Origin of the sequence: uncultured Comamonas sp., from assembly GCF_964277875.1 — a bacterium.
Classification (GTDB): Bacteria; Pseudomonadota; Gammaproteobacteria; order Burkholderiales; family Burkholderiaceae_C; genus Comamonas; species Comamonas sediminis.
In genome coordinates this window covers 1-109,991 of record NZ_CAXYJV010000049.1, presented here as the reverse complement: position 1 = coordinate 109,991, position 109,991 = coordinate 1, and the positions used below count along the sequence as shown (strand labels likewise).

Below are 109,991 nucleotides of genomic sequence, written 5' to 3'. Positions count from 1 at the left end.
TGGATGCGCAGTTGTTGTCCATCGTCGTCGATGTGCAACTGCGCATCGCCGGCATAGCGCAGTGCGTTTTCCACCAGATTCTGCAGGCCCCGGCGCAGGCTTTGGGCGTAGCCGGTGTAGGGTTGCAGCGCCTGCCCACTGACGGGGACCGGCAGGCCGCAGGACTCGTGCATGTCTTGTGCCACGCCATGCACCAGCGCGTTGATGTCCATGGTCTGGCGCGGGCCGCTGGCGTGGGCGCCGGTGAGCATGTCCAGGGTGGAGGCGGCCATGTGCTCCATCTCTTCCAGGTCCTTGCGGAACTTGGCGCGCAGCGCGTCGGGTTGGAGCATTTCAGCGCGCAGGCGCAGCCGGGTGATGGGCGAGCGCAGGTCATGCGATACGGCGGCCAGGAAGCGGGTGCGCTCGGCCAGGCCTTCGTTGATTTTTTGCTGCATGGCGTTGAAGGCCTGGGCTGCCTGCTGCACTTCGCGCGGGCCCCGCGCATCCATCGGCGGGCTTTGCAGGTTACGGCCCAGCGCCTCGGCGGCGGCGGCCAGGCGCTGCAGGGGGCGCATGGCCAGGCGCACTGCCACCAGGGCCACGGCCACAATCACCAGGCTGCGCAGCAGGTAGACGCGCAGCACATAGTCGGCCAGCGCCTGCAAGGGCTGCACCGGCTGGCCGATTTCCCCTTCCTGCGCATCGATCTGCAGCCAGGGGCCGTCCTGCAGTTGCAGCAGCAGGCGTACATGGGCTTCGGGTTTATCGGCCAGCAGTACGGGGCTGCGGTGGCCGTCGGTGCTGCGCTCGCCCAGCAGCGCCAACTGCTGCAATTGCAGCGGCACGGGCTGGCCCAGGCGCTCGCGCACCACCTGGGCCATCAAGGTCTGGGCTTCGGGGTAGGGGGATGTCTGCGTGCCATCGGGTGCATCGACCAGATGCAACTGGTAGCGGCTGCCTTGCCACTGCGCCAGCAGCGCGGCACGTTGCTCGGGCGGGCTGGCTTGCAGCAAGGCCAAGGTATCGGCGCTGCGTGCCGCCACCAGGCGCAAGGGCACATCCAGCAGCTGGCTGCGGCGCATTTCCCACCAGATGGTGCCGGTCATCGCCTGGGCGGCCAGCATGCCGATGACCAGGATGGCGGCAATGCGGCCAGACAATGTTTGTGGCCACAGCCGCGCCAACCACGACAACCAACTGGGAAGCCAGCGGCCGGTGCAATGCGTGGCGGGGGTGTCGGGGGCGGTGCTCACGCCAGCGTCTCGACCTCGCAGGCCAGCACATAGCCGGCATTGCGCACGGTGCGCAGCAGCTGGGCCTGGCGCGGCTGGGGCTCCAGGTGCTGGCGCAGGCGGCTGATGCAGACATCGACGGCGCGGTCCAGCGCCTGGCGCTCGCGGCCAAAGGTGTATTCGGCCAGGTAGTCGCGGCTCAGGGTGCGCTGCGGGTTTTGCGCCAGCGCGCAGAGCACGCGGTAGTCCGATTGGGCCAGGCTGATCAGCAGGCCCTTGGGGTCATGCAGGCTGCGGCTTTGCATGTTCAAGGTCCAGCCGGCAAAGCGCAGGGTGGCCAGGTGCTCGGGCTCGTGCATTGATGCCGGCACCTGGCGCGTGCGCCGCAGCACGCCGGTGATGCGGGCCAGCAGCTCGCGCGGGTCAAAGGGCTTGGGCAGGTAGTCGTCGGCCCCCATCTCCAGCCCCAGGATGCGGTCCATCAGCGCGCCGCGTGCCGTCAGCATCACCACGGCGATGGGGGTGCGCTCGCGCAGGCTGCGGCACAGCGCCAGGCCATCGACGCCGGGCAGCATCAGGTCCAGCACCACCAGGTCGGCGCTGTGGCGGGCCAGCCAGTCCCACATGCCCTGGCCATCGGGCACGGCAGCCGCCTGCATGCCCTGGGCACGCAGGTAGTCGCAGAGCAGCTCGCGGATCTCGGGGTCGTCATCGACCACCAGGATGCGGGCCTTGCCGGGCAGGCTGGCGGGGGGCGAGGTCACGGTTTTCTCCGGATAAGTAATGGATTGTGTTGGAGGGCGGGGCGAAAACATGGCATTGCAAATCAGGCGGGCGGTGGCGGCTGGGCCGCTGCGGCGCTGATTAGAGTGGCGGCTCACTGATCAATAAGAACGATTTTCATTCTAGTTTGTTGTGACCATGACCGCATCGAAGCTCTCCCCGGCACTGCAAGCTGCAGGCGCATCCCTGGTCCGCATGTCGGACCTTTTTCGTACTGCCGCACAAGCGGGCATGCGCTTGCGCGCTCTGGGTGTGGCGCTGGGGCTGGGCCTGGCCACGGGTCTGACCATGGCAGCTCCGGCGCAAGCTGCAGCGGATGCCACGGCCGCGCAGGGCAGCACGGTGGTGGATATCGTCGGCCGCACCGTGCAGATCCCCGCCAAGGTGGACCATATTCTGCTGGGCGAGGGCCGCTTTCTGTATGCACTGGCACTGATGGAGGGCGCTGAGCCCTTGAAGCGCATTGTGGGCTGGCAAGGCGAGCTGGCCTTTGCCGATCCCAATGGCTGGGCGGCCTACCAGCAGCGCTTTCCGCAGATCACCCAGATTCCGCTGATTGGCCGCAGCTCGGAAGACAGCGTCAGCTACGAAAAATCGGTGTCGACCCAGCCCGATATCGCCATCTTCGGCCTGGGTGGTCATGGCCCGGGCCGCCAAAGCAGCCTGGTGCAGGCACTGGAGAAGTCGGGCGTGCCCGTGGTTTTCATCGACTTTCGCGCCCAGCCGGTGCGCAACACCGCCAAGAGTATCCGCATCCTGGGCCAGGCGGTGCACCGCGAGGCGCAGGCCAATGCCTATGCCGATTTCTACGAGGCGCATCTGCTGCGGGTGCAGTCCCGGGTCAAGGACATCCCTGCGCAGCAGCGCCCGCTGGTGTTTGCCGAGCTGCTGGCCGGTGTCTGGGATGGCTGCTGCCACACGGCGGGCAAGGGCAACGTCGGGGAGTTCATTGACGCCGCTGGCGGCATCAACATCGCGGCAGGCAAGATCCCCGGCGCGATCGGCGACCTGAACCAGGAAGCACTGATCGCCCAGGACCCGGCCATCTACATCGCCACCGGCAGCCGGCCCCAAGGCAGCCGCCCCATGGTGCGGGCGGGCGAAGGGGTGAGCGCCGCGCAACTGGGCAGCAGCCTGCGCGAGCTGACCCAGCGCCCGGGTTTTGAGACGCTGAGCGCCGTGCGCTCGGGCCGCGCCCATGGCCTGTGGCACAACTTCTACGATGCGCCCACCAATATTTTGGCGATCGAGGCCATGGCCAAGTGGTTCTACCCCGAGCGCTTTGCCGATGTGGACCCGCAGGCGACGATGGCCGAGATCAACCGGCGCTTCTTGCAGGCGCTGCCGATGCAAGGCGCGTACTGGGGCGATATCGCCCCCTTGAAGGCCAAGCCATGAGCGTGTCCCTGCCGCCGCTGGCAGCCACTTCGGCTGCGCTGGGCGTAGATGCAGGGCATGCTGGCCAGCACGCCAAGGCCTACCGTCGTTTGACGGGCTGGCGCCTGCTGGTGCTGGCGCTGCTGGCTGGTGCCATTGTCGCGGCCCTGCTGTTTGACTTCACCACCGGCCCATCGGGCCTGGCGCTGCCGCAGCTGCTGCAGACCCTGTACACGCCCGATGCCGCGCCGCCGGCGCTGCGGGTGATTGTCTGGGATATCCGCCTGCCCTATGCCTTGATGGCGGTGGCCGTCGGCCTGGCGCTGGGCCTGGCGGGTGCCGAGATGCAGACCGTGCTGGCCAACCCGCTGGCCAGCCCTTTTACCTTGGGGCTGTCGTCGGCCGCCGCCTTTGGCGCAGCGCTGGCGATTGTGCTGGACTGGAGCCTGCCGGGCGTGCCTGCATCCTGGGCGGTGCCGGCCAATGCCTTTGTGTTTGCGATGGCCTCGGCCTTGCTGCTCGATCTGGTGGCCCGCTGGGGTGGCATGAGCGCCACCGGCGTGGTGCTGTTTGGCATTGCGCTGGTGTTCAGCTTCAATGCGCTGGTGTCCTTGCTGCAGTTTGTGGCCACGGCCGAGGCCTTGCAGGGTCTGGTGTTCTGGACCATGGGCAGCCTCTCGCGGGCGACCTGGCCCAAGCTGGGTGCGCTGGCATTGGCCTTGGCGGTGGTGCTGCCGCTGTCCATGCGCAATGCCTGGCGGCTGACGGCGCTGCGCCTGGGGGAGGACCGCGCGGCCAGCTTTGGTGTGGATGTGCGGCGTCTGCGCCTGGGTGCGCTGCTGCGCATCAGCGTGCTGGCGGCCCTGTCGGTGGCCTTTGTCGGCAGCATCGGCTTTATTGGCTTGGTGGCACCGCATATTGCGCGCCGGCTGGTGGGCGATGACCACCGCTTTTACCTGCCGGCCTCGGCCTTGACTGGCGCGCTGGTGCTGTCGCTGGCCTCGGTGGCATCCAAGGCGCTGGTGCCGGGCGTCATCGTGCCGGTGGGCATTGTCACCTCGCTGGTAGGCATTCCCTTCTTTCTGGCCATCGTGCTGCGCACCCGGGGGCGGGCATGAGCGGCGGCGGTTTGCAGATCAGCGGACTGCATGTGGCCTATGGCCGGCGCGTGGTCATTCCTTCGTTGTCGGTGGCCGATCTGCAGCCGGGCACGGTCACCGTGGTGCTGGGCCCCAATGGCAGTGGCAAATCGACTTTTTTGCGGGCGCTGGCGGGGCTGACCCGTGCCAGCGGCCAGGTGCGCTTGCAAGGGCAGCCGCTGGACCAGGCCAGCCTGGCCGAGCGCGCCCGGCGCGTGGTCTACCAGCCCCAGGCCTTGCCGGCGGCGGTGCATTTGCGCGTGATCGAATCGCTGATGGCGGCGCGCAAGGCCTCGCCCCACAGCCTGCATGCAGGTGCCGAGCCAGCCCAGGATGCGGTCGTGCAATGCGCTGCTGTGCTGCAGCAACTGGGCATTGACCACCTGGCGATGCGCCACCTCGATGAGCTATCGGGCGGCCAGGCGCAGTTGGCCGGCCTGGCACAGGCGCTGGTCCGCCAGCCCCAGGTGCTGATGCTCGATGAGCCGCTGTCGGCGCTGGACCTGAACCACCAGTTCCATGTGATGGCGCTGGTGGGCGAGCAGACCCGGCGCAGCGGCATGGTCACCCTGGTGGTGCTGCATGACCTGGGCCTGGCGCTGCGCCATGCCGACCGCGTGCTGGTGCTGCAGAACGGCGAGCTGCAGGCCGATGGCCTGCCCAGCGATGCGATCAACCCCGAGCTGCTGGCCCGTGTCTATGGCGTGCAGGCCCGTGTCGAGCCGTGCTCGCGCGGCATTCCGCAGGTGATGGTGGACGGCCTGCTGGCCTGAACGGCTAGGCATGCACCGCCTCAGCGCCGATTTCCTCTTTCTCAACGACCCAAGCGACCAACCATGAAGATCTCTCTGCACCACCTCGCCCTTTGCGCCGCCACCCTGGGCGCCAGCAGCGCCGCCTTAGCGCAGCCCGCTGCGCCCGCATCGGCGCCAGCCCCGGTCTGTGAAGCCCATGTACAAGGCCAGCCCGGCAAAAAGTTTGACCTGACCGAGCTGCGCGTGAGCAAGCGCTGCGCGCAGTTCACCGTGCACCTGCTGCACACCGGCAAAAAGCCTTGGCAGGAAGCGGGCCACAACTGGGTGCTGACGCGCAGCCAGGACACCGAGGCGGTGATCCGCGAGGGCCAGCGCTCCGGCCCCGAGCGCGCCTGGCTCAGCCGTGGCGATGCCCGCGTGCTGGCTGCCACCCAGATGCTGTCGGGTGGCGAGCATGCCTCGGTGAGTTTCCCGGTCGAGCGCCTGAGCCAGGGCGAGGACTACACCTATTTCTGCTCCTTCCCCACCCATGCGGAGCCTATGCGCGGCAAGCTGGTCGTTGTCGACTGAGAGCCGCTAACACAACCCTTGATACGTCGTTGCCTCGCCGGCCGCGCCCTGCCTTGTCGTACTACTGTACTGCCTGCGGCTTGGCGCCTAGTCGGGGGCGCCCAGCCTCAACCGCAAACCTTCGGTTTGCTGGGTCGTGTTACCGGCTCTGAACCGCTGAAACAGCGGCCCGGCCTCAGCTGGGCATGCGGTAGGCCAGCACCTTGAGCGCCCGGTCGGGCGAGACATCGGCAAAGATCGCAGGGTTGGCCACCTGCTCGATGAACTCCAGCGCCGGCGCCAGCTCGGCCATTTGGTCCTGCAAGAAGGCCAGCGGCAGCTCGGGGGCGTTCAGGCACAGCAGCGCAAAGCCGCCCGGTGCCAGCAGGTCGGGCAGGCGCTTGATCAGGCGCGCGTAGTCCTTGGTGGCGACAAAGCTGCCCTTTTGGTAGCTGGGCGGGTCCATGATCACCAGCTGGTAAGGCCCGGTGCGGGTGATCTTGCCCCAGCTGCTGAAAATGTCATGGCCCCAGAACTGGCCGCCGGCCAGCTGGTTGAGGCGGTGGTTCTGCTGGCCGCTGGCCAGCGCAGCCTTGCTCATGTCGATATTGACCACCTGGCCGGCGCCCGCCTGCAGTGCTGCGACCGAGAACGCGCAGGTATAGGCAAACAGGTTGAGCACCTTGCAGCGCTCGGGATCGGGCTGGCGCGCTATGAACTGGCGCACCCAGCGCCTACCCTCGGCCATGTCCAGAAACAGGCCGTGGTTCTGTCCGCGCAGCACATGCACCTGGTAGCGGGCATCGTCCTCCTGCACGGTATGGGGCTCGGGCAGGCTGCCCTGGACCAGGCGGGTCTCGGCCGCGCCCAGCGCCCGGCATTGGTAGACCCAGGTGAGCGGCTCACCTGGGTAGAGCTGCTGCCAGCGCTGCTGCAGCGCCTCGCCCACGCTGTGCAGCGCCTCGTCGGCCAGCGGCGCAAAGCTGGTCAGCACCACGGCCGGCGGGTACAGGTCCAGCGACAGGTGTTCGCAGCCCGGAAACAGGCCGCCTCGGCCATGGAACAGGCGTTGCGCCTGCTGGCTCGCGGGCATGGTGGCGATGGCCTCAAGTAATGCTTGCATGGATTCAAATGTCGGGAAGAGAAACGGGGGTGCAGTGCTGGACCAGAAATGTGGGCTGCGGGATACTTCTTACAAATATTCCCCGGCCCGCCCTCCAATTGTGCGGCTGCTCGGTTAGATTTCTTGGGTTATGAGTTTCGACAGATCACTGGTGGATCACCGCCAGGATTGAGGAGGAGGTTTTCATGTTCAGTAGCGCCAATGACATCAAGCCCCTGGTGACCGCCATCAACAACTGCCAGGACGAGGAAAGCATGATCAACCCGCTGACGGCAGCGCAGTGGGAGATCCTGGCCCCATATCTGACGCAGACCCAGCTGGCGGCATCCCAGGTGTTGTTCCAGCAAGGCACGCAGGAGCGCACCTTGTTCTTCGTCGAAAGCGGCAGCCTGAGCGTGCATTTCGAGGACGAAAAGCAGCGCATTCGCCTGGCCATCGTCGGCGCGGGCTCCATTGTCGGGGAAGGCGCGTTCTTCTCGCACCAGCCGCGCAATGCCACCGTGCAGGCGGTGGCCGGTTGCCGCCTCTGGGGGCTGTCCAGCATCCGCTTTACCGAGCTGTGCAACCGCCAGCCCACCGTGGCCGTCGCGCTGGCGATGGCCGCCGGATCGGTGCTGGCCAAGCGCCTGGGCAACCGCAAACGCCGCGTTGCCGCAACATAAAAGCTTGGCATGTGTCAAATGGCACGCGCTTTTCTGACAAGTGTATGCAATACTCCATCCCTACAATTACAAATGCCTGTTGCATGGTGAAACGGGTGACCGTTTTGCATTCTGATCAGGGTAGGGAGTGGCATGTCTATATTTGCCAAATGGTTCAGTCGACCAGAAAAAAAACCGGCCGTGGCTGCCTTTGGGCCGCAAACAATGTTCGCCGAGCCGTTGGGCCACAGCCAGCACGATATGCTGGCCGCCCAGAGCCCGTTGGTGGGCGCCAAGTCGATGGCTGCGGCGTCCCCGCACGACAGCGCCGCGCCGCGGCCCGGTGAGCGTTCGGCCCGGCGGGAAATGGTGTATTCGGCGGTGCGCGAGTCCATGGTGCGCTCGGGCATTCTGTCGGCAGCTTACAAATTCAAGGTGCTGGCGCTGGACAAGCGCGCGACGCAGTTCATTGTGATGGTGGACCTGGCGCAGCAGCACTGCGCCTCGCCGGACAAGCTCACCCAGATCGAAGCCTTGATCGCCTATTCGGCCAAGACCCGTTTCGAGATCGTCATCACCTCGGTGTACTGGCGCCTCAACGCCCAGCTCGGTGCCGTCAGCAGCAAGGCACCCCGTGTCGCCAGCGCTGGCGCCGCGCCGTCCCAGGCGCCGATGGCACCGGTGCCGCTGGGCATGGACCCGGTCGATGAGGCAGAGATTGCCGCCTTCAAGAAGGCCTTGCTCGACGCCGCGATGAACCCGGTGCCGGCGCTGGAGGGGGCACCGGCCAGCCAGCGCGCCGCGACCAGCACCGCGCCACGGCCGGCGCCGATTGTCCCGCCCGCACGCCGTGCCACTGACCCGACCCAGATCGCACGGGAGGCAGCACGCCGGGGCGGCGCGCCTGCGCCCACCGCCGACACCAGTTTTGGCGGCCTGAGCAATACCCAGTACGGCGATCTGCACTGAGCGTCCACGCCGCTGCAGCGCTGCAGCGGAGGCTCAGTGGCCCGCGAAATCCACCAAGGTGAACAGCGGCAGGCCTGCGTCGGTCAGCCGCTTGGAGCCGCCCAGCTCGGGCAGGTCGACAATGGCAGCGCCCTCCATCACCTGGGCGCCGAGTTTCTCCAGCAGGTTCTTGCCGGCCATCATCGTGCCGCCGGTGGCAATCAGGTCATCGACCAGCAGCACCTTGTCGCCGGGCTTGACTGCATCGGCATGCAGCTCCACCGTGGCGCTGCCGTACTCCAGCTCATAGGTCTCCTCCACCGTGGTGAAGGGCAGCTTGCCTTTTTTGCGGATCGGCACAAAGCCCACCTTGAGCTGGTAGGCAATGACGGCGCCGAGGATGAAGCCGCGCGCATCGAGCCCGGCCACCACATCGGGGCGCATGTCGCGCGACATGTAGCGGTGCACAAAGGCGTCGATCAGCACATGGAAGACCTGCGGGTTCTGCAGCAGCGGGGTGATGTCCCGGAACTGCACGCCCGGCGCTGGCCAATTGGGAACGGTGCGGATGTGGTGACGCAAAAAGGCGTTGACGTCGGGAGCGTGCATGGTGGGGCCGGAGAAGGGGGAGGACTCGCCATGGTAGTGCATGTGCGGTTGCTGCAGTCCAGCGGCGGTGCTTTGTTAAGCATGTTTGGCAATGACCTGCGTCCGCCGGGGCGCGGGCGCTCCGATAAAATCGGCCTCCATGAGCACCCTACAGCCCAAGCGCCCCCTCGAAGCGGCGCAGATTCTGCGCCTGGCGGCGTCCACCTTCGCGATCGAGGCCGAGGCCATTGCCGCGCTGACACAACGCCTGGACGGCAACTTTGTCCAGGTCGTGCAGCGCATGCTGGAGATTCCCGGGCGTGTGGTGGTCACCGGCATGGGCAAGAGCGGGCATGTCGGGCGCAAGATTGCCGCGACCTTGGCATCGACCGGTACGCCCGCATTCTTTGTGCACCCGGGCGAGGCCAGCCATGGCGACCTGGGCATGGTGACCGGCCAGGACCTGGTGCTGGCCATCTCCAACAGCGGTGAGAGTGGCGAGATTTCGGTGCTGCTGCCGGTGCTCAAGCGCCTGGGCGTGCCCATCGTGGCGATGACGGGCAATCTGCAGTCCTCGATGGCCCGCCACGCCGACTGGGTGCTCAACACCCAGGTGGACAAGGAAGCCTGCCCGCTGAACCTGGCCCCCACGGCCAGCACCACGGCGCAAATGGCGATGGGCGATGCGCTGGCCGTCGCGCTGCTGGATGCGCGCGGCTTCAAGGCCGAGGACTTTGCCCGCTCCCACCCCGGTGGCGCGCTGGGCCGCCGCCTGCTCACCCATGTGGCTGACGTGATGCGCAGCGGCGATGAACTGCCTACCGTATTGCCCAGCGCCAGTTTCAGCGATCTGATGCGCGAGATGAGCGCCAAGGGCATGGGCGCGGCTGCCATCGTCGATGCGAACGGGCTGCTGCAGGGCGTCTTCACCGATGGCGATCTGCGCCGCCGTATTGAGGCCGGTGCCGATTTGCGTGGCCTGACTGCGGCCGAGGTGATGCATGCGGCGCCGCGCCAGATATCGGCTGACGCGCTGGCGGCCGATGCCGCCGCGATGATGGAGGCCCACCGCATCACCAGCGTGCTGGTCACCGATGCGGCCCGGCGCCTGGTGGGCATCGTGCATGTGGGCGATCTGATGCGGGCCAAGGTGATCTGATGGCCAGCACCCTGACCTTGCCCCCCATCACCCCAGCCCAGCAGTGGCCCGCCGGGTTGCTGCTGCGTGCCCAGGGCATCAAGATCGTGTTTTTCGATGTGGATGGCGTGCTCACCGATGGCGGCCTGTACATCAGCGAGCAGGGTGAAACGCTCAAGCGCTTCCACACGCTCGACGGCCATGGCCTCAAGATGCTGCGCGAAGCCGGCATTGTGCCGGCGGTCATCACCGGGCGTGACTCGGCGCCGCTGCGCCACCGCCTGGCGGCATTGGGCATCGCGCATGTGCGCTATGGGACCGAGGACAAGCTGCCCGCTGCCCAGGCCATGCTGGAGGCGCTGGGCCTGGACTGGCACCAGGCCGCTGCCATTGGCGATGACTGGCCGGATCTGCCGGTATTGCGCCGCTGCCAGCTGGCCTGCGCCCCCGCCAATGCCCACCCCGAAGTGCTGGGCGTGGCACACTGGGTGACCACCCGCCACGGCGGCGCAGGCGCCGCGCGCGAGCTGTGCGATGCCGTGCTGGCCGCCAGCGGTGCCTATGTCAACCTGCTCGATCGGTACGGACAATGAAATCTCGTGTGCGACGCCTCATGGACCTGTCGTCCATCTACCTGCCGGTGATCCTGATGGGTCTGCTGGCGCTGGGCACCTGGTGGCTGGTGCGCAATGCCCCCAAGCCGCAGAGCGTGCGTGAGGCGGTGGTGCCCGGCCACGAGGTGGATTACTACATGAGCGATTTTTCGGTGCGCAACTTTGACGGCACCGGCGTGCTGACCAGCGAGATCCTGGGCAACAAGATGCGCCACTTCATCGACACCGACACGCTGGAGATCGATACGGCCACGATGCGCTCGTTGCGGCAGGATGGATCCACGACGGTGGCGACGGCCGACCGCGCGCTGTCCAATGCCGATGGCTCGGAAGTGCAGCTGTTCGGCAATGCCAAGGTGGTGCGCAGCAGCAACAAGCCGGGTGTGCCGCAGATGGAGTTCCGGGGCGAATTCCTGCACGCCTTTGTCAATGAAGAGCGTGTGAGCTCGAACAAGCCAGTCGAGATCATCCGGGGCAAGGACCGCTTCACGGCCGATTCCATGGTCTTCAACAACCTCACCCAGGTGGCCGAGCTCAAGGGCCGGGTCAAGGGTGTCCTGCAGCCCGCACGCTGAGCGCCCATGGCCACCCCCCTGAGCGACGCACCGCTGGTGCTGATCACCGGCGCCTCCAGCGGCATCGGCCAGGCGCTGGCCTGGCGCTACTACCAGGCCGGCTACCGGCTGGCGCTGGTGGCCCGCCGCAGCGCAGTGATGCAGGCATGGGCGCAGGCACAAGGCATGGACAGCAGCCGCTATGCCATCTATGGCGCCGACGTGGCCAGCCAGGACCAGATCATTGCCGCCTGCGCGCAATGCCTGCAGCAGCAGGGCCTGCCCGATGTGGTGGTGGCCAATGCCGGGGTGAGTTACGGCATCGACACGGCAGAGCGCGAGGACCTGGACGTCATGGCCCAGACCTATGCCACCAACGTGATCGGCATGGCCGCGACCTTCCACGCCTTTGTGCGGCCCATGCAGGCGCGCGGCAGTGGCAAATTGGTGGGTATTGCCAGTGTGGCCGGCATACGCGGCCTGCCCGGCCACGGCGCCTACTGCGCCAGCAAGGCGGCGGTCATCAGTTACTGCGAGAGCCTGCGGGTGGAGCTGCAGCGCAGCGGCGTGCAGGTGGTCACGATCAGCCCGGGCTTTGTGGCCACGCCGCTCACCAGCCATAACCGCTACGGCATGCCGTTCCTGATGCAACCCGAGGCCTTCGCCGACAAGGCCTTCGCGGTGATTGCCAAGGCGCGCAGCTATGCCGTCATCCCCTGGCAGATGGGCTGGGTGGCCAAGCTGTTGCGCTGCCTGCCCAATGCACTGTATGACCGCGCGCTGGCCAACCGCCCGCGCAAGCACCGCCACCGCGAACGGGTGCAAGAGCTGCCGCCAGGCCGGGACTGACGCAGGTCTGCGCCGGCCATGAAAAAAGCCCCTGTCGGGGCTTTGTCGTTGCTGGAGGCGCACCGCCAGGGTGTGCCTGCAGACATCAATAATCGTCGTTGTTGTCGTAGCCTTGGTTGCCGCCGCGGTTGCGCGAACCATTGCCGTAGGGGCTGCGGAAGCCGCCATCGCGGTCGCCGCCGCGATCACCGCCACCAAAGCCACGGTCATTGCCGCCACGGCCGCCATCGCGACCGCCACGGTCGCCATAACCACCGCCGCCGCCGCCGTAGCCGCCACGGTCACCGCCGCCGCCGTATCCACCGCCACCACCGCCGCCGTAGCCACCACCGCCGCCACCGAAGCCGCCGCGGTTACCGCCGCCACCGAAGCCACCACCGCGTGGGCCGCCAAAGCCACCACCGCCGCTGCGGGGAGGACGGGGCTCCATCGGACGCGCTTCGTTCACGACCAGATTGCGGCCGCCCAGAGGCTGACCGTTCAGACCGTTGACCGCTGCTTGGGCTTCGTCATCGCTGCCCATTTCTACAAAACCGAAACCCTTGGAGCGACCCGTGTCGCGTTCCATCATCACCTTGGCGCTGGTTACGCTGCCAAACTGACCAAAGGCCTGTTCCAGATCGTTGTCGCGAACCTGGTATGGCAAATTACCGACGTAAAGCTTGTTGCCCATTTGAGGGACTCCTGATAACTCTTAAATAATGCGATAGCGCCCTGTAGAACACCGGTCATTCATCGCAGTAGCCCGATGGAGGAATACTCCATCCTTTATTTTCTGGCATAAAAACCGACAATGGCATAGTTCCGCCCCTCAGTTGTGGCGCGGAAGCTGCAACCAGATGCAAAAAAGGCCTCAAAGAGGCCTTTTTTTCGGGAAAACCCGTCATCTAACCGTCAAAACCCGTAAGAGGTTTTGGAGGTGAGGTGTTTAGTAGCTGCCGCCACCGTAGCCACCACGGCCACCGCCGCCGAAGCCACCGCGATCGCCGCCGCCGAAGCCGCCACGGTCACCGCCGCCGAAGCCACCGCGGTCACCGCCGCCGAAGCCGCCACGGTTGCCACCACCGAAACCACCGCTGCGTGGAGGACGGGCTTCCATGGGACGGGCTTCGTTCACAACCAGGTTACGGCCGCCGTAGCCTTGGCCGTTCACGCCTTCGATAGCAGCTTGTGCTTCAGCGTCCGAACCCATTTCCACAAAGCCGAAGCCCTTGGAGCGGCCGGTGTCACGTTCCATCATGACCTTGGCGCTGGAGACGGTACCGAACTGGCTGAAAGTGCTTTCCAGATCGCTGTCACGGAAAGAGTAGGGCAGGTTGCCCACGTAAAGTTTGTTGCCCATTTGAGGACTCCGAAAAAAGTAAAAAAAGCGATGGAGCCTGATGCAATCAACAAACCTGTGACAACTTCCAAGACGGATCACCGCGCGCTGTAGTGTACCCGGGGGCACATTGAGCTTCACCATTATGGGTGAATCGCCTTACGCTGTGTTGACAGTTCCCGCAAGCGGGGCTTGGTATTTTCCCTGGCGGCAGTGGGTGTTGCGGCGCAGCATCGCTTTTGGGCGTATGATGCGCCGGTCTTTGGGGAGTAGCCTGCCGGGCGTGCAATGCGCCGCGGAGTGTGCGTCAACAAACTTGGGCCTTCGCGGCCTATGGCGTACACGGCACCTTGTGATGAGGATGCTGGGCGAGACCATTGACCACGTTGCGATCCAATGCCGGAGTCGCGATGCGGTCAATGCTGTCTTGCGATATCCGGCTGCAATAACGATCCCCACACCATGGAAGCCTTTCTCCTCTCGACCGCTGTCGTCGCCCTTGCCGAAATGGGCGACAAGACACAGCTGCTATCGCTCGTCCTCGCTGCCAAATACCGCAAACCCTGGCCCATTGTGCTGGGCATCTTTGTCTCGACCCTGGTCAACCATGCACTGGCCGGTGCCGTCGGTGCCTGGATCACCACGATGCTCGGCCCCGATGTGCTGCGCTGGATTCTGGGCGTGTCCTTCATCCTGATGGCCGGCTGGATGCTGATTCCCGACAAGATCCACGAGGACGAAGCCGGCAAGAGCAGCGGCCGCTGGGGCGTGTTCGGCACCACGGTGCTGCTGTTCTTCCTGGCCGAGATGGGCGACAAGACCCAGTTGGCCACCGTAGGGCTGGCCGCCAAGTACCCGGCTTCCTATTACTGGGTGGTCGCCGGCACCACGATCGGCATGATGCTGGCCAATGCGCCGGTGGTCTGGTTTGGCGACAAGATCACCAAGAAGCTGCCGATCCGCTGGATCCACCGTGTCTGTGCGGTGATCTTCCTGGTGCTGGGCGTGGCTGCGCTGTTCACGACGATGGACTGACAGCGCTGGCGGCGCCAGCAACACCGGCAACGCACAAACGCAAAGGGCTGGGGATCCTGCGATCTCCAGCCCTTTTTGGATGGGGCAGCGCCCCAAGCCTCAGCCTCAGTCCAAGGTCATCAGGCTCGCATTGCCGCCCGCTGCTGCGGTGTTGATGCTGATCGCATGCTCGGCCAGCAGGCGGAACAGCGGCACGCTGCCATCGGCGGCCTGGGCGGTGATCGGCACAATGGCGCCGGGGCGGCCCGCCAGGCTGCTGCCGCTGGGCAGCCAGCCGCTGGCGGCATCGGCGATCAGCGCATCGAAGGCTTCGGACTGCAGGAAGGCCTGCGCGCTGTGCGCAGACAGTTGCACCGAGGCACGCACCGATGCGGGCAGCTGTGCCAGCAGGTTGGCGTACTGGCTGTTGGCGGGCCACACGGCGGTGGAGCCAGCCGCTAGCACGGCGGCGAGCTGGGCCAGCAGCAGGCTTGTGGTGCTGGCCACGCAGCCCACGCGCTCGCGGCCGCTCAGCACATACAGGTTGCGCTCACCGGTCGGGCCGGGCAGCTCGGCCGCAAAGCCGTTGCCGGTATGGGCGGCATAGCGCTGGCACAGCGCTGCCAGCTCGCCCTGGCCTTGCTGGCTGGCCCAGCTTTGCAGCGCCTCCAGCGCAGCGGCCGGGGCGGCATCGGCCTGCTCCAGGCCATGGGCATGGCCGCGCTGGCCCGTCGCGGGCGCGGGCGCCTCATTGCCCGCCATGCGGGGCAGGTGGGCCAGCGCATCGACCGTGGCCGTGGCCGGCATGCGGCTGAGCAGGCGCAGCATGTACAGCGGGCCGCCGGCCTTGGGTCCCGTGCCTGACAGGCCTTCGCCGCCAAAGGGCTGCACACCGACGACGGCGCCGACGATGTTGCGGTTCACATAGATATTGCCGGCATGCGCAGCAGTGACCACCTGGCTGATGGTCTCGTCAATGCGGGTGTGCAGGCCCAGGGTGAGGGCGTAGCCGGTGGCATTGATGTCGGCCAGCAGCTGGGGCAGGTGCTCGCGGCGGTAGCGCAGCACATGCAGCACCGGGCCGAAGACTTCGCGCTTGAGCTCGGACAGCTGGCGGATGGCGATCACCGTCGGCGGCACAAAGGTGCCCTGCGCGCTGGCGCCGCCGTTTTGCCAGACCTGGTGGCCGGCGGCCTGCATGCGGGCAATGTGCTGGTCGATGACGCCCTTGGCTTCGGCGTCGATGACGGGGCCGACATCGGTCTTGAGCTGGCAGGGGTTGCCGACCTGGAGCTCCTGCATCGCGCCGCGCAGCATGTGCAGCAGGCGGTCGGCGGCCTCTTCCTGCACGCAAAGCACGCGCAGCGCCGAGCAGCGCTGGCCGGCCGAGTCAAAGGCCGAGGACAGCACATCGACCACCACCTGCTCGGCCAGCGCGGAGGAGTCCACGATCATCGCGTTCTGGCCGCCGGTCTCGGCCACCAGGGTCACGGGCTGGCCTTGGGCATCAAGGCGCTGGGCCAGGGTCTTTTGCAGAATGCGGGCCACTTCGGTCGAGCCGGTGAACATCACGGCCTGCACGCGGCTGTCGCCCACCAGGCGGGCACCCACCGTCTCGCCGGTGCCCGGCAGCAGCTGCAGCACATCGCGCGGCACGCCCGCCTGCCACAGCGCCTGCACGGCAGCGGCGGCGATCAGCGGGGTCTGCTCGGCCGGTTTGGCCAGCACGGTGTTGCCTGCGGCCAGCGCAGCAGCAATCTGGCCGCTGAAGATGGCCAGCGGGAAGTTCCAGGGGCTGATGCAGACCACCGGGCCCAGGGCCTGGTAATCCGCCTGGCCCCAGCTGCGCACCTGGGCGGCGTAGAAGCGCAGAAAGTCCACCGCCTCGCGCACTTCGGCAATCGCGTTGGAGCAGGTCTTGCCCGCCTCGCGCACCAGCACGCCCATCAAGGTGGGCATATGGGCTTCGAGCAGGTCACCGGCCTTGGCCAGGCAGTCGGCGCGCTGGGCAGCCGGGGTGGCCTGCCAGCGGGCGGCGGCGGCCTGGGCGGCGGCCAGCGCAAACTCCACCTGCTCGGCCGATGCCTGCGTGACCGTGCCGACCTGGTCGCTGTGGTCGGCCGGGTTCAGCACGGGCTCGCTCGGCAGGGTGGATGCGGGGGCGCCATCGGCCAGCAGGGGCTGGGCATGCCAGGCCATCTGTGCGCTGGCCTGCAGGTCGTGCTGCAGCGCGCGCAGGCGGTTGTCGTTGGACAGGTCCAGCCCGGCCGAATTGCTGCGGCTTGCGCCATACAGCGCGCGTGGCTGGGCAATGTGCGGGTTGGGCAGGCCCAACTGGCCTTCGCTCTGCGCCCATTGCTGGGCGGTGGTCACGGGGTTTTCCACCAGCTTGGCCAGGGGGATGTCCTGGTCGGCGATGCGGTTCACAAAGCTGGTGTTGGCGCCGTTCTCCAGCAGGCGGCGCACCAGGTAGGCCAGCAGGGTTTCATGCGTGCCCACGGGGGCATAGATGCGGCAGGGGCGGCCCAGGTTCTCGCTGGCCGTGCGGCCCACCACCTGTTCGTACAGCGGCTCGCCCATGCCGTGCAGGCACTGGAACTCGTACTGGCCGGGCTGGTAGCGGGCCGGGTCGGCCAGGTGGTAGATGGTGGCCAGCGTGTGGGCATTGTGCGTGGCGAACTGGGGGTAGACCGCATCGGGCGCGGCCAGCAGCTGGCGCGCGCAGGCCAGGTAGGACACATCGGTATAGGCCTTGCGGGTGTAGACCGGGTAGCCTTCGAGACCGTCGATCTGGGCGCGCTTGATCTCGCTGTCCCAGTAGGCGCCCTTGACCAGGCGCACCATCAGGCGGTGCTGGCTGCGGCGGGCCAGGTCGATGATGAAGTCCAGCACATAGGGGCAGCGCTTTTGGTAGGCCTGCACGACAAAGCCGATGCCGGCAAAACCGGCCAACTCGGGCGCAAAGCAGAGTTTTTCCAGCAGGTCCAGCGACAGCTCCAGGCGGTCGGCCTCTTCGGCGTCGATATTGAGGCCGATGTTGTAGCTTTTGGCCAGCACGGCCAGCTGCAGCACCACCGGGTAGAGCTCGGCCATCACGCGGTCATACTGGGCGCGGCTGTAGCGCGGGTGCAGGGCCGACAGCTTGATCGAGATGCCCGGGCCTTCGTAGACGCCCCGGCCATTGCTGGCCTTGCCGATCGCATGGATCGCGTTTTCGTAGTCGCGCAGGTAGCGCTTGGCGTCATCGCTGGTCATCGCCGCTTCGCCCAGCATGTCGTAGGAGTAGCGGAAGCCCTTGGCCTCCAGGCGCTCGGCATTCTTCAGCGCTTCGCCAATCGTCTCGCCGGTGACGAACTGCTCGCCCATCATGCGCATGGCCATGTCCACGCCCTTGCGGATCAGCGGCTCGCCGCCCCGGCCGATCAGGCGGGTGAGCGACTGGCCCAGCGAGCCTTCGCTGTGCGTGGCCACCAGCTTGCCGGTCAGCACCAGGCCCCAGGCGGCGGCATTGACGAACATCGACGGGCTCTTGCCCACGTGGGCCTTCCACTGGCCGTGGGCGATCTTGTCGCGGATCAGCACATCGCGCGTGGCCGTATCGGGGATACGCAGCAGCGCCTCGGCCAGGCACATCAGCGCAATGCCTTCTTGCGACGACAGTGCAAACTCCTGCAGCAGGCCTTGCACCAGGCCGGAGCGGCCGCTGTCGGCCTTGCGCTCGCGCAGCGTGCGGGCCAGCTGCAGCGCCAGCGCATCGCCGGCCTGGGCGATGGCGGCGGGTGGCGTGGCCTGGGGCAGCAGTGCTTGCAGCGCTTCGGTCTCGGGCTTGCGGTAGGCGGCGGTGATGGCCGCGCGCAGTGCCGAGGCGGGCTGCAAGGCCGACACCAGCTCATTAAAAACAGGAGCACTGGCGCCAGATGGGCTGCTGCCCGTGGCCGAAAATGGCGAGTTGGTGGAGGGCTGGTTGTCAACAACGGCGTTGGCAGTCATGGCGGGCTCGTGTTCAGAGTAGATAGTGAATGCCGCCAGTGTGATCGTTTGTGGTTTGAATTTCTCTCCATAATGTGGCCCATTCTTAGTGAAAAATTCTGCCCATGACCGCCATCATCGACCCGCCGGACGACCTCGATCGCATCGATCTGCGCATTCTGGCCGTGCTGCAGCGGGACGGCCGCATCTCCAACCTGAAGCTGGCCGAGGCGGTGTCGCTGTCGGCCACGGCTGTGCTGGCCCGGGTGCAGCGCCTGACCAAGGAAGGCTACATCACCGGCTACGAGGCGCGGCTGAACCCGCAAAAGCTGGGCGCGGCGATGCTGGTCTTCATCGAGGTGCTGCTGGACCGCACCACCCCGAATGTGTTTGACGAGTTCAAGGCGGCGGTGCAGGTGCGGCCCGAGATCATGGAATGCCACATGGTGGCCGGCGGCTTTGACTACCTGGTCAAGATCCGTGTGGCCGACATGAACCACTACCGCCACTTTGCCGGTGAGGTCTTGTGGCAGTTGCCCGGCGTGCGCGAGACCCGTACCTACGCGGTGATGGAGGAAGTCAAGAGCTCCAACCGGCTCTACCTGGGCGGCAGTTGACGCAGCCCATGCGCGGCCGATTTGCAGTACACTCAGATTTCACGGCGCCGATTTGCTTCAGCTTGCGGGCGCTTTATAAATCCAGCTAAAGACTCGGTAGGCGACTGCATTCCATCGACCCGGCCTCGTTTTTAGCGTTGCCGGGTTTTTTATGTCATTCGTTGCGACACCCCAATCAATGCATTTCCCGGAGGCGCTCCCTCTTCAAAGTGGCGCCTCCATCCGCGACTACCATCTGGCCTACGAGACCTACGGCCAGCTCAATGCCGACCGCTCCAACGCCATCCTGGTCTGCCATGCACTCAATGCCTCGCACCATGTGGCCGGCCACTATGAGGGCCAGGCCAAGAGCGAGGGCTGGTGGGACAACATGATCGGCCCGGGCAAGCCGGTCGATACCAACCATTTCTTTGTCATCGGCGTCAACAACCTGGGCTCCTGCTTTGGCTCGACCGGGCCCATGCACCTGAATCCGGACACCGGCGCGGTCTACGGCGCCGATTTCCCGGTCGTGACGGTGGAGGACTGGGTCAACGCCCAGGCGCTGCTGCTGGACCGGCTGGGCATCCGCCAGCTGGCCGCCGTGCTGGGTGGCAGCCTGGGCGGCATGCAGGCGCTGTCCTGGACCTTGCAGTACCCCGACCGCATGCGCCATGCGGTGGTGGTGGCCAGCGCCCCCTGTCTGTCGGCCGAGAACATTGCGTTCAACGAGGTGGCGCGCCGCGCCATCGTGACCGACCCGGACTTCCATGGCGGCCACTTCTACAGAGAAGGCGTGGTTCCCAAGCGCGGCCTGCGCATTGCGCGCATGATCGGCCACATCACCTACCTGAGCGACGATGTGATGAACCAGAAGTTCGGCCGCCAGCTGCGCGAAGGCCTGGACTTGAAATACAGCACCCAGGATGTGGAGTTCCAGATCGAGAGCTATCTGCGCTACCAGGGCGACAAGTTCAGCGACTACTTCGATGCCAATACCTATTTGCTGATCACCCGCGCGCTCGACTACTTCGACCCGGCCAAGCCGTTTGGCGGCGACCTGACCCAGGCGCTGGCCGGCGCCAAGGCGCGATTCATGCTGGTGAGCTTCAGCACCGATTGGCGCTTCTCGCCAGCGCGCAGCCGCGAGATCGTCAAGGCCTTGCTCGACAACCGCCGCACCGTCAGCTACGCCGAGATCGACGCGCCCCATGGCCACGATGCCTTCTTGCTCGACGATGCCCGCTACATGGGCGTGATGCGCTCCTATTTTGAAAACATGGCCCGCGAACTGAGCGCCGGCCTGCCCAGCAGCCAGGAGGCCGCATGACCGAGTCTTCTTCCACCTTCCAGGCGATCGCCAACCTGGTACCCAAGGGCGCCCGCGTGCTGGACCTGGGCTGCGGCGATGGCAGCCTGCTGGCCTACCTGCAGCGCGAGCGCGAATGCAGCGGCTATGGCATCGAGTTTGACGACGCCAATGTGCTGGCCTGCGTGCGCCGGGGCGTGAACGTGCTGCAGCTGAACCTGGAAGACGGCCTGGCCATCTTCGAGGACAACAGCTTTGATGTGGTGCTGCAGATCGACACCTTGCAGCATCTGCGCAATGCCGAGGTGATGCTGCGCGAGACTGCGCGCATCGGCAAGCAAGGCGTGGTCGCCTTCCCCAACTTTGCGCACTGGCCCAACCGCCTGTCGATCCTGCAAGGCCGCATGCCGGTGACCAAGCGCCTGCCCTACCAGTGGTACGACACGCCCAACATCCGCGTCGGCACCTTCAAGGATTTCGAGGTGCTGGCGCTCAAGAACAAGCTGCACATTCTGGACAGCTTTGGCCTGCAGAACGGCGAGGTGCGGCGCTGGCTGCCCAATGCCCGTGCCGGCACGGCGGTGTTCCACTTCGAGCACGCCTGAGCCCACGGCGCGCCACGCGGCGGGCTCTGCGCTGTACAACGGCAGCAGGGCTTTGCCGCAGGCGATAGCCGGGTGGCGCCTGCGCTGGTACGCTTATGCCTGCGGCTGCCCTTTTCGTGGCAGCACCTCCAGGAGATTCGCCCATGAACGCCCGCCTCGACGCCGCCCAGCTGCAAGCCGATGCTGCCCTCAGCCATATCAGCCAGCAGTGGGACCGCGACATTCTTCGCCAGCTGACCGACTACATCGCCATCCCCGCCAAGTCGCCGGGCTTCGATGGCAACTGGGAGCAGCATGGTTTCATCGACACTGTGGTGCGCAATGCCGCCAGCTGGATCGAGGCGCAGAAGGTCGAAGGGCTGAAACTGGAAGTGGTGCGCGTGCCGGGCCGCACGCCGGTGCTGTTCTTCGAGGTGCCTGCGACCCAGGCCCAGAGCGAGCAGACCGTGCTGATGTACGGACACCTGGACAAGCAGCCCGAGTTCTCCGGCTGGCGCAATGACCTGGGCCCCTGGACCCCCAAATACGAAGACGGCAAGCTCTATGGCCGGGGCGGCGCCGACGACGGCTATGCCACCTACGCCAGCGTGGCCGCCATCCAGGAACTCAAGCGCCAGAATGTGCCGCATCCGCGCATCGTCGGCCTGATCGAGACCTGCGAGGAAAGCGGCTCGGGCGATCTGCCGGTCTACATCGACATGCTCAAGCCCCGCCTGGGCGATGTGGGCCTGGTGATCTGTCTGGACAGCGGCGCCGGCAACTACGACCAGCTGTGGCTGACCACCAGCCTGCGCGGCATGGTCGCGGGTACCCTGAAGGTCGAGATCCTCACCGAAGGCGTGCACTCGGGCGATGCCTCGGGCGTCGTGCCATCGTCCTTCCGCATCATGCGCCAGGTGCTCGACCGCCTGGAAGACAGCAAGACCGGCCGCCTGCTGCCCGAGAGCTTTCACTGCGCGGTGCCGGCAGAGCGCCTGGCCCAGGCGCAGGCCACGGCCGGCATTCTGGGCGACGAGCTGTACAAGCGCTTCCCCTGGGCGCATTTCGACTGCAATGGCTCCAGCCTGTTTGCGCTGCCCACCACCACCGACCCCACGCAGGCGCTGCTCAAGCGCACCTGGGAGCCGACCCTGTCCGTCACCGGTGCCGAGGGCCTGCCCGCGCTGCAGGATGCCGGCAATGTGCTGCGCCCCTACACCGCCTTCAAGCTGAGCCTGCGCCTGCCCCCGCTGGTCGATGCCACGCAGTGCATGCAGGAGCTCAAGACCCTGCTCGAAGACAACGCGCCCTACCAGGCCAAGGTCACCTGGGAAGGCGCCAGCGGCGCCAACGGCTGGAATGCCCCCAACACCAGCGACTGGTTCCTGAACGCGCTCAACCAATCGAGCCGCGCGCACTTTGGCGCGGACTGCGGCTTTATCGGCCAGGGCGGCTCGATCCCGCTGATGGGCATGCTCAGTGCCGGCTTCCCCAAGGCGCAGATGATGGTCTGCGGCGTGCTGGGCCCCAAGAGCAATGCGCACGGACCCAATGAGTTCCTGCATGTGCCGTATGCCAAGAAGCTCACCGCCGCCGTGGCCCAGGTGATTGCCAGCATGCCCACCACGGCAGCCACCGTATAACGGCCACCAGCCCGCCGGGCAGCTGCTGCGTGCACCCGGGCACGCAGCGGCTGCCTTTTCTTTTTGACGACCACAACCACGACAGCGCGCCCGCCATGACCGAGCCCACCGCCCCCACCATCTTGTTTGACGGCACTGAACCGCTGGGTGCCAGCGCCGACCTGCAGGACAATGGCAAGCCCTTTTTCTTCCAGCTGCCCAATGGCCAGAAGGCCTTTGTGATCCGCTGGCAGGGCCAGCTGCACGGCTGGATCAACGAGTGCCAGCACGCCAGCGTGCCCATGGACTTTGATGGCGACATTCTGGAGAGTGGCCGCCAGTTCATTCTGTGCCCCTACCATGGGGCCATCTACCAGCCCGATACCGGCAAATGCGTCGGCGGCCCCTGCCGGGGTGCCAGCCTCGATGCGGTGGCGGTGGAAGAGCGCGATGGCGCGGTGTGGCTGAAGCAGGGCTGAGCGCCTGCCAGGTCACCATGCCCCAGCGCGCGCCCCAGACATCGCTTTGGCGCGATACTGGCGGCCTTCAAAAATGAGCGGCCGCGCCTGCCGGACCGCTCGCGCAGCGCCCCCGCCATGAAATCCCCGATCCGAATCGTTGATGTTGACCGCCTGGAGACCTGGACCAAGTACAAGGCCGGCCTCTGCGACAGCTGCGCAGCCAACTGCTGCACGATGCCGCTGGAGGTGCAGCTGCCCGACCTGGTGCGCCTGGGGCTGGTCGATGCCTTCGAGGTCGACAACATCGCGCACAAGCTGATCGCCAAGCGCCTGCTCAAGGCCCGGCTGATCGACCATTACAACCCCAAGCACAATATCTTCACGATGGCGCGCCGCGCCAGTGGCGATTGCCAGTTTCTCGATCCGGTGGCGCGGCGCTGCACCGTTTATGAAAAGCGGCCAGAGACCTGCCGCCTGCATCCGAAAAAAGGGCCCAAACCGGGTTTTTGTGCATATGGGCACAAAGATTTGCAATAAATGCCGCGCCCCTGATGATCCAGCGCTGTGCGGAGCGGACTGTTGGCTCAGTGCCCGGCCTGGCTTATACAGAGGCTTAATACTCCTCTAGAATGGCTCGCGCACCTGCCGCAGGTGCTGCCCGGTCCCTGCAAACGCAAGGCTGGGGCACTACTGAGCCAACTAGCCGATGCAAAAATCAAAAATTTTCTGGTCTTTGGGCGTGCTGGCGCTCCTGGCCGCCGTCTTCACGATTTATGGCCTGGGCCTGCACAACAGCCTGGTATTTGACGACGGCCGGCTGTCGGACGGCACCATTTTTGGCCGTTATGGCAGCCTGATCGAGCCCAAGGTGCGGATGCTGTCCTATGGCAGCTTTGTCTGGATACAGTCGCTGTTCGGCGAGAGTATGGCCGTGCAGCGTGCCTTCAATATCGTGCTGCACCTGGCCACCTGCTATGCCATTTGGCTGCTGGTGACCGAACTGTTCAGGCACACCGCGTTTTCCGATGAAGCGCGGGCCGAGCCGGGTTTTGACACCCATATCCGCATCGCTATTTTTGCCGCCGTCGCGCTGTTTGCGGTGCATCCCGTGGGCGTCTATGCAGTAGGTTATCTGGTCCAGCGCAGCATGGTGATGATGACCTTGTTTTCCGCACTGGCCTGCTGGGCCTATATCCGCGCCTTGGCCGGTGCAGGCCTGCAATGGGCAGCGCTGGCGGTGGTCTTCCTGCTCTGCGCATTGGTCAGCAAGGAGCATGCGGTGGTACTGCCAGCCCTCGCTTTGCCGCTCTATGTGTTTGTCAAACGGCCGTCCTGGAAAAAACTGCTGGCGATTGGCGCGGCGATCGTGGTGCTCATCGGCGTGCTGACCGCGCTGCTGTGGACGCAGCTGGGCGCCTTTGTCGGCGCTGTGGCCACCGATGACACCTCCTGGGCCTATGTGCGCCAGCTCGAGCAGCTCTACCCGGGGATCACCGCGTCGATCTACCCGCTGAGCCTGCTCAACCAGGGCAAGCTGTTCTTCGAATACGGCCTGCTGTGGTTCCTGCCCAATGTGCAATGGATGGCGTTGGATCTGCGTCCGGTCTTCCCGCTGGGCTTTGGCAGCCTGCCCCATCTGCTGGGTGGCTTGGGCTACGTGGCACTGGTGATTGGCAGCGCGGTGCTGCTGCTGCGCAAGCGCGATGCCTGGGGCCTGGTGGGCCTGGTGCTGCTGTGCACGGCGCTGCTGTTCAGCACCGAGTTTGTTACCAGCTGGCTGCAAGACCCCTTTGTGCTCTACCGCAGCTACATCTGGGCGATGCTGCTGCCGGCCCTGCTGGCACTGGTGCTGCTGCTCTTTCCGCGCAAGCTGATGGTGGCGCTGGCCTGCGCGGCCGGTCTGGTGCTGACGGCGCTGGCCGCAGAGCGCAGCCTGAGCCTCAAGACCGAATACAGCGCCTGGAGCGATGCGGCCCAGAAGGTGGACCTGCAGGCGCCATTCAATGCCTTTGGCCGCTGGCGCCCGTTCATCAACCGGGGCGCCTACCTGCTGGAGAACCTGAACTACGAGCAAGCGCTGCAGGATTTCGAGAAGGCCGTTGCGCTGCAGGAGCCACTGGGCTCTGCGCAGTTCAACCGGGGCATGGCGCTGGAGCTGCTCAAGCGCTACCCAGAGGCCATCACCGCATTCGACAGCGCCCAGAAGCAGGGCTTTGACAATGCAGCGCTGGCCTACCACCTAGCGACCGCCTACAAGATGACGCAGCAAATGGAGCCCGCGTTCCAGGCTTATGCCAAGGCGCTGAACATGCAGCCCGAAGCGGTGCTGTTGCCCAAGATTCTGCTCGAGCAGGCCGAGGTGGCCATCCCCTCGGGCCACTACGATGTGGCCATTGCCAATTACCAGCGCCTGCTGCAGATGTCGCCGGGCAACACCCGCCTGGAAGTGGGCCTGGGCATCGCATTCATTGGCAAGCGCGATTTTGCGCAGGCCCTGCAGATCTTTGATGCATCGCTGGCACGCCAGCCCAACCCGCCGGCCTACTACGGCAAGGCCCTGGCCTACCGCGAGCAGGGCGACCGGGCCCAGGCCATTGCCAACCTGCAACGCGCCAGCGCCATGGACCCGGCCAATCCGGTCTACCAGCGGCTGCTGCAGCAACTGCAAGGCGGCCAATAACATGGAGCGCAATTGGTGGCGCCGGCCTGGCGCCGAGCCCTTGCATGCACTGCCCGAGCAGACGCCGCAGCGGGTGCTGCATGTGGGCAAGTTCTACCCGCCTTACCGGGGCGGCATGGAATCGTTTCTGGCCGATCTGATCGAGCAGCAGCGTGCCAACGGCATCGATGCCCGCGCGGTGGTGCATGGCGACCCCTTGCCCGATGACCCGCCCTGGCTCATCCGCGTGCCGGTGCAGATCACCCTGGTGTTCGCGCCGATTGCGTTGGGCTTTCCGCTGGCGTTGCACAGGGCGATACGCGCCTTCAAGCCCGATGTACTGCATCTGCACATGCCCAATAACGCGGCATTCTGGGCCCTCATCATGCCGGCCGCGCGCCGCGTTGCCTGGGTGACGCACTGGCACTCGGATGTGCTGATCTCCCAATGGGACCGCGTGCTGCAGCTGTGCTACCAGATCTACCGGCCGTTCGAGACCAAGCTGTTGCGGCAAAGCGCGGCCATCCTGGCCACGTCGCCACCGTATATGGCCGCCAGCGTTCCACTGCAGCGCTGGTTGTTCAAAACACTGGCCATTCCGCTGGGCTTGAAGCCTTTGGACCAGGAGGTGCTGGAGCAGGCCCAGGCCGAGGCGCCGCAACTGCAGCTCTGGGGCGATGCGCGGCTGCGCGTGCTGTCGGTGGGCCGGCTGACTTACTACAAGGGCTTTGACACCCTGATCTCGGCGGTGGCCGGCTTTGCCGATGTGCAGCTGATCATTGCCGGTGAAGGCGAGCAGCGCAAGGAGCTCGAAGCGCTGATTGCGCGCGAGCGTGCACAGCAAGGCTGCGCCCATGTCGAGCTGCTCGGCCAGGTCAGCGAAGCGCAAAAGCATGCGCTGTTCAACAGCTGCGACATCTTTGCACTGGCTTCGCGCGAGCGCACCGAGGCCTTTGGCCTGGTGCTGATCGAAGCCATGCAGCATGGCAAGCCCTGCATTGCCTCCGACCTCGATGGCTCGGGCATGTCCTGGGTCGTGGGGCAGTCGGGCAGCGGCCAGTGCTATGCGCCCGACCAGGTCCAGGCCTGGAAAGAAGCCATCCGCCAGGCGCTGGCCGCCAAGGCGCAGCTGGCCGAGCGGGGCCTGGCGGCGCAGCAGGCGGCGGACGCCTATTTCACGATCGGCCAGTGCGAGCGCCGCATTGCCGAGGTCTACGCCAGCATCCGGCCTGCCACGGAGGGGCTGCCCCTTCTGCGCCCGCCAGCGGCGGCAGCCCGGCCCCTGCAGGTGGCCGTGGTGCAGCAGGCCGCGCAATGGCCGTTGCTGCAGCGGTGGCAGGCTGCCCATCCCGGGAGCCTGCTGCTCTGCGTCGATGCCAGCGGCCAGCGCAGCCCGGATCCGCAAGCGCTGGGCGGCCTGGCGTATGTGTCACTGGCCGAGCTGGGTTGGTCCGATGTGGTGGCACTGATCCAGCGGCTGGCCGGCGAGCAGGTGCTCAGTGCGCTGTCCATCCGGGCGGCTTCCGATCTGCTGGGCGAGACGGGCAGTGAGCTGCCCCAGGCAGCACCAGCGGGCATCTGGCAGCGCTGGCTGGCGCGGCGCGGTATCCGCCACCTGCAGTTGGGGCGCACCGCCTTGCTGCTGCGCGGTGAGGAAGTGGCCGCCTGGGCCCGCGCACGCCATGCGCTGGTCGGCCGGCATTTGTTTGTGCGTTAGGGCCGCCTGCTGTTGGCTCAGCAGCCCAGCAGCATCGGCGGGCGCACGACGGCCAGCACACTGGCGGCCATGCCCGCGCCCAGCAGCAAGCCCCGGCGCCAGCGCGGCCAAAGGCGGGTGACATGCTCCATGCCCAGCGCAGCGGGCGCCGCGGCAAAGAAGATGCCGTAGTTCAGCACGCGCAGCATCCAGTTGGTGTCCAGCAGCCACCACGAGGCGGCAACGGCCAGCAGGCCCAGCAGCGCAATGCCCGCCAGCACACAGACCAGGAAACGCGCCATGCCGGGATCGATGCGGTGGTGGTGAAAGCCACCCAGCCAGCGCCCGGCGCCCACCAGCAAAAACCCGGCAAACAGCAGATTGCCGGATTGGAACAGCACAAACCGCAGCCAGGAGCCGCCATAGGGCGCCCAGGCCGCAGGCGGCAGCAGATAGGCCTGCATCGTCAGCATCAGCAGCGCAGCGATGCACAGCGACCATCCGGCAGCGCGCTGGTGGCGCAGCAGGCCTGCCACTGCGGCCGTGGGCCAATGGATGTCGCCGTGCCACCAGCGGCGGCTGGCCCAGGCCGCTGCCGCCACGGCCACCAGCATGGCCAGGGAGGCCGGCAGGCTCAGCGGCCAGTGCTGGAAATGGGCCTGGCGCAGGTCGCGCAGCATATCGGTATAAGGCCCGCCGGGCCAGGCATAGACGGCAAAGCTGGCGATGCACAGCACGGCAGCGGCCAGGTGGCGCAGGCTCCAGCGGCGCTGCGCCATGCCATGGGCTGCCACCAGCACCAGGCAGAGAAACACCAGCACCGCATGGCTCAGGATATGGGTGAAGGCCACCCCCGGCAGCGCCAGGAAAAAGGCCAGGCCGCCCCGGTGCTGCAGCCAGCGCCAGGCCGAGACGGTGCCCAGAAACACCGCCAGCTGCCCCCATTGCTGCGGGCGTGCCTCCATCAGCGGTGCCCAGAAGTAGCTTGACAGCGCCAACGTGGCAAACACCGGCACCAGGCTTTTGAGTCCCAGGCGGTAGTAGCCCCAGCTCAGGCCGCCGACGACGATAAACACGCCGCAGACCCCCATCCAGGGCATCACTTGCGCATGGCTGGAATTGGTCACCCATGCCGCCTGGCGCAGCGTGTTCACAAACGCAGGCCCGGAGACCGGCCAGGCAACGCCCTGGTCGAGCTGCTGGGCGATGCCGATCCAGTTGCGCTCGTCGTTGACGCACAGCGGGTAGTTCAGCAGCATGCGCATGGAGCAGGCCAGCAGCGCAAACAGCGCCGACCAGGCCAGCAGCGACCAGACCCGGGTGCGCAGCGCCAGATAGGGCAGAGGAGGGGCGCCGACGGGCGTTGTCAGGGGCGGGCTGGTCAAAGGCATCAGCGCTGCAGTGTAGAGCGCATCAGCCAATATGGGAGAAATCTGGGCGTTTTTGTTGCATTAATTGGTACAGCGCCTGCGCCACCAGCGACAGGCTGGGCTCGCGCCTGCGCACCATGTAGATCTGGCGGTCCCTGCCGGGCAGATCCAGGGGCCGGGTGACCAGGCCAGGCTGCACAAAGTGAAACAAGGTCAGGGCTGGCACCACGCTGATCCCCAGGCCGGCCTTGACCAGGCCCATCACGGTGGCCAGCTGCTCCACCTCCACCAGGGTCTGCATGGTCTGGGGGAAGAAGGCGGCATCCAGGTACTGGCGCACGCTGCTGTGCCGGGCCAGGTGCACAAAGGGCCAGGCGGCCAGGTCGGACAGCTGGACCTCGTCCCGCGCAGCCAACGGGTGGTCCACCGGGCAGACCAGGTGGAAGCGGTCGCTGCAAAAGGGCTCGGCGCGCAGATCGGGCGTGTCCGCACGGATGGCGGCCAGTGCAAAGTCTGCATCGCCATTGGCCACGGCGGCAATGCAGGGCTCGGACAGCACATCAAGCACCTGCAGTTGCACGCCTGGGTGCTGGCCCGCAAAGCTGCGCAGCACCGGGGGCAGCCAGCCCGCCGCCAGCGACGGCAGCAGCGCCACACTCACCCGGCCCTGGGCGAGCTGGGCCGTATCGCGCATGGCTTGTTCGCAGGCAGCGAATTCGGCGGCCAGCCGCTGGGCCGACAGCAGGAACTGCTCGCCCTCGGGCGTCAGCAGCACATGCCGGGTGCTGCGCTCGAACAGGCGCAGGCCCACCGTGGTTTCCAGCGCGCGGATCAGCGCGCTGAACGCCGGTTGGGACAGGTGGCACAGGCTGGCTGCGCGGGTGAAGTTTTTCTGGCTGGCGAGCGCCAGAAAGGCCTGGATATCGCGGTGGGATAGATTCATTTGCGTTGCAGATTAATCAATCTCAATTATCGATTTCACAACATAGAGCCTATTTTCTATAGTGGCCTGCAGGAGATGCTATGCAGACAGACAAGACAGCGCCCGCCCCCATGCTGATAGGCTGCGCGGCTGGTTTTTCAGGCGATAGGGTGGACGCGGCAGCGCCGGTGGTGCAGGCGCTGATCGCGTTGCAGCAGCCCGCGTTTCTGATTTTTGAAACCCTGGCCGAGCGCACCCTGGCGCTGGCCCAGCTCGCCCGGCGCGACGACCCCGATGCCGGCTACGAGCCGCTGCTATTGGAGCTGCTGCGCCCGGTGCTGGCCGACTGCCTGGCCCACCGCATCCGCATCGTCAGCAATTTTGGCGCTGCCAACCCCCAAGGCGCTGCCCGCGCCATTGCCGCGCTGGCCCGCAGCCTGGGCCTGCGCGCCCCCCGTATTGCCGTGGTGCAGGGCGATGACCTGAGCGGCCCGGCCCACCGGCCCATGCTGGCCCAGGCCCTGGGTGCGCAGATGCCCGAGCAGCCGCTGGTCAGCGCCAATGCCTATATTGGCGCGCGGCCAATTGCCGAGGCCTTGCAGGCGGGCGCCGATATTGTGGTCTGTGGCCGCGTGGCCGATCCTTCACTGGTGCTGGGCCCGGCAATGGCGCATTTTGGCTGGGCCTGGGACGACTGGGACCGCCTGGCCCGCGCGACGATGGCTGGGCACCTGCTGGAATGCGGCACCCAGGTCAGCGGCGGCTATTTTGCCGACCCCGGCTACAAGGACGTGCCCGGCATGGACCAGCTGGGCTACCCGATCGCCGAGATCGACGACAGCGGCCACTGCAGCATCTTCAAGCCCGAGGGCACCGGCGGCTGCATCACCACCGCCACCGTCAAGGAGCAGCTGCTCTATGAGATCCACGACCCTCGCAGTTACCTGACCCCCGATGTGGTGGCCGACATCAGCCAGGCCCGGGTGTGGGCCGAGGGCGAGAACCGCGTGCGGCTGGAGGGCGTCGTCGGCCATCCGCGCCCGGAGGCGCTCAAGGTCAACGCCTGCTATGCCTCGGGCTGGTTTGCCGAGGCCGAGATTTCCTACGCCGGCCCGCGTGCGGCCGAGCGTGCGCGGCTGGCCGCGCAGACCGTCGCCCAGCGCCTGCGGGGCATTGCGCCGCTGCGCAGCGACCTGATCGGTGTCACCAGCGTCTGGGGCAACGATGCCAGCGACTGGCTGGCGGGCGCCGACCTGTCGGCCGCATCGCCCGATGTGCGCCTGCGCATGGCCTGGCAGCATGCCGACAAGGCCACTGCTGCCCGCCTGCCGCGCGAGATCAATGCGCTGTACTGCTGCGGGCCCGCCGGCGGCGGCGGCGTGCGCAGCCATATGCGCCAGCGCCTGGGCATGGTCTCCTGCCTGGTGCCCCAGGCACGGATTGCCACGGGCTTTGTCTGGGCCGCACAAGAGGAGGCCGCCGCATGAACGACCACATCACCGTCCCGCTGTACCGCCTGGCCCATGGGCGCACCGGCGACAAGGGCAACCGCTCCAACATCAGCGTGATCGCCTGGCACCCCGCGCTGTGGGATGTCCTCTGCGCGCAGGTCACCGAGGCCGCCGTTGCCGCGCTGTTTGCCGACCGGCACCCCCGCCAGGTGCAGCGCTACCTGCTGCCGCAGCTGCAGGCGATGAACCTGGTGCTCGACGAGGTGCTGGACGGCGGCGTCAACGACGCGCTGAACCTCGACAGCCATGGCAAGACCCTGTGCTTTCGCGTGCTGCAAATGCCGATCGTGCTGCCGCTGCATTTGCAGACCCATCTGGTGGGGCCGGCCGATGCGGCCCTCCCAGCCCCCACGGAATAAGAAACCAACCGGAGACAAAAAGATGAAATTTTCCACCCGCCGCCACCTGCTGGCCTGTGGCACGGCCCTGGCCATCAGCCCGCTGGCCTTCGCGCAAGCGAGCTTCCCGTCCAAGCCCATCACCTTTGTCGTGCCCTTTGCGGCCGGCAGCGCCACCGACCAGCTGGCCCGTGCGCTGGGCCAGGCGGTGACCGAGCAGACGCACCAACCGGTGATTGTCGAGAACAAGGCCGGCGCCAGCGGCATGATTGCGGCGCAGGCGGTGGCCAAGGCCCCGGCCGATGGCTACACGGTGCTGATCACCACCAACACCACGCATGCGGCCAATATCCACCTCTACCGCAAGCTGTCCTATGACCCGGTCAAGGACTTCACGCCGATCACCGGCCTGGGCAAGGGCGGCCAGGTGCTGGTGGTGCCGGCCAATGCGCCTTACCAATCGGTGGGCGAGCTGCTGGCCTATGCCAAGGCCAACCCGGGCAAGCTCAGCTTTGGCAGCGGCAGCTCGTCCAGCCGGGTGGCTGGCGAGATGCTCAAGCAGCTGGCCGATGTGGACATCCTGCATGTGCCCTACAAGAGCAATCCGCTGGCCATCACCGACCTGCTGGGCGGCCAGATCAACCTGATGATCACCGACGTCTCCACCGGCGTGCCGCAGATCAAGGCCGGCAAGCTGCGTGCGCTGGGCTACTCGACGCAAAAGCGCAGCGCCCAGCTGCCCGATGTGCCGACGATTGCCGAGGCCGGTGTGAAGGGCTATGACATGGGCTACTGGTTTGCCGCCTATGCGCCAGCCAACGTGCCCGCTGCCGTCAGCGCCAGGCTCAACCAGCTGCTGGGCCAGGCGGTGGGCAGCGCCGCTGCCAAGTCCTTCTTCGAGATGTCGGGCTCGGACCCCTGGACCACCAGCCAGACCGAGCTGGCGCAATTCCAGGCGACCGAGACCACCAAATGGGGGCAGGTGATCAAGGCGGCAGGTATTACGCCGGAGTAACCCGCGCTTCTCAAAGAATCCAGCGTTTGGGCAGCATACGCTTGATCTCTGCCTTGGCCAGGTCGATGAAGGGCTTGAGCACCAGGGTAGAGGCATGGCGGTTGGAGACCACCATCGAGTACTCGCAGGGGACGGCGGGATCGAACAGCACAAACTTCACATCGGGCCCGTGGTAGCTGCAGGCGGTCAGCGGGTCGATGATCGCCAGCCCGGCGCCAGCCTCGACCAGCTTGATGGCGGCGTACGAGATCTGGGTCTCGATGTTCACGCGGCGCTGCACGCGGTTGACGAGGAACAGGCTGTCGAGCTTGGTGCGCGTCTCCATCATCGTCGGCAGCGACACCAGGGGTTCATCGACAAAGTCGACCGGTGACAGGCTGCTTCTGCGGGCCAGCTTGTGGCCGGCGGGCACGGCGACCACCAGCTTGCCGATCACCAGGGTCTCCAGCCCCTTGAAGCGGGTGTGGTCGGGTGAGAGCATCACAAAGCCGATGTCGCAGCGCTCGGCCTGCACCATGTCCAGTGCGGCCGGCGAGGCCTGCATGTGCAAGGTGACCAGGGTCTCGGGGAACTGGGCGCTGAACTTGGCAATGGCGCTGGGCAGGAACGAGGTCGCCATGGCGGGGGCGGCCGTCACCTCCAGCCGCTGCAGACGCCGAAAACGCACGTTCTCGGAGATGTTGCGGATGCGCTCGATGCCCATCAAGGCCTGGTGCACGTCTTCCAGTAGCAAGGTCGCAGCCGACGTCGGCTGCAGCCGGCTCTTGACCCGCTCGAACAGCGGCATGCCGATGCGCGCCTCGAATTCGGCGATCAGCCGTGTCACCACGGGCTGGGTCACTTCCAGCGACTGGGCCGCTGCGGTGACCGAGCGGCGTAGCATCAGCGCGCGAAACGCCTCCAGATGGCGAAGTGTGATCTTCTTATCCATGTTGTAAAGACATGAGTTAATGGCCTAATGCAATCGAATAGTCTACAAAAATACTAATTTTGTCGTTATTTCAATGACTTATCGATTGAGAAATTTCCATCCCATTAAGGCATTGAAGCAGGAATCCACCGATTCAATTTTGCCTGCAGATGCCTATCATTGGCTACCAGACAGATTGAATTCCACTTGGTTCCCATCTACTTTCTGGAGGTAATTTCGATGACTGCATCCCGTCTGGCTCTCTCCCTGGCCGCAGCCTTTGCTGCCACCGCTGGCATCGCCCATGCTGAAGACATTTATGTCGGTGGTTATGGCGGCTCTACCGAGACCGCTTTCAAGCAAAAGATCATTCCGGCCTATGAGAAGCTGACCGGCAACAAGGTCATCTATGTGCCCGGCAACTCCACCGACACCCTCGCCAAACTGCAGGCCGAAAAGAACAACCCGCAATACGATGTGGCGCTGATGGACGACGGCCCGATGGAGCAGGCGGTGCAGTTCGGTTTCTGCGGCGACATCGAGGCCGCACCGGTCTACAACGACCTCTACCCGATGGCCAAGACGGCGGGCAACAAGTCGCTGAACCTGGGCGTCATCGCCACCGGCCTGTTCTACAACGAAGAGGCCTTCAAGAAGGCCGGCTGGGCCGCTCCCAGCTCGTGGAACGACCTCAAGGACAAGAAGTTCAAGAGCAAGACCGTGATCCCGCCGATCAACAACGGCTACGGTCTGCAGACCCTGCTGATGTTTGCCGAAATGAACGGTGGCGGCGCCAACAACATCGACCCCGGCTTCCAGGCGCTGATCAAGGAGGTGGGCCCGAATGTGCTGGCCTGGGAACCATCGCCGGGCAAGATGACCGAGTTGTTCCAGAACGGCGATGCCGTCATCGGCGTCTGGGGCAGCGGCCGTGTCAAGGCGCTGGCCGATACCGGCTTCCCGGTGAAGTTCGTCTACCCCAAGGAAGGCGCGTTTGCGTTGTTCACCTCCGTCTGCCCTGTCGCCAAGAAGCAGCCCAAGGCGGGCGCGCAGAAGTTCGTGCAGTTCCTCTACACCCCGGAGGCACAAACCGCGCTGGCCGAGACCCAGGCCTGGGGCCCCATGAACAGCAAGGTCAAGCTCGACGAGAAGGTCGCCAAGCAAGTGCCTTATGGCCCGGAACAGATCGCCCAGTTGAAGACGGTGGACTACAAGATCGTCAACGTCAAGCGCTCGGAGTGGACTAACCGCTGGAACCGTACGGTAGAGCGTTAAACCTTCATCCCTGGCCCCACTCAGGACGCCAGGGATAGGCGTTCACCCGCCAGTCATACACAGGCCTGCCGCGCCGCCCCACGCGGGCCGCAGGCCCCGGAGTTTCACATGAGTTTTCTACGTATCGAGGGCCTCGCCAAGAGGTTCGGGGATTTTGTTGCCGTCAAGGACTTCAACCTGGAAGTCCATCGCGGTGAGTTCGTATCGCTGCTCGGCCCTTCGGGCTGCGGCAAGACCACCACGTTGCAGATGATTGCCGGCTTTCTGGACCCCAGCCAGGGCCGCATCGTGCTCGACGGCAAGGACATCACCCAACTGCGCCCCGAGCAGCGCGGCATGGGCGTGGTGTTCCAGAGCTATGCGCTCTTCCCCCACATGACGGTGGAGCAGAACATCTCCTTCGGGCTGGAGATGCGCAAGCTCAGCCGCGACGTGATGCAAAAGCGCATCCAGGACGCGCTGGCGCTGGTGCGCCTGCATGGCCTCGGTGCCCGTTACCCGCGTGAACTCTCCGGCGGCCAGCGCCAGCGCGTGGCCATTGCCCGCGCCCTGGCGATCCAGCCCGAGGTGCTGCTGCTGGACGAACCCATGTCCAACCTGGACGCCAAGCTGCGCCAGGAAATGCATGTCGAGATGCGCGCCATCCAGCGCCAGCTGGGCATCACTACCATCCTGGTGACGCACGACCAGGTCGAAGCGATGACGATGAGCGACCGCATTGCGGTGATGCACAACGGCCAGATCGCCCAGGTCGATTCGCCCCAGCAGATCTACGACAAACCGAGCTGCGACTTTGCCTCGGTGTTCCTGGGCAAGACCAACCGCTTCGAAGGCCAGGCCCAAAGCCGCGAGACCGTGAAGATTGCCGACATGGTGCTGGGCGCGCCCAGCCCGGTGGACAGCGGCCCGGTCGTGGTCTACCTGCGGCCCGAGCGCATCGCGGTGGCCCCGGCTGGCGAAGGCGGCCTGCCCGGCACGATCAAGACCTTGCTGTTCCTGGGCAGCCAGTGGGTGGTCAATGTCAGCACCGCGCTGGGCGACATCCACATCAGCCTGCCCAATGCACGCCGCGCTGCGCTGCATGAGGGCGATGAGGTGGGCCTGAACTGGTCGCCCGACGATGTGCGCGTGCTGACCCAGCAGGAGGCCAGCCGTGGATAGCAAGAACCGCTGGAAACCCTGGGCCATGTCCGGGCCCGGCCTGCTGGTCTTTGTGACCATGCTGCTGGCGCCGCTGGCATTGACGGCCATTCTGTCGCTGAATGTCTTCAATGGCATGGAAGGCATCCAGAAGGTCTATTCGCTGAAGAACTACCTGGAGATCTTCAGCGACAGCTACTACCTGGAGATCTTTGGCCGCACGGCGCTGATGTCGGCCATTGTCACCGTGCTCTGCGTGGTGCTGGGGGTGCCCGAGACCCTCATCATCTCCCGCATGCGGGGCCGCTGGCGCGGGGTGTTTCTGCTGATCATCCTGGCGCCGCTGCTGATCTCGGTGGTGGTGCGTACCCTGGGCTGGTCCATCCTGATGGGCAACAACGGCCTGATCAACAAGGGGCTGATGCTGTTCCACATCATCGATGAGCCGCTGCGCCTGGCCTTCACGATGACCGGCGTGACCATTGCGATGGTGCATGTGATGGTGCCCTTCATGGTGATCTCCGTCTGGGCCTCGCTGCAAAAGCTCGATCCCCAGGTCGAGAACGCCGGCCTCTCGCTGGGTGCCAGCCCGCGCACCGTGTTCCGCCGTGTGGTGCTGCCCCAGCTGCTGCCGGGCATCCTCTCGGGCAGCATCATCGTGTTTGCGCTGTCGGCATCGGCCTTTGCCACGCCGGCACTGCTGGGCGGGCGCCGCCTCAAGGTGGTGGCCACGGCCGCCTACGACGAGTTCCTCAACACCTTGAACTGGCCGCTGGGCGCTGCCATTGCCGTGGTGCTGCTGGTTGCCAATATCGTCATCATCGTGGGCTGCAATCGCTGGATCGAGCGCCGCTTCAAAGCTGTTTTCGAGGGTTGAGCCATGCAAAAAAACAGTCCTCTGGCGCTGGTCTTCCACGCGCTGTTCATCACCTTCATTCTGGCGCCGCTGGTCGTCGTGGTGGCGGTGGCCTTTACCGACAAGGGCTTCATCTCCTTCCCCACCGATGGCCTGTCCTTGCGCTGGTTCCGCGCCATCCTCGACGCGACCGAGATCAAGTCGGCCTTCTGGTTCTCGGCCAAGCTGGGCCTGGCGTCGGCCTCGATTGCCATCGCGCTGGCGGTGCCGGCCGCGCTGGCCATCACCCGCTACCGCTTTGCCGGCCGCGAGGTGCTGATGGCCTTCTTCATGTCGCCGCTGATGATTCCGCACGTGGTGCTGGGCGCAGCCTTTCTGCGCTTTTTCAACATCGCCGGGCTGTCGGGTTCGTTCTTCTGGCTCATGTTCACCCATGTGATCTGCATCATGCCCTATGCGTTGCGCATGGTGCTGGCTGCGGCCACCGGCATGAACCGCGAGATCGAGCATGCCGGCCTGTCGCTGGGCGCATCGCGCAGCACCGTCTTCATGCGCATCACCGTGCCGATGCTGATGGCCGGTATCGCCGGCGGCTGGATGCTGTCCTTCATCCAGAGCTTTGACGAGCTGACGATGACGGTGTTCGTGGCCACCCCCGGCACGATGACCTTGCCGGTGGCCATGTACAACCACATCGCGCAGACCATCGACCCGCTGGTGACCTCGGTCTCCACCGTGCTGATTGTTGGCACGCTGGTACTGATGGTCATCCTGGACAAGCTGGTCGGCCTGGAGAAGGTCCTGATTGGCAAAGGTTGAGAGACAACAATGAACAACAACACACATAGCAGCGATGTCATTGTGATCGGCGGTGGCCTGGTGGGCAGTTCCGTGGCTTACGGGCTGCTGCGCCAGGGTCTGTCGGTCACGGTCCTCGATGGTGCGGACGATACGATTCGCCCTTCGCGCGGCAATTTCGGCCTGGTCTGGGTGCAGGGCAAAGGCCACGGCATGGCGGACTACGCCCGCTGGAGCTTTGGCTCGGCCCGCCAGTGGCCTGCGCTGCGCGATGAACTGCAGGCGCAGACCGGCATCGACGTCGAGCTGATGCAGCCCGGCGGCCTGCACATCTGCCTGAGCGAGGAAGAGATGGCCCAGCGCGTGGCCAAGCTCCAGTGGCTGGAGTCCGAGGTGGGCGACCCCGGCTACCGCACGACGGTGCTGAGCCGCGACGAGGCCGCGCAGCACCTGCCGGGCCTGGGCCCGGAGGTCGCGGGCGCCACCTACTCGGCGATGGACGGCCACTGCAACCCCTTGAAGCTGCTGCGCGCGCTCTACAGCGCCAACATCGCCAACGGCGCACGCATCCACAACCGCATGCAGGTCAGTGCGATCCGGCAGGAAGGGGGCATCTTCCATGTCAGCGCGGGCGCGCAAGTGTGGCAGGCGCCGCGCATCGTGATTGCCGCCGGCCATGCCACGCAACAGCTGTCGGCCATGGTGGGCATGTTCGTGCCGGTGCGGCCCAACAAGGGCCAGGTCTTCATCACCGAGCGGGTGCAGCCCTTTTTGCCGCACCCCACCAACTATGTGCGCCAGACCGATGAGGGTACGGTGCAGATCGGTGACTCGATGGAGGAGCTGGGCTTTGACGACATGGTGCGCGTGCCGGTGAACGCCAGGATTGCGGCGCGCGCGGTCAAGTGCTTCCCGGCGCTGGCCAACGCCCGCGTGGTGCGTACCTGGGCCGCGCTGCGGGTGATGTCGCCCGATGGCTTCCCGATGTACCAGGAGTCCGAGAGCCACCCGGGCGCGTTTGCCGTGACCTGCCACAGCGGCGTCACCCTGGCGGCCCAACACGTCTTTTGCATCGCCCCCTGGGTGGCCACGGGCCTGCGGCCGGCCGCCATCGAGGCATTCCCGGCAACCCGATTTACGCCGGAAACGGAAGTGAAACCCTATGGCATCTAAAGCCCTTTTCAAATACCTCCCTGGCCACCAGGCCGGGGCCGCTGGCACGGTGTCGGTGCTGGTCAACGGCACCGTGGTGCGCATGTCGCCGGCCGCCAGCCTGGCCGCTGGCCTGTTGGCGGCCGGCATCACCGCGGTGCGCGTCTCGCCGGTGGGCCAGGGCGCCCGCGCGCCGTACTGCATGATGGGCGTGTGCTTTGAATGCATGGTCGACGTCAATGGCCGGCCCAACCAGCAGGCCTGCCTGATCACCCCCGAAGACGGCATGGAAGTGACCACCATGCAAGCGGCGCCCAGCCTGCTGGACGCGCAGGAGGCCAAGCATGTCTAACCCCGCTATCCCTTTGAACGACGCGCCCGGCCAGATGCGCGACTTGGTCGTGATCGGCGCCGGCCCTGCCGGCATGGCCGCCGCGCTGGCGGCCCAGCGGCGCGGCCTGGATGTGCTGCTGCTCGACGAGCAACCCCAGGTGGGCGGCCAGATCTACCGCAGCATCACCGAGACCGATGGCCAGCGCGAGCGCATCCTGGGTGCGGACTATGTCTACGGCAAATCGCTGGCCGGGCAGATCCGCGCCAGTGGCCTGGCGCACTGGGCCGGTGCCTCGGTCTGGCAGATCGACCCTGACAAGACCGTGCATGTGCTGCGCCATGACCGCACCACCCGCATCGAGACCCGGTCGCTGGTGATCGCCACCGGCGCGATGGAGCGGCCCTTCCCGGTGCCGGGCTGGACCCTGCCCGGCGTGATGACCGCCGGTGCCGGCCAGATCCTGCTGAAGAACGCCGCCGTCGTGCCCCAGGTGCCGGTGGTGCTGGCGGGCTGCGGCCCCTTGCTCTACCTGCTGGCGGCGCAGTACCTGCGCGCCGGTGTCGAAATCCGCGCGGTGCTCGACACCTCGGCGGGCACCGACTGGCGTTTGGCGATCAGCCATGCCTCGTCGCTGCTGGCCGGCTGGGGCTATGTGCGCAAGGGCCTGGGCCTGCTGCGCGAGATCAAGTCGGCCGGCATTCCCTTCTTCAAGGATGTGGGCGGCCTGCGCATCGAGGGGGATGACGCGGTGCGGCAGGTGAGCTTTATCAGCGCGGGCCGCGCCCAGCAGATCGATTGCGAGCTGGTGCTGCTGCACCAGGGCGTGGTGCCCAACACCCAGGTGTCCTGGTCCTTGCGCGCCGAGCACCATTGGGACGATGAACAGCTGTGCTGGGTGCCCGTGCTCGATGGCTGGGGCCAGACCAGCCTGCCCGGCATCTATATCGCCGGTGACGGCGCCGGCATTGGCGGCGCGCTGGTGGCCGAGATGCAGGGTGCGTTGGCCGGCATCGCCGTGGCCAACAGCCTGGGCTTTGGCACCAGCGAAGACGGTGCCCAGCAGCGCGCCCAGATTGCGCAGCACCTGCGCATCCGCCCCTTCCTGAACCAGCAGTACCGCCCCAAGGACGAGTTCCGCATCCCGGCCGACGAGGTCGTGGTCTGCCGCTGCGAAGAGGTGACCGCCGGCTCGATCCGCGAGCAGGTGCAGCTGGGCTGCGTGGGCCCGAACCAGACCAAGTCCTTCAGCCGCTGCGGCATGGGCCCCTGCCAGGGCCGCCAATGCGGTTTGACGGTGACCGAAATCATCGCCAGGGAAGCGAAGCTCTCGCCGCAGGACGTGGGCTACTACCGCATCCGCCCGCCGCTCAAGTCGCTGTCGCTGGCCCAGCTGGCCGCAGGCGTGTGACATGGCCGGCATAGCCAGCCCGGCATCGGGCAGCAGCGATGTGCTGGTGATCGGGGGCGGCCTGCAAGGCCTCTCCAGCGCCTTCCAGCTGGCCAAGGCAGGTTTGCGCGTGCGCCTGCTGGAGGCCGAGTACTGCGGCCGCCATGCCTCCGGCGTCAATGCCGGAGGCGTGCGCACCCTGGGCCGCCATGTGGCCGAGATTCCGCTGGCCTTGGCCGCGCGTGAGCAGCTCTGGCATGGCCTGGCCGACATCATCGGCAGCGATGGCGGCTTTGTGCCCTCGGGCCAACTGCAGGTGGCCGAGAACGAGGCCGATGCCATCAAGGCCAAGGCGCGTGTGGCCATGCTCAACGGCCTGGGCTTCTTCCATGAGCAATGGGTGGACCAGCAGCAGGTGCGCGAGCTGGTGCCCAGCATCTCGCCCCATGTGGTGGGCGGCATCTGGGCCGACCGCGATGGCTATGCGCTGCCTTACAAGGTGGCCACGGCCTACCGCCTGGCGGCAGAAAAACGGGGCGTGCAGATCGCCGAGCAGGCGCCTGTGCTGCGGGTGGACCACCAAAGCGGCATGTGGCAGGCCAGCACCGCGCAGGGCGCGTTCCATGCGCCCTGGCTGGTCAACACGGCGGGCGCCTGGGCGGCCGATTTTGCCGCGCAGGTGGGCGACCCGGTACCGATGGTGGCGGGCGGCCTGATGCTGATGGTGACCCAGCGTGTGGCCCCTTTCGTCAAGCCGGTGCTGGGCGCGATGGGCCGGCCGCTGTCGTTCAAGCAGTTCGACAATGGCACGGTGGTGATTGGTGGCGGCCTGCGCTGCGAGGCCGATGCCAGCCAGCGCCATGCGATGGTCGACCTCAACCGCATGCCCAAGAGTGCGCAGACGGTGATCGACCTGTTCCCGCATCTGCGCGATGTGGGCATTGCACGGGCCTGGACCGGTATCGAGGGCTTCATGCCCGACGAGATTCCGGTCATCAGCCCGAGTGCCGGGGCTGATAACCTCGTGCACGCCTTTGGCTTCTCTGCCCATGGCTTTGAGCTCAGTCCGATTACCGGCTGCATTGTGGCCGAGCTGGTGACCCAGGGCACCAGCACCTTGCCGATTTCGGCGTTTCGTGTGGACCGCTTTACCGCAGCCTAGCGGCGCGGCGGTCGTATTTTTATCTCAGGGAGTAAATGATGAGCAACGACATCCAACGTATCGACAGCAATGAACGCCTCAGCCGCATCGTTGTGCACGGCGGCGTGGTCTATGTGGCGGGCGTGACCGCTGGCGATATCTCGGGCGACATTGGCGCCCAGACCCGCGACGTGCTGGCCAAGATCGACGGCTACCTGCAGCAAGCCGGCACCAGCAAGTCGCGCCTGCTGACCGTGCAGATCTGGCTCAAGGACATCGACAAGGACTTCGCCGGCATGAACCAGGTCTGGGGCGAATGGGCCGACAAGGCCAACATGCCCACCCGCGCGACCTGCGAAGCCAAGCTGGCCCGCCCAGAGTTGCTGGTCGAGATCATCGTGAGCGCAGCCGTCTAAGCAACTGCCTGCAAAGCAAAATGCCAGCCCTCGGGTTGGCATTTTTTTGCTAAGAACAAAGCAGATCAGGGGATCAGCAAACCGCGCTGCACGGCTGGCCGCTGCAGCCAGTGGCTGAGCACGCGGCTGACTTCGGGGTACTGGCCCCAGCCGATCAGGGCCTCGGCGTTGTAGCGCACGATCATGTTGCGGATCCAGGGGAAGATGGCCATATCGGCAATCGTGTAGGTATCGCCGGCCACCCATTCCTTGCCCGCCAGGTGCTTGTTCAGCACGGTCAGCAGGCGCTTGGATTCGTCCACATAGCGGGTCAGCGGGCGCTTGTCCTCAAAATCCTTGCCGGCAAAGATGTTGAAGAACCCGACCTGGCCAAACATCGGGCCGATGCCGCCCATCTGGAACATCAGCCACTGCAGCGTCTCGTAGCGCAGCACCGGGTCCTGCGGCAGGAACATGCCGGTCTTCTCGGCCAGGTAAATCATGATGGCGCCGGACTCGAACAGTGCAATCGCCTGGCCGCCCGGGCCGTTGGGGTCGATGATGGCCGGAATCTTGTTGTTCGGGAAGGTGCCGACAAACTCGGGCGAGGTCTGGTCACTGCTCTCGAAGCTGATCTTGTGCACTTCATAGGGCATGCCCAGCTCTTCGAGCAAGATGGAGACTTTGACGCCATTGGGCGTGGGCAGCGAATACAGCTGCAGCAGGTCGGGCCGGGTGGCCGGCCATTTGCGGGTGATACTGAAATCGGCAAGGGTGCTCATGGGGGAATCTCCAGACGATAGGCAGGCGGTTGGCAGGTGTGCGCCCTGCCAGCAGCATAAAGCAGATTGTGCGCGGACCTGTCGGCCTACTTCGCGTCCTGGGACTTCACAAATTCGATGCGCAGGCCTTCGGCGGTGACCTGGAAGGTGGCAGGCAGATCGGCCGCCTTGTCCAGCCGGTCGAGGTCTTCCTGGCGCAAGGTGTGCACGACCACATCCTCCATCGCATGCTCGGCTGCGCGGGGCGCATAGGCATGCAGCATCGCTTCCATGGCCTCGGGCAGGCCGTTCATCTGCAGCGACTGGACCTGCACCTGGGTGGCGCGCAGGCTGTGGTCGGCGGGCGAGTAGCGCAGTGCAAAGTCCAGCACCATCGTGCCATCGAGCCGGTGGGGCAGCACCTTGCCCGACATCTCGGCGCGCATCGTCGCCTGGATGCGGTTGGTCTCGGGCAGCAGCTGCAGGCTGGGTGCCTGCACATCGAGCTGCAACAGGCCGAGCAACGGATAGGAGCGGGGGAAGGACTTGGCCACAATGGTCTGCAGCTCGGCGGCAGACAGGGTGTAGCTCGGAGGGGCAAGCAAGGAACAGGCGGCCAGCAGGCTGGCGGCGAGCAGGCTGGAGGCCAGAAAAAGGCGGCGGCGCATAGGGAGTGGAAAGCGTATTGGCAGAGGTCGGGTGGAGCGCATCGTACCTATCGGAGGCCGGGCGCTGTGCTGGATTTTCCCACCCACGGGGATCGCATTGTTGCGCAGCTTGCATAACATTGTGTGTTGCACGAACAATAAGCTTTGATTAATTCCCATCTCCTTGTTTTATTGGGGTAAATGCCCACTTTTCGCAGTCTGCGTGCGCGTGAGTCGATGTAATTTTCGTGTGAGAATTCGCAGGCTTTCCGGCTGCGGACGATGGCGCACGCGGGTGCGCCATCGTCCTGCCTTCCGGCTCGAAAGCGCTGCCTGCGGGCAGTGCTAGCCAAGATCCCAAGGACAGACATGAATTTCGCATTGAACAAGCGCGCCCTGGCGCTGGTGGGTGCCTCGCTCATTGGCGCAGCCCACGCCCAACACCTGACCATCGCCCTGGCCTCCGAGCCGACAGCGGCCGATCCCCACTACCACAAGATGACGACGAACGACTCGTTCTCGGCGCATGTCTATGACTCGCTGGTGGGCCGTACCGCCAACATGGAACTGGTGCCTTCGCTGGCCACCTCGTGGAAGAACCTGGACGACCTGACCTGGGAGTTCAAGCTGCGCAAGGATGTGAAGTTCTCCAACGGCGCGCCCTTCACCTCACAGGACGTGCTGTTCACCATCTGCCGCACGTTGAACAACGAGACCAATGTCTCGCAGTCGTATATGGATACGACCAAGCTGATCACCGATGTGCAGACCCCCGATGACCTGACGGTGATCGTCAAGACCGCCGAGCCGGTGCCGCTGATCCCGGCCGAGTTTGCACGCAACCTGCCCATCATCTCCAGCAGCATCGTCAAGCACGACAAGCTCAAGTTCGCGCCCAAGGAAGGCTGCGGCTACAAGGGCCCCTGGCCCACGGTGGCCGACTTCAACAGCGGCAAGATGGCCATCGGCACCGGCCCGTTCAAGCTCAAGTCCTATGTGAAGGGCAATGCCATCACCCTGGAGCGCAATGACGGCTACTGGGGCGCCAAGCCTGCCTGGCAGACCGTCAAGATGGTGGCCGTGCCCAATGCCGGCCCGCGCCTGACGGGTCTGATGTCCGGTGACTACGACCTGATCGAGAACCCGGCCGCCCGCGACCTGGCCCGCATCAAGGAAGACAAGAAGCTGGCCTTTGTTGCCACGCCATCCACCCGCCTGGTGTTCTTCCAGCCCGACATCGGCCGCGACAAGTCGCCCTTTGTGACCGCCCCCGATGGCAAGAACCCGCTGCAGGACCTGCGCGTGCGCAAGGCCATCAACATGGCGATCGACCGCAAGGCCATCGTGCAGCGCCTGATGGACGGCATGGCCACCCCCGCCTACCAGTACATGCCCGATGGCATGTTTGGCAGCGTGAAGGCCCCCGAGATCAAGTTCGACCCCGAAGGCGCCAAGAAGCTGCTGGCCGAAGCCGGCTATCCCAATGGCTTCGAGATGACCCTGTCGTCGACGAACGACCGCTACATGAACGATGCGCAGATCTCGCAAGCCGTCGCGCAGTACCTGACCCGCATCGGCATCAAGACCAAGGTCGATGCGATGACCGCCTCGATCTACTTCCCCAAGCGCGCCAAGCGTGAGTTCAGCTTCCCGATGGGTGGCTGGCCTTCGGAGAACGGCGAAGCCTCGGGCCTGTTCCAGCTGTGGGTGGCCAGCACCGATTCGCCCAAGGGCCTGGGCACCAGCAACTACGGCGCGTTCAGCAATGCCGAGTTCGACAAGGTCTACATTCCGGCTGCCAAGACGGTGGACCCGGTCAAGCGCAAGGCCATGCTGGAGCAGGCCACGCAGATCGCACTGGACAACGTGCCGCTGATCCCGCTGCACTTTGAAAGCAGCATCTGGGCCTTCAAGAAAGAGCTGAGCTACGAAGGCCGCCGCGACCAGTACACGCTGGCAACGTCGGTCAAGCCGGCGAAGTAAGAGGGCGCTGAAGCAGCCGGGGGCGCAGTCCCCGGCCTGTGGAGCGGATGGGTTGCTGTGGCATGGCATTTGCATGGCCTGACCGCAGAGGCTTTTCACCAAGGAGGAACGACCTGTGTCTATCAAGAAGATCTCGCGCCGCACACCCTTGTCGCTGGCCAGCCTGGCTGCGTTGGCCCTGCCTGCGGGCATGGCTGCCGCCCAGTCGCTGACCATCGGCCTCGCCTCCGAGCCCACCGCCGCCGACCCGCATTACCACAAGGTCACCACCAACGACGCGTTCTCGGCCCATGTCTTCGAGTCGCTGATCAACCGCAATGCGCAGATGGAGCTGGTCCCGGGCCTGGCACAGTCCTGGCGCGCCATCGATGACAACACCTGGGAGCTGAAACTGCGCCAGGGTGTGAAGTTCTCCAATGGCGAGCCCTTCACCTCCAAGGATGTGCTGTTCACCCTGTGCCGCGTGCTGAACAATGAGACCAATGTTTCGCGCTCCTACATGGAGCCGGCCCAGAGCTTCAGCGATGTGCAGACGCCCGATGACTACACCGTCATCATCAAGAGCGAGCGGCCCATCCCGACGATGCCCAATGAGCTGGCGCGTTCGCTGCCCATCATCTGGAGCGGCATCGCCAAGTTCGACAAGCTGCGCTTTGCGCCCAAGGAGGGCTGCGGCGTCACCTCGCCCTGGCCCACGGTGGCTGATTTCAACACCGGCAAGCTGTCCATCGGCACGGGTCCGTACAAGCTCAAGTCCTATGTCAAGGGCACTGGCATCGAGTTGGAGCGCAATGAAGGCTACTGGGGCAGCAAGCCGCACTGGAAGACGGTGAAGATGGTGCCCGTGCCCAATGCCGGCCCGCGCCTGACAGGCCTGATGTCCGGCGACTACGACATCATCGAAAGCCCCGCTGCGCGCGACCTGCCGCGCATCAAGGACAACAGCAAGCTCGACTTTGTCGCCACGCCATCGACCCGGCTGGTCTTCTTCCAGCCGGACGCCGGCCGCGCGCAAAGCCCGTTTGCCAAGGCTGCCGATGGCAAGAACCCGTTGCAGGACCTGCGTGTGCGCCAGGCCATCAACATGGCCATTGACCGCAAGGCGATCGTGCAGCGGCTGATGGATGGCATGGCCACCGTCGCCAACCAGTACATGCCCACCGGCATGTTCGGCAGCCTCGACCAGCCGACCGAGATCAAGTTCGATCCCGAAGCCGCCAAGAAGCTGCTGGCCGAGGCCGGCTACCCGCAAGGCTTCGAGCTGACCCTGACCACCACCAATGACCGCTACATCAACGACGGCCAGATCGCGCAGGCGGTGGCCCAGTACCTGACGCGGATCGGCATCAAGACCACGGTGGATGCGCAGGCGGCAGCCATCTATTTCCCCAAGCGCGCCAAGCGTGAGTTCAGTTTCGCGATCGGCGGCTGGCCCTCGGAGAACGGTGAGGCCTCGGGCCTGTTCCAGTACTGGGTGGCCACCACCGACAAGGACAAGGGCCTGGGCACCAGCAACTACGGCGGCTTTAGCCTGCCCGCGTTTGACCAGGTGTTTGTACCGGCGATGTCGCAGATGGACGCGAACGCACGCAAGGCCGCCTACCAGCAGGCCACGCAGATTGCGCTGGCCAACGTACCGCTGATTCCGCTGCACTTCGAGAGCAGCATCTGGGCATTCAAGAAAGGGTTGAGCTACGAAGGCCGACGCGACCAGTACACGCTGGCCATGTCGGTCAAACCGAAATAGCAAGTTGATGCCACACCGGGCGCAACGCAAGGCCCGGTCCCTGGCATGGCCCGCATCCAGCTCCAGTGGTGGGGCCATGCGGGCTTTGTGATTTTGTACGCCCCCCGATGAAAAGACTCCACAGAGGGCGACAACCATGCAGGTGACAGCGCATGGCATTCTAATTTTGAGGACGTAATGTGATCGTCTATATCCTGCGCCGCATGGTGCAAAGTTTTCTGGTGCTGCTGGCGGTCTCGCTGGTGGTGTTCATGGCGGTCTACGCGGTGGGCGACCCCATCGAGCTGCTGGTGAGCGCCGAGGCCAGCGATGCAGACCGCCAGGCGATGATCCAGCGCCTGGGGCTGGACCTGCCGGTCTGGCTGCAGTACTGGAGTTTTCTGACGCGCGCCTTCCAGGGTGACCTGGGCACCTCGTTTGTGCATGGCATTCCTGCGATCGAGCTGATCGTGCAGCGCTTTCCGGCCACTTTCGAGCTGGTCGTGGTGGCCATTGGCCTGACCTGCCTGATCGGCATTCCGCTGGGCCTGGTGGCCGGCCTCTTCAACGACAAGCCTCTGGGCCGCAGCCTGATGGGCGGCTCGGTGCTGGGCTTTTCGCTGCCCAACTTCTGGCAGGGCATGATGCTGATATTGATGTTCGCCGTCTGGCTGCAATGGCTGCCGTCGTCGGGCCGGGGTGACACGGTGAATGTGATGGGCGTGCCGCTGTCGCTGTTCACCGCCGATGGCTGGAGCCATGTGATGCTGCCGGCCATCAACCTGGCGCTGGGCAATATCGCGCTGGTGCTGCGGCTTACGGCCACCGGCGTGATGGAAGCCAAGACCCAGGAGTATGTGAAGTTCGCGCGCGCCAAGGGCATCAGCGAGCGCCGCATCCTGACCCGCCACATCCTGCGCAACATCCTGATCCCCGTGGTCACCGTGATCGGCATGGAGTTCGGCACCCTGATCGCCTACTCGACCATCACCGAGACCGTCTTCGCCTGGCCCGGCATGGGCAAGCTTTTGATTGACAGCATCTACAAGCTCGACCGCCCGGTGGTGGTGGCCTATGTGATGCTGGTCACCTTCATCTTCGTGATGATCAACCTCCTGGTGGACCTGGCCTATGCCGTGCTGGATCCGCGCGTACAGCTGCAGGAGGCCCCATGATGCAGCCCGACAAACCCCTGATGACCATCGATCCCAGCAAGCGGGCCCAGCCCCTGCAAGACACGCCCCAGCGGCGTGCCATCCTGAAGAAACTGCGCAGCAAGCCCTCCGTCAAGGGTGCGGTGATTGCCCTCGTGCTGCTGCTGGCCGTGGTGCTGCTGGCGCCTTTTCTGTCGCCGCAAAACCCCTATGACCTGGGCGCGCTCGACCTGATGGACGGCCGCCTCAAGCCGATGTCCGAAGCCGCTTCGGGCATGACCTACTGGCTGGGCACCGACGACCAGGGCCGCGACATGCTCTCGGCCATTCTGCATGGCCTGCGCATCAGCCTGTTGGTGGGCCTGAGCGCCGTGGTGCTCGCCACCATCATCGGCAGCCTGGTGGGCCTGGTCGCCGCCTATTTTGGCGGCTGGGTCGATACGGTGCTGATGCGCATCGTCGACTTCATCCTCGGCTTTCCCACCATCCTGGTGGCGCTGGTGCTGCTGGCCATTCTGGGCCGGGGCGTGGACAAGGTGGTGATCGCCATCGTGATGGTGCAGTGGGCGCATTACGCGCGCATCATGCGCGGCCGTGCCTTGCAGGAGCGCAAGAAGGAATACATCGAGGCGGCCAAGAACCTGGGCTTCCCCGGCTGGCGCATCATGACGCGCCACCTGCTGCCCAACTGCATGGGCCCGGTGATGGTGTTTGCCACCATCCAGATTGCCAATGCCATCGTGCTCGAAGCCACCCTGTCCTTCCTGGGCGTGGGGGTGCCGATCACCGAGCCCTCGCTGGGTCTGCTGATTGCCAACGGCTTTCAGTACCTGATGTCGGGTGACTACTGGATCAGCATGTTCCCCGGCCTGGCGCTGCTGGCCCTGATCCTGTCGATCAACCTGATCGGCGACCGCCTGCGTGAAGCTCTGGACCCGAGGAAGTAATGACTATCCCTTTGCTTGAAGTACAAGATCTGCAGACGGTGTTCCACACCGAAGAGGGCGCATGGCCCGCCGTCAGCGACATCGATATCCGCCTGGAGGCGGGTGAAATCCTGGGCCTGGTCGGTGAATCCGGCTCGGGCAAGTCGGTCACCGGCTTCTCCATCTTCGGCATGATCGATGCCCCCGGCGAAGTCACCCAGGGCAAGGTGCTGTTCAAGGGCCAGGACCTGCGCGCGCTGTCGGCCGAGTCCATGCGCAAGCTGCGCGGCGACCGCATCGCGATGATCTTCCAGGATCCGCTGATGACGCTCAACCCGGTGCTGCGCATCGAAGAGCAGATGCTCGAGGCCATCGACGCGCACCAGAAGCTGCCCAAGGCGCAGGCGCTGCAGCGCTGCGTGGAGGCGCTGGCGATGGTCGGCATCCCCGCGCCGGAGAAGCGCCTGCGCAGCTACCCGCATGAGTTCTCGGGCGGCATGCGCCAGCGCGTGGCGATTGCGATTGCGATGCTCAACCGCCCCGACCTGATCATCTGCGACGAGCCCACGACGGCGCTGGATGTCACCATCCAGGGCCAGATCCTCTACCGCATGCAGCAGATCTGCCAGGCCCAGGGCACGGCGCTGATCTGGATCACCCACGACCTGGGCGTGATCGCCGAGCTGGCCGACCGGGTGGCCGTGATGTATGGCGGCCGCATTGTCGAGACCGGCACCGTTGCCGAGGTGCTGGATGCCCCGCGCCATCCCTATACCCAGGGCCTGCTCAATTCGCTGCCCGCCCAGGCCACGCCAGGCGAGCGGCTTACGCAGATCAACGGCATGGCGCCCAGCCTGTCGGGCCGCGTGCCCGGCTGCGCCTTTGCGCCGCGCTGCAGCCGTGCCATCCCGCGCTGCGTCGATGAGCAGCCCCCCGTCACTACCATTCCCGGCCGCGCATTCCGCTGCTTTGTACCGCTGGAGGCACCTGCCGCATGACCGCGATGACCCCCCCTGTGATTGAACTGCGCGATGTGCACAAGCGCTTTGTCAGCGCGCCCGATCTGCTGCAGAAAATCGTCGGCGCCGTCGCCCGGCAGCCCGCGCAGACGCGCACCGTGCATGCCGTCAACGGCGTCAACCTGCAGATCGCCAAGGGCGAGGTGCTGGGCCTGGTGGGCGAATCCGGTTGCGGCAAGTCCACCCTGGGCCGCGTTGTGGCCGGCCTGCACCCTCCGACCGAAGGCCAGCTGCTTTACCAGGGCCAGGATGTGAGCCAGCTGGGCGGCCAGGACAAGCTGGCCTTCACCCTGGGCGTGCAAATGGTGTTCCAGGACCCGCAGGCTTCGCTCAACCCGCGCCAGAAGCTGCACCAGATCCTGGGCGAGGCACTGCATGTGCACAAGCTGGCCCCTGCGGCCGAGGTGCCTGGCAAGGTCGATGCGGCGCTGGCCGAAGTGGGCCTGGCCAGCGAGTACCGCGCCCGCCTGCCGCACCAGATATCGGGCGGCCAGCGCCAGCGCATCGGCATTGCCCGCGCGCTGATGGTGACGCCGGAGTTCCTCGTTTGTGACGAGCCGGTGGCCGCACTCGATGTGTCCATCCAGGCGCAGGTGATCAACCTGTTCATGGACCTGCGCGCCCAGCGCGGCCTGACCTACCTGTTCATCAGCCATGACCTGGGCGTGGTGCGCCACATCTCCGACAAGGTGGCCATCATGTACCTGGGCAAGATCGTCGAGATGGCGCCCACCGCTGAGATCTTTGGCCAGGCCCAGCATCCCTACACCCAGGCGCTGCTGGCCGAGGTGCCCGATGTGGGCCGGCGCAAGCGCGTGTTCACCCCTATCAAGGGCGAGATCCCCTCGCCGCTGAACCCGCCCTCGGGCTGCACCTTCCACCCGCGCTGCCCGCATGCGATGGAGCGCTGCAAGCAGGAGGTGCCACGCCTGCGCGAGACGGCAGCCGGCCATGTGACCGCCTGCCATTTGTTGGACTGACCGCCTGGACGGCTACAAGGAACACCACCGCATGGACTGGCAACGTTTTACCCGGCAGCACGGCCGTTTTGCCATCGACTGGCAAGCCGGCGACGGCGCGCTCTACCTGCCGATCACCCTGAACTGCTACCGCCCCGAAGGCGTGGCCGCCGATGCGCCGGTGGTGCTGGTGCAGCACGGCGTGCTGCGCAATGGCGATGACTACCGCGACTTCTGGATGCCCGCTGCGGACCGCTATGGTCTGCAGATCATCGCGCCGACCTTTGGCAACGCGCACTGGCCGGGCGTGGAGAGCTACAACAACGGCAGCGTCTGGAGCGAAGAGGGCGACCTGCAGCCGCGTGACTACTGGGCCTACCAGGCGGTAGTGAACCTGGCCCGGCAGCTGCGCGATGCCGGGGTGGTGCAGCAGCAGCCGCTCTACCTGTTTGGCCATTCGGCCGGCGGCCAGTTTGTGCATCGCCTGGTCAGCACCCTGGGCGCCGACGGTTTTGCCGGCGTGGCGGCGGGCAACCCGGGCTGGTACACCTTGCCCGATGCCCAGCAGGACTTTCCGCAAGGCCTGGCCGGCATTGGCCTGGCCGACGGGGCGCTGGCCCGGCTGCTGCGCACCCCGCTGGTCATTTTGGCGGGCGACCGCGACACCGACACCCAGGACCCCAACCTGCCGGCCGAGCCCGCCGCGCTGCGCCAGGGCCCGCACCGCTTTGCCCGTGCCCGCCACTACTACGCAGCCGGCCTGCAGGCCGCAGCCCGGCTGGGCATGCCGCTGGCCTGGCAGCTGCATGAGGTCGCAGGCATCGGCCACGATGGCGAGGCCATGAGCCATGTCTGCGCCCATCTCTGGTTTGAAGGGCGCATGCCCGATGCGGACTGGCTGGCCCCCTGGGCCGGCCGCGTCACCGCCTGACTCCCACCGATCACTTTTCGACAAGACCCAAGGAACAAGGATGCAAGCAACAACGCAACAACTGGTGGACGGTATCTCGGAATGGATGCGCTGCGAATCGCCATCGAACAACCCCGCATCGATCGCCCGCATGGTCGAGATGATGCGCGCCCAGGCCGCAGCGGCGGGCCTGCGTGCCACGGTGATCGAGACCCAGGCCGAGGGCAAGCATGCGCCCGGCCCGGTGCTGCCCGTGCTGCACATCACCAACCGCGCCGAGGGCGATACCCGTGAAGGCCTGCTGATCCTGGGCCACGCGGACACCGTGCACCCCATCGGCATGCTGGCCGACAACCCGATCCGCATCGAAGGTGACCGCCTCTACGGCCCCGGCGGCTACGACATGAAGGCGGGCATCTACCTGGCGCTGACCGCACTGAGCGCGGTGGCCACGCCGGGCAGCACCCCGCTGCCGGTGGACCTGCTGATCGTGCCCGACGAGGAAACCGGCAGCCACGCATCACGCAAGCACATCGAGGCCTTTGCCCGCCATGCCCGCTACTGCCTGGTGGCCGAGCCTGCCCGTGCCAATGGCGGCCGCTGCGTGACCGCGCGCAAGGGCACCGGCATGCTGCGCCTGGGCGTCAAGGGTCTGGCATCGCATGCCGGCGTCGCCCATGACAAGGGCCGCAGCGCGATCCGCGAAATGGCGCACCAGATCCTGGCGCTGGAAGCGATGACCGACTACCAGCGTGGCGTGACCGTGAGCGTGGGCACCATCGAAGGCGGCACCACCACCAACACCGTGCCCGCCTTCTGCAAGTGCGTGGTCGATTTCCGCCTGCCCGATCTGCAGGCTGCCGATGAGCTGGTGGGCAAGATGCGCGCACTGCGCCCTGTCGGCGAAGGCCTGGCGCTGGATATCGATGTGGAGGTGAACCGCCCGCCAATGGTCAAGGACGCGCGCGCCGAAGCGCTGCTGGCCAAGGCCCAGCAATCGGCCCGCGAGGCCGGCTTTGCGCTGGAAGAAGCGCCCCCCACCGGCGGCGGCAGCGATGCCAACTTCACCTCGGCCATGGGCGTGCCATCGCTGGACGGCCTGGGAGCCGATGGCGACGGCGCCCATACGGTGTACGAGCACATCCTGGTATCCACCCTGGAGATGCGGGCGCGCTTCTGGCTGCACCTGCTGACCCACTTGGACTGAGAGGCCCAGGCTGGCCCCAGATGCGGGCCGGCTTAACCCAGCCGCTGGTCTTTGAAAGTAACCGGCTGGGTGCGCCCACCCTTGCGGCGCACCACCACGGTCCCCGCGATCTTGTCGTGCCAGCCCTGCTTGCGCGGGTCAAAGGCCACCCAGATGAGGCCCAGGCAGAGCGGGATGATGGACACAAAATAGCCGAGGTAGCGGACCACTGATTGGCCCAGGCTCATCGCCTCGCCGGTCCCGGCATCCACAATCTCGGCCCCAATCAGCATCTTGCCTGGTGTGGCCCGCAGCTTGTGCCACAGCCAGATGCAGGCGACAGCGGGCAGCACCCAGCTGATTAGCACATCGGCCGGGCCCTGCACCAGGCCTTCCGCCATGAAGTACTCCCAGCCGTAGATGGCCACCAAGGCCGGGGTGATGATGACGAGCAACACCACGGTGTCGATCAAGGCCGCACCGACGCGCGCCCAAAAGCCTACATATTCCAGATCGCTGTTGTCCATTTTTTGCTCCCACGGGATGGCGCCATCTTAGGCCGTGCAGGTAAAGCGTGCGTAAGCCGGACCTCGCGTTGCCATGGCAAGATGCGGCTTTCTCCACTGCCCGAGAGCGCACCATGGCACCCCCCAATCCCGAGCTCCGCATGGCCCCCGATATGTGGGCCTTTGAAGCGCTGTACGCCCAGCCCGCAATGCTGGATGGCGAAACCCTGCGCGCCGCGCTGGCAGAGCGCCTGGGCGCGGTAGATCTGGTCGCAGACGGCGACACCATCTTGCTGGCGTTGCGCGATTACTGCGTGGACTACAGCGACAAAAAAGGGGTGCCCAGCGAGATCGCGATCATCCGCGCAGGCGAGCCGATGGACCCCACAGACTACGCCAGCGCGCTGGAGCAGACCTGGGACTGGCCCGAGAAAGAAAGCGCATTGGCCCAGTGCCAGCACTGCGTGCTGGTGAGCGAGTTCATGGGTAGAGGTCTTTCAGCGCCCGAGCGGCTGGAGATTCTGCAAGCGGTCATGCATGTGCTGATCGAGAACGGGGGCGTCACGGCGATCAGCCAGACCAATGCCGGCTGCCTGCTGAACCCGCAGCGCTACCTGCAGGCCCATGCCGAGGGCTTTGTCTACTACGGCGTCGTCAACGTGCGTTTTTTCAACATCAGCAACCGCCCCGGCGAGATGCTGATGGACAGCCTGGGCGGCGCCACCTTTGGCGTGCCTGATGTGCAGCTGCTGTTCTCCGAGCTGGACCCTGCTGAAGTCTCGCGCTTTGTGTTCAATACCAGCGTCTACTTGGTCGAGCACGGCGATGTGATCGCCGACGGCCACACGGTGGCCGGCATCGATGGCCACAGCAAATGGGCCTGCAAGCACCTCGATGCGCTGGTCGAGCCGGAACGGCTGGTGGTCGATATCGATCCACGGCCTGCTGACGGGGCCGACCAAGCGGACTGAGGTTTAAACCGGTGCGTAGCTGCCGGTGCCGTTCGGCCAGGTCGTCAGCACCTCATGGCCATCGGGCGTCACCGCCACCATGTGCTCCCACTGTGCCGACAGCGAATGGTCCTGGGTCACGACGGTCCAGCCATCGGCGAGGGTCTTGACCTGGCGCTTGCCGGCATTGAGCATGGGCTCGATCGTGAACAGCATGCCGGCCTCCAGCACCAGGCCCTCGCCCGGGTTGCCGTAGTGCAGCACATTCGGGGCATCGTGGTAGGTCTGGCCAATGCCATGGCCGCAGAACTCGCGCACCACGCCAAAGCCCGCGCGCTTGGCCACCGTCTCGATCGCATGGCCGATATCGCCCAGGGTGGCGCCCGGCCGCACCTGGGCAATGCCGGCACGCAGCGCCTCGTAGGTGGTCTCGACCAGGCGCTTGGCCAGAATGCTGGGCGTGCCGACAAAGTACATGCGGCTGGTGTCGCCAAACCAGCCATCCTTGATGACGGCGACATCGATGTTGACGATGTCGCCCTTTTTCAGCACCCGGTCCTCGGACGGAATGCCGTGGCAGACGACATGGTTCACCGAGGTGAGGATGGTCTTGGGGTAGCCCTGGTAGCCCAGATTGGCCGGCACCGCCTTTTGCACGTTCACGATGTAGTCGTGGCAGATGGCATCGAGCGCCGCGGTGCTGACCCCCGGCACCACATGGGGTGCAATCATCTCCAGCACCTCGGCCGCCAGCTGCGCCGCCTGGCGCGCACTGGCCAGCTCGCTGGCGGTATGCACAGGCGTGATGCGCTGCGTCATGCCGCCATCCTTGCCTTGGCCACCAGCGAATGGATATCCAGGCCGCCGTCCAGCTCCGCCTGCACCAGCACCTGGCAGATTGCCCGGTGGTCCATATCGGGGTACATCTCGGCGAGCATGCCCACCCGCATCCAGTGCTCGGCCTGCGCATTGATCGAACGGCTCAGCGCCGCGCCCGCGACCCGCAGGTTCTCATGCATCGGGTCGGAAATTTTGACGATGCCCATGGCTATCCTCTATAAAACATATGCGGATTGTATATGTTTTATATATTCTTCGTCTGTGCGCGGTCTGTGTGGCGGTGTCGGTAACGGCAGTAAAGATATATCTTTACAAAAAACCGGCTTGAATTCTTCGATTGAAAGATATATCTTAGATGCATCTTGGTAAAGGAACACAGATGCCACATCCCCATCACCACTTTCATCACCACCATCACCTGCACAGCCCCCGTGGACGCCATATGGGCGAAGAGGGCGGCCCTGGCCGGGGCCCACGCCACCATGGCGATGGCCCGGGCCACGGCCCGCACGGCCATGGCCACGGGCCGGACGCTGCGCGCCACCTGGCGCACAAGCGCGAGCGCATGTTCGAGGCTGGCGGCCTCAAGCTGCTGGCGCTGCATTTGATTGGCCAGCAACCCAGCCATGGCTACGACGTGATCCGCGCCGTGGGCGAGCTGGTCGGCGGCGACTACCAGCCCAGCCCCGGCACGATCTACCCCACCTTGAGCTACCTGGTGGACATGGGCCATGCAACGGCCAGCGAATCCGAAGGCGGCCGCAAGCGCTACACCATCACTGCCGAAGGCGAGCAGGCCCTGGCCGAGCAAGCCGATGCGCTGCAGCTGCTGCTGACGCGCCTGGCGCGCGGCAAGGACCGCGATGCCCGCCAGCGCCCGCCGCAGCTGGTACGCGCGATCGAGAACTTCAAGATGGCCCTGCGCCTGAAGATGGCGGGCGACGGCGAGACGGCACTGTCGGCCGAGCAGATCGACAAGATTGCCGCGCTGCTCGACGAGGTCGCTCTGAAGATCGAAAAGGCCTAGGCTGTTGCGCTGCCGCAGCAAAGCTTGCGCCATCGCCTGGCGCAGGCTTGGGGCCAAGGTATGCTTGGTGGATCGCCACAGCCGTGGCCCCCTTCAGCGAGCAAAACCATGCAACGACGCCACTTTGTAGCCGCCACCCTGGTCATGGGTAGCGGCTCCGTTTTTAGCCTGGCCGGATGCGCCTCCCGCCAGTCTGCCCATCCCCGTGCCGACCGTGCGCTGCACAAGGCGCTGACCCTGATCGAAGCCCAGAGCGGTGGCCGCCTGGGCGTTTATGCGTTCGATGCCGAGACCGGTGGCGAGGCCGGCTACCGCAGCGATGAACGCTTTCCGATGTGCAGCACCTTCAAGACCTTGCTGGCCGCCCATGTGCTGTACCTGGGGCAGACCGGTGCGCTCGACCTGGGCCAGCAGGTGCTGGTGACCTCGGCCGACATGGTGCCCTATGCGCCGGTGACGGAAAAGTACAAGGACCAGCCCGGTGGCATCAGCCTGCTGGAGCTGAGCGAGGCGATTGTGGTGCTGAGCGACAACGTGGCCGCCAACCTGCTGCTGCGCGCCAGCGGCGGGCCCGAAGCCTTGACGGCCTGGCTGCGCACCTTGGGCGACAAGGCGACACGCCTGGACCGCATCGAGCCGCTGCTCAACACGGCAGAGCCCGGCGACCCGCGCGACACCACCACGCCGCGTGCGATGCAGGCGACCCTGCAGGCACTGCTGCTGGGCGATGTGCTCAAGGGCTATGGCCGCGCGATGCTGCAGCAGTGGCTGAGCGACAGCCGCACCGGTGACAAGCGCGTGCGTGCGGGCCTGCCGCCGGAGTGGCGCGTGGGCGGCAAGACCGGTGCCGGTGCCCACAGCACCGCCAACGACTGCCTGATCGCCTGGCCCCATGCGGCCTCGGAAGGCCTGATCATCACCGCCTACCTGACCGGTGGCGAGCGCACGACCGCGCAAAGCGACGAGGTGATGGCCAAGGTGGGCGCAGCGATTGCGCAATGGCACGCTGCGCTGTAAACAACGCGGCTATTTGGCAGCTGGCTGGCGTGGCCCGGCCAGCAAGCCCTTGCACAGCTGCAGCAGCGCCCAGACCAGCACCAGCGGTATCACCAGGGTCTGCAGCGCAAACACCACCATCAAGGTCACCAAGCGCTCCACCTGCTGGTCAAGCTGCTGCTGCAGCTCGCCGAGCTTGTCGCGCAGCCCATCGCCCGGGTTGCGCACGAGATCCTGCACCCCCGATGCCGCCTGGCTGGCCGATTGCTGGGCCTGCTGGCCCCATAGTTTGAAGCGCTCCCAGAGGCTGGATGACGGCGCCACGGCGGGGCTGGCCGGCGGGGTGGGCGTGGCTGCGTCCGCAGCTGGCGCCTTGGCCGGGGCGCGCACATCAAACTGCTGCAACTGGCCCACCGCACCTTCGGTGGCGATCTGGTTTTCCTGGTAGGTCTGCGCGATGAAGTGCTGGAACAGCGCCTCGCTGCCGATGATGGTGACGGGCATCACCAGCCGGGTGAACAGCAGCACCACCAGCAAGCGGCTGAGCCAGGTCGGCACCGCCTGCTGGCGCCAGCGCAGCAGCAGCCAGGCCAGTGCGATGAGGCTGAGTACCCCTGTCACGCCATAGCTGCCCCCCATCGACAGCAGCAGCTTTTGCAGTCCAAACGCAATGCTGGCCCAGAGCATCCAGTCGGCAAACTGCGCCACCAGATCGCTGATGGGGGCCAGCACCTGGCCCAGGGTCAAGGTCAGGCCCACGCCCATCGGCTGCACGGCCAGCTCGGTGCCCTGCAGCACCGAGACGACGCTGTGCAGCGCACGGGCAGTCGCAAAACTGAGCAGGGAGCGTTGCAGGCCGTCGTCCACATAGCGGTCGGCCATGGTCTGAAAAGCCGGCAGCCAGCACAGCAGCACGGCCAGCACCAGCAGGGTGGCCAGTGTGATCTGGCGGGGTGTCCAACGGAAGGCGCCCGGCGGGCGCGGAGCGGAGGGAAGATTGTTCATCGGCTGGCGGCCAGCACTGTGGCCGTGGGTCGAAGGAACAACCGATTATTCCAGATACATCTGCGCGAGCTTTTGCTGTGCCTTTGCATCCACGCCCAGCACCTTTTCCACATAGTTGGGGATGCTGCCGTAGTCCTGCAGCACGGGCTGGATCGCGGCAGTCAGGAAGGGCTCCTGCACGCGCCACAGCACCTGCAGCACGTCCTCGGGGATGTGGGCGGCAGCGGCCACGGCTTCGGCCGGGCGGTGGTAGTAGTCGTTGGTCAGCAGGTAGTCCTGCAGCACGACATCCTGGGGCACGCCCAGGGTGGTCAACAGCAAGGTGGCGGCCCAGCCGGTGCGGTCCTTGCCGGCGGTGCAGTGGAAGACGATGGGCGCATCGCTGTCGAGCAGCATCTCGAAGAACTGCGCAAACGGGGCGGCATGGTCGTGGATGAAGCTGCGGTAGGTGTCCTGCATCAGCTCCACCGTGTGGGCGGGGGTCAGACGCTGGCCTTGCTGCATCAGGCTAAAGGCGCGCTGCACCAGGGTCGGCTCGATGGCCAGCGAGTGGTGCTGGAGGCCGTCAATCGCATAGTGGTCCACCGTCTGCTCGCGCTGGCCACGAAAATCGGCCGAGCGGGCCACGCCCAGCTCGCGCAGCAGCTGCAGTTGGGATGCGGGGCTGAGCAAGGCCAGGTGATCGGAGCGGAACAGCTTGCGCCAGCGCACGGTGCGGCCGTCCAGACCCTGGTAGCCGCCCAGGTCGCGGAAATTGGTGGTGCCCGCCAGCGGCAGGTGGCGGGTATAGGCCTCAGCGGTGGCCACGGGGGTAAGCGCTGCAGATTCGGCTTGGATGGGCATCCTTTGTTTATAGCCCATCTCCAAGTCCGGGGTGCGACGCCAGGGTGTCATCGGCAGGCCCGGCGCTACGGCAGCGGGCCGCTCTGTCTCAACTGTGACGGCCTGGCACGCGGCGCATGGCACCATTTGCAGGCCCCCTTACCCGAAGACCGCACCATGGATTTTTCCCTGTCCCCCGAACTGCTGGCGCTGCGCGACAAGACCCGCGCCTTTATCGCCGAGCAGGTGATACCGCTGGAGAACGATGCCCGGCAAAGCCGCCATGGCCCCGATGAGGCGCTGCGCCGCGAGCTGGTGGAGCGCGCCCGCGCGGCCGGTCTGCTCACGCCCCATGCGTCGCGCGAGCTGGGCGGGCTGGGGCTGACGCACGTCGAGAAGGCGGTGGTGTTTGAAGAGGCCGGCTACTCCTGGCTGGGCCCGACGGCGCTGAACATCCATGCGCCCGATGAAGGCAATATCCACCTGATGGAGGCGGTCGCCACCCCGGCCCAGCAGGCGCGCTGGCTGCGCCCGCAGGTCGCGGGCCAGCTGCGTTCCTGCTTTGCGATGACCGAGCCCGCACCGGGTGCCGGCTCCGACCCGGCGGCGCTGGCCACGGTGGCGGTGCGCGATGGCGATGACTACCTGATCAGCGGGCAGAAATGGTTCATCACCGGTGCCGAAGGGGCGGACTACGCCATCATCATGGCCCGCACCGAAGACGGTGGCGCCACGATGTTTCTGAGCGATATGGACCAGCCCGGCATCACGCTGGAGCGCTCGATGGATGCGATGGATGCCTGCTTTACCGGCGGCCACGGCGTGCTGCGCTTTGACCAGCTGCGCGTGCCGGCCAGCGCCATTCTGGGCGAGGTCGGCAAGGGCTTTCGCTATGCCCAGGTGCGCCTGGCGCCCGCGCGGCTGACGCACTGCATGCGCTGGCTGGGCCAGGCCCGGCGCGCGCAGGATGTGGCGCTGGCCTATGCCCGCCGCCGCACGGCCTTTGGCAGGCCGCTGTCCTCGCACGAGGGCGTGGGCTTCATGCTGGCCGACAACGACATGGACCTGCACACCGCGCGCCTGCACATCTGGCACACCGCCTGGCTGCTGGACCAGGGCGAGCAGGGCAGCTATGAATCGAGCCGCGCCAAGGTGGTCTGCTCCGAGGCCGAATGGCGCGTGGTGGACCGCTGCGTGCAGATCCTGGGCGGCCAGGGCGTGACCATGGAGACCCCGGTGATGCGCATCTTCATGGACATGCGCGCCTTCCGCATCTACGACGGCCCCAGCGAGGTGCACCGCTTCAGCATGGCGCGCAAGCTGGTGCAGGCGGCCGAGAAGGATGCGCAGGCCGAGCGCGGCGTGCCCGCGATTATCCAGGCGGTGCCCGCAGCACCGCGCCCGCTGTGAACGCCGCCAGCCACAGCCCGCAGGCGCTGGCGCAGCGGCTGCAGCCTTATCTGCACGGCCTGGGCCTGTCGAGTGGTGAGCCGGTTGCCGTCAGCGTGCTGGCGGGCGGCCAGTCCAACCCCACCTACAAGCTGCAGCTGGGCGGGCGGCAGATGGTGCTGCGCAAGCAGCCCGCGGGCAGCCTGGTGGCCGGTGCCCACGCGATCGACCGCGAGCACCAGGTGATGCAGGCCTTGGCCGGCACAGCCGTGCCGGTGCCCCGCATGCTGGCCTATTGCGACGATGCCGAACTGCTGGGCACGCCGTTCTACCTGATGGATTTTCTGGACGGCCGGGTGCTGGTGGACCCGGCCTTGCCCGGCATGCAGGCGGCCGAGCGCGGCGCGCTGTACCGCGAGATGAACCGTGTCATTGCCGCGCTGCACCAGCTGGCCCCGGCCGCGCTGGGCCTAGGCAGCTATGGCCGCCCGGGCGGCTATGTGGCGCGCCAGACCAGGCGCTGGAGCCAGCAGACCCAGCAGTTGCGGGTGCCGGTAGACGCTGCGATGCAGCAGCTGATGGACTGGCTGCCCCGGCATCTGCCGCAGGCCGAGGAGACCACGCTGGTGCATGGTGACTACCGGCTGGACAACCTCGTCTGGCACCGCAGCGAGCCGCAGATCATCGGCGTGCTGGACTGGGAGCTGTCCACTCTGGGCGATCCGCTGGCCGACCTGGCCTACCACGGCATGGCCTGGCGCGTGCCGCCCGCGCTGTGGCGCGGCATGGGTGGTTGTGATCTGGCGGCGCTGGGCATCCCCGACGAGCGCCAGTACCTGGCGCTGTATGCCGAGCGCACGGGCCGCGACCCAGGGCCTCTGTGGGAGTACTACCTGGCCTTCAACCTGTTCCGCATGGCCGCCATCCTCTACGGCATTGCGCAGCGCGCCGCCGATGGCACGGCCGCTGCTGCCGATGCAGTGGCAACGGGCGCCAAGGCCGGCCCGCTGGCAGCGCTGGGCTGGCAATGTGCGCAGGCTTTTGAGCGCGGCTGATCGGCTTTGAGGCGGCTGCACGCCCGGCGACGGCGGCGGGCGTGCAGGCCCCTTTCAAACGCAGCACCCAGGCGGCCGGTGGGCCGCCTGGGTGGGTGGTTTCAACGATCAGGCATGGCCTTGGGCGGGGTGGTTCACCGACAGGAAATGCTGGACCACTGGGGGTTCGCTGCCTTGGTGGTACTGCGCCACTTCGCTTTGCACATCGGCATCGCTATGGGTCACCCGCTTGTGCTGGCGCAGGTGCTCGGCCCAGGATTCCACCTGGAACCACTCCATGAAGTGGTCCTCGGAAGCGGTGTCCTGCACGATGCCCCAGGCATAGGCGCCATCGCGGCGGCGGGCGGCTGACAGGCGGGCGAGAGCCTTGAGGAAGGGGGCATAGTTGTCCTTGGCCACGTGGTAGCGGATCTGGATCATCACCGGGCCCCGGTCCTTGTCGACCGGGTGGGCGGTCAGCGGCTCGGGCCAGTGGTTGGATGGGACCAGGTCGGCCTCGCCTTCGGGCAGCTTGATGCGGTGGGCGATCAGGCCCATCACCACCAGGCCGGCAGCACCCACCAGCAAGGTGCTGGGCACACCCAGTGCCTTGGCGGTAAAGCCCCAGCTCAGACTGCCGAAAGTCATCGCGCCGTTGAACACGGTCAGGTAGACGGCCAGCGCACGGCCCCGCACCCAGTTGGGCAGGATGGCCTGGGCGGCACCGTTGAGCGTGGTGAGCGCGGTGATCCAGGACTGGCCCAGCAGCAGCAGCGCCAGCACGGCAGCCCATTGGGGCGGCGACACCGCCAGGAAGGCCATCACGGCAGCCGAGACCAGGGCCGACATCAGCAACAGGCCATCGGACGACAGGCGGGCGCGCAGCTTGGGCAGCAGGAAGGCACCGCCAATGGCACCGACACCAACGGCGCCCAGCAGCACACCGTAGAAGCCGGCACCGCCGCCCAGCAGCTGGCGGGCCACCAGGGGCAGCAGTGCCCAGACCGAGCTGGCCAGTGCGAAGAACAGGAAGGCACGCAGCAGCACCACATGCAGCTCGCGGCTGGAGCGGGCATAGCGCAGGCCGGCACGGAAGGCGCCTGCAAAGCGCTCGCTCAGGTCGTCTTGCTCGGCCTTGGGGCGCGGCCACCACAGCAGCGCCGCAATCACAAAGGCGTAGCTGATCACATCCACCCCGTAGGTGACCGAGGCACCCAGGCCGGCCAGCACCACACCACCCAAAGCCGGGCCGATGGCGCGGGCAATGTTGATGCCCAGCGAGTTGAGCGCTACCGCTGACTTGAGGTCACGCTTGGCGACCAGCTCGGGCACGATGGCCTGCCAGGTCGGGCCCATCAGCGCGGCGCCAATGCCACCCAGAAAGGTCAGTGCCACCAGCGAGCCCACGGTCTGCAAGCCCATCGCCGACAGGGTCATCAAGGTGACGCTGACGCAGGCCAGCAGCACCTGGATGGCGATCAGAAACTTGCGGCGGTCCAGGATATCGGACAGCACGCCTGCCGGGATGGCCAGCAAAAAGGCCGGGGCCGAGGCTGCCGCCTGCACCAGCGCGACGGCCGTTGGCGATGGCGACAGGTCGGTCATCAGCCAGGCGCTGGCCACATCGCGCACAAAGCTGCCGGTGTTGCCGACGACGGTGGCGATCCACAGCACGGCAAACAGCTTTTGCTGCAAGGGGGCAAAGCTGCCGCCGGAAGGCGGGGCCGGGGCAGCGGGCTGCGCCGGGGGATGGTCGGAGTGGTTGTGGTTCATGGAGGTGCTCGGATCGGGGGCTGAGCCGGAGGGGTACCGGGTCAGCGGAAATGGGCGGGGGTGGGTGGTGTGGCGGGGATCAGGACATCCAGCAGGAGCAGCCCAGTGCGCCAAAGAAGCCTTGCATGTCGGAGGCTGGCACCTTGGAGGCCCAGGCATCGGCATGCTGGTGGCCGTGCATGCCGCAGTGGCTGCCGCAGCCGCAGCCAGCAGCCAGGCTGCGGTAGCGGGCGGGGTTCAGCGAGTGTTTGCCGGCACCTTCGGGCTCGCCCCAGGCGCCATAGCCACCAAAGCGGCGCACGGGCGACCAGTCGGGCATCGCAGGGGGCAGCGGGTTGTCGTCATGGCGGGCAAAGCTGCCTGCGCCGTACACCACCCGGCCACCGACCACGGTCAGGTCCGAGGTGAGGAAGGAGATTTCATCCTCGGGCACCTGGAAATAGTCCTTGCTCGGCACGATCAGGTCGGCAAACTGGCCCACCTGGATGCGGCCACGCGCACCTTCCTCGTTGGAGAACCAGGCCACGTTCTCGGTCCACATGCGCAGCGCGGTTTCGCGGTCGAGCAGGTTGCGCTCGGGGTACATCTGCATGCCGCCGACGGTCTTGCCGGTCACCATCCAGGACAGCGACACCCAGGGGTTGTACGAGGCCACGCGGGTGGCATCGGTACCGGCGGAGACCTTGACGCCTTTTTCCAGCATCTTCTTCACGGGCGGTGTGGCTTCCATCGCCTGGTGGCCATAGCGCTCGGCAAAGTACTCGCCCTGGTAAGCCATGCGGTGCTGCACGGCAATGCCGCCACCCAGCGCGGCGATGCGGTCGATCGAGCGGTCGGAGATGGTTTCGGCATGGTCAAAGAACCAGTTCAGGCCGTCGATGGGGGTTTCCTGGTGCACCTTTTCGAAGACATCGAGCGCGCGGCTGATGGTCTCGTCATAGGTGGCATGCAGGCGCCAGGGCCATTGGTTCTGCACCAGCACGCGCACGACGTCTTCGAGCTCGGTCTCCATCTGCGGGGGCATGTCGGGGCGGGGCTGGCGAAAGTCTTCAAAGTCGGCCGCCGAGTACACCAGCATCTCGCCGGCGCCGTTGTGGCGGAAGTAGTCGTTGCCCTGCTTGTACTTGACCGACTGGGTCCACTGCAGAAAGTCGTCCTTTTCTTCCTTGGGCTTTTGCGTGAACAGGTTGTAGGCCAGGCGCACGGTGATCTGGCCTTGCTTGTTGAGTTCTTCGATGACCTGGTAGTCATCGGGGTAGTTCTGCGAGCCGCCACCGGCGTCGATGACACCGGTTACGCCCAGGCGGTTGAGCTCGCGCATGAAGTGGCGCGTGGAGTTGACCTGGTAATCGAAGGGCAGCTTGGGGCCCTTGGCCAAGGTGGAATAGAGGATGGTGGCATTGGGCTTGGCCAGCAGCAGGCCCTGCGGGTTGCCCTGGCTGTCGCGCACGATTTCGCCACCTGGTGGCTGGGGCGTGTCGCGGTGGTAGCCCACGGCACGCAGCGCCGCGGCGTTGAGCAGGGCGCGGTCATACAGGTGCAGCAGGAACACGGGGGTGTCCGGCGCAATCGCATTGATCTCGGCCAGGGTCGGCAGGCGCTTTTCGACAAACTGGTGCTCGGTAAAACCGCCCACCACGCGCACCCACTGCGGTGCGGGTGTGATCGCCACCTGCTGGCGCAGCATCTCCAGCGCATCGGCGAGCGAGCGCACGCCGTCCCAGCGCAGCTCCATGTTGAAGTTCAGACCGCCGCGAATCACATGGGTGTGGTTGTCAAACAGGCCGGGCAGCGCACTGCGGCCTTGCAGGTCGACCTTGCGGGTGCCGCTGCTGGCCAGCGCCAGCACCTCGGCATCACTGCCCACCGCGACAAACTTGCCATCGCGGATGGCCACGGCGCTGGCCGTGGGCTGGGCCTTGTTCAACGTAGTGAAGCGGCCGTTGTGAAAAATGGTGTCGGGGCTGGAGGTGGTCATGGCAGTGGCGTGCTGGGTGGGTGGTGAGGGGTGGCGGCGGTGGGAGTCTGGGCCTGCGTGCGAAGACGCCAGCCCCCACCTGGAAGCAATTAAACAGCAGGCTTGGGGCCGATGGTGTTGCCGTGCTGTGCACGCTCGGGCGCCTTGTGCACCATCGTGTAGGCATAGTCCACGCCCATGCCGTAGGCACCGGAGTGTTCGCGCACGATGTCCATCACCGCGTCATAGGTCTCGCGCTTGGCCCAGTCGCGCTGCCATTCCAGCAGCACCTGCTGCCAGGTGACGGGCACCACACCGGCCTGCACCATGCGCTGCATGGCCTGGTTGTGCGCTTCGAGCGAGGTGCCGCCCGAGGCGTCGGCCACCATGTAGATCTCGTAGCCGGCGTCGTGCATGGCGCTCAGTGCAAAGGTGGTGTTGCAGACCTCGGTCCACAGGCCGGAGACGATGATCTTCTTGTGGCCCTTGGCGACGTTGGCGGCCAGCGCATCACGCACATTCTGGTCGTCCCAGGAGTTCATCGAGGTGCGCTCCAGGATGGGGTTGCCGGGGAACACATTCAGCAGCTCGGGGTAGGTGTGGCCGGAGAAGCTGTGGGTCTCGACCGTGGTGATGGTGGTCGGCACGCCGAACACCTTGGCCGCCTTGGCCAGGCCCACCACATTGTTCTTCAGAGTCTGGCGGTCGATGGACTGCACACCGAAGGCCATCTGGGGCTGCTGGTCGATGAAGATCATCTGGCTGTTGGCGGGGGTCAGGACTTCGAGGAATCGTTTGTTGGTCATGGTGCGTGCTCCTGGAAAAGTGAAAACGGGAAAGGCGTGTGTTTAAAAAAGGAATCTGGGCTGACTTAGTTCAGAGCCGGTGCATCCACCAGCACGATTTCGGTGTCTTCGGTGGCAGTGATGCGGATCGTGGTTTCGCCATGGATCGCGGCACCATCGCGGCTGGACAGCGCCACACCATTGACCGAGGCACTGCCCTTGGCAAGGACCAGGTAGCCATAGCGGTCGGCATGCGCAAAACCGTAGTCCAGGCTTTCGCCGGCCTTGATCGTGGCACCCAGCACCCGGGCATTGGCACGGATGGGCAGCGCATCGCCATCACCGTCCATGCCGCTGGCCAGGGTCACAAACTTGCCGCTGCGGTCGCCCTTGGGGAAGGGCTTGGCGCCCCAGCTGGGCTTGTCGCCCTGGCGGTCGGGCAGGATCCAGATCTGGAAGATGCGGGTCGTCGTGGACTCCAGGTTGTATTCCGAGTGGCGCACGCCGCTGCCGGCGCTCATCACCTGCACATCACCGGCTTCGGTGCGGCCCCGGTTGCCCAGGCTGTCTTCGTGGGTGATGGCACCTTCACGGACATAGGTGATGATTTCCATGTCGGCATGGCCGTGCGGTGGGAAGCCGGTTTGAGGCGCGATGGTGTCATCGTTCCAGACCCGCAGAGCGCCCCAGTTCACGCGCTGGGCGTCACGGTAGTCGGCAAAAGAGAAGTGGTGCTTGGCATCGAGCCAACCGTGGTTGGCACCGCCCAGGCTGTCAAAGCTGCGTCGTTCAATCATGTCTTTCTCCAGGTGTTTGTCGTCGATGAAGAAAGTGTAGGCCGCGTTGAATATGATTAAAATAGAAAATATAGAAAAGCATTCATTCCATATTTGATGTGATCGAGAAAGCGATGAAGCAATGAGCAAGCTGCCTGACCTGGAGGCCTGGGCCATTTTTGCGAAGGTGGCCGAGACCGGATCGTTCGCGCGCACCGCTGCCGAGCTGGCGCTGTCGCAGGCAACGGTGTCCAAGGCCATCACGCGGCTGGAGGGCCGCATGAAGACCAGCCTGTTCCACCGCACCTCGCGCCGCATGGCACTGACGGACGCCGGCAGTAGCGCGCTGGAGCGGGCCACGCGCATCCTGCAGGAAGGCGAGGCGGTGGAGGCCGATATCACCGACCGATCCACCAGCCTGCGCGGCCAGATCCGCATTGCCGCGCCGATGTCGTTCGGCATTGCGCGGCTGTCGCCGATCCTGCCCCGGTTCATGGCGATGCACCCGGATGTGGAGCTGAACCTGCACTTTGCCGACGAGCAGGTGGACCTGATCCGCGACCGTTTCGACCTGGCGCTGCGCATTGCCAACCTGAGCGATTCGAGCCTGATTGCGCGCACCTTGTGCAAGGTGCGCATCTTGCTGGTGGGGTCGCCGGCCTACTTCGAGCGCTATGGTCGCCCGGTGCACCCGCGTGATCTGGCCAAGCACAAGGGCCTGCAGTACAGCCTGGCGCGCTATGGCACCAGCTGGCGCTTTCGCCATGCAAGGCATGGCGAGTACACGCAGGTGATGCCGATACAGATGCAGGTGAACAATGCCGAGGCGCTGCAACCGGCGCTGCTGGCCGGCATGGGCCTGGCCTTGCAGCCCTCGTTTCTGGTGTGGCAGGAGCTGCGCGATGGCAGCCTGCAGACCGCCATGCCGGGCTGGGAGGCGGATGTGCTGTCGCTCAACATCGTCACCCCGCCGGGCCGCAGCCGGCCCGCGCGCGTGCAGGCCTTCATGGACTATGCGGCCCAGCAGTTCATCAACGAGCCCTGGGCGGAGCTGCCGCCGCAGCTCAACGAGGACCCGCTGGCCGTGTGACGCCGGCTTGGACCTTTAGCGCGCTGCCGCTGCAGCCGCCACCGCACGCGGTGTGCGCCGGCCCCAGTTCATCACCACGGTCCCGGCGATCGCCATCGCGCCACCCAGCAGCATCGAGGCATCGATCTGCTCACCCAGCCACAGGGCCGAGCAGGCCACGCCAATCACCGGCACCAGGGTGATGTAGCCGGATGCGGCACCGGCGCCCAGCGCCTTGACACCATCAAAGTACCAGGCGTAAGCCAGCGCCGTGGACCCCCAGGCCAGGAACAGCAGTGCGCCCCAGGCGGGCAGGCCGGCATTGAAGGCCTGGGCCATGCCCTGCGTCCCTTCCACCACCAGGCTTGCGGCCAGCAGCATGACCGCGCCGATGGTGGCGGTGACCGCAGTGGTGGACAGCGCATCAACCCCGGCCAGTATCGCCCGGCCCAGCAGGGTGTAGCTGACCCAGCAGGCCACGCAGCCCAGGATCAGCAGCTCGCCCTGGCCCAGGCCGCCGGCCAGCAGCTGGGCCGGATCGCCGTGCGAGATGACCAGCACGGCCCCCAGCGCTGCCAGCGCCATGCCCAGCGCGATGGTGCGGTTGATGCGTTCACGAAAGATCCAGGCGGCCAGCAGCAAGGTGAGCACCGGGTTGAGCGTGATGACGAGCGCCGCCTTGCTGGCGGGCAGGTACTGCAGGCCGCTCAAAAAGCAGGCGGCGTAGCCAAACACGCCGGTGGCTGCAGCGGCCACCATGCCGAGCCAGCGCTTGGGCGACCATTGCCTGAGCCCGCGCATGCCGCCTGCGGCATAGAGCCAGACCAGCAGCACCACGGCGGCCAGCACAAAACGCAGGCCTGACGCCGCCAGCGGCGGCATGTGCTGGGCGACGATGCGGCCGCTGGGCCAGGAGGCGCCCCAGAGCAAGGCCATGCCGATCAAACGCAGGTGCGAGGCGGCCTGCGGGCCGAAGGTATTTTGTAAATTCATGTGTGGATTGCCCGGCCGAACCCGGCACGCACAACGCACCCCAGCAGGCCCGGGGGCGACTATAGCGACTGTGCGGGCTGGGTGGTTGGCAGGCCGGCGACAGGTGACCAGAGCGAGGGGCTAAGCAGTGGCGCTGGCACAGCCCGGCACTGTTGTGTGTTGGCTGCAAACCGGCAGCGATGATGGTGGATACTGCGCGACAAGCGTGCGTTTTCAGCCGCCTGGCAGCGCCGCTATAGTGGCGGCTGCCCGACCGACCCCCTTCTTTTCCCACCCCTGCAAGGAGACTTTCATGTTCAGCCACATCATGCTCGGCACCAGCGATCTGGAGAAATCACGCCAGTTCTACGATGCCTTCCTCGCCGAGCTGGGCGTGCCCCCGGGTGCCGCCAACAAGAACCGCTATTTCTGGCGCGGCAATGGCGGCACCTTCAGCGTCAGCACCCCCATCAATGGCGAGGCAGCCAGCATCGGCAATGGCAGCACCACCGGCTTTGCCGCCAGCAGCACCGAGCAGGTCGACAAGGCCCATGCGGTGGGCGTGGCCCATGGCGGCGTGGCCTGTGAAGACCCACCGGGCTGGCGCGGCGAAGGCCCTGCAGCCCTGTACCTGGCCTACCTGCGCGATCCCGATGGCAACAAGCTCTGCCTGGCCTACCGCAAGCCCAAGGTTTAATCCGCCCCCGTAAAAACGCCCCGCAGCTGCGGGGCGTTTTTCGTTGGGGGGTGTCAGACCTTTGCGCCGCGCCGCCCGCCCAAGGTGATCCAGGTCAGCAGCACGCCACACAGCGCGCCGGTGGCCATGCCCACCACCATCGGCAGCGGTTTGCCGCTGGAGAACACGCCCACAATCTGCATGGCCACCGCACCGGTCAGCATCTGCAGGGTGCCCAGCAAGGCCGACGCTGTGCCGGCGATCTGGCCATGCGCCTCCAGCGCCAGCACCGAGGTCGTCGGGATCACCAGGCCCATCAAGCCGCTGGCAACAAAGTACAGGCCAATCAACACGGCGAGCTGGTCGCCGCCCATCAGGTAATAGGCCAGCAGGCAGCACATCACCACGCCGCTGGCGGTGGCGGCCAGTTTGACAACGGGCACCAGCCCAAAGCGTTTGCCCAGCATGCCGGTGAACTGCGCAGCGCCGATAAAGGCAATCGCATTGAACGCAAAGGCCATGCTGTACTGCGTGGTGCTGAGGCCATAGTGGTTGATCAGCACAAAGGGCGAACCCGCCAGGTAGACGAAGAAGCCGGCCATCGCGCAGGCGCCGATGAACACCAGCCCCAGGTAGTGCCAGTCACGCAGCAGCAGGCCATAGGCTTTGAGCACGCCGCCCAGGCTGCTGTCCACCCCATGGCTGGCCGCGCGGGTCTCGGGCAGGCCACGCGCCATTGCGGCCATGCCGATGAGGGCGGCAGCGGCCACCACCCAGAACACCATGCGCCAGCCGCCGACCGCAATCACCCCGCTGCCGGCCAGCGGCGCGAGGATTGGCGAGACGCTGAACACCAGCATCAGCAGCGACATCATGCGGGCGGCCTCATGGCCGGTGTGCAGGTCACGCACCACTGCACGCGGAATGGCCATGCCCGCTGCCGCGCCCAGGCCCTGGACAAAGCGCAGCACCACCAGGGTGTGAATATCCTGCGCCAGCGCGCAGCCGACACTGGCCAGCACGAAAATGGCCAGGCCCAGGTAGAGCGGCTTCTTGCGGCCCCACATGTCGGCCAGGGTGCCAAACAGCGGCTGGCCCACGCCCAGCGCCAGGAAGAAGGCCGTCAGGCTGGCTTGCACGGCCCCGACGGGCGCTTGCAGGCTGGCGCCAATCTGCGGCAGCGCCGGCAGGTACATGTCGATGGCAAAAGGGCCAATGGCCGATAGCAGGCCCAGGATGAAAACCAGGCGCAGGGAGATGGCTGAAGACATACGCGTTACAGACACGCAGGCCGTGGGCCTGCGGTCGTTCATAGGGTTCGGTGTCGGAAAAGGCCTGTGGGTGCGGAACGCGAGGGTTCAGGCACCCAGGCCGGATGCAGCGTGTGCATCGAGAGGGATCTGCATTATTGCACCAGGCCGCCGCCATCGTCCGTTGCAAGGCTGCTTGGCAGCACCTGCCTCTGCCCCCGTGCCGGCTAGGGGGTGGCGGTCTGCGCGCTGTGCTGGGCCAGATGCCGGGCGGCATAGGCCTCGTACCAGGGCAGGCAGCCGGGGTTGGCCATGGTCTGGGGGTTCAGCACCTTGCCCGCAGGCTGGCCCAGGAGCAACTTCTTGATCGGCAGCTCCAGCTTTTTGCCGGTCAGGGTGCGCGGCACTTCGGCCACCTGCACGATGGTGTCGGGGACAAAGCGGGGTGACAGCGCGGTGCGTATCGCCTGCGCGATGCGGTCCTGGAGGGCGGCATCGAGCACCAGGCCCTCGCGCAGCACGACAAACAGCGGCATATAGCTGTCGCGGCCCAGGTACTCCAGGTCGATGACCATCGAATCCTGCACCTCGGGCAGCGCCTCGATCGCGTTGTAGATTTCGCTGGTGCCCATGCGCAGGCCCTGGCGGTTGATGGTGGCATCGCTGCGGCCATAGATCACGCAGCTGCCGTCGCTGTTGATCTGAATCCAGTCGCCGTGGCGCCAGATGCCGGGCCAGTGGTCGAAATAGCTGTCCAGGTAGCGCTGCTTGCCCGGGTCGTTCCAGAAGTACAGCGGCATCGACGGAATGGGCCGGGTGCAGACCAGCTCGCCCACCTCGTCGCGCACGGGCTGGCCCTGCTCGTTCCAGGCCTCCACCGCATGGCCCAGCCAGCGGCACTGCATGCGCCCGGGTGCCTGGGGCAGGCTGCGGTTGCCGCCGATGAAGGCGCCGCAGAAATCGGTGCCGCCCGAGATATTGCACCAGAACACCTCGGCAGCCCCCGCAGCCGCCAGCTGGGCGCTGCCCCAGCGCTGCACTTCGGGGGCGAGCGGCGAGCCGGTGCTGCCCAACGTGCGCACCTGTTGCAGGCCGGCGATGGCGCCCACGTCCAGACCGGCTTTCATGCAGTTGCTGTAATAGGCGGCCCCTGCGCCAAAGATGGTGGTGCGGTGCCGGGCCGCAAAACGCCACAGCACCCCCCAGTCGGGCTGGCTGCTGCTGCCTGCCGGATGCCCGTCGAAGATGGTGATCGTGGTACCAAACAGCAGGCCGCTGACCTGGATGTTCCACATCACCCAGCCGGTGGAGCTGTACCAGAGAAAGCGCTCGCCGGCATGGCTGTCGCTGTAGCTGGCGCCCAGGTCGTTGTGCAGGCCCGCCACATGCAAGGCCAGCAGGATGCCGCCAGTGCCGTGCACGATGGGTTTGGGCAGGCCGGTGGTGCCGCTGGAGTAGACGATCCAGATCGGGTGGTCAAAGGGCAGCCATTCGGGCTCAAAGCCGGCCACAGCCTGCGCATCCTGGCCGGTTGTGGCCCAGTCCCAGCGGTGGCTGCCCACCGGGGCGGCGGCATAAGGGGTCTGCACGGTCAGGCAGTGCTGCACCGTGGGCAGCTCGGCCAGCAAGGACTGCAGCACGGCACTGCGGTCCAGCGGCTTGCCGCCGTAGTACACACCGTCGACGGCGATCAAGGCCTTGGGCTCAATCTGCTTGAAGCGGTCCACCACCGCAGCCACGCCCATGTCGGGGGCGCAGACGCTCCAGACCGCGCCGAGGCTGACGCAGGCCAGCATCGCGACCACTGTCTCGGGGATATTGGGCATGTAGGCGGCCACCCGGTCGCCCCGGCCAATGCCCAGGCTGCGCAGCGCCACTGCCACCGAGGCCACCTGGCGCTGCAGCTCGGGCCAGGCCATCTCGCGCACCTGGCCCAGCTCGTTGTCGCTGACGATCGCCGGCACCCCGGCTTGATGGGCAGCTGCCGCATGGCGCAGCAGCTGGCGCGGCAGGCTGACCTGGGCACCGCTGAACCAGCGCGCATCGGGCATGGGATCGGCGCTCAGCACCTCGGTGATCAGCGTCGGGGATTCGAGCTGGTAGTAGTCCCAGATGCTGCGCCAGAAATCGGCCAGATGCGCCACGGACCAGGCGTGCAGGGCCTCGTAGTCCTCAAACTGCAGGCCATGCTGCTGGCTGAGCCATTGTTCATAGTGCTGGATCTGGGGCAGGGGGGAGGAAGCAGAGGTGGTCATGGCAGATGAGAAAGCTTTTGCCGAGCGTACGCAAAGCGGGGCCCGCTTGCACGAGGGGAAGCACGCAAGCTGTCACCCTGGCAGCAGGGACTGTTTTTCACAGGGATGGACCCGCCGCTTCTGCTTTGCAATGTTATTTTTTGTCAGCCTGCTCAAGCCCTTTGCCGGCGCAGCGATTGGCTTGCTGGCACAATTCGCGCCCGGGTGCTGACGGGCGCCTTTCGTTTTTTCCTACACAGTGCTGACCTGCCTGCAAGCGATCATCACCACGCAGGCGCTGCATGTCGTGCAGCGCAGGCAGAGGCCCCGGGCGCAGACCCCGGGAGCCAGGCAAGGCAGAGGGGATGGAAGGCGAGGAGCCCGCGTGCTGCGTCCGAGGACATAAGCGCTGCACGGTGACTGCAAGATGCATGCAATTGCACTGCATTGGTCACAAAATAAAGCATCCACGCTGGAACTTACTCGATAGGCTCGGGTTCTCAATCGTCGCGCTCTGGCGCATGGTTGGTCTTCCCTGCACGCCCTGGAAACCAGCGGCAACGCGGGAACCGCAAAGCCCGATGGGTCAGCTTTCGTGCCGCTTGGCGCGTTAAGCACAGATGTTTAATTCCCAGCAAGCACTGCTGGGGGCGGCCTTCGGGCCTGGCCCCGGCAGCGCAAAGAAACGACACCCAGTCTGGGAGCGCAGCAACGGCCATGGGGCCTGCTGCGGTTAGATGGAGATCATTGGTTTTGTCTGGATTCCGTATGAAATACAACCCTGCGCTGGACGGTATGCGCGCAGTGGCAATCGTCCTGGTGTTTCTGTCGCACGCCCATGCGCCGATGTTTGATGGCGCTTTCTTTGGCGTGGATCTGTTCTTTGTGCTCAGCGGTTTCCTGATCACCTCGCTGCTGCTCAAGGAGCACCAGCAATCGGGCCGCCTCGACTTCTGGCGCTTTTACAAGCGCCGCTTCCTGCGCCTGGGCCCGGCGCTGCTGCTGTTCCTGGCTGCCTACTGGCTGTTTGCGCCGCTGATCTGGCCGGGCCTCGATGATGTGAACCAGGATGTGGTGGTCTCGGCGCTGTACCTGGCCGACTACGGCATCGCCTTCTTTGACAGCCCGGACACCCTGCTGCACATGTGGTCGCTGTCGGTGGAAGAGCACTTCTACCTGATCTGGCCACCGCTCCTGGTGCTGCTGCTGGCGCATACGGCGCGCAAGCAGCTGTGGCGCCCGGTGCTGCTGCTGGTGGTGCTGATGTTTGTCTGGCGCGCCTACTGGGTGGCCCAGGGCCAGCACTTCTATGAAATCTTCTTCCGCTTCGACACCCGCGCCACCGGGATGCTGCTGGGCAGTGCACTGGCCGCTGTCGCCGTGCACCGCCCTGAGTGGATGGACGCGCTGCACGCCCGCCAGAAATACCTGCTGTGGCTGCTGCCGGTGCTGCCCTTTGCAGTGATTGGCTACGAATGGGACGACGCCGGTGCGCTGCTCTGGGGTTTTGCGCTGGTCGAACTGGTCGCCGCCGCCATCATCGTTGCGGTGAGCAAGCAAAAGGGGGTGTTGTTCGACATGCTGAGCCTGCCGGCGCTGGTCTGGGTCGGCAAGATGTCCTACGGTATCTACCTGTGGCACTACCCCGTGGTGCGCCTGCTGCGCGCCCACACCGACTGGCAGTGGGTGGTGATTTTGGGCCTGCCGATCTCGGCTGCCTTTGCTGCGCTGTCCTTCTACACGATCGAGCGCTGGGCACTGGGCCTGCGTGACCGCTCCGGCAGCAGCAAGCCGGTGGCGCAGCCAGCGGGATCGCGCACCGCATAAGCGGCCGCCTCTCCCCACAAAGCCGGGCCTTGCCCGGCTTTGTGTTTCTTGCAAGGCACTTCTGCATGGTAAAAAAGCGGGGTTTGATTTACACAGGCCTTGCCATGACCTCAGCGTTCCCCTCCGCGCCCATCGCCTCATCCGACGAGGTACTGCAATTCTGGTTGGGCAGCACCCGCCCCAGCAACGGCGAGGCCTTGCAGCACAAGCAGCAGTGGTTCAGCAAGTCCGATGCATTCGATGCGCGCATTCGCGAACGCTTTGGCACGACCGTGCAGGCGGCGTTGAGCGGCGATCTGCCTGGCTGGACCGATGGCGTCTGGGACACGCTGGCCCGCATCCTCTTGCTCGACCAGTTCACGCGCAATATCTACCGGGGCACGCCGCAATCCTTTGCCGGGGATCCGCAAGCGCTGCAGCTGGCCCTGGGCTTGTGCGACAGCGGCCTGGACCAGCAACTGCCGGCAGTGGTGCGGGTATTTGTTTATCTGCCACTCGAGCATGCCGAGGATGCGGTATTGCAGCAGCGCAGCGTGGATCTGTTCACCCGATTGCGGGACAGCCACCCCGAACCTGCCGAGCTGCAGACCTACCTGCAGGGCACCTGGGACTATGCGCTGCGCCACCAGGACGTCATCGCCCGGTTTGGGCGTTTTCCACACCGCAATGCGATCCTGGGCCGCAGCAGCACCGCCCAGGAGCAGGCCTATCTGGCCCAGCCCGGCGCCGGCTTCTGAACTTTTTGCGCAAGCACTGTAGACCTTGTCTCACAGACGCGGACGGTGTGGGCGCGTACCTTGTCAGGGTAGTGTTCAATAACAGCCACCCCCAAAAGGAAGCCGCGATGCTAGACAAAACCCGCACCCCGCTGGCGCTTGATACCAAGCGTCTCGACGCCGCCAAGAACAGCCTGGAAGAAGGCGCCGTGCTGCCGGATGACACGCCTTTCCGCGAGGACATCATTCGCCTGCTCAACGATTCGCTCGCCACCGAGCTGGTCTGCGTGCTGCGCTACAAGCGCCACCACTTCACCGCCACCGGTCTGGAATCGCCTGCGATTGCAGAGGAGTTTCTGGTGCATGCGCAAGAAGAGCAGGCCCATGCCGACCGCATTGCCACGCGTATCGTGCAACTGGGCGGCGAGCCGGACTTCAATCCTGACAGCCTGAGCGGCCGCAGCCATGCCGACTACAACGACGACATGGACCTGCATTCGATGATCCGCTCCAACCTGGTGGCCGAGCGCGTCGCCATCGAGGCCTACACCCAGATGGTCGATCTGATCGGCGACAAGGACCACACCACGCGCCGCCTGATCGAGCAGATCCTGGAGCAGGAACAGGAACATGCCGATGAGCTGTCCGACTGGATGAAAAAGGCCCAATAAGGACCACCACCCGAGCCGCAACCGAGTTGCGGTTTTTTTATGCCGATGGAGAACGACAGGGATGACCGATACCGAAGCAACACGCAAGAATGCCAAGCACCTGCTCTACCTGATGGTCAATGAGGAACTGCTGCGCGCAGGCGATGGTCTGGACGCGGAGTCATTGGGCAACGTGCTGGAACGCCATGGCGTCGGCGCCGCCGAGCAGCAACCTGCACTGGACTATGCCTGTGAGCAAGGCTGGTTGCAGAAAGGCGAGAACGGCCAGCTGCAGATCACCGAAACCGGTTTTGCATTGGATTGAAAGCCGTGAGCGCAGCCCAGCAAACCGCAGGTTCGCGGTTGCAGCTGGGCGTCCCCAATGAGGCGCCCCTACTAGGCGTCCCCTACTAGGCGTCCCCGACCAGGCACCGAGCCGCAGACCGTACGGGCGTACGACAAGGTGAGGTGCGGCCGGCCAGGCAACCACGTGTCGAGGCTGGTGGTCGCGGCGCGAGACGTAAAAAGACCACTGCCGGCGAACCGGCAGTGGCTACCAAGAGCACGGCCCAGACACAATGGGACAAGGTCTGGCCGGGCTACGCACTAAATGCGTTTCTGTTGTGTGGCGGGTGATGCCCGCTGTCATGCTTCTCCAGGCCTCAGCTTCTACAGAGAGCCTGGAATCTGACCGCTCTGCAAGCGTCTGCGTTGCAGAGCGATTTTTCACTTATTCGCCGAAGGACTCGCCTTCAGGCAAGGTGCCAGCAACCAGGGCGTCATGGGCTTGCTGTTGCACCTGGGCGCGGCTCAGGGTGGAGGGGGCGCTTTCCGCACGGAAGGTGTTCATGCGGTCACCGATCACGGCCATCGAGCCATTGCGCTGGGCTTCGGTTACCTTGGCCTGCACTTCGGCGCGGGTCAAGGTGCTTTGGGCGGCAGGGTAGGCGGGGTAGTCCGAGCCATTGCCCACAGGGGCCGTCGTTGCGGCGCTGGCAGCACCGGCAAACACCAGGCCAGCGGCCATCATCAAAGCGGACATATTGCGTGCAAACATGGTTTCTCTCCACGGACCCGCGCTGCTGGCAAATCGCTGATTTGCGCTGTGGCAGCGGCGGCGCCCAAAAAATAGGTTGTTGATTCGGAATTCGGGGGGATGCGAGAGCGGCCTGCGGCCCACTCTCAGCGCGGTTGCCTGGGCTTATTCGCCGAAGCTTTCGCCTTCAGGCAGGGTGCCGGCAACGCGGGCGTCGTGGGCGGCTTTCACCACTTCGGCGCGGGACAGGTTGCTGCTGCCCTTTTCAAAGGCATTGGCCTGCAGCTGGTCACCCTTGAACAGCAAGGTGCCGTTCTTTTGGGCTTCGACGAACTGGGCTTGCACATCGGCGCGGCTCACGGCGCTGGTGGCAGCCACGGGGGGCGCAATCGAGCGGTCGCCTTCAAAGGGGTTGGCCTGGGCAACACCGGCACCCAACATCAGAGCAGCTACACCGGCGATCGAGAAAATACGTGCGTTCATTTTTAACTCCTGGAGAACTCCAGCGACTCACCATGAGGGGCTGGTTCGCTCAACGGGTGGTGCGGTGCACCTTGTGTGGTTCTCGTTGATCGATGTACTCAGTGTATGCAGTGCGCCGCCGCCGATAAATAGCCTAAATCGGAATAGATTGTTCTGAAATACGATCTAATTTTTTTGGCACTGTGTAATCGCCCCTAGCGGCTGGAGTGTGCCGTCTCCATGCCGGAGAGGCGCTCACGTAGGAGGATTCCGGCACATATGGGATTTGGCGGGGCGGGAGAACCCAACGGCAAACCCTGTCAGGGTTGACCCGAGATGCTGGCTGCCATAGCAACCAGATTAGCTTGTTTTATACGACAGTGACAGCGCTGTCACAGCCCGTTTTGCAGGCGCTGGAGCTGCTGGTGGGCCGCGCTGTGCCAGTCGGGCGGCAGCTGGTGCTTGGCCTGCAGGTAGTGGTGGGTGTAGATGTCCAGGTAGGTTTCCAGGGTCTGCGCTGCCCGCTGGTCGCCGGCGAGATCCAGGCACAGAGCAGCGACCTCGGCGGTACAGAAATGGTCGTCGCGGCGCGAGCGCCGCAGCTGGTAGCGCGAGATCTGCTCGGGGTGCAGGCTGAGCACCGGAAGGCGGTCCAGGTAGGGGCTCTTGCGGAACATCTTGCGCGCCTCGGGCCAGGTGGCGTCCAGCAGGATGAACAGCGGCCTGCGAGCCGTGCCCTGCTGCGCGGAGGGTGCCAGTTGCTGCACGGCGCGGCCGGGCTCATGCACAAACTCCTGCGGAAAGACGACATAGGGCTGCCATTGCGGATCGGCCAGCACGGCCTCCAGCCCGGCATCCATCTCCGTGCGCGACCAGCCAAAGGCCCAGGTCTGCGCCACCACGTCGGCGATCAGCCAGCCGGTGTTGCTGGGCTTGAGCGGCTCGGCATCGTGCATCAGCAGGCACATGCCTGCCGTTGTGGCCTGCGTGGGCCGCAGCGCGCAGAGGCAGTGGCTCGGGCGCAGGCGGCAGCCCTCGCAGCGCTCGCCCTTGGGGCCGCCCCGCGCCAGAAAAGGGCGGGTGCTGCGCTGCAGCCGTTCAGCGCGCAGGCGTGAGACGGCATGGGGGACAACGGCGCCAGCGGTGCTGGCAGCGGCAGAAGATGGGGAAGAAGACACGGGCGCTATTGTCGTCGCCCTGTTCAACCCAGCAGCGCAGCGGGTTTAGCGCTGCCCTTGGCGCGGCTCAGTGCTGCAGCGCTTCGAGCGCGAACAGCGGCACATCGGCGCGTTGGCTCAGCCAGACGCCGCCGCCCAGCTCGGTAAAGCCCTGGGCCAGGCCGCGGCGGTAGAGCTCGGCGCGGTGGCGGTACAGGCGCGGGTCGGTCAGCTCGTCGTCGATGATGTCGCGCTCATAGTCTTCGCGGGCAACGGCTTCCACATAGAGCGCGCCCCGGCTCAGCCGCGCCAGATTCGCCAGCGCCAGCTTCAGGTCGGCGGGGCTCAGATACGGCAGCACGCCTTGGCAGATCACCAGGTCAAAGGGCTGGCCATCGGCCGGCGCATAGTCCACGACCGAGCCCCGCTCCCAGCCGTAGCGCTGGCACAGGTAGTCGCTGTACTCCACGCCGTGGTAGCTGGCCTGCGGAAAATGCTGCGCAATCGCATCGCGCCACAGGCCGATGCCGCAGCCGACATCCAGCACACGCTGCACCGGCACGCGCACATACTGCAGATAGCTGCAGACAAAGGCGCCCAGGCGCGCGGCATGGGCAGGGTCGACCACGCTGGTTTTCTTGTCGAAATAAAAGCGCTGGTAGTACGCCTCGTCAAACCATTGCCTGTCCGCTGATTGCACGCATGTCCTTTATCGATGCCATGCAGCACCACGCTGCATTGCGCAGGCAGTATCGCGCAGATGCTGCGCACCGGTGGGGCGCTGCGGTATTGCGGCGGGCCGGTTCAGCGCGGGATGATGGACAGGTTCTCCGGCACGAGCTGCTCCTGGCTGCCTGCCGGGCAGGGGCTGTCGGTGTAGATGGTCTGGCCGTTCAACTGGCATTTGCGCGGCACAGCAGCGGTGCGTGTGTGGCCGGTGCCGCCGTCGGGTGCCGCACGCCGTGCCTGGCCGCGTTGCAGCGCTTCGTCGCTGGGGGGTGGAGGGGCCGAGGCCTTGCGCCACAGGGCGCTGGCGGCCTGCTCGGCGTCGCCAATGATCGCCGGGCCACGCCAAGCGTATAGCGCAGCAGCGCAGGCAGCCACCAGGGCCAGCCCGATCAGCCGGCGGTAGGCAGGGCGCAGGTACATGGCGGTGGTAAAGGGCGTTGGGGCATGACCGGCACTGTATCAGCCTCCTTGGTAGAAGCGCACATCCAGGTACAGCAGCAGGAAAGCCAGCAGGCTGATGCCCCTGTTCAGGCGCCGGGCCAGCGGCAGGTAGGCCGCGCTGAAATACCACTGCCGGTGCGCGGGCAGGTGGCGCAGGATGTAGAGCAGCTCCATCTCCTGCATATTGCTGAAATGCGGATGGCTGTCCTTCTTGAGCTTCTGGATGATGGAGGCATCGCAGAGCATCACCACCGACAGCACGATGGCGATGAGGACCGCGCCGAGCTACCACTGCTGCCAGGGCTGCGCATGCGGGCCATTCAAGCCGAGGCTGAACCAGTGGCTCAGCATCAGCACCGCAAGCACTGCAAACAAGCGGTAGAAGATGGCCCGCCAATGCGCAGGGCTGGGCTCGGCCGGTTGGCCTTGGCGGCGCGCCTCCCGGTCAATGATGCGGGCGAGCAGCCAGGCCATGCCATGAAAGCTGGCCTCCAGCAGCAGGTAGATGCCCAAGGCCAGCGCGAGCAACTGCAGCGGCTCGCCCTTGGCCATGCTCAGCACGTCAGGCAGGCCCGGCGGGCGGTGCGGTGGTGCTGCATCCCGGCGCTCAGCTCACATGCTTGCCAACAATGCCGGCGATCTCGAACATGCTGATCTGGTCCTTGCCAAACAGCGGCTGCAGCTTGGCGTCGGCGTTGATCGCGCGCTTGTCCTTGGCATCCTGCAGACCGTTGGCCTTGATGTAGTCCCACAGCTTTTTGATGACCTCGGGGCGCGAGGTGGCTTCGCTGCCGATCACCGCTGCCAGTGCGGGGCTGGGGGTCAGCGTCGCGGCGACCTTGCGGGGCGTTTTGGCGGCGGTCTTGGTGGCCGACTTGGTAGCGGTTTTGGCCGCCGTCTTCGTGGCCTTTGCAGCGGTCTTGCTTGCGGTCTTCGTGGCAGTCTTGGCCGCCGTCTTCGCGGCCGCGCCCTTGCGCGGCGGGAACTTGCTGTCGCGCGGCTCGAACTCGAAGTTCACCTTGCCGGCCTCCTTGTCCCAGGCCAGGAAGGCCTTGAAGCTGCGGCGCGTGCGGTTGGAGACGAACTTGTCGAGCAGATCGGTCTTGCCGGTCGCCAGCAGCTTGGCCATCTGGTCGCGCTCGATGGGCTGCTGCAAGATGATCTGGCCGCTCTTGAAGTCGCAACTGGGTGTGGGTTGCTGGGCCGTGGGCACGGCCTTGCTGCAGACATAGTTGGCGCCGTGCTCGAACACCGGAGCGCCACACTTGGGGCAGGCGCCCAGAGTGTTCTGGCTGCCAAAGTCCACCAGCTCGCCCGACTCTTCATCGGACTTGTTGTCTTCGAACAGGAACTCGAACTTGAAGTTGTTGTTGTCCTCGTCGCGCACGATGGCCACTTCGGCAGCAAACGGCCAGCCGGCCTTGGAGCGGAAGCCGTCGAGCGGGCCCAGCTTGCGGTCGCGCAGCAGCTGGTCGGCCTCGGCGGTCTCGAAGGTGCGGCCCGCAGGCGATTTGGTGAACGAGAAGCCGCAGCCCTCGCCATTGCCGCCCACGCCGGTGCAGGCATAGCGGCGGTAGTTTTCCTTGACGACGCCGCCGCAGTTCGGGCAGGGCGCGGACAAGGTGGCGTAGTCGCCCGGGATGGTGTCGCGGTCGTATTCCTTGGCCTTCTTCACCAGGCGCTCGGTCATCGACTGGATCTCGGCCATGAAGGCTTCGCGCGAGAGCTGGCCCTTTTCCATCTGTGCGAGCTTGTACTCCCACTCGCCGGTCAGGTCGGCGCGCGAGAGCTCTTCCACCTGCAGACCGCGCAGCAAGGTCATCAGCTGGAAGGCCTTGGCCGTGGGGATCAGCTCGCGGCCTTCGCGCAGCATGTATTTCTCGGTCAGCAGGCCTTCAATGATGGCTGCGCGCGTCGCAGGCGTGCCCAGGCCTTTTTCCTGCATGGCTTCGCGCAGTTCGTCGTCGTCGATCTGCTTGCCGGCGCTCTCCATCGCGCCCAGCAGGGTCGCTTCCGAGTAGCGGGCGGGCGGCTTGGTCTTGAGGCCCTTGGGGTCGACCGGGTCGGCCACCGGCTTCTCGCCAGGCTGCACCGGCACCAGGTTCTGGCCCTTGTCGCCTTCCTTGGCGTCTTCCACTTCGTGGGCCGCTTCCTTGCCGTAGATGGCCAGCCAGCCGGGCTTGACCAGCACCTTGCCTTCGGTCTTGAAGTGGTGCTCATCGACTTGACTAATACGGGTGGTGACCTGGTACTCGGCGCTGGGGAAGAACACCGCCATGAAGCGGCGCACCACCAAGGTGTAGAGCTTGTGCTCGGCCTCGCTCAGCGCGCCGGGCGCCTGCGTGGTCGGAATGATGGCAAAGTGGTCCGACACCTTGCTGTTGTCGAAGATGCGCTTGTTCGCGCGGATGTAGTTGGCGCCAATGGCCTGCTGCGCAAACGGCGCGAGCTGCTGCATATTGCTGTGGGCCAGCATCTCGAAGGTCTGGCGGGCGACCGGCAGGTAGTCTTCGGGCAGCGCGCGCGAATCGGTACGCGGGTAGGTCAGCGCCTTGTGGCGTTCGTACAGCGCCTGGGCCAGTGCCAACGTGGTCTTGGCCGAGAAGCCGAACTTGCTGTTGGCCTCACGCTGCAGGCTGGTCAGGTCAAACAGCAGCGGCGATGCCTGGGTGGTGGGCTTGGACTCTTCGGTCACCGTGGCGGGCTTGCGGCGCACGGCATCGGCAATGGCTTGGGCTTCCTGCTGGGTCCAGACGCGGTCGGCCTTGGCCTCGGCGTCGTCGCTTTTCTTCCAGCCCGGGTTGAACCACTTGGCCGGGTAGGCGCCCGCCTGGGCGTTGAACTCGGCGTGGATTTCCCAGTAGTTGCGGCTGACGAACTTGCGGATCTTTTCCTCGCGCTCGACCACCAGCGACAACGTGGGCGTCTGCACGCGGCCCACGGTGGTCAGGAAGAAACCACCATCGCGCGAGTTGAACGCGGTCATCGCCCGCGTGCCATTGATGCCGACGAGCCAGTCCGCTTCGGAGCGGCTGCGGGCGGCATCGGCCAGGCCCAGCATCTGGTTGTCCGAGCGCAGCTTGTTGAAGCCGTCGCGGATGGCTTGCGGCGTCATCGACTGCAACCACAGGCGCTGGATCGGCTTGCCCAGGCCGCCCTTGGCACCGCCGGCATATTGCTCGATCAGGCGGAAGATCAGTTCACCTTCGCGGCCCGCGTCACAGGCGTTGATCAGCGCGGTGACATCCTTGCGCTTGGCCAGCTTGACGACGGCATTCAGGCGCGTCTTGGTCTTGTCGACCGGCTTGAGTTCAAAGTAGGGCGGGATGACCGGCAGATGGGCAAAGCTCCATTTGCCGCGTTTGACATCGAATTCTTCGGGGGCCTGGATCTCCACAAGGTGACCCACCGCGCTCGTCACGATGAAGTTCTCGGCTTCAAAGTAGTCGTCGTGTTTGGCAAATTGGCCTGCCACCGGCGTCAGTGCACGGACGATGTCCTGTGCAACGGACGGCTTTTCTGCAATGACCAGGGTCTTGGACATGGGTTCACTCTCATCAAACTGGGGTCTGCCAGCACTGTGGGTTGCTGGCTCTCTGAGCACGCTCTTACAATGCACGCTTTACGCGCATGTGCGCGGGCGCCTGCATGTGTACGTGTGCGCACATGCGCATGTGCTTATTTTTAAAGTAGCAGAAAAAATCCCATGCCGAACCATGTTCCCCATTTTTCAACAGGTCGTCGTATCCAGGTACGGCGTTCGGGCGTGCACGGCAGGGGCGTTTTTGCGTTGCAGGATATCGCAGAAGGCGAAGTCATTGTCGAATATGCGGGCAAGGTCATCAGCTACGAAGAAAGCCAGCGCCGCCACCCGCACGACCCGGACCACCCCAACCACACTTTCTTTTTCCAGATCGATGGCGACCGCGTCATCGACGGCGGTGATGGCGGCAACTCGGCCCGCTGGATCAACCACAGCTGCGACCCCAACTGCTTTGCCGAAGAGGTGGATGACCGTATCTTCATCAGCGCGCTGCGCAATATCAACGCCGGCGAGGAACTAGGTTATGACTATGGCCTGATCATCGAAGAGCGCTACACCGCCCAGCTCAAGGCCGACTACGCCTGCCACTGCGGCGCGGCCGAATGCCGGGGCACGATGCTGGCGCCCAAGCGCGGCTGGAAGCCCAAGGTGCCTGCATCGGATTTGCCCGAGCCGGTGCTGCCCAAAAAGCGCAAGGCCAAGGCGGCCGCCGATGGCGCAAAGCCCGCCAAGCCTGCCAAAGCGGAAAAGCCCAAGGCCAAGGCAGCAGACAAGGCACTGAGCAAAGCCAAGGACAAGAAAAAGAGCGGCCAGAAAGCCAAGACCGGCAACAAGACCAAGGGCCAGAAGACGGCCAAGGCGGGCGCATGAGCGACACACCGAACATGCCCATCCGCTGGCCGGCCGAAGCCATCTGGGAAGCGGTGGAGCCGCAGTTGCCGGGCTTCACGATCGAGGTGCTGCCCAGCATCGACTCGACCAACACCGAGCTGATGCGCCGCGCCCGTGCGGGCCGCCAGGAGCCCATCTTGCTGGTGGCCGAGCAGCAGACCGCAGGCCGTGGCCGCATGGGCAAGCCCTGGCGCAGCGAGGCCGGTGATTCGCTGCTGATGTCGCTGGGCCTGCCGCTGGCGCCGGCCGACTGGTCGGGCCTGTCGCTGGCTGTTGGCGTGTCGGTGGCGCAAAGCCTGCAGCCTCAGCTGCCCGAGGCCGGCTCCAGCACGCCTACCATCGGCCTCAAGTGGCCCAACGACCTGTGGCTGACCGGCGACCACAAGCTGGCCGGCATCCTGGTCGAGACCGCGAGCTTTGTTTCGGCCCGCACGCATGCGGGCGATGGCCAGCAGCAGGCCGAGCGCTATGTGGTGATTGGCATCGGCATCAATGTGCGGGCGCCGCAGGCCGAAGGCCTGTCGACCATCCCGGGCAGCCTGCAGATGCTCGACAGCCGCTGGGACGCGCCGCAGGCGCTGCAGGCCGTGGTGCCGCCGCTAGTCGCTGCGATCCTGGCTTTTGCGCAGCAGGGCTTTGCGCCGCTGCAGGCAGCCTATGCGGAGCGCGATGCGCTGGCTTGCCGCGAGGTCGGCCTGAGTGACGGTACGGCCGGCCTGGCCATGGGTGTAGGCGCCGATGGCGCCTTGCGCGTGCAGACCGCTGCGGGTGTGGTGGATGTGACCAGCTCGGAAGTCAGCGTGCGGCCTAAGGCCGGCGCGGCCTGAGTGCGCTGCAGGACCAGAGAATGAAGAGACAGGAGCGGAGATGATTCGTTTTGCCATCGTGCTGCTGCTGCTGGCCAACGCCGGCTACTACGCGTTCTCGCAAGGCATGCTGCGCAGCCTGGGCTGGGGCCCGGAGGACCCGTCCGAGCCCGAGCGGGTGCAGCAGCAGGTCAAGCCCGATGCGCTGCGCATTCTGACCCCGCAAGAGGCCCAGCAAGCCCAGCAGCAGCCGGCGCGTACCGTGCCTGCCGAGCCCGCCCCGGCACCGGTGGCGGTGGCGGAGCCGGCTGCCCCGGCCGCTGCCGAGCCGCCCGCAGACCCTGCCGACAAAACCTCCGCCGATGCGGACAAGCTGGCTGCCAAACCAGCGGACAAGCCCCAGGACAAACCAGCCGAAAAGCCGACTGAAAAGCCGGAAAAACTGGAGAAGGCGGAAAAACCGGAGAAAAAGGAATGCCTGGTCGCCGGCAGCTTTGATGCCAAGCAGGTCGAGGCGCTGCGCCTGCAACTGGCCAAGCTGCCCGAAGGCAGCTGGCGCCTGGACAGCAGCACCAGCGCCGGCCGCTGGATGGTCTATGTGGGCAAGTTCAGCAGCCAGGAGGCGCTGGATACGCGGCGCGACGAGCTGCGCGCGCTCGATATCAGCACGGACCGCGCCCGCATTGCCAGCCTGGAGCCAGGCATCTCGCTGGGGCGCTTTTCCAGCGAGGAGGCGGCCGAGCGCCATTTGGCCACTATCGGCAAAAAAGGCGTGAGCGGCGCCAAGGTGGTGGTCGAGCGCCCCGAGACCGTCAGCTACACCGTGCGCCTGCCCAAGCTCGATGCGGCGACCAAGAAGCGTGTGCAGAGCTGGCATGTGATGGACGGCAAGGACCTGCGCAGCTGCTCCTAGACCTGGGGCTGCGGTGCCCGGGTGGTCGGAAAGCAGACGCTGAACACCACGCCGCGCTGGGCCTGGCGCGGGTGGGCATCTTCCAGGCCCACGGTGGCGCCATGCTGGCGCGCGATTTCCTGCACGATGGGCAGGCCCAGCCCCGAGCCATCGACCTCGCTGCCTAGCACGCGGTAGAAGGGCTGAAAAATACGTTCGCGCTCTTCTTCGGGAATGCCGGGGCCGGAGTTTTCTACCTGCAGCACGATCACGTGGCCAAAGGGGTCGGCCATCAGCCGCACATTGATGATGCCCGGCGCGCCGGCGCTGGAGGGCGTGTAGTTGATGGCATTGTCCAGCAGGTTGCGCACCAGCTCGCCCAACAAGGTGGCATTGCCGTTGACCCATACCTCGCGGTCATCCACCTGCATGCCGTCGTAGCCCATGTCGATGTGCTTGGCCAGCGCCCGGTCGATGCCGTCATGCATGGCATCGAGCACGATCTCGGCCAGGTTGCAGGGCGTGCGCTGCAGCAGCGCGCTGGGGCCTTCGGCGCGGGCCAGTGACAGCAGCTGGTTGACGGTGTGGGTGGCGCGCATGCTCGAACGCCCGATCTGCTGCAAAGACAGCTTGAGGTCGTCCTCCTTGGCATCGGCGCGCTGGGCCATCTCGGCCTGCATGCGCAGGCCGGCCAGCGGTGTCTTGAGCTGGTGCGCGGCATCGGCGAGAAAGCGCTTTTGCGTCGCCAGCGAGTGGTTGAGGCGCTCCAGCAGGCCATTGACCGAGTCGACCAGCGGCACCACTTCCAGTGGCACATCCTTGTGGTGGATGGGCGAGAGGTCTTCGGACTTGCGCGCGCGGATGCGCTCTTCCAACAGGTGCAGCGGCTTGATGCCGCGTGCCAGCGCCAGCCATACGAGCAGCACCGCCAGCGGCAGGATGACGAACTGCGGCAGCATCACGCCCTTGATGATTTCGGTGGCCAGCACGCTGCGTTTCTCGCGCGTCTCTGCGACCTGGATCAGCGCCAGATTCGGCTCGGGCAGCGACAGCTGCACCCAGATCCAGGCGATGCGCACATCCATGCCGCGCAACTCGCCATCGCGCAACTGCACGACGCCGATGCTGCGCTCGAGGTCCTTGGCAGGCATCGGCAGCGCCGATTCACCGGCGAGAAACATGCCCGCCGGCGTCGTGACCTGGTAGTAGACCGTGTCGGCATCGTCGGCCCGCAGGATCTCGCTGGCTGGCTGGGGCAGGTTGAAATAGGTCTTGCCGCCCTGCACGCCGACGAGCTGCGCCAGTGCATGGGCGTTGTACTCCAGCGCGCGGTCGAAAGGCTTGTTGGCCAGGTCCTGGGCCACCAGCCAGGTCAATGCCAGCGATACCGGCCACAAAAGCAGCAGCGGCGTGAGCATCCAGTCAAGGATCTCACCGAACAAAGATCGCTGCTCGCTGCGAAACAGGGCCAAGGCTGTCCTTGCGTGATGGGGGCCGGGGGCGGCCATCGCCCCGCAGTCGCCCGGTGGTGGGTGCTCAGTGTGCTGCGGGCGGGTGGATTTTTTCCAGGCAGTAACCCAGGCCGCGCACCGTGGCTATGCGGATGGGGCCCTTCTCTATCTTCTTGCGCAGGCGGTGGATATAGACCTCGATCGCATTGGTGCTGACCTCTTCGCCCCATTCGCAGAGGCGCTCGACCAGCTGGTCCTTGCTGACCAGGCGGCCCGAGCGCTGCAGCAGCACTTCCAGCAGGCCCAGTTCGCGCGCCGACAACTCCAGCATGCGGCCGTCGAAGGTGGCCACCCGCCCGGCCTGGTCGTAGGCCAGCGGGCCGTGCTGGACCAGGCTGGTGCTCATGCCCACGCCCCGGCGCGTGAGGGCACGCACCCGCGCTTCCAGCTCGGACAGCGCAAACGGCTTGGCCATGTAGTCGTCGGCGCCCAGATCCAGGCCTTGGACCCGGTCGTCCACACTTTCGGCGGCGGTGAGGATCAGCACGGGAATGGCCGAACCCCGGGCGCGCAGCTTTTTCAGCACCTCCAGACCATGCATGCGGGGCAGGCCCAGGTCGAGGATCAGCAGGTCAAACGCATTGTTGGCCATCAGCGCCGCATCGGCTTCGGTGCCGCTGGCGACATGGTCGACCACGGCGCCGGAGTTGCGGAGACTGCGCAGCAGGCCATCGGCCAGCACCTGGTCGTCTTCGGCAATCAGTATTCGCATGCGGTCTCCTATCGCTGTTGTAGTGGTGATACGTGCTGTGCCAATGATTCTAGGACAGGCCATGACCCTGATGGCGGCACTGGGATAGATCACCGCCAGAAGGCGCCAGCGCGGGGGCATGCCGCTGGTGAGCGCCGTCATTTTTGTTGCAGAGACGTAAAACACCCGCAGACGTCACCAAAGCGCCGCATCGCTCACGTAGGATAACGCCTCGTCTTGACGGCGTCGCAAGGGCAGCAGGCCCGTGGCTGGGGGCGGCGTTTGGCAACCCATCGTGATGAAAGCAGGTTCAACAGTGCGCAAAGGATCGCAGTCTTCGGTACGGCAACGCCGCTGGGTGGTGGTGGCGGCCCTGGTCGTGCTGACGGCGCTGTACCTGCAATGGCACCACATCGTCGCGATGCCCGGCCATGCCCATGCCTGGCAATCGCCACCCCCGTCGGCGCCGGCGGCCCACTTGCCGCACTACCTGGCCAGCATCGATGCCAAGGCGGTCAGCGGCATTGCCGACAACCTCTCGGGCCTGACCTACAACCCGGAAACCAAGACCTTGTTTGCGGTGACCAACCGGCCGCCCCAGATTGCCGAGCTGACGACCGATGGCGCGCTGCTGCGCCTGGCCCCGCTGCACGGCGCCAGGGATACCGAAGGCATCGCCCATATCCAGGGAGACTGGTTCGCGATTGCCGATGAGCGCAACAACCGCATCCACTGGGTGCAGTTTGGCAAGGGCGTGACGGAAGTATCGCTGGACAACAGCCCCTATGTGCAACTGGGCGATATCGCCATCAAGAATTTTGCACTGGAGGGCCTGGGCTGGGATGCCAAGCGCCAGCAACTGGTGGCGGTGACCGAGAAATGGCCGATGCAGGTGCTGATGATGGAGGCGCCGCTGTCCAGGCTCAAGCCGGGCCCGGTCGATCTGAAGGTCAGCGTCTGGGACGTGCCGGCCGTGGAGGACATGCCCAGCACCGACCTGGCTGCCGTCGAGGTCGACCCGCGCAGCGGCAACCTGTTGCTGCTCGGGGAAGAGTCTTCGGTGCTCTACGAATACAGCCGTGCCGGAGACCTGCTCAGCGTGATGCCGCTGTGGGCCGATATGGCCGGGCTGGCCAACCGCATCCCGCAGCCCGAGGGGCTGGCCATGGACAACAGCGGCAATATCTACATCGTCTCCGAGCCCAACCTGTTCTACAAGTTCGAACGCAAGCGCGGCTGAATGTAGCACATGCAGCCGCTCAGCTGTCGGCCCCATACACTTCCAGCCCGAGTTTGACCACGGTAGCGACCTGTTCGCCCACTTCGGCGCGGAACTCCGCCTCGGCCTGGGTGACCGCCCGCTCGAATGCCTGCAGCCACAGCAGGCCCGTCTCGGTAAAGCGCACGATGCGGGCGCGTGCATCGCGGGGGTCGCGCTCGCGGGTCACCAGGTTCCAGGCTTCGCACTGGTCCACCAGCTGGGCCATCGCCTGCTTGCTCACACCTGCACGCTCGGCCAGGTCCACCAGGCGGTCGCCTGCCAAGGACAGGTGCCGGGTGATATGGATATGGGCGGCGCTGACCTGGTCGCGCTCGGCCAGATGCGACAGCGCCAGCGGCACGGCGTCATCCCGCACCATCAGGTGCAGCACGCGGGCGTCGAAGCGGCGCATCGCATGGCCCAGCAGCCGGCCCATGTGGGTCAGGCGCCAGCTGTCGTCAGGCAAATGGGGCAGAAGTGTCGGCATGATGGGCGCTCCCGAGGGTGTTGTGCGGCTTTTTCAGTATGCTGCATTTAGTCAAGCAAACTGACTAAAAAAATGCTTTTATAAAATATACCCATCCCCTAAACTACTGTTCAAGCATCCAGGCTGTATATGCAAACAGCAGGATCCCAGACCCAAGACATGACTATCAAACGCAAGGAGAAATCCATGAACGCCACCGCAACCAAGCCCGAAGCCAACAGCGAAAAAGCCAAGGCGCTGGCCGCCGCACTGGCCCAGATCGAAAAGCAGTTTGGCAAGGGCACCATCATGAAACTCGGCGAAGGCGAGGCCGTCTCGGACATCCAGGTGGTGTCCACCGGCTCGCTCGGCCTGGACATTGCGCTGGGCGTGGGCGGCCTGCCGCGCGGCCGCGTCATCGAGATCTACGGCCCTGAATCCTCGGGCAAGACCACCTTGACCCTGCAGGTGATTGCCGAGATGCAGAAACTGGGCGGCACCTGCGCCTTCATCGATGCAGAACACGCACTCGATACCGGCTACGCCCAAAAGCTGGGCGTGAACCTGGGCGATATCCTGATCAGCCAGCCCGACACCGGCGAGCAGGCGCTCGAGATCGTTGACAGCCTGGTGCGCTCCGGCGCGGTGGACCTGATCGTTGTCGACTCGGTGGCGGCCCTGACCCCGAAGGCCGAAATCGAAGGCGAGATGGGCGACCAGCTGCCCGGCTTGCAGGCCCGCCTGATGAGCCAGGCGCTGCGAAAGCTCACCGCCACGATCAAGAAGACCAACTGCATGGTCATCTTCATCAACCAGATCCGCATGAAGATCGGCGTGATGTTCGGCAGCCCAGAAACCACCACCGGCGGTAACGCGCTGAAGTTCTACGCCTCGGTGCGCCTCGATATCCGCCGTACCGGCACCATCAAGCGCGGCGACGAAGCCATCGGCAACGAAACCAAGGTCAAGGTGGTCAAGAACAAGGTATCGCCTCCGTTCAAGACGGCCGAATTCGACATTCTGTTTGGCGAAGGCATCTCGCGCGAAGGCGAAATCCTGGACATGGGCGTCAATGCCCGCATCATCGAGAAAAGCGGTGCCTGGTATGCCTACAACGGCGAGAAGATCGGCCAGGGCCGTGACAACTCGCGCGAGTTCCTGCGTGAAAACGCCGACCTGGCGATCGAGATCGAGAACAAGGTGCGCGAGAGCCTGAACATCAGCCTGCGTCCCGCTGAAGACGGCGTGGTCGATGGCCCTGCGGCCAACGGCACCGAGGGCTGACCGCTTCTGAAGCGAGAACGCTGAGATAGCTGCTTGTGCACAGATGCTGTGCGCAAGCAGCTATTTGTTTTATAGCAATGAGGATGAATGTCTTTTAGCAAACTCTCCCTCAAAGGCCGTGCGCTGCGCTATCTGGCGCAGCGCGAGCATTCGCGCGCTGAACTGCAGGGCAAGCTTGCCCCCCATGTGGAAGAGGGCGAGGACCTGGCGGCCATCCTCGACGAGCTCGAAGCCAAGGGTTTCATCAGCGCCGAGCGTTTCGTCGACAGCGTGATCCACACCAAGGCCGCCCGCTATGGCGCCAGCCGGGTGCTGCAGGAGCTGCGCCACAAGGGCGTGGATGCCGAGCTGATAGCAGATGCCCGGGAGCGCTTGCGCAGCACCGAGTTGCAGCGGGCCAGCGAGGTCTGGCAGCGCCGTTTTGGCACGCCGCCCGACAGCCCGCAGGAGCGCGCCCGGCAGATGCGCTTTCTGGCCAGCCGGGGCTTTGGCGGCGATGTGGTGCGCAAGGTGCTGCGCGGCGGAGACGGGGACTAGCCCGGCGCTATGCCGGTTTGTTATAGCTGTTAGTGGCGTGTGGCACTGCCTCACAGCGCGGCGTTGGCCCATAGTCGGTCTCCTCAGGAGACCCATGATGCAAAGACGACAGTGCAGCGCCGCGCTGCTGGCGCTGGGCGCGCTACCGTATACAAGCGCGGCGCAGCCGCGGCTGCCTTCACGTCCGATCCGCCTGGTGGTGCCGTTTGGCCCCGGCGGTGTTGCCGATCTGATGGTGCGTATCGTGTCGCGGACCCTGAGCGAGATGCTCGGCGGCCCGCCCATCGTGGTGGACAACCGGCCTGGTGCCGGTGGGGTGCTGGCGGCCGAGCAGGTGGCCCGCGCCGCGCCGGATGGCCAGGTACTGCTGCTGATGTCCAACGCCAATGCGGTGGCCGAGTCCTTGTTCGCTTCGCTGACCTACAGCACCGTCCGCGATTTTGCGCCGATCTCGCTGCTGGGGCGCTTTGACCTGGCCATGGTGGTCGCACACACCAGCCCGCTGCTATCGTTCCAGGGGCTGCTGGCACAGGCCCGGGCCCGGCCAGGGCAGCTCAACATCGGTACGTTGTACAGCGGCAGCACGCCCCATCTGGCGGCAGAACTGCTCAAGAGCACGCTGGGTCTGGATGTGGAACTGGTGCCCTACAACAGCTCTGCCGCGCTGTTCCATGCGCTGCGGGGCCAGCAGGTGGATGCCGCGGTGGACATGCTCGCGCCGGTGCTGGCGCATGTCGAAGGCCGGCTGCTCCGGGCGCTGGTGGTCATGGGCGGCAGGCGTGCAGCGGCCCTGCCTGGCGTTCCGACGGTGAGCGAAAGCGACGCAGCGGCCAGCGGCTTTGATGTGACCTCGTGGAATGGACTGGCGGCACCCGCCAATACCGCCCCTGCGACCATTGCCAGGCTCAGCGCGGCTGCCAATGCAGCGCTGGCCTCGGCCGATGTCGCTCAGCGGCTGCAGCGTCTGGGCGTGGTGCCGGAAGGCAGCACCCCGGCGGAGCTGGCAACGCTGCTGCAGCGCGACATACAGCGCTGGGCGGGCGTGATCGCGCGTGCCGGTATTGCCAGGCCCTGAGCGCTCAACGGCCCTGCCGGGATCGCCGAAAAAGGCCCGCCAGGCCTGCTGCCGGTGCCTGCTCGGCGACAATGGCGGCCATGAGCAATGCCGAACAGCCCAACAATCCTCTCCATGGCCTGACGTTGGAGAACCTCCTGAACGAGCTGGTCGCGTACTTTGGCTGGGAAGAGCTGGGCGAGCGCATACCGATCCGTTGCTTTTGCCTGGACCCGAGCATCAGCTCCAGCCTGCGGTTTTTGCGCAAAACGCCCTGGGCGCGTGAGAAGGTCGAGGGCCTGTACCTGTTCATGCTGCGCGAGAAAAGGCGCAGCGGCGGCTAAGGCCTGACCGCCGGCAGCGGGCTGCCCGTCGCCGTGCAGCGCTGTCCTACTTGCAGGCGGGCCGTGAGCCGCTAGGCTGGTCGTCTGTGCAAACAGGAGACCGATGATGACCGCGAAAAATACCGTATGCCTCTGGTACCGGGGTGATGCGCTGGATGCCGCGCAGTTCTACGCCCAGACTTTTCCCGACAGCTCGGTAGGCGCCGTGCACCGCGCGCCGGGCGATTACCCCGATGGCAAGCAGGGCGATGTGCTGGTCGTGGCGTTCCATGTGGCCGGTGTTCCGTGCATAGGGCTCAACGGCGGCCCGCATTTTCAGCACAACGAATCCTTTTCCTTCCAGATCGCCACCGACGACCAGGCCGAGACCGACCGCCTGTGGAACGCCATCGTCGGCCATGGCGGGCAGGAAAGCGCCTGCGGCTGGTGCAAGAACCGCTGGGGCATCTCCTGGCAAATCACCCCGCGCATGCTGACCGCTGCACTGTCCGACCCCGACCGCGCAGCCGCCAAGCGCGTCTTTGAGGCGATGATGGGCATGACCAAGATCGATATCGCCGCGCTGGAGGCGGCGCGCAAGGGCTGAGCCATCAGCGCTGTTTCGTTCTACTTGCTGCGGGTACACCACCAGCAGATCAGCGAGCCGGCCGTTACCAGCACCACCCCTTGCCAAAAGCTCCAGGAGGGCTGCACCTGCAGCCAGACGGTGCCGACCAGCGCGGACAGCACGGGGGTGAAGTAGGAACCCACGGCCATCACCGTGAGGTTGCCGGCGCGCAGGCCATGGTCCCAGCAGCTGTAGCCCAGGGCGGTGAGGCCGCTGAGCAGGCACAGCTGAGCGGCGGCGGGCAGCGAGAACTGCAGCGCCGGCTCTGCGCTGAGTGCGTACTTGACCCACAGCACCGCCCCGACGGCCCAGAGAAATGCAGGCAGCGCATTGGCGCCATGGGCATAGCGCTTGGCCATGACCGAGTAGCAGGGCCAGAGCCAGGCGGCCGAAAACGCCAGGCCATAGGCGAGCGGGTTGCTTTGCACATTGGCCCACAGGCTGGCGATGGACAGCGCGCTGTCCCCCTTGAGCACCAGCACAATGCCGGCCATGGCCAGCAAGACCCCCGGCACCAGGCCGGCGCGAAAGCGCTGCAGCCCAAAGGCGGTCGCCAGCACGATCGTCAGGCTCGGCCAGAGGTAGTTGATCATCCCCAGCTCCAGGGTCTGGCTGCGGTTGCTGGCAAAGCCCAGCGACAGCGACAGTGCGATCTCATAGAGCACAAACAGCAGGCCACAGCCCCAGAGATAGGCCGGGTGCATGGCGCGCAGCTGGGCCAGGCGCGGCATGCCAAAGCGCAACGTCACCAGCAAGGCCCCCAACGTAAACACCGCCGCGGCCCCGCCAATGGGGCCCAGGTGCTCAGCCACGCTGCGGAACAGGCCCACCGACGTGGACCAGCACAGCACGGCCGACAGGCCAATCAGGGTGGCGCGCTGCGAAGAGGCCTGGGGAGCGGGAATCGGAGAGGAAGACATGGACGCGGGCAGGTGCAGAGGGAGCGGAAGGCGCCCTGCATCCTAGCCGGAAAAGCGCAGCGCTGCAGCCACGCTACCGCATGGCGGTGCCAGGCGGGCGGGCGCAGTGGGGCGTTGGGTTGCGGTGTCTTTAAACGATGTGGCTGCCAAAGACCAGGGCGGCGGCGATGGTGGCCACGACGGTCAGCGCCGCAAATGCGATCAGGCCGCGCAGCTCCAGGCGCTTTTCGGCCTCTTGCTCGGCGGTGGTGGGGATATGGTTGGGGCGGGTGTAGTCCATGGGCAGTTCGGAAAAAACGCGGGCAACCCGCCCACTATAGTGCGGTGCCCGCCATTGGCGATGGGGCGCCACCTAGGTGTTTGCATGTGTATACAAGGGCTGGCGATGCTGCCCGGCCCGGGTGATGAGCGCGCAGTGCTGGACGGCGTGCGGCCCTCAGCCCGCCAGCTTTTTGATGTCGGCTGGCGCCGGGCTGCGGGTGGTCCACCAGCAGACCAGCGAGCCCAGTGTGACCAGCAGCACGCCTTGCCAAAAGCTCCACGATGGCTGCACCTGCAGCCAGAGGGTTCCCACCAACGCAGACAGCACCGGCGTGAAGTAGGAGCCCACGGCCATCACCGTGAGGTTGCCGGCGCGCAGGCCGTGGTCCCAGCAGCTGTAGCCCAGGGCTGTCAGGCCGCTGAGCAAGCCCAGCTGCAGCAGCGCCGGCAGCGTAAAGCGCAGCGGTGGTTCAGGGCTGAGCGCGTATTTGATCCAGAGCACGGCGGCCACAGCCCAGAGGAAGGCCGGCAGCGCATTGGCGCCTTGGGTGTAGCGCTTGGACACCACCGAATAGCAGGGCCAGAGGCAGGCTGCACACAAGGCCAGCGCATAGGCCAGCGGGTTGCTTTGCACATTGGCCCAGAGGCTGGCCAGCGACAGCGCGTTGTCGCCCTTGACCACCAGCACAATGCCCGCCATCGACAGCAGCACCCCCGGCACCAGGCCGGCGCGAAAACGCTGCAGGCCCATCACCGTGGCCATCACCAGGGTCAGGCTGGGCCAGAGGTAGTTGATCATGCCCAGCTCCAGGGTCTGGCCCCGGTGGCTGGCCCAGCCCAGCGACAGCGAAAAAGCGATTTCGTTGAGCACAAACAGCAGGCCGCAGCCCAGCAGGTAGGCCGGGTGCATGGCCTTGAGCTGCGCGGCGCGCGGCAGGCCAAAGCGCCAGGTGACGAGAAAGGCGCTGAGCGAAAACACGCAGGCGGCCCCGCCTATCGCCCCCAGGTGTTCCGCAACACTGCGGAACAGGCTCACCAGTGCAGACCAGCAGAGCACGGCAGAAAGCCCAATCAGCGTCGCGCGCTGGCTGGGCACAAGAGGAGGGGTGGACATGGGAGGAGGGGGGGATGCAGACGAGGGCGGCTCGCATCCTAGCGGCTATTGGGCAGCCTTGGTTTTGCTGAGGGCTTGGCACTGCAAAACGCTCGGATATGCGGCCAGCGGCTGCGCTGCATCGGCCCGGCTAGAGGCGCCCTGGCCGGCTTCCTTCATCGGCCTGGATCAGTAACCGCGCGCCCGGTCAAAGCAGTTGTCCAGCGCCTGCCCGGCCTGCCACTGCGCCATCGACAGGGCCACCTGGCGTGCCTTGGCGCGGCGGCTGGCGCTGGCGGCGATGTGCGGCGTGAGGATGACGCGGGGATGCGTCCACAGCGGCGAGTCGGCCGGCAAGGGTTCGGGCTCGGTCACGTCCAGCAGTGCGCCGGCCAATTGGCCGCTGTCGAGCGCGGCCACCAGATCAGTACTGTTGAGCTGGGTGCCCCGGCCCGCATTGACCAGCTGGGCGCCGGCCGGCAGCTGGGCAAACAGCGCGGCATTCAGAATGCCCCGGGTCGAGGGCGTATCGGGCAGCAGGCAGATGAGCACCTGGCTGCTGCGCAGAAATTCTGGCAGCTCGTCCTGGCCGCAGTAGCTGGTCACGCCCTCGATTTGCTTGCGTGTTTGCGACCAGCCTTGCACCGGGTAGCCGACGGCGCGCAGCATCTGCGCGGCTGCAGCGCCCAGGGTGCCCAGGCCCAGAATGCCCACGCGCAGCTCGCTGGCCACATAGGGCGGGTTGAACTCGATCCACTGCTGCTGGCGGTGCTGGGCCAGTGCGCGGGGCATGTTCTTTTGCAGCATCAGGGTGGCCATCAGGCAGAACTCGGCCATGCGCTGCTGTGATTCGCCCGTCACCATGCGCACGATGGGCAGGTGGGCTGGCAGGTCGCCGTCGGCCAGGATATGGTCCACGCCGGCCGCCGAGCTGAAGATGGCCTTGAGCTGCGGAAAGCTGGCCAGCACGCCGGTATCGGGCTCCCAGACCATCGCAAAATCCACCAGGCTGCGGTCGGCGGGCGGCGTGTTCCAGTCATGCACGACCACATGGGGCGCGAACTCGGCAAACAGCGCCGTCCATTCCGGAATGGCGGCGCTGCCGCCGCTTTTGATGATGAGGTGCAAGGGGGTGCTGGGGTCCATGGCGTGGGATGCGTTGAAGTGCAGAAAGACGGAAGGTGGCAGGGCCGGGCTCACATCGAGCGGGTGCGGTCCCCGGTGGAGATCGCATGCATCGGGTGGCGCAGGGTCGGGTCAAAGGGGTTGATCTGCGCGCTCAAGGTCTTGGCTTCGCGCAGCAGCATGTCGCGCACGATGGGCAGGCGCTCGTCGCTCAGGCGCGCGGTGTGCGTGCCGATCGACAGCGCGGCCACCACCTGGCCATTGCGGTCAAACACCGGCACCGCCAGGCCGGCCATGCCTTCGAGCAGGCCGGAGTTCTTCGCGGTATAGCCCTGGCGGTGCGCCTTGTCGATCTCGGTGCGCATGTAGACCTCGTCATAGACGTTGTAGTGCTGCATGCGCGGCAGGTTGAAGCGCAGCACCTCCTCGCGCTCGGCCTCGGGCAGGTTGGCCAGGATGACCAGCGAGCCCTGGCCCACGCCCAGCGCCACACGGCCGCCGATATCGCCGGTAAAGGTGCGGATGGGGAACTGGCCTTCGATGCGGTCCAGGCAGACCGCGTCGAAGCCCGAGCGCACCATCAGGATCACCGTGTCATTGAGGCTGGCGCACAGGCGCAGCAGCACCGGGCGCGCCAGGCTGCGCAGGTCGCTCACCGCACCGGCCTGGGCGGCCAGCGAGAACAGATCCAGGCTCAGCCGGTAGAGCTTGTGCACCTGGTCCTGCTCGACCATGCCCTCCTGGATCAGGCCCTGCAGCAGCCGGTGGGTGGTGGCCTGGGTCAGGCCGATTTCCTTGGCCAGGTGGGTGACCCGCACACCTTCGTTCTGGTGCGCGGCCAGCGCGCGCATCACCAAAAAGCTGCGATGCAGGGTGCCGCGCTGGTGGCTGTTGTCCTCAGAGGTGTCTGTGCTCATGGTTTTCCGGAATAAAAATTCTGCGACACTCGTTTTTATTCCATTTATCGGAATAAATCAAATTTATCTTCCATTATCAGTGTTTACACCGTGTATGAATTCAAACCACATTCCGAAAATAGATAAATAGTTGCAAATGTCGTTCATCCCTGCGACATGGCCGACGGGCCCTGCAACCCTGTGCCACCGAGGTGATTTCCATGAGTTTTCTGCGTCTCCACAACGTCTCCAAACAGTACGGCCCCAACCGGGTGGTCAGCCAGTTCAACCTGGATGTGCAAAAGGGCGAGTTCGTCTCCTTGCTCGGCCCCTCGGGCTGCGGCAAGACCACGAGCCTGCAGATGATTGCCGGCTTTGTGGATGTGACCGAAGGCCGCATCGAGCTGGATGGCAAGGACATCACCCGCGCCAAGGCCAATGAGCGCGGCCTGGGCATCGTGTTCCAGACCTATGCGCTGTTTCCGCACATGACCGTGCGCGAGAACGTCGAGTTCGGTCTGGAGATGCGCAAGGTGGCGCAGCCCGAGCGCAGCGAGCGCGCCACCGAGGCACTGGCCCTGGTGCACCTGGGCCCCTATGCCGACCGTTACCCGCGTGAACTGTCGGGTGGCCAGCGCCAGCGCGTGGCGCTGGCCCGGGCGCTGGTCATCAAGCCCCCGGTGCTGCTGCTCGATGAACCGCTGTCCAACCTGGATGCCAAGCTGCGCGAGGAGATGCAGTTCGAGCTGCGCGAGATCCAGCGCAAGGTGGGCACGACCACCATCATGGTGACCCATGACCAGAGCGAAGCCATGTCGATCAGCGACCGCGTGGTGGTGATGGAGGCTGGCCGCATCACCCAGGTGGATACGCCGCACACGGTGTACGAGCACCCGCACAACGCCTTTATCTCCACCTTTGTCGGCAAGGCCAACCTGCTGCAGGCCACCGTGCATGCCCAGGGCGGCCAGTGGCTGGCGCATGTGGGCGATGTGCAGATGGCGGTGCAGGATGTGCCGGCCGCAGCCGCCAGCCATGGCACGCGTTTGCTGCTGGGCCTGCGCCCCGAGAAAATCCAGCTCTCGGCCACCTCGGCCGGCCGCACCCAGGGCACCGTGCGCGAGCGCTTCTTCCTGGGCAACCTCTGGCTCTACACGGTGGAATGCCCGCTGGGCAGCATCACCGTGACGGCAGCCAACGATGGCGAGGCACCCCACCAGGTGGGCAGCCAGGTGGGCATTGACTGGTCCGACCGCAATGTGCGCCTGATCGCCGGTGACGGGGTGGCCGTATGAGCGAGCGCCGCACCTGGGCCCCCTGGGCCATGAGCGCGCCGGCGCTGCTGCTGTTTGCGGTGATGCTGGCGGTGCCGCTGCTGCTGACGACCATCCTGTCCTTCAATGCCTACAACGTGGACACCGGTCCGGTCGCGGGCAGCTTCACGGTCGAGCACTATGTGCACATCGTCACCGACAGCTACTACTACGAGATCTTCTGGCGCACCCTGTGGATTTCGGGCCTGGTCACCTTGATCTGCATCGCCATCGGCGCGCCCGAGGCCTACATCCTGAGCAAGATGCGCGCGCCGTGGCGCTCCATCTTCTTGCTGATCATCCTGGCGCCGCTGCTGATCTCGGTGGTGGTGCGGGCCTTTGGCTGGAGCATGCTGCTCGGCCCCGAGGGGCTGATCAACGACATCTTCCGCCTCGTGGGCATCGGCCCGGTCAAGCTGCTCTACAACGAGACGGCCATCGTCATTGCACTGGTGCATGTGATGCTGCCCTTCATGGTGATCCCCGTCTGGACCTCGCTGCAAAAGCTCGATCCTTCGGTCGAAAGCGCCTCGCTGTCGCTGGGTGCCTCGCACTTCACCACCTTGCGCCGCGTGGTGTTTCCGCAGGTGCTGCCCGGCATTCTGTCGGGCAGCCTGATCGTGTTCGGCCTGGCGGCCAGCTCGTTTGCGATTCCCGGCCTGCTGGGCGGGCGTCGGGTCAAGATGGTCGCCACCCTGATCTATGACGAATACCTGCACGAGCTGAACTGGCCGCTGGGCGCAGCCATCGCCTTTGTGCTGCTGGCCGCCAATCTGGTGATCATGCTGGGCTGGAACCGCATGGTTGAAGGCCGCTACAAGAAGACCCTGGGCTGAGAGGCGAGGTGACTGACATGCAAAAAAACGGACCCATTGCCCTCATCTTCAACGCGCTGGTCATCATCTTCATGCTGGCGCCGCTGGTCATCGTCTGCCTGGTGGCCTTCACCCCGGCTGAAACCTTGACCCTGCCGACCACCAGCTTCTCGCTGCGCTGGTTCGAGCAGGTGCTGCACCATGCCGACTTTGTCCAGTCGTTCTGGAACAGCCTGGGCCTGGCCGTCGCCGCCGCGTCCATCTCCACCGCGCTGGCTGTGCCCGCCGCCATTGCGCTGGTGCGCTATGAGATCCCCGGCCGTGGCGCGCTGCAGGCGCTGTTCCTGTCGCCGCTGATCATTCCCCACCTGGTGCTGGGTGTGGCCATGCTGCGCATGTTCTCGCTCGTGGGCGGCCAGGGCAGCTTTGGCTGGCTGATCTTTGCCCATGCGCTGGTGGTGATGCCCTACACCATGCGCCTGGTGATGGCCGCGCTGATCGGCTTTGACCGCAGCGCCGAGCAGGCCGCCTACTCGCTGGGCGCCAGCAATGCCACGGTGTTCAAGCGCATCACCTTGCCGATGATCCTGCCCGGCATCACCGGCGGCTGGCTGCTGGCCTTCATCAACAGCTTTGACGAGCTGACCATGTCGATCTTTGTGGTCTCGCCCAGCACGGTGACCTTGCCGGTGCGCATGTACATGTATGCCACCGAGTCGCTGGACCCGATGATGGCAGCGGTATCGGCGCTGATCGTGTTCATCACCTTGGGGTTGATGCTCCTGCTCGACAAGGTCTATGGTCTGGACCGCATCCTGATTGGCAAGCACTGATGGCACACGCAATCCCTCTTTTGCCGGCCGGCCAGCTGCAGCGCCTCAAGGAGCAGGGCCGCCAGCCGCTGCAGTTTGTGCTCAACGGCCAGCCTGCCCAGGCGTTGCAGGGCGACACGGTGCTGACGGCGGTGCTGACCCAGTCGGCCCAGCTGCGCAGCCATGAGTTTGCCCATAGCCCGCGCGCTGGCTTTTGCATGATGGGCGCCTGCCAGGACTGCTGGGTCACCCTCGGCGGCGAGCAGGCCGGCCGCAAGCTGCGCGCCTGCTCCACCTTGCTGCAGCCGGGCATGCAGATCTGCACCACGGCAGAGGCCGTGGCCCAAGCTACCGCCACCCAGGTGCAACCATGATTGCCAGCGATTTCTACCTGGACGACCCCCGGCCCGCAGACGGCCCGCCCGTCATCGTGGGCGCCGGGCCTGCCGGCATCCGTGCCGCACAAACCCTGCTGGCCCACGGCCTGCGCCCGGTTGTCATTGACGAGGCGCCCAAGGCCGGTGGCCAGATCTACCGCCGCCAGCCCGATGGCTTCAGCCGCAAGCCCAAGGACCTGTATGGCTTTGAGCACGGCCGCGCCAGCGACCTGCACCAGACCTTTGACCGCCTGCGCCCGCAGCTGGACTACCGGCCCGACACCCTGGTCTGGAACGCCCAGGGCCACAGCCTGGACCTGCTGCACACGGCGCAGCGCACGGCAGACAGCCTGCGCTGGCGCGATCTGATCGTGGCCACCGGTGCCACTGACCGTGTATTGCCGTTGCCCGGCTGGACCCTGCCCGGTGTCTACACCTTGGGCGGCGCCCAGGTGGCCCTCAAGTACCAGGGCTGTGCGATTGGCGATGCGGTGGTGTTTGCCGGCACCGGCCCCTTGCTCTACCTAGTGGCCTACCAATATGCCAAGGCGGGCGGCCGGGTGCTGGCGGTGCTGGACACCGCCCCGGCCGTGCAGCGCTACAAGGCTGCGCCCGCGATGCTGGCCCAGCCGGCAGTGGCCGCCAAGGGCCTGTACTTGGTGAGCTGGCTGATGTTCCACGACGTGCCGGTGCACCATGGCGTGCAGCTGCTGCGCGCCGAAGGCGCCGACAGGGTGCAGGCGCTGGTGTGGAAGGATGCACAGGGCGCCGAGCAGCGCACTGCCTGCAGCGCCATCGGCCTGGGCTATGCGCTGCGGCCCGAGACGCAGCTGGCCGACCTGCTGGGCTGCGAATTCGCCTTTGCACCGCTGCACCGCTGCTATGTGCCGCAGATCGATGCCGACCGGCGCAGCAGTGTGCCCGGTGTCTATTTGGCCGGCGATGGCGCCGGCATCATGGGCGCCGATGCGGCCGAGATGTCCGGCGAGCTGGCTGCGCTGGCTTTGCTGCAGGACCGGGGCATTGCGACCGATACAGCGCGCCAGGCCAGGCTGCGCGAGCAGCTGGACAAGACGCAGCAGTTCCGCCAGGCGCTGGAGGTGGCGTTTCCCTTTCCCGACGACTGGGCCGCGCGTGCACCGGACGAGCTGGTGGTCTGCCGCTGCGAAAACATCACCGCTGGCGAGCTGCGCGCCACTGCGGCGACCCAGCCGCAGGGCGATATCAACCGCATCAAGGCGCTGTGCCGGGTGGGCATGGGCCGCTGCCAGGGCCGCATGTGCGGCGTGGCGGCAACCGAGATCCTGGCCGACACCTTGAAGGTGCCGGTGGCGCAGATCGGCCGCATCCGGGGCCAGGCGCCGATCAAGCCGCTGCCGCTGGACATGACGGTGCTGCCGCAGGACCAGGAGGCCTCCCATGGTTAAGCAACTGGCCACCGAGGTGGTGGTGATCGGCGGCGGCATCATGGGTGCGAGCACGGCGCTCTTTCTGCGCCGGCGCGGCATCCAGGTGGTGATGCTCGAGCGCGATCTTTGCGGCTCCCGTTCCAGCGGCGTCAACTTTGGCGGTGTGCGCCGCCAGGGCCGCTCGTTGGCGATGCTGCCGCTGTCCCAGCGCGCCCACCAGCACTGGGGGCGGCTGACCGAACTGATCGGCACCGAGGCCGAGTACGAGCGCTCGGGCCACTTCAAGATTGCCCGCTCGCAGGCGGACATGGAATCCCTCGTGCGGTATGCCGAGAAGACGCGCGACTGCGGGCTGGACCTGCAGCTGCTCGACGGCGCGGCGCTGCACAAGCGCTTTCCGGTCGGCGGCGCCAAGGTGGTGGGCGGCTCCTTCTGCCCGGATGACGGCCAGGCCAATCCGCGCCTGCTGTCCCCGGCCTTTGCCACGGCGGCCGCGCGGGCCGGTGCCCAGGTGTTCGAGCACACGCCGGTGCTGGAAGTGGCGCACAATGGCCAGCGCTTTGTGGTGCGCACGCCGGAGATGGAGATCCGCGCGAATGTGGTGGTCAACGCTGCAGGTGCCTGGGCCGGCCAGTTTGCCGAGCAGTGCGGCGAGCCGGTGCCCATGCGCATCCGGCCACCGGCGATGGGGGTGACCGAGCCCTTGCCGTTCTTCTTGCACTGGAGCCTGGGCGTGGAAGGCGGCAGCATCTACTGCCGCCAGGTGCGCCGGGGCAATGTGGTGTTTGGCGGCGGGCCCGGCCTGGTGCTGGACGACACCCGCGCCCGCAACCGCCACACCACCGTCTGGGCACAGCTGCCGCAGCTGGTGGAGCTGCTGCCCCAGTTGAAGAACGCCCAGCTGATCCGCACCTGGAGCGGCAATGAGGGCGCCTTGCCTGACCACGAGCCTATCATCAGTGCCAGCAGCCGCCAGGCCGGCCTCTACCATGCCTTCGGTTTTGCCGGCGGTGGCTTCCAGCTGGGGCCGGGCGTGGGCGATGTGATGGCCGAGCTGATCGCCGAGGGCCGCAGCAGCACGCCGATTGACGCTTTCCGCATAGACCGATTTACCGACCCCGCATGTTCTACCTGAAAGGAATCCACATGTCTTCTTGGACGACGACCCTCAAAACCCCTGTGCGCGCCATCGCCCTGTTGGCCTCTGTGGTGGCTGCGGCCAGCGCGGTGCAGGCGCAGACCAAAACCATTTACATCGGCATGAATGGCGGCAACATGGAGCGCACCTATTCGCAGTTCGTGTTCCCCGCATTCGAGAAGGCCAACAACGTCAAGGTGGTGGTGGTGCCGGGCACCTCGACCGACATCCTGGCCAAGGCCCAGGCCTCCAAGGACAAGGCCCAGATGCAGGTCATGACCCTGGATGACGGCGTGATGTACCGCGCCATCAGCATGGGCCTGTGCGAGAAGCTCAAGCCCGCTGCCAGCTACGGCGACATTCCGGCCATCGCCAAGATCAAGGACAGCGCGATTGGCCTGTCGATGGGCCTGACCGGCCTGGCCTACAACACCAAGATGTTTGCCGACAAGGGCTGGGCGGCGCCCACTTCCTGGAACGACCTGGCGGACCCCAAGCTCAAGGGCAAGGTGGTCGTGCAATCGATGCCGGCATCGTCGTTTGGCCTGCATGCCTTCCTGATGTTCAACCGCCTCAAGGGCGGCACCGAGAAGAATGTGGACCCGGCCTTCAAGGCCTGGCCGACGACGATTGGCCCGAACGTGGTGGAGTACATCCCCAATTCGTCCAAGGTGGTGGAGATGATGCAGGCCGGTGATGCGGCCATCTTCCCCTACACCCTGACGCAGGCCGAGCTGATGAAGTCCAAGGGCATCCCGATGGAATATGTGGCGCCCAAGGAAGGCGCGGTGGTGCTGATGACCGCCATGTGCGTGCTCAACAACAACCCCGAGTCCGATCTGGCGCAAAAGCTGGTGGAGTACCTGGTGAGCCCTGAAGCCCAGGCGCTGGCGATGGAAAATGGCAGCTACAACCCGGTGAACCCCAAGACCAAGCTGCAAGGCAAGCCGGCCGAAGAGCAGAACAAGATGAACGCCATCCTGAAGAACGCCGTGGCTGTGGACTGGGATGTGGTCAACGCCGACCGCCCCGAATGGAACAAGCGCTGGAACCGCACGGTGGAGCGCTGACAGCCGGCAGGTGCCTGGCGCGATAGCACCCGGCACCTGGCGGGACCGATAGCAAAGCTGCCAACGCATGCCCTTCACCGGATCGGCGTGGGCAGCTTTTTATTTTGTGCCCTGGCCCAGTGGCTGGCCGTTGACGGTCTGGCCGTAGAGCGAGAACGCGCTGTCGTGGAAGCGCTTGCGCGTGTCTTCGATGTTGCCGGTAAAGCGCGGATCCTGCGGGCGCTCGTGGCTGTTGATGTAGGTGGCCACATCCCAGGCATCCTGGTCGCTGAGCGTATGGCCCTTGCCCAGCGGCATATTGGCCTGGATGAAGCCGGCTGCCTTGTCCACCTCATGCATGCCGGCGCCCCAGTTGTACGACTGCTTGCCCCACAGCGGCGGGAAGACCTGCACATCGCCGCTGCGCTGGCCCTGGCCGTCATCGCCATGGCACAGCGCGCACTGGGCGTTGAACACTTTCTGGCCGCGTGCATAGTCGGGCGCCTGGGCGGGTTTGGCCAGCTTGGGGTAGCTGGCGCCGGGCAGCTTCTCGCCCACCGGCGCGCCCTTGGACATCCAATAGGCATAGGCCTCCAGTGCCACCAGCACCTCATCACCAGGGGGCGGGGCCTTGCCGTTCATGCTGTACATGAAGCAGCCGCGCAGCCGCTCGGAGAAGGTATCGACGCTCTTGGTCTTGCTGCGGTAGGCGGGGTATTGGGTGTAGGCGCCCCACAGCGGCGCGGAGTCGGCAGCGCGCCCTGCATCCAGGTGGCAGTTGACGCAGTTGAGCGTATTGCCGACAAAGGCCTTGGCCTGGGTGCTGGTGTGCAGAAAGATCTGCTCGCCCCGGCGGATCACATCGCCCATCGGGCCTTCGGGAATCGCATCGGCAGCGGGTGGGGCGAAGGCGGCAGTGCTGGCTGCAGTTGGCGCTTTGGCTGCGCTGGCGGCGGGCGTGGCAGCTGCAGGTGCTGGCTTGGGTGCATCCGCTGCGGCAGTAGCGGGTGCCGGGTTGGGGCTGGCGGGAGCTGCTGCTGGTTTTTGCGCGGTCTGGGCGGGCGCTGCGGCGGGCCGCTCATCGGCCAGCTCGCCCATGCTTTTGTTCACCTGCACCCCAAAGCTGATGGCGGCCACGAGCACGATGGCAACGACGACCACCACAAAGATCTTGAGGTACTGCCACTCGCTGTGCTGGACGCGGGCCTGCTCCTCGGGCGTTTCCAGATGGTTGGGGCGCTGGTAATCCATGCTGTTCTCCGCTCAACGCTGGGCAGCGCCCGAGGCGCCGGCGTAGTACTGGGCGATGGCGTTGACATCATCGCTGCTGAGCTTTTTGGCAATGCCTTCCATGAGGCCTAGCGGCCCGGGCGGGCGGCTGCCTTTTTTCCAGGCATCGATCTGCGCTTGCATATAACCGGCGCTGAGTTTGGCAATGGCGGGGAAATGCGCACCCACGCCAGCCCCACCGGGCCCGTGGCAGCTGTTGCAGGCGGGGATGCCCTCTTGCATGCGGCCACGCTCCACCAGCCAGGCGCCCTTGTCTTTGGCACCGGCCTGGCTGGGTGAGGCGGCGATGCCCGATGGCAGGCTGGCAAAGTAAGCAGCGACATCGGCGCGCTGCTGCGAGGTCAAGCCCTTGGCAATGGGCGCCATGATGGGGTTGCCGCGCGAGCCATCGGCAAAGGCATCCAACTGGCTGCGCAGATAGCTGCTGCCCTGGCCGGCCAGCGGCGGGAAGGCGGCCATGCCCTGGCCTTTGGCGCCATGGCAGCTGGCGCAGGAGGCCACGGTGGGCGGCAAGCCGTTGTTGGCGATCTGTTCACCTTGCTGGGGGTTGGCGGTTTGGGCCTGGGCAGCGGCGCACAGCAACAGCGCCCAGGGCCAGACTGCGCCAAGCCGGCGCAGCATGCGCGTGGGAGTGTGTCTCATCGTGTTATGGCTGTAGTTTGGACAGATGGTAGGCAGGGATGGCCTGGGGCAGTGTCGGCCAATGCCGATGGTGTTGCCCACCTTGCGCACATGAAAAAAGCCGCTGGCAAGCGGCTTGGTGGGGGGAAGCGGTCTCGGACTCAGAGGCCCAGCATCAACTTGAGGTTTTGCACCGCTGCGCCGCTGGCGCCCTTGCCCAGGTTGTCCAGGCGGGCGATGACCACGGCCTGGCGCAGCTGTTCATTGCCGAACACGCGGATTTCCAGCTTGTTGGTGCCCGCCAAGGTATCGGCGGCCAGCTTGTTGTCGTCAGTAGGCGGCAGCACCTGCACCCATTGCTCGTCCTGGTTGGTTTGGGCGTAGTGGGCGGCCAGGGCGTTGTGCAGGTCGCTCAGCAGCGGCTTGCCGGGCAGTTCATCGAGGTGCAGCGGCAGCTGCACCAGCATGCCCTGGGCGAAGTTGCCGACCGCAGGGATGAACACCGGGCGGCGGGTCAGTCCGGTGTATTTCAGGATTTCGGGGATGTGCTTGTGCGTCAGGCCCAGTGCATAGGCCTCATAAGGCGCGGCACCGCCGGCCTCGTAAGCTTCCATCATTTGGCGGCCGCCACCGGAGTAGCCGGACACCGAAGGCAGTGCCAGCGCAGCATCGGCAGGGACCAGGCCGGCATCGATCAGCGGGCGCAGAATGGCGATGGCACCAGTGGCATAGCAGCCGGGGTTGGAGACGCGCTTGGCCGCTTGCACGGCGGCTTTCTGGCCTGCGCTCAGCTCGGGGAAGCCATAGACCCACTGGTCGTTGACGCGGTGGGCGGTGGAGGCATCGATGATGCGGATGCTGCGGCCGGTTTCCTGCTCGATGGCATCGACCATGGCTGTGGTGTCCTTGGCGGCATCGTCGTGCAGGCACAGGATGACCAGATCCACGCCCGCGATCAGCGCGCGCTTGGCGGCAGGGTCCTTGCGCAGTTCGGGGGCAATGCTTACCAACTCCACGCCGGGCATATCCACCAGGCGTTCGCGAATCTGCAGACCGGTGGTGCCAGCTTCGCCGTCGATAAACACTTTTGCCATTGCCATCACTCCTGCTGTGCGTTGGCCCCTGCACGGGCAGCGGGCACTTGGGTTCGGGAAAGTGCTTATTGTCATACAAAGCTGCGCAAGACGTGCAGGACGATGGCAAATTTGCCTGTGCGCAAGGCGGGGTCGCGAAGTGCGCTGGGCATGCCGTTGTGGCGTCTGCGATGGCCAGATGCCGGGCTCCAGCGCAGTGCGCACTAGCGCAAAAAGGGGTCAGCACTGGGCGGTTGTGCCAAAAATCCTGCACTGCCGAGGTTTTTACAGACAAGTTTTGCGCCCGCCTCCGACATGCGTTGACTGCAGTGGCTGACAGACGCATTGGACGGAGATGGCTGCTGAATATGGCTGGCTAGCTATACAAATAATAGCTATAAGCATTCCAACGGCTGCCAAACCCCGGAAGCGCGTTAGGGCTCCTGCAGGCGCTGCCGCCCATGGCGCAGTGCAGCATGGTAAATTCGCGGACTGCCAGGCCTTCTGCCTTGTTTGCGAGTTCTTTGTTCTGCGCGCTCGGCCGCCGGGTTTTTTCCCATTTTGTTTTACTGAGAGACATCATGAAAATTCATGAATACCAAGGCAAGGAAATCTTGCGTCAGTTCGGCGTGCCCGTTCCGCGCGGTATCCCCGCCTTCACTGTGCAAGAAGCAGTGGAAGCAGCACAGAAGCTGGGCGGCCCCGTGTGGGTGGTGAAGGCCCAGATTCACGCAGGTGGCCGCGGTAAGGGCGGTGGCGTGAAGGTTGCCAAGACCATCGACGACGTGAAGGCGTTGTCCGAGCAAATCCTCGGCATGCAGCTGGTGACCCACCAGACGGGCCCTGAAGGCCAGAAGGTGCGCCGCCTGTACATCGAAGACGGTGCCGACATCCAGCAGGAATACTACCTGTCTGCCGTGACCGACCGTGGCACGCAGAAGGTGGCCTTCATCGCTTCGAGCGAAGGCGGCATGGACATCGAGGAAGTGGCGCACAGCACCCCTGAAAAGATCATCACCGTGCTGGTCGACCCCATTGCTGGCTTCACGCAAGCCAATGGTGAAGAGCTGGCCAAGGGCATCGGCATGCCTGCTGATTCGGTGGCCCAGTTCATCGATATCTGCCAAAAGCTGTACAAGTGCTACATGGACACGGACGCTTCGCTGGTGGAAATCAACCCGCTGAACCGTGACTCCAAGGGCAACGTGATTGCACTGGACTCCAAGTTCAACTTCGATCCCAACGCGCTGTTCCGTCACCCAGAACTGGTGGCCCTGCGCGATCTGGACGAAGAAGATCCTGCTGAAGTGGAAGCTTCGAAGTTCGACCTGGCCTACATCAGCCTGGACGGCAACATCGGCTGCCTGGTGAACGGCGCTGGCCTGGCCATGGCCACGATGGACACCATCAAGCTGTTCGGCGGCGAGCCTGCCAACTTCCTGGACGTGGGCGGCGGTGCCACCCCCGAGAAGGTCACCGAAGCCTTCAAGATCATGCTCAAGAACCCCAAGGTC

The 109,991-nt window shown here is 65.7% G+C and carries 110 protein-coding genes and 1 riboswitch (1 of these 111 running past the window's edge); of the genes, 67 read left to right on the top strand and 43 right to left on the bottom strand.

Annotated elements, in window-relative coordinates; all coding sequences use genetic code 11:
• Both ACHWUQ_RS20945 and ACHWUQ_RS20940 read right to left on the bottom strand, forming a co-directional pair.
• Positions 1-1,235 carry the 5' portion of an ATP-binding protein gene (locus tag ACHWUQ_RS20945; protein ID WP_394682344.1) on the bottom strand. 250 nt of this gene lie to the left of the window's left edge, so only the first 1,235 of its 1,485 coding nucleotides appear in the window; it begins with the start codon at positions 1,233-1,235; its stop codon lies off the left edge, out of view.
• Positions 1,232-1,978, bottom strand: coding sequence for a response regulator (locus ACHWUQ_RS20940; protein WP_239809923.1), 747 nt, complete (start codon positions 1,976-1,978; stop codon positions 1,232-1,234). Before ACHWUQ_RS20940 ends, ACHWUQ_RS20945 begins: the two co-directional genes overlap by 4 nt.
• 307 nt (positions 1,979-2,285) lie before the next feature.
• On the opposite strand from ACHWUQ_RS20940, the gene ACHWUQ_RS20935 reads away from it, so the two are divergent.
• The 4 genes from ACHWUQ_RS20935 to azu all read left to right on the top strand — a co-directional run bounded on the left by ACHWUQ_RS20935 (position 2,286) and on the right by azu (position 5,838).
• The gene (locus ACHWUQ_RS20935; RefSeq protein WP_394682349.1) at positions 2,286-3,395 is read left to right on the top strand and encodes an ABC transporter substrate-binding protein; all 1,110 of its coding nucleotides are present in this window, start codon (positions 2,286-2,288) and stop codon (positions 3,393-3,395) included.
• On the top strand, positions 3,392-4,492 hold the full coding sequence (locus tag ACHWUQ_RS20930; RefSeq protein WP_394682343.1) for a FecCD family ABC transporter permease: 1,101 nt from the start codon (positions 3,392-3,394) through the stop codon (positions 4,490-4,492). The genes ACHWUQ_RS20935 and ACHWUQ_RS20930 overlap by 4 nt, the downstream gene beginning before the upstream one ends.
• Positions 4,489-5,286 (top strand): ABC transporter ATP-binding protein, encoded by a 798-nt coding sequence (locus tag ACHWUQ_RS20925; protein WP_394682342.1) that lies wholly within the window; start codon positions 4,489-4,491, stop codon positions 5,284-5,286. Before ACHWUQ_RS20930 ends, ACHWUQ_RS20925 begins: the two co-directional genes overlap by 4 nt.
• A 63-nt stretch (positions 5,287-5,349) precedes the next feature.
• On the top strand, positions 5,350-5,838 hold the full coding sequence (gene azu / locus ACHWUQ_RS20920) for an azurin (protein WP_394682341.1): 489 nt from the start codon (positions 5,350-5,352) through the stop codon (positions 5,836-5,838).
• Positions 5,839-6,013: 175 nt separating this feature from the next.
• Here the strand turns inward: azu and ACHWUQ_RS20915 are convergent, their stop codons facing one another.
• The gene (locus ACHWUQ_RS20915) at positions 6,014-6,940 is read right to left on the bottom strand and encodes a class I SAM-dependent methyltransferase (protein ID WP_312414935.1); all 927 of its coding nucleotides are present in this window, start codon (positions 6,938-6,940) and stop codon (positions 6,014-6,016) included.
• A 185-nt stretch (positions 6,941-7,125) separates the two neighbouring features.
• Between ACHWUQ_RS20915 and ACHWUQ_RS20910 the strand changes: the two genes are divergently transcribed.
• Together ACHWUQ_RS20910 and ACHWUQ_RS20905 are read left to right on the top strand one after the other, a co-directional pair.
• The gene (locus tag ACHWUQ_RS20910; protein ID WP_021024746.1) at positions 7,126-7,602 is read left to right on the top strand and encodes a Crp/Fnr family transcriptional regulator; all 477 of its coding nucleotides are present in this window, start codon (positions 7,126-7,128) and stop codon (positions 7,600-7,602) included.
• Positions 7,603-7,806: 204 nt separating this feature from the next.
• Positions 7,807-8,550: a hypothetical protein gene (locus ACHWUQ_RS20905; RefSeq protein ID WP_239809917.1), complete on the top strand. Its 744-nt coding sequence runs from the start codon at positions 7,807-7,809 to the stop codon at positions 8,548-8,550.
• Between the two features lie 33 nt (positions 8,551-8,583).
• Here the strand turns inward: ACHWUQ_RS20905 and ACHWUQ_RS20900 are convergent, their stop codons facing one another.
• Positions 8,584-9,138: an adenine phosphoribosyltransferase gene (locus tag ACHWUQ_RS20900; protein ID WP_394682340.1), complete on the bottom strand. Its 555-nt coding sequence runs from the start codon at positions 9,136-9,138 to the stop codon at positions 8,584-8,586.
• A gap of 139 nt (positions 9,139-9,277) precedes the next feature.
• Between ACHWUQ_RS20900 and ACHWUQ_RS20895 the strand changes: the two genes are divergently transcribed.
• The 4 genes from ACHWUQ_RS20895 to ACHWUQ_RS20880 are packed head-to-tail and all read left to right on the top strand — an operon-like array spanning position 9,278 to position 12,272.
• Entirely contained in the window at positions 9,278-10,276 is a 999-nt protein-coding gene (locus tag ACHWUQ_RS20895; RefSeq protein ID WP_394682339.1) for an SIS domain-containing protein, read from the top strand.
• On the top strand, positions 10,276-10,848 hold the full coding sequence (locus ACHWUQ_RS20890; protein ID WP_239809915.1) for an HAD family hydrolase: 573 nt from the start codon (positions 10,276-10,278) through the stop codon (positions 10,846-10,848). The genes ACHWUQ_RS20895 and ACHWUQ_RS20890 overlap by 1 nt, the downstream gene beginning before the upstream one ends.
• Positions 10,845-11,444 (top strand): LPS export ABC transporter periplasmic protein LptC, encoded by a 600-nt coding sequence (lptC, locus tag ACHWUQ_RS20885; RefSeq protein WP_312835114.1) that lies wholly within the window; start codon positions 10,845-10,847, stop codon positions 11,442-11,444. Before ACHWUQ_RS20890 ends, lptC begins: the two co-directional genes overlap by 4 nt.
• A 6-nt stretch (positions 11,445-11,450) precedes the next feature.
• The gene (locus ACHWUQ_RS20880) at positions 11,451-12,272 is read left to right on the top strand and encodes an SDR family oxidoreductase (RefSeq protein WP_394682338.1); all 822 of its coding nucleotides are present in this window, start codon (positions 11,451-11,453) and stop codon (positions 12,270-12,272) included.
• Positions 12,273-12,357: 85 nt separating this feature from the next.
• On the opposite strand, the gene ACHWUQ_RS20875 is transcribed toward ACHWUQ_RS20880, so the two are convergent.
• Both ACHWUQ_RS20875 and ACHWUQ_RS20870 read right to left on the bottom strand, forming a co-directional pair.
• Entirely contained in the window at positions 12,358-12,945 is a 588-nt protein-coding gene (locus ACHWUQ_RS20875) for an RNA recognition motif domain-containing protein (RefSeq protein WP_394682337.1), read from the bottom strand.
• 255 nt (positions 12,946-13,200) lie between these two features.
• Positions 13,201-13,614, bottom strand: a complete 414-nt coding sequence (locus tag ACHWUQ_RS20870) for an RNA-binding protein (protein WP_256460942.1) — start codon at positions 13,612-13,614, stop codon at positions 13,201-13,203.
• 231 nt (positions 13,615-13,845) lie between these two features.
• A riboswitch (yybP-ykoY riboswitch) is annotated at positions 13,846-13,959 on the top strand.
• 96 nt (positions 13,960-14,055) lie between these two features.
• On the opposite strand from ACHWUQ_RS20870, the gene ACHWUQ_RS20865 reads away from it, so the two are divergent.
• The gene (locus tag ACHWUQ_RS20865) at positions 14,056-14,628 is read left to right on the top strand and encodes a TMEM165/GDT1 family protein (protein ID WP_394682336.1); all 573 of its coding nucleotides are present in this window, start codon (positions 14,056-14,058) and stop codon (positions 14,626-14,628) included.
• A 105-nt stretch (positions 14,629-14,733) separates the two neighbouring features.
• Here ACHWUQ_RS20865 and putA read toward each other — a convergent pair whose 3' ends face one another.
• Positions 14,734-18,597, bottom strand: a complete 3,864-nt coding sequence (gene putA, locus ACHWUQ_RS20860) for a trifunctional transcriptional regulator/proline dehydrogenase/L-glutamate gamma-semialdehyde dehydrogenase (RefSeq protein WP_394682335.1) — start codon at positions 18,595-18,597, stop codon at positions 14,734-14,736.
• 104 nt (positions 18,598-18,701) lie between these two features.
• On the opposite strand from putA, the gene ACHWUQ_RS20855 reads away from it, so the two are divergent.
• The 8 genes from ACHWUQ_RS20855 to ACHWUQ_RS20820 all read left to right on the top strand — a co-directional run bounded on the left by ACHWUQ_RS20855 (position 18,702) and on the right by ACHWUQ_RS20820 (position 27,524).
• Entirely contained in the window at positions 18,702-19,193 is a 492-nt protein-coding gene (locus tag ACHWUQ_RS20855) for an Lrp/AsnC ligand binding domain-containing protein (protein WP_230780145.1), read from the top strand.
• A 151-nt stretch (positions 19,194-19,344) separates the two neighbouring features.
• Positions 19,345-20,502 carry a homoserine O-acetyltransferase gene (locus ACHWUQ_RS20850; RefSeq protein ID WP_394682334.1) on the top strand — a complete coding sequence of 386 codons (1,158 nt, stop codon included), beginning with the start codon at positions 19,345-19,347 and terminating at the stop codon, positions 20,500-20,502.
• Entirely contained in the window at positions 20,499-21,086 is a 588-nt protein-coding gene (gene metW, locus ACHWUQ_RS20845) for a methionine biosynthesis protein MetW (protein ID WP_239809909.1), read from the top strand. The genes ACHWUQ_RS20850 and metW overlap by 4 nt, the downstream gene beginning before the upstream one ends.
• Positions 21,087-21,229: 143 nt before the next feature.
• Positions 21,230-22,708 (top strand): M20 family metallopeptidase, encoded by a 1,479-nt coding sequence (locus tag ACHWUQ_RS20840; protein ID WP_394682333.1) that lies wholly within the window; start codon positions 21,230-21,232, stop codon positions 22,706-22,708.
• A 95-nt stretch (positions 22,709-22,803) separates the two neighbouring features.
• Positions 22,804-23,166, top strand: a complete 363-nt coding sequence (locus ACHWUQ_RS20835) for a Rieske 2Fe-2S domain-containing protein (RefSeq protein WP_312412143.1) — start codon at positions 22,804-22,806, stop codon at positions 23,164-23,166.
• Positions 23,167-23,283: 117 nt separating this feature from the next.
• Positions 23,284-23,685, top strand: coding sequence for a YkgJ family cysteine cluster protein (locus ACHWUQ_RS20830; RefSeq protein ID WP_021025658.1), 402 nt, complete (start codon positions 23,284-23,286; stop codon positions 23,683-23,685).
• Positions 23,686-23,854: 169 nt separating this feature from the next.
• Complete coding sequence (locus ACHWUQ_RS20825; protein ID WP_394682332.1) at positions 23,855-25,828, top strand: tetratricopeptide repeat protein; 1,974 nt, start codon at positions 23,855-23,857, stop codon at positions 25,826-25,828.
• 1 nt (position 25,829) lies between these two features.
• Positions 25,830-27,524 (top strand): glycosyltransferase, encoded by a 1,695-nt coding sequence (locus ACHWUQ_RS20820; RefSeq protein WP_394682331.1) that lies wholly within the window; start codon positions 25,830-25,832, stop codon positions 27,522-27,524.
• 17 nt (positions 27,525-27,541) lie between these two features.
• Here the strand turns inward: ACHWUQ_RS20820 and ACHWUQ_RS20815 are convergent, their stop codons facing one another.
• Positions 27,542-28,894, bottom strand: coding sequence for a hypothetical protein (locus tag ACHWUQ_RS20815; RefSeq protein ID WP_394682330.1), 1,353 nt, complete (start codon positions 28,892-28,894; stop codon positions 27,542-27,544).
• A 22-nt stretch (positions 28,895-28,916) separates the two neighbouring features.
• Positions 28,917-29,816: a LysR family transcriptional regulator gene (locus ACHWUQ_RS20810; protein WP_394682329.1), complete on the bottom strand. Its 900-nt coding sequence runs from the start codon at positions 29,814-29,816 to the stop codon at positions 28,917-28,919.
• An 80-nt stretch (positions 29,817-29,896) separates the two neighbouring features.
• Between ACHWUQ_RS20810 and ACHWUQ_RS20805 the strand changes: the two genes are divergently transcribed.
• Genes ACHWUQ_RS20805 through ACHWUQ_RS20795 form a run of 3 tightly spaced genes read left to right on the top strand, consistent with a single transcriptional unit; the run spans position 29,897 to position 32,659 of the window.
• A complete protein-coding gene (locus ACHWUQ_RS20805; RefSeq protein WP_394682328.1) occupies positions 29,897-31,282 on the top strand; it encodes an acyclic terpene utilization AtuA family protein in 1,386 nt (461 codons plus the stop codon).
• Positions 31,279-31,665, top strand: coding sequence for a hypothetical protein (locus ACHWUQ_RS20800; RefSeq protein WP_312835123.1), 387 nt, complete (start codon positions 31,279-31,281; stop codon positions 31,663-31,665). Before ACHWUQ_RS20805 ends, ACHWUQ_RS20800 begins: the two co-directional genes overlap by 4 nt.
• A gap of 22 nt (positions 31,666-31,687) precedes the next feature.
• Positions 31,688-32,659: a Bug family tripartite tricarboxylate transporter substrate binding protein gene (locus ACHWUQ_RS20795; protein WP_394682327.1), complete on the top strand. Its 972-nt coding sequence runs from the start codon at positions 31,688-31,690 to the stop codon at positions 32,657-32,659.
• A 10-nt stretch (positions 32,660-32,669) separates the two neighbouring features.
• On the opposite strand, the gene ACHWUQ_RS20790 is transcribed toward ACHWUQ_RS20795, so the two are convergent.
• Complete coding sequence (locus tag ACHWUQ_RS20790; protein WP_394682326.1) at positions 32,670-33,590, bottom strand: LysR substrate-binding domain-containing protein; 921 nt, start codon at positions 33,588-33,590, stop codon at positions 32,670-32,672.
• 219 nt (positions 33,591-33,809) lie between these two features.
• Here ACHWUQ_RS20790 and ACHWUQ_RS20785 point away from each other — a divergent pair, with 219 nt between their 5' ends.
• From ACHWUQ_RS20785 to ACHWUQ_RS20745, 9 genes are all read left to right on the top strand, one after another.
• The gene (locus ACHWUQ_RS20785) at positions 33,810-34,844 is read left to right on the top strand and encodes an ABC transporter substrate-binding protein (RefSeq protein ID WP_230780087.1); all 1,035 of its coding nucleotides are present in this window, start codon (positions 33,810-33,812) and stop codon (positions 34,842-34,844) included.
• A gap of 108 nt (positions 34,845-34,952) precedes the next feature.
• Positions 34,953-36,005, top strand: coding sequence for an ABC transporter ATP-binding protein (locus tag ACHWUQ_RS20780; protein WP_394682325.1), 1,053 nt, complete (start codon positions 34,953-34,955; stop codon positions 36,003-36,005).
• A gap of 25 nt (positions 36,006-36,030) precedes the next feature.
• Positions 36,031-36,861, top strand: a complete 831-nt coding sequence (locus ACHWUQ_RS20775; RefSeq protein WP_394682348.1) for an ABC transporter permease — start codon at positions 36,031-36,033, stop codon at positions 36,859-36,861.
• Positions 36,862-36,864: 3 nt separating this feature from the next.
• Positions 36,865-37,659: an ABC transporter permease gene (locus tag ACHWUQ_RS20770; protein WP_394682324.1), complete on the top strand. Its 795-nt coding sequence runs from the start codon at positions 36,865-36,867 to the stop codon at positions 37,657-37,659.
• 9 nt (positions 37,660-37,668) lie between these two features.
• Positions 37,669-38,811, top strand: coding sequence for an NAD(P)/FAD-dependent oxidoreductase (locus ACHWUQ_RS20765; protein WP_394682323.1), 1,143 nt, complete (start codon positions 37,669-37,671; stop codon positions 38,809-38,811).
• A complete protein-coding gene (locus tag ACHWUQ_RS20760; protein ID WP_394682322.1) occupies positions 38,801-39,142 on the top strand; it encodes a (2Fe-2S)-binding protein in 342 nt (113 codons plus the stop codon). Before ACHWUQ_RS20765 ends, ACHWUQ_RS20760 begins: the two co-directional genes overlap by 11 nt.
• Positions 39,135-40,532 carry an FAD-dependent oxidoreductase gene (locus ACHWUQ_RS20755; protein WP_394682321.1) on the top strand — a complete coding sequence of 466 codons (1,398 nt, stop codon included), beginning with the start codon at positions 39,135-39,137 and terminating at the stop codon, positions 40,530-40,532. Before ACHWUQ_RS20760 ends, ACHWUQ_RS20755 begins: the two co-directional genes overlap by 8 nt.
• Before the next feature lies 1 nt (position 40,533).
• Entirely contained in the window at positions 40,534-41,673 is a 1,140-nt protein-coding gene (locus tag ACHWUQ_RS20750) for an NAD(P)/FAD-dependent oxidoreductase (protein WP_394682320.1), read from the top strand.
• Between the two features lie 38 nt (positions 41,674-41,711).
• Positions 41,712-42,068 (top strand): RidA family protein, encoded by a 357-nt coding sequence (locus ACHWUQ_RS20745; RefSeq protein WP_230780068.1) that lies wholly within the window; start codon positions 41,712-41,714, stop codon positions 42,066-42,068.
• A 65-nt stretch (positions 42,069-42,133) separates the two neighbouring features.
• On the opposite strand, the gene ACHWUQ_RS20740 is transcribed toward ACHWUQ_RS20745, so the two are convergent.
• Complete coding sequence (locus tag ACHWUQ_RS20740; RefSeq protein ID WP_239809892.1) at positions 42,134-42,829, bottom strand: glutathione S-transferase N-terminal domain-containing protein; 696 nt, start codon at positions 42,827-42,829, stop codon at positions 42,134-42,136.
• 86 nt (positions 42,830-42,915) lie between these two features.
• Complete coding sequence (locus ACHWUQ_RS20735) at positions 42,916-43,476, bottom strand: DUF1439 domain-containing protein (RefSeq protein ID WP_394682319.1); 561 nt, start codon at positions 43,474-43,476, stop codon at positions 42,916-42,918.
• Positions 43,477-43,824: 348 nt separating this feature from the next.
• On the opposite strand from ACHWUQ_RS20735, the gene ACHWUQ_RS20730 reads away from it, so the two are divergent.
• The 8 genes from ACHWUQ_RS20730 (at position 43,825) to ACHWUQ_RS20695 (ending at position 53,339) form a co-directional block, all read left to right on the top strand.
• Positions 43,825-45,438, top strand: a complete 1,614-nt coding sequence (locus ACHWUQ_RS20730; RefSeq protein ID WP_394682318.1) for an ABC transporter substrate-binding protein — start codon at positions 43,825-43,827, stop codon at positions 45,436-45,438.
• Between the two features lie 130 nt (positions 45,439-45,568).
• Positions 45,569-47,185, top strand: coding sequence for an ABC transporter substrate-binding protein (locus ACHWUQ_RS20725; protein ID WP_394682347.1), 1,617 nt, complete (start codon positions 45,569-45,571; stop codon positions 47,183-47,185).
• A gap of 179 nt (positions 47,186-47,364) precedes the next feature.
• On the top strand, positions 47,365-48,339 hold the full coding sequence (locus ACHWUQ_RS20720) for an ABC transporter permease (protein WP_394682317.1): 975 nt from the start codon (positions 47,365-47,367) through the stop codon (positions 48,337-48,339).
• A complete protein-coding gene (locus ACHWUQ_RS20715) occupies positions 48,336-49,265 on the top strand; it encodes an ABC transporter permease (RefSeq protein ID WP_394682316.1) in 930 nt (309 codons plus the stop codon). Before ACHWUQ_RS20720 ends, ACHWUQ_RS20715 begins: the two co-directional genes overlap by 4 nt.
• Positions 49,265-50,242, top strand: coding sequence for an ABC transporter ATP-binding protein (locus ACHWUQ_RS20710; protein ID WP_312412115.1), 978 nt, complete (start codon positions 49,265-49,267; stop codon positions 50,240-50,242). Before ACHWUQ_RS20715 ends, ACHWUQ_RS20710 begins: the two co-directional genes overlap by 1 nt.
• Positions 50,239-51,243, top strand: coding sequence for an ABC transporter ATP-binding protein (locus ACHWUQ_RS20705; protein ID WP_394682315.1), 1,005 nt, complete (start codon positions 50,239-50,241; stop codon positions 51,241-51,243). The genes ACHWUQ_RS20710 and ACHWUQ_RS20705 overlap by 4 nt, the downstream gene beginning before the upstream one ends.
• Positions 51,244-51,274: 31 nt before the next feature.
• The gene (locus tag ACHWUQ_RS20700) at positions 51,275-52,153 is read left to right on the top strand and encodes an alpha/beta hydrolase (protein WP_239809886.1); all 879 of its coding nucleotides are present in this window, start codon (positions 51,275-51,277) and stop codon (positions 52,151-52,153) included.
• 40 nt (positions 52,154-52,193) lie between these two features.
• Positions 52,194-53,339, top strand: a complete 1,146-nt coding sequence (locus ACHWUQ_RS20695) for a M20 family metallopeptidase (RefSeq protein ID WP_239809885.1) — start codon at positions 52,194-52,196, stop codon at positions 53,337-53,339.
• Positions 53,340-53,371: 32 nt separating this feature from the next.
• On the opposite strand, the gene ACHWUQ_RS20690 is transcribed toward ACHWUQ_RS20695, so the two are convergent.
• Complete coding sequence (locus ACHWUQ_RS20690) at positions 53,372-53,845, bottom strand: RDD family protein (RefSeq protein WP_394682314.1); 474 nt, start codon at positions 53,843-53,845, stop codon at positions 53,372-53,374.
• Between the two features lie 113 nt (positions 53,846-53,958).
• Between ACHWUQ_RS20690 and ACHWUQ_RS20685 the strand changes: the two genes are divergently transcribed.
• Positions 53,959-54,795, top strand: a complete 837-nt coding sequence (locus tag ACHWUQ_RS20685) for a DUF4261 domain-containing protein (RefSeq protein ID WP_394682313.1) — start codon at positions 53,959-53,961, stop codon at positions 54,793-54,795.
• 3 nt (positions 54,796-54,798) lie between these two features.
• Here the strand turns inward: ACHWUQ_RS20685 and map are convergent, their stop codons facing one another.
• Both map and ACHWUQ_RS20675 read right to left on the bottom strand, forming a co-directional pair.
• Positions 54,799-55,593: a type I methionyl aminopeptidase gene (map, locus tag ACHWUQ_RS20680; RefSeq protein ID WP_239809882.1), complete on the bottom strand. Its 795-nt coding sequence runs from the start codon at positions 55,591-55,593 to the stop codon at positions 54,799-54,801.
• A complete protein-coding gene (locus tag ACHWUQ_RS20675) occupies positions 55,590-55,820 on the bottom strand; it encodes a ParD-like family protein (protein WP_182326383.1) in 231 nt (76 codons plus the stop codon). Before ACHWUQ_RS20675 ends, map begins: the two co-directional genes overlap by 4 nt.
• A 173-nt stretch (positions 55,821-55,993) precedes the next feature.
• Between ACHWUQ_RS20675 and ACHWUQ_RS20670 the strand changes: the two genes are divergently transcribed.
• A complete protein-coding gene (locus ACHWUQ_RS20670; protein ID WP_394682312.1) occupies positions 55,994-56,641 on the top strand; it encodes a PadR family transcriptional regulator in 648 nt (215 codons plus the stop codon).
• 108 nt (positions 56,642-56,749) lie between these two features.
• The gene (gene bla, locus ACHWUQ_RS20665) at positions 56,750-57,658 is read left to right on the top strand and encodes a class A beta-lactamase (RefSeq protein ID WP_394682311.1); all 909 of its coding nucleotides are present in this window, start codon (positions 56,750-56,752) and stop codon (positions 57,656-57,658) included.
• 9 nt (positions 57,659-57,667) lie between these two features.
• On the opposite strand, the gene ACHWUQ_RS20660 is transcribed toward bla, so the two are convergent.
• Together ACHWUQ_RS20660 and ACHWUQ_RS20655 are read right to left on the bottom strand one after the other, a co-directional pair.
• Positions 57,668-58,642 carry a hypothetical protein gene (locus ACHWUQ_RS20660; protein ID WP_394682310.1) on the bottom strand — a complete coding sequence of 325 codons (975 nt, stop codon included), beginning with the start codon at positions 58,640-58,642 and terminating at the stop codon, positions 57,668-57,670.
• Positions 58,643-58,687: 45 nt separating this feature from the next.
• Positions 58,688-59,485: a tyrosine-protein phosphatase gene (locus tag ACHWUQ_RS20655; RefSeq protein WP_312835139.1), complete on the bottom strand. Its 798-nt coding sequence runs from the start codon at positions 59,483-59,485 to the stop codon at positions 58,688-58,690.
• A gap of 156 nt (positions 59,486-59,641) precedes the next feature.
• On the opposite strand from ACHWUQ_RS20655, the gene ACHWUQ_RS20650 reads away from it, so the two are divergent.
• Together ACHWUQ_RS20650 and ACHWUQ_RS20645 are read left to right on the top strand one after the other, a co-directional pair.
• Positions 59,642-60,874, top strand: a complete 1,233-nt coding sequence (locus ACHWUQ_RS20650; RefSeq protein ID WP_394682309.1) for an acyl-CoA dehydrogenase family protein — start codon at positions 59,642-59,644, stop codon at positions 60,872-60,874.
• Positions 60,871-61,908 (top strand): phosphotransferase family protein, encoded by a 1,038-nt coding sequence (locus ACHWUQ_RS20645; RefSeq protein WP_394682308.1) that lies wholly within the window; start codon positions 60,871-60,873, stop codon positions 61,906-61,908. Before ACHWUQ_RS20650 ends, ACHWUQ_RS20645 begins: the two co-directional genes overlap by 4 nt.
• Before the next feature lie 108 nt (positions 61,909-62,016).
• Here ACHWUQ_RS20645 and ACHWUQ_RS20640 read toward each other — a convergent pair whose 3' ends face one another.
• From ACHWUQ_RS20640 to ACHWUQ_RS20625, 4 genes are all read right to left on the bottom strand, one after another.
• Positions 62,017-63,660, bottom strand: a complete 1,644-nt coding sequence (locus ACHWUQ_RS20640; RefSeq protein WP_394682307.1) for an MFS transporter — start codon at positions 63,658-63,660, stop codon at positions 62,017-62,019.
• 79 nt (positions 63,661-63,739) lie between these two features.
• Positions 63,740-65,638, bottom strand: a complete 1,899-nt coding sequence (locus ACHWUQ_RS20635) for an amidohydrolase (protein ID WP_394682306.1) — start codon at positions 65,636-65,638, stop codon at positions 63,740-63,742.
• 89 nt (positions 65,639-65,727) lie between these two features.
• Complete coding sequence (locus ACHWUQ_RS20630) at positions 65,728-66,423, bottom strand: hydrolase (RefSeq protein WP_239809874.1); 696 nt, start codon at positions 66,421-66,423, stop codon at positions 65,728-65,730.
• Positions 66,424-66,488: 65 nt separating this feature from the next.
• Entirely contained in the window at positions 66,489-67,199 is a 711-nt protein-coding gene (locus tag ACHWUQ_RS20625) for a pirin family protein (RefSeq protein WP_394682305.1), read from the bottom strand.
• Between the two features lie 121 nt (positions 67,200-67,320).
• Between ACHWUQ_RS20625 and ACHWUQ_RS20620 the strand changes: the two genes are divergently transcribed.
• Positions 67,321-68,268 (top strand): LysR substrate-binding domain-containing protein, encoded by a 948-nt coding sequence (locus ACHWUQ_RS20620; protein ID WP_373449160.1) that lies wholly within the window; start codon positions 67,321-67,323, stop codon positions 68,266-68,268.
• Positions 68,269-68,283: 15 nt separating this feature from the next.
• Here the strand turns inward: ACHWUQ_RS20620 and ACHWUQ_RS20615 are convergent, their stop codons facing one another.
• Positions 68,284-69,240, bottom strand: coding sequence for a DMT family transporter (locus tag ACHWUQ_RS20615; protein WP_394682304.1), 957 nt, complete (start codon positions 69,238-69,240; stop codon positions 68,284-68,286).
• Between the two features lie 292 nt (positions 69,241-69,532).
• On the opposite strand from ACHWUQ_RS20615, the gene ACHWUQ_RS20610 reads away from it, so the two are divergent.
• On the top strand, positions 69,533-69,916 hold the full coding sequence (locus ACHWUQ_RS20610) for a VOC family protein (RefSeq protein WP_394682303.1): 384 nt from the start codon (positions 69,533-69,535) through the stop codon (positions 69,914-69,916).
• A gap of 53 nt (positions 69,917-69,969) precedes the next feature.
• On the opposite strand, the gene ACHWUQ_RS20605 is transcribed toward ACHWUQ_RS20610, so the two are convergent.
• Together ACHWUQ_RS20605 and ACHWUQ_RS20600 are read right to left on the bottom strand one after the other, a co-directional pair.
• Entirely contained in the window at positions 69,970-71,166 is a 1,197-nt protein-coding gene (locus ACHWUQ_RS20605; RefSeq protein WP_312450971.1) for a multidrug effflux MFS transporter, read from the bottom strand.
• Positions 71,167-71,372: 206 nt separating this feature from the next.
• Positions 71,373-73,400 (bottom strand): acetoacetate--CoA ligase, encoded by a 2,028-nt coding sequence (locus ACHWUQ_RS20600; protein ID WP_394682302.1) that lies wholly within the window; start codon positions 73,398-73,400, stop codon positions 71,373-71,375.
• A 747-nt stretch (positions 73,401-74,147) separates the two neighbouring features.
• Here ACHWUQ_RS20600 and ACHWUQ_RS20595 point away from each other — a divergent pair.
• From ACHWUQ_RS20595 to ACHWUQ_RS20580, 4 genes are all read left to right on the top strand, one after another.
• Positions 74,148-75,206, top strand: a complete 1,059-nt coding sequence (locus tag ACHWUQ_RS20595) for an acyltransferase family protein (RefSeq protein ID WP_373449157.1) — start codon at positions 74,148-74,150, stop codon at positions 75,204-75,206.
• A 104-nt stretch (positions 75,207-75,310) separates the two neighbouring features.
• Positions 75,311-75,943 (top strand): DUF924 family protein, encoded by a 633-nt coding sequence (locus ACHWUQ_RS20590; RefSeq protein WP_394682301.1) that lies wholly within the window; start codon positions 75,311-75,313, stop codon positions 75,941-75,943.
• Between the two features lie 107 nt (positions 75,944-76,050).
• A complete protein-coding gene (locus tag ACHWUQ_RS20585) occupies positions 76,051-76,593 on the top strand; it encodes a ferritin-like domain-containing protein (protein WP_239809865.1) in 543 nt (180 codons plus the stop codon).
• 61 nt (positions 76,594-76,654) lie between these two features.
• Positions 76,655-76,897: a hypothetical protein gene (locus ACHWUQ_RS20580; RefSeq protein ID WP_312527879.1), complete on the top strand. Its 243-nt coding sequence runs from the start codon at positions 76,655-76,657 to the stop codon at positions 76,895-76,897.
• A 405-nt stretch (positions 76,898-77,302) separates the two neighbouring features.
• Here the strand turns inward: ACHWUQ_RS20580 and ACHWUQ_RS20575 are convergent, their stop codons facing one another.
• From ACHWUQ_RS20575 to ACHWUQ_RS20540, 8 genes are all read right to left on the bottom strand, one after another.
• Positions 77,303-77,629 (bottom strand): DUF4148 domain-containing protein, encoded by a 327-nt coding sequence (locus ACHWUQ_RS20575; protein ID WP_312412051.1) that lies wholly within the window; start codon positions 77,627-77,629, stop codon positions 77,303-77,305.
• A gap of 144 nt (positions 77,630-77,773) precedes the next feature.
• On the bottom strand, positions 77,774-78,091 hold the full coding sequence (locus ACHWUQ_RS20570; RefSeq protein ID WP_239809862.1) for a DUF4148 domain-containing protein: 318 nt from the start codon (positions 78,089-78,091) through the stop codon (positions 77,774-77,776).
• Positions 78,092-78,462: 371 nt separating this feature from the next.
• Positions 78,463-79,248: a tRNA-uridine aminocarboxypropyltransferase gene (locus tag ACHWUQ_RS20565; protein WP_394682300.1), complete on the bottom strand. Its 786-nt coding sequence runs from the start codon at positions 79,246-79,248 to the stop codon at positions 78,463-78,465.
• A gap of 67 nt (positions 79,249-79,315) precedes the next feature.
• Complete coding sequence (locus ACHWUQ_RS20560) at positions 79,316-79,927, bottom strand: class I SAM-dependent methyltransferase (RefSeq protein ID WP_239809860.1); 612 nt, start codon at positions 79,925-79,927, stop codon at positions 79,316-79,318.
• A gap of 104 nt (positions 79,928-80,031) precedes the next feature.
• Positions 80,032-80,376: a hypothetical protein gene (locus ACHWUQ_RS20555; protein WP_394682299.1), complete on the bottom strand. Its 345-nt coding sequence runs from the start codon at positions 80,374-80,376 to the stop codon at positions 80,032-80,034.
• A 39-nt stretch (positions 80,377-80,415) separates the two neighbouring features.
• Positions 80,416-80,643, bottom strand: coding sequence for a hypothetical protein (locus ACHWUQ_RS20550; protein WP_394682298.1), 228 nt, complete (start codon positions 80,641-80,643; stop codon positions 80,416-80,418).
• Between the two features lie 39 nt (positions 80,644-80,682).
• A complete protein-coding gene (locus tag ACHWUQ_RS20545) occupies positions 80,683-80,958 on the bottom strand; it encodes a hypothetical protein (protein ID WP_394682297.1) in 276 nt (91 codons plus the stop codon).
• 46 nt (positions 80,959-81,004) lie between these two features.
• Complete coding sequence (locus tag ACHWUQ_RS20540; protein ID WP_312527892.1) at positions 81,005-83,941, bottom strand: DNA topoisomerase III; 2,937 nt, start codon at positions 83,939-83,941, stop codon at positions 81,005-81,007.
• A gap of 162 nt (positions 83,942-84,103) precedes the next feature.
• On the opposite strand from ACHWUQ_RS20540, the gene ACHWUQ_RS20535 reads away from it, so the two are divergent.
• The 3 genes from ACHWUQ_RS20535 to ACHWUQ_RS20525 are packed head-to-tail and all read left to right on the top strand — an operon-like array spanning position 84,104 to position 86,551.
• The gene (locus ACHWUQ_RS20535; protein WP_394682296.1) at positions 84,104-84,811 is read left to right on the top strand and encodes an SET domain-containing protein; all 708 of its coding nucleotides are present in this window, start codon (positions 84,104-84,106) and stop codon (positions 84,809-84,811) included.
• Positions 84,808-85,659, top strand: a complete 852-nt coding sequence (locus tag ACHWUQ_RS20530; RefSeq protein WP_394682295.1) for a biotin--[acetyl-CoA-carboxylase] ligase — start codon at positions 84,808-84,810, stop codon at positions 85,657-85,659. Before ACHWUQ_RS20535 ends, ACHWUQ_RS20530 begins: the two co-directional genes overlap by 4 nt.
• A 40-nt stretch (positions 85,660-85,699) precedes the next feature.
• Positions 85,700-86,551 (top strand): SPOR domain-containing protein, encoded by an 852-nt coding sequence (locus tag ACHWUQ_RS20525; RefSeq protein ID WP_394682294.1) that lies wholly within the window; start codon positions 85,700-85,702, stop codon positions 86,549-86,551.
• Here the strand turns inward: ACHWUQ_RS20525 and ACHWUQ_RS20520 are convergent.
• Both ACHWUQ_RS20520 and ACHWUQ_RS20515 read right to left on the bottom strand, forming a co-directional pair.
• The gene (locus tag ACHWUQ_RS20520) at positions 86,548-88,002 is read right to left on the bottom strand and encodes a sensor histidine kinase (RefSeq protein WP_239809853.1); all 1,455 of its coding nucleotides are present in this window, start codon (positions 88,000-88,002) and stop codon (positions 86,548-86,550) included. The two genes, ACHWUQ_RS20525 and ACHWUQ_RS20520, sit on opposite strands and share 4 nt — an antisense overlap.
• 64 nt (positions 88,003-88,066) lie before the next feature.
• On the bottom strand, positions 88,067-88,753 hold the full coding sequence (locus ACHWUQ_RS20515) for a response regulator (RefSeq protein ID WP_394682293.1): 687 nt from the start codon (positions 88,751-88,753) through the stop codon (positions 88,067-88,069).
• Positions 88,754-89,048: 295 nt separating this feature from the next.
• Between ACHWUQ_RS20515 and ACHWUQ_RS20510 the strand changes: the two genes are divergently transcribed.
• On the top strand, positions 89,049-89,972 hold the full coding sequence (locus tag ACHWUQ_RS20510; protein WP_394682292.1) for an SdiA-regulated domain-containing protein: 924 nt from the start codon (positions 89,049-89,051) through the stop codon (positions 89,970-89,972).
• A 19-nt stretch (positions 89,973-89,991) separates the two neighbouring features.
• On the opposite strand, the gene ACHWUQ_RS20505 is transcribed toward ACHWUQ_RS20510, so the two are convergent.
• Positions 89,992-90,480 carry a helix-turn-helix domain-containing protein gene (locus tag ACHWUQ_RS20505; protein WP_312835154.1) on the bottom strand — a complete coding sequence of 163 codons (489 nt, stop codon included), beginning with the start codon at positions 90,478-90,480 and terminating at the stop codon, positions 89,992-89,994.
• A 186-nt stretch (positions 90,481-90,666) separates the two neighbouring features.
• On the opposite strand from ACHWUQ_RS20505, the gene recA reads away from it, so the two are divergent.
• The 5 genes from recA (at position 90,667) to ACHWUQ_RS20480 (ending at position 94,264) form a co-directional block, all read left to right on the top strand.
• Entirely contained in the window at positions 90,667-91,743 is a 1,077-nt protein-coding gene (gene recA / locus ACHWUQ_RS20500; protein WP_239809849.1) for a recombinase RecA, read from the top strand.
• An 87-nt stretch (positions 91,744-91,830) separates the two neighbouring features.
• The gene (recX, locus tag ACHWUQ_RS20495; protein ID WP_394682291.1) at positions 91,831-92,280 is read left to right on the top strand and encodes a recombination regulator RecX; all 450 of its coding nucleotides are present in this window, start codon (positions 91,831-91,833) and stop codon (positions 92,278-92,280) included.
• 97 nt (positions 92,281-92,377) lie between these two features.
• Positions 92,378-93,355 (top strand): tripartite tricarboxylate transporter substrate-binding protein, encoded by a 978-nt coding sequence (locus tag ACHWUQ_RS20490; RefSeq protein ID WP_394682290.1) that lies wholly within the window; start codon positions 92,378-92,380, stop codon positions 93,353-93,355.
• 71 nt (positions 93,356-93,426) lie between these two features.
• On the top strand, positions 93,427-93,678 hold the full coding sequence (locus ACHWUQ_RS20485; protein WP_312450940.1) for a VF530 family protein: 252 nt from the start codon (positions 93,427-93,429) through the stop codon (positions 93,676-93,678).
• A gap of 106 nt (positions 93,679-93,784) precedes the next feature.
• Complete coding sequence (locus tag ACHWUQ_RS20480) at positions 93,785-94,264, top strand: VOC family protein (protein WP_394682289.1); 480 nt, start codon at positions 93,785-93,787, stop codon at positions 94,262-94,264.
• A 20-nt stretch (positions 94,265-94,284) separates the two neighbouring features.
• Here the strand turns inward: ACHWUQ_RS20480 and yddG (ACHWUQ_RS20475) are convergent, their stop codons facing one another.
• The 5 genes from yddG (ACHWUQ_RS20475) to ACHWUQ_RS20455 form a co-directional block, all read right to left on the bottom strand.
• Positions 94,285-95,205 (bottom strand): aromatic amino acid DMT transporter YddG, encoded by a 921-nt coding sequence (yddG, locus tag ACHWUQ_RS20475; RefSeq protein WP_394682288.1) that lies wholly within the window; start codon positions 95,203-95,205, stop codon positions 94,285-94,287.
• 130 nt (positions 95,206-95,335) lie between these two features.
• Positions 95,336-95,485: a hypothetical protein gene (locus ACHWUQ_RS20470; RefSeq protein ID WP_239809843.1), complete on the bottom strand. Its 150-nt coding sequence runs from the start codon at positions 95,483-95,485 to the stop codon at positions 95,336-95,338.
• Between the two features lie 156 nt (positions 95,486-95,641).
• Positions 95,642-96,580: an aromatic amino acid DMT transporter YddG gene (gene yddG, locus ACHWUQ_RS20465; RefSeq protein WP_239809842.1), complete on the bottom strand. Its 939-nt coding sequence runs from the start codon at positions 96,578-96,580 to the stop codon at positions 95,642-95,644.
• 168 nt (positions 96,581-96,748) lie between these two features.
• A complete protein-coding gene (locus ACHWUQ_RS20460; protein ID WP_239809841.1) occupies positions 96,749-97,705 on the bottom strand; it encodes a glyoxylate/hydroxypyruvate reductase A in 957 nt (318 codons plus the stop codon).
• A gap of 50 nt (positions 97,706-97,755) precedes the next feature.
• Complete coding sequence (locus ACHWUQ_RS20455) at positions 97,756-98,601, bottom strand: IclR family transcriptional regulator (RefSeq protein WP_239809840.1); 846 nt, start codon at positions 98,599-98,601, stop codon at positions 97,756-97,758.
• 200 nt (positions 98,602-98,801) lie between these two features.
• On the opposite strand from ACHWUQ_RS20455, the gene ACHWUQ_RS20450 reads away from it, so the two are divergent.
• Genes ACHWUQ_RS20450 through ACHWUQ_RS20420 form a run of 7 tightly spaced genes read left to right on the top strand, consistent with a single transcriptional unit; the run spans position 98,802 to position 105,514 of the window.
• Positions 98,802-99,875, top strand: coding sequence for an ABC transporter ATP-binding protein (locus ACHWUQ_RS20450; protein ID WP_394682287.1), 1,074 nt, complete (start codon positions 98,802-98,804; stop codon positions 99,873-99,875).
• Entirely contained in the window at positions 99,872-100,729 is an 858-nt protein-coding gene (locus tag ACHWUQ_RS20445) for an ABC transporter permease (protein WP_239809838.1), read from the top strand. Before ACHWUQ_RS20450 ends, ACHWUQ_RS20445 begins: the two co-directional genes overlap by 4 nt.
• 17 nt (positions 100,730-100,746) lie before the next feature.
• The gene (locus tag ACHWUQ_RS20440; RefSeq protein ID WP_394682286.1) at positions 100,747-101,541 is read left to right on the top strand and encodes an ABC transporter permease; all 795 of its coding nucleotides are present in this window, start codon (positions 100,747-100,749) and stop codon (positions 101,539-101,541) included.
• Positions 101,541-101,894, top strand: a complete 354-nt coding sequence (locus ACHWUQ_RS20435; RefSeq protein ID WP_230779845.1) for a (2Fe-2S)-binding protein — start codon at positions 101,541-101,543, stop codon at positions 101,892-101,894. Before ACHWUQ_RS20440 ends, ACHWUQ_RS20435 begins: the two co-directional genes overlap by 1 nt.
• Positions 101,891-103,324 (top strand): FAD-dependent oxidoreductase, encoded by a 1,434-nt coding sequence (locus ACHWUQ_RS20430; RefSeq protein ID WP_394682285.1) that lies wholly within the window; start codon positions 101,891-101,893, stop codon positions 103,322-103,324. Before ACHWUQ_RS20435 ends, ACHWUQ_RS20430 begins: the two co-directional genes overlap by 4 nt.
• Positions 103,317-104,441 carry an NAD(P)/FAD-dependent oxidoreductase gene (locus ACHWUQ_RS20425; protein ID WP_394682284.1) on the top strand — a complete coding sequence of 375 codons (1,125 nt, stop codon included), beginning with the start codon at positions 103,317-103,319 and terminating at the stop codon, positions 104,439-104,441. The genes ACHWUQ_RS20430 and ACHWUQ_RS20425 overlap by 8 nt, the downstream gene beginning before the upstream one ends.
• An 11-nt stretch (positions 104,442-104,452) precedes the next feature.
• Positions 104,453-105,514, top strand: a complete 1,062-nt coding sequence (locus ACHWUQ_RS20420) for an ABC transporter substrate-binding protein (RefSeq protein ID WP_312411961.1) — start codon at positions 104,453-104,455, stop codon at positions 105,512-105,514.
• 99 nt (positions 105,515-105,613) lie between these two features.
• Here ACHWUQ_RS20420 and ACHWUQ_RS20415 read toward each other — a convergent pair whose 3' ends face one another.
• From ACHWUQ_RS20415 to argC, 3 genes are all read right to left on the bottom strand, one after another.
• Complete coding sequence (locus tag ACHWUQ_RS20415; protein ID WP_394682283.1) at positions 105,614-106,744, bottom strand: c-type cytochrome; 1,131 nt, start codon at positions 106,742-106,744, stop codon at positions 105,614-105,616.
• 12 nt (positions 106,745-106,756) lie between these two features.
• The gene (locus ACHWUQ_RS20410; RefSeq protein ID WP_394682282.1) at positions 106,757-107,425 is read right to left on the bottom strand and encodes a c-type cytochrome; all 669 of its coding nucleotides are present in this window, start codon (positions 107,423-107,425) and stop codon (positions 106,757-106,759) included.
• Between the two features lie 140 nt (positions 107,426-107,565).
• Positions 107,566-108,498, bottom strand: a complete 933-nt coding sequence (gene argC, locus ACHWUQ_RS20405; RefSeq protein ID WP_394682281.1) for an N-acetyl-gamma-glutamyl-phosphate reductase — start codon at positions 108,496-108,498, stop codon at positions 107,566-107,568.
• A gap of 560 nt (positions 108,499-109,058) precedes the next feature.
• Here argC and sucC point away from each other — a divergent pair.
• On the top strand, positions 109,059-109,991 hold a 933-nt coding region (gene sucC, locus ACHWUQ_RS20400), incomplete at its 3' end, for an ADP-forming succinate--CoA ligase subunit beta (RefSeq protein WP_394682280.1).

Coding starts and splice junctions, on each gene's coding strand:
- ACHWUQ_RS20880 (WP_394682338.1), top strand. CDS start 11,451: ATGGCCACCCCCCTGAGCGACGCACCGCTGGTGCTGATCACCGGCGCC.
- ACHWUQ_RS20595 (WP_373449157.1), top strand. CDS start 74,148: ATGAAATACAACCCTGCGCTGGACGGTATGCGCGCAGTGGCAATCGTC.
- ACHWUQ_RS20430 (WP_394682285.1), top strand. CDS start 101,891: ATGATTGCCAGCGATTTCTACCTGGACGACCCCCGGCCCGCAGACGGC.
- azu (WP_394682341.1), top strand. CDS start 5,350: ATGAAGATCTCTCTGCACCACCTCGCCCTTTGCGCCGCCACCCTGGGC.
- ACHWUQ_RS20625 (WP_394682305.1), bottom strand. CDS start 67,199: ATGATTGAACGACGCAGCTTTGACAGCCTGGGCGGTGCCAACCACGGT.
- ACHWUQ_RS20440 (WP_394682286.1), top strand. CDS start 100,747: ATGCAAAAAAACGGACCCATTGCCCTCATCTTCAACGCGCTGGTCATC.
- ACHWUQ_RS20605 (WP_312450971.1), bottom strand. CDS start 71,166: ATGTCTTCAGCCATCTCCCTGCGCCTGGTTTTCATCCTGGGCCTGCTA.
- ACHWUQ_RS20540 (WP_312527892.1), bottom strand. CDS start 83,941: ATGTCCAAGACCCTGGTCATTGCAGAAAAGCCGTCCGTTGCACAGGAC.
- ACHWUQ_RS20850 (WP_394682334.1), top strand. CDS start 19,345: ATGTCATTCGTTGCGACACCCCAATCAATGCATTTCCCGGAGGCGCTC.
- ACHWUQ_RS20445 (WP_239809838.1), top strand. CDS start 99,872: ATGAGCGAGCGCCGCACCTGGGCCCCCTGGGCCATGAGCGCGCCGGCG.
- ACHWUQ_RS20555 (WP_394682299.1), bottom strand. CDS start 80,376: ATGTACCTGCGCCCTGCCTACCGCCGGCTGATCGGGCTGGCCCTGGTG.
- ACHWUQ_RS20730 (WP_394682318.1), top strand. CDS start 43,825: ATGAATTTCGCATTGAACAAGCGCGCCCTGGCGCTGGTGGGTGCCTCG.
- ACHWUQ_RS20435 (WP_230779845.1), top strand. CDS start 101,541: ATGGCACACGCAATCCCTCTTTTGCCGGCCGGCCAGCTGCAGCGCCTC.
- ACHWUQ_RS20670 (WP_394682312.1), top strand. CDS start 55,994: ATGCCACATCCCCATCACCACTTTCATCACCACCATCACCTGCACAGC.
- ACHWUQ_RS20535 (WP_394682296.1), top strand. CDS start 84,104: ATGCCGAACCATGTTCCCCATTTTTCAACAGGTCGTCGTATCCAGGTA.
- ACHWUQ_RS20820 (WP_394682331.1), top strand. CDS start 25,830: ATGGAGCGCAATTGGTGGCGCCGGCCTGGCGCCGAGCCCTTGCATGCA.
- ACHWUQ_RS20415 (WP_394682283.1), bottom strand. CDS start 106,744: ATGGATTACCAGCGCCCCAACCATCTGGAAACGCCCGAGGAGCAGGCC.
- ACHWUQ_RS20675 (WP_182326383.1), bottom strand. CDS start 55,820: ATGGGCATCGTCAAAATTTCCGACCCGATGCATGAGAACCTGCGGGTC.
- ACHWUQ_RS20910 (WP_021024746.1), top strand. CDS start 7,126: ATGTTCAGTAGCGCCAATGACATCAAGCCCCTGGTGACCGCCATCAAC.
- ACHWUQ_RS20870 (WP_256460942.1), bottom strand. CDS start 13,614: ATGGGCAACAAACTTTACGTGGGCAACCTGCCCTACTCTTTCCGTGAC.
- ACHWUQ_RS20745 (WP_230780068.1), top strand. CDS start 41,712: ATGAGCAACGACATCCAACGTATCGACAGCAATGAACGCCTCAGCCGC.
- recX (WP_394682291.1), top strand. CDS start 91,831: ATGTCTTTTAGCAAACTCTCCCTCAAAGGCCGTGCGCTGCGCTATCTG.
- ACHWUQ_RS20425 (WP_394682284.1), top strand. CDS start 103,317: ATGGTTAAGCAACTGGCCACCGAGGTGGTGGTGATCGGCGGCGGCATC.
- yddG (WP_394682288.1), bottom strand. CDS start 95,205: ATGTCTTCCTCTCCGATTCCCGCTCCCCAGGCCTCTTCGCAGCGCGCC.
- ACHWUQ_RS20660 (WP_394682310.1), bottom strand. CDS start 58,642: ATGAACAATCTTCCCTCCGCTCCGCGCCCGCCGGGCGCCTTCCGTTGG.
- ACHWUQ_RS20735 (WP_394682319.1), bottom strand. CDS start 43,476: ATGCGCCGCCGCCTTTTTCTGGCCTCCAGCCTGCTCGCCGCCAGCCTG.
- ACHWUQ_RS20855 (WP_230780145.1), top strand. CDS start 18,702: ATGACCGCCATCATCGACCCGCCGGACGACCTCGATCGCATCGATCTG.
- ACHWUQ_RS20705 (WP_394682315.1), top strand. CDS start 50,239: ATGACCGCGATGACCCCCCCTGTGATTGAACTGCGCGATGTGCACAAG.
- ACHWUQ_RS20930 (WP_394682343.1), top strand. CDS start 3,392: ATGAGCGTGTCCCTGCCGCCGCTGGCAGCCACTTCGGCTGCGCTGGGC.
- ACHWUQ_RS20835 (WP_312412143.1), top strand. CDS start 22,804: ATGACCGAGCCCACCGCCCCCACCATCTTGTTTGACGGCACTGAACCG.
- ACHWUQ_RS20750 (WP_394682320.1), top strand. CDS start 40,534: ATGGCCGGCATAGCCAGCCCGGCATCGGGCAGCAGCGATGTGCTGGTG.
- ACHWUQ_RS20480 (WP_394682289.1), top strand. CDS start 93,785: ATGACCGCGAAAAATACCGTATGCCTCTGGTACCGGGGTGATGCGCTG.
- ACHWUQ_RS20825 (WP_394682332.1), top strand. CDS start 23,855: ATGCAAAAATCAAAAATTTTCTGGTCTTTGGGCGTGCTGGCGCTCCTG.
- ACHWUQ_RS20905 (WP_239809917.1), top strand. CDS start 7,807: ATGTTCGCCGAGCCGTTGGGCCACAGCCAGCACGATATGCTGGCCGCC.
- ACHWUQ_RS20420 (WP_312411961.1), top strand. CDS start 104,453: ATGTCTTCTTGGACGACGACCCTCAAAACCCCTGTGCGCGCCATCGCC.
- ACHWUQ_RS20765 (WP_394682323.1), top strand. CDS start 37,669: ATGAACAACAACACACATAGCAGCGATGTCATTGTGATCGGCGGTGGC.
- ACHWUQ_RS20775 (WP_394682348.1), top strand. CDS start 36,031: ATGTCCGGGCCCGGCCTGCTGGTCTTTGTGACCATGCTGCTGGCGCCG.
- ACHWUQ_RS20610 (WP_394682303.1), top strand. CDS start 69,533: ATGTTCAGCCACATCATGCTCGGCACCAGCGATCTGGAGAAATCACGC.
- ACHWUQ_RS20805 (WP_394682328.1), top strand. CDS start 29,897: ATGCAGACAGACAAGACAGCGCCCGCCCCCATGCTGATAGGCTGCGCG.
- ACHWUQ_RS20685 (WP_394682313.1), top strand. CDS start 53,959: ATGGCACCCCCCAATCCCGAGCTCCGCATGGCCCCCGATATGTGGGCC.
- ACHWUQ_RS20640 (WP_394682307.1), bottom strand. CDS start 63,660: ATGAACCACAACCACTCCGACCATCCCCCGGCGCAGCCCGCTGCCCCG.
- ACHWUQ_RS20915 (WP_312414935.1), bottom strand. CDS start 6,940: ATGCAAGCATTACTTGAGGCCATCGCCACCATGCCCGCGAGCCAGCAG.
- ACHWUQ_RS20485 (WP_312450940.1), top strand. CDS start 93,427: ATGGCGGCCATGAGCAATGCCGAACAGCCCAACAATCCTCTCCATGGC.
- ACHWUQ_RS20525 (WP_394682294.1), top strand. CDS start 85,700: ATGATTCGTTTTGCCATCGTGCTGCTGCTGCTGGCCAACGCCGGCTAC.
- ACHWUQ_RS20810 (WP_394682329.1), bottom strand. CDS start 29,816: ATGAATCTATCCCACCGCGATATCCAGGCCTTTCTGGCGCTCGCCAGC.
- ACHWUQ_RS20530 (WP_394682295.1), top strand. CDS start 84,808: ATGAGCGACACACCGAACATGCCCATCCGCTGGCCGGCCGAAGCCATC.
- ACHWUQ_RS20815 (WP_394682330.1), bottom strand. CDS start 28,894: ATGCCTTTGACCAGCCCGCCCCTGACAACGCCCGTCGGCGCCCCTCCT.
- ACHWUQ_RS20710 (WP_312412115.1), top strand. CDS start 49,265: ATGACTATCCCTTTGCTTGAAGTACAAGATCTGCAGACGGTGTTCCAC.
- ACHWUQ_RS20840 (WP_394682333.1), top strand. CDS start 21,230: ATGAACGCCCGCCTCGACGCCGCCCAGCTGCAAGCCGATGCTGCCCTC.
- ACHWUQ_RS20790 (WP_394682326.1), bottom strand. CDS start 33,590: ATGGATAAGAAGATCACACTTCGCCATCTGGAGGCGTTTCGCGCGCTG.
- ACHWUQ_RS20890 (WP_239809915.1), top strand. CDS start 10,276: ATGGCCAGCACCCTGACCTTGCCCCCCATCACCCCAGCCCAGCAGTGG.
- ACHWUQ_RS20505 (WP_312835154.1), bottom strand. CDS start 90,480: ATGCCGACACTTCTGCCCCATTTGCCTGACGACAGCTGGCGCCTGACC.
- ACHWUQ_RS20470 (WP_239809843.1), bottom strand. CDS start 95,485: ATGGACTACACCCGCCCCAACCATATCCCCACCACCGCCGAGCAAGAG.
- ACHWUQ_RS20770 (WP_394682324.1), top strand. CDS start 36,865: ATGCAAAAAAACAGTCCTCTGGCGCTGGTCTTCCACGCGCTGTTCATC.
- ACHWUQ_RS20830 (WP_021025658.1), top strand. CDS start 23,284: ATGAAATCCCCGATCCGAATCGTTGATGTTGACCGCCTGGAGACCTGG.
- bla (WP_394682311.1), top strand. CDS start 56,750: ATGCAACGACGCCACTTTGTAGCCGCCACCCTGGTCATGGGTAGCGGC.
- metW (WP_239809909.1), top strand. CDS start 20,499: ATGACCGAGTCTTCTTCCACCTTCCAGGCGATCGCCAACCTGGTACCC.
- argC (WP_394682281.1), bottom strand. CDS start 108,498: ATGGCAAAAGTGTTTATCGACGGCGAAGCTGGCACCACCGGTCTGCAG.
- ACHWUQ_RS20900 (WP_394682340.1), bottom strand. CDS start 9,138: ATGCACGCTCCCGACGTCAACGCCTTTTTGCGTCACCACATCCGCACC.
- ACHWUQ_RS20590 (WP_394682301.1), top strand. CDS start 75,311: ATGACCTCAGCGTTCCCCTCCGCGCCCATCGCCTCATCCGACGAGGTA.
- yddG (WP_239809842.1), bottom strand. CDS start 96,580: ATGTCCACCCCTCCTCTTGTGCCCAGCCAGCGCGCGACGCTGATTGGG.
- map (WP_239809882.1), bottom strand. CDS start 55,593: ATGACGCAGCGCATCACGCCTGTGCATACCGCCAGCGAGCTGGCCAGT.
- ACHWUQ_RS20450 (WP_394682287.1), top strand. CDS start 98,802: ATGAGTTTTCTGCGTCTCCACAACGTCTCCAAACAGTACGGCCCCAAC.
- ACHWUQ_RS20635 (WP_394682306.1), bottom strand. CDS start 65,638: ATGACCACCTCCAGCCCCGACACCATTTTTCACAACGGCCGCTTCACT.
- ACHWUQ_RS20780 (WP_394682325.1), top strand. CDS start 34,953: ATGAGTTTTCTACGTATCGAGGGCCTCGCCAAGAGGTTCGGGGATTTT.
- ACHWUQ_RS20630 (WP_239809874.1), bottom strand. CDS start 66,423: ATGACCAACAAACGATTCCTCGAAGTCCTGACCCCCGCCAACAGCCAG.
- ACHWUQ_RS20460 (WP_239809841.1), bottom strand. CDS start 97,705: ATGGACCCCAGCACCCCCTTGCACCTCATCATCAAAAGCGGCGGCAGC.
- ACHWUQ_RS20740 (WP_239809892.1), bottom strand. CDS start 42,829: ATGAGCACCCTTGCCGATTTCAGTATCACCCGCAAATGGCCGGCCACC.
- ACHWUQ_RS20410 (WP_394682282.1), bottom strand. CDS start 107,425: ATGAGACACACTCCCACGCGCATGCTGCGCCGGCTTGGCGCAGTCTGG.
- ACHWUQ_RS20580 (WP_312527879.1), top strand. CDS start 76,655: ATGACCGATACCGAAGCAACACGCAAGAATGCCAAGCACCTGCTCTAC.
- ACHWUQ_RS20490 (WP_394682290.1), top strand. CDS start 92,378: ATGCAAAGACGACAGTGCAGCGCCGCGCTGCTGGCGCTGGGCGCGCTA.
- ACHWUQ_RS20585 (WP_239809865.1), top strand. CDS start 76,051: ATGCTAGACAAAACCCGCACCCCGCTGGCGCTTGATACCAAGCGTCTC.
- ACHWUQ_RS20615 (WP_394682304.1), bottom strand. CDS start 69,240: ATGAATTTACAAAATACCTTCGGCCCGCAGGCCGCCTCGCACCTGCGT.
- ACHWUQ_RS20755 (WP_394682321.1), top strand. CDS start 39,135: ATGTCTAACCCCGCTATCCCTTTGAACGACGCGCCCGGCCAGATGCGC.
- ACHWUQ_RS20455 (WP_239809840.1), bottom strand. CDS start 98,601: ATGAGCACAGACACCTCTGAGGACAACAGCCACCAGCGCGGCACCCTG.
- ACHWUQ_RS20650 (WP_394682309.1), top strand. CDS start 59,642: ATGGATTTTTCCCTGTCCCCCGAACTGCTGGCGCTGCGCGACAAGACC.
- ACHWUQ_RS20795 (WP_394682327.1), top strand. CDS start 31,688: ATGAAATTTTCCACCCGCCGCCACCTGCTGGCCTGTGGCACGGCCCTG.
- ACHWUQ_RS20785 (WP_230780087.1), top strand. CDS start 33,810: ATGACTGCATCCCGTCTGGCTCTCTCCCTGGCCGCAGCCTTTGCTGCC.
- ACHWUQ_RS20895 (WP_394682339.1), top strand. CDS start 9,278: ATGAGCACCCTACAGCCCAAGCGCCCCCTCGAAGCGGCGCAGATTCTG.
- ACHWUQ_RS20620 (WP_373449160.1), top strand. CDS start 67,321: ATGAGCAAGCTGCCTGACCTGGAGGCCTGGGCCATTTTTGCGAAGGTG.
- lptC (WP_312835114.1), top strand. CDS start 10,845: ATGAAATCTCGTGTGCGACGCCTCATGGACCTGTCGTCCATCTACCTG.
- putA (WP_394682335.1), bottom strand. CDS start 18,597: ATGACTGCCAACGCCGTTGTTGACAACCAGCCCTCCACCAACTCGCCA.
- ACHWUQ_RS20800 (WP_312835123.1), top strand. CDS start 31,279: ATGAACGACCACATCACCGTCCCGCTGTACCGCCTGGCCCATGGGCGC.
- ACHWUQ_RS20700 (WP_239809886.1), top strand. CDS start 51,275: ATGGACTGGCAACGTTTTACCCGGCAGCACGGCCGTTTTGCCATCGAC.
- ACHWUQ_RS20570 (WP_239809862.1), bottom strand. CDS start 78,091: ATGAACGCACGTATTTTCTCGATCGCCGGTGTAGCTGCTCTGATGTTG.
- ACHWUQ_RS20575 (WP_312412051.1), bottom strand. CDS start 77,629: ATGTTTGCACGCAATATGTCCGCTTTGATGATGGCCGCTGGCCTGGTG.
- ACHWUQ_RS20600 (WP_394682302.1), bottom strand. CDS start 73,400: ATGACCACCTCTGCTTCCTCCCCCCTGCCCCAGATCCAGCACTATGAA.
- ACHWUQ_RS20760 (WP_394682322.1), top strand. CDS start 38,801: ATGGCATCTAAAGCCCTTTTCAAATACCTCCCTGGCCACCAGGCCGGG.
- ACHWUQ_RS20875 (WP_394682337.1), bottom strand. CDS start 12,945: ATGGGCAACAAGCTTTACGTCGGTAATTTGCCATACCAGGTTCGCGAC.
- ACHWUQ_RS20515 (WP_394682293.1), bottom strand. CDS start 88,753: ATGCGAATACTGATTGCCGAAGACGACCAGGTGCTGGCCGATGGCCTG.
- recA (WP_239809849.1), top strand. CDS start 90,667: ATGAACGCCACCGCAACCAAGCCCGAAGCCAACAGCGAAAAAGCCAAG.
- ACHWUQ_RS20695 (WP_239809885.1), top strand. CDS start 52,194: ATGCAAGCAACAACGCAACAACTGGTGGACGGTATCTCGGAATGGATG.
- ACHWUQ_RS20550 (WP_394682298.1), bottom strand. CDS start 80,643: ATGCTCTGCGATGCCTCCATCATCCAGAAGCTCAAGAAGGACAGCCAT.
- ACHWUQ_RS20925 (WP_394682342.1), top strand. CDS start 4,489: ATGAGCGGCGGCGGTTTGCAGATCAGCGGACTGCATGTGGCCTATGGC.
- ACHWUQ_RS20715 (WP_394682316.1), top strand. CDS start 48,336: ATGATGCAGCCCGACAAACCCCTGATGACCATCGATCCCAGCAAGCGG.
- ACHWUQ_RS20935 (WP_394682349.1), top strand. CDS start 2,286: ATGGCAGCTCCGGCGCAAGCTGCAGCGGATGCCACGGCCGCGCAGGGC.
- ACHWUQ_RS20865 (WP_394682336.1), top strand. CDS start 14,056: ATGGAAGCCTTTCTCCTCTCGACCGCTGTCGTCGCCCTTGCCGAAATG.
- ACHWUQ_RS20690 (WP_394682314.1), bottom strand. CDS start 53,845: ATGGACAACAGCGATCTGGAATATGTAGGCTTTTGGGCGCGCGTCGGT.
- ACHWUQ_RS20655 (WP_312835139.1), bottom strand. CDS start 59,485: ATGCCCATCCAAGCCGAATCTGCAGCGCTTACCCCCGTGGCCACCGCT.